The organism is Streptomyces sp. NPDC052016 (assembly GCF_044548445.1).
GTDB lineage: Bacteria > Actinomycetota > Actinomycetes > Streptomycetales > Streptomycetaceae > Streptomyces.
Genome location: NZ_JBIUBX010000015.1, coordinates 113284 through 227912 on the forward strand (window position 1 = coordinate 113284; position 114629 = coordinate 227912).

Below are 114629 nucleotides of genomic sequence, written 5' to 3' on the forward strand. Positions count from 1 at the left end.
CCGTGCCCACCAGGGGTGGGGCGCGATCAAGTCCCCTGGGACGGTGGCCAGTTGACACCTGTCATGTGACCCCGGCCCTTGACGACGGGCGCCCCCGGGGTTTTGCTGTGGGTGATCGGCCGATCGCGGGCCGACGTGAGGCCCGTCACCGAGGAGGATGAGGAAGTCCCGCGGTGCCCCCATCCCCCCTCCCGGTCGACCGGGACCGAGACCACGAGCGAGACCGCGATCGCGCGGCCCGCCCGCCCGACGCGGACCCGGGCGCGGCCCTGGACGACACCGATCTCTCCGCCGCCCGCGCCGCGCTGGCGCAAGGCCGCTGGCAGAGCGCCCGCTCCCTGCTCGCCCACACCGGCGACGACTGGGACCGCCGCGGCCACCGCGTCGCCGTCCTCGCCCTCGAACCGTACGCCGCCGCCTGGGCCCACGAGTGGCTGCTCGCCGAACCGGGCTCCGCCGACGCGGCCGTCCTGCTCGCCCTGGCCCAGGTGCGGCGCGCCCTCCGCGGCAAGGAGGACCCGGACCGCGCCCGCGCGGCCTGCCGGGACGCCGCCGGGCGTACGCCCGCCGATCCCACACCCTGGCTCGGCCTGCTGATGCTGGAGCGCGACGGCTCCTCCGACGCCGTCCGGATCTTCGAGGAGATCCGGGCCCGCCACCGCGACCACCACCACGCCCACCACCTGATGGTCGCCCTGCTCGCCGAGCGCCGCGCCGCCGCCGGCCCGGACCCGTTGCACGAGGTCTACGACTTCGCCGCCTGGGCCGCCGAACAGGCCCCCGCCGACTCCCCGCTCGCCATCCTCCCGATCGTCGCGCACGCCGAGCGCTACCGCGCCCTCGCCTCCCACGGCCTCGCGCCCGCCGACCCGGCGACGGCCGCGCACTGGCGCGACCACCGGGCCCGGGACGTGATGAAGGCCGCCTTCGACTGGTGGCTGGAGTGGGAGCACGACGGCCACCCGCGCCGCCTGGTCGACCTGAACTTCCTCGCCCACGCCAAGGTCTGCGAGGGACGGCCCGCCGAGGCGGCACCCCTGTTCCACCGCATCGGTGACCACGTCACCCCGGCGCCCTGGTCGTACCCGGACCGCGACCCGTACACCGCCTTCCGCGCGGCGCGGGAAGGAGCGCTCGGCGGCGCCCGGCCGCCGGAGCACGCTGGGAGATCCGCGCGGGAAGTGATGACGGAATTCTGACGGCGTCCCTCGATCCCTGGCCCCGCCTCGCCCGCGAGTGCTCGAATGGTCCCGTGAACCCCGAACAGCCCGAGGAACGCGGAGCCCCCGTCGGCCGCCGGGTCCTCCTCGGCACCCTCGGCCTGGGCGCCCTCGGCGTCGTCACGGCGCCCACCCTCCAGCGGGGCCTGGAAGGCTTCCTCGGCGGTGCCGCCGACAAGGACCCCACCGGACTCACCGGACTGCTCCCCAACGGCGGCGGCTTCCGCTACTACTCGGTGGCGTCCTCCGTCCCGCACAAGAACGCCGAGACCTACCGCCTCACCGTCGACGGCCTCGTCGACCGCCCCGCCATCCACACCCTGGCCGACCTCAGGGCCCTGCCGCAGACCCGCCTGGTCAGGGACGTCCAGTGCGTCACCGGCTGGCGGGTGCCCGAGACGTCCTTCGAAGGCGTACGCCTGTCCACGCTGCTGGACGCGGCCGGCGTCCGCGCACAGGCCGGCGCGGTCCGCTTCACCTGCTTCGACGGCGCCTACACCGAGAGCCTCACGCTCGCCCAGGCCCGCCGCGCCGACGTCCTGGTCGCCCTGCGCATGCGGGACGAGGACCTGAGCCACGCCCACGGCGGCCCCGTCCGCCTCTACGTCGCCCCCATGTACTTCTACAAGTCCGCCAAGTGGCTCTCCGGCATCACCGTCACAGAGAAGGTGCGGCCCGGCTACTGGGAGCAGCGCGGCTACGACGTCGACGCCTGGGTCGGCCGCTCGAACGGACGCGACGATGAGCCTACGAGCTGAGGTCGCCCCGGCCACCACGAGGATCCGCCGCTTCAGCCCGGCCGAACGCTGGGTGCACCGTACGACGGCCCTGCTGATGGGCGTCTGCGTGCTGACCGCGGCCTTCCTCTACGTCCCCGAACTCGCACAGCTCGTCGGCCGCCGCGAGCTGGTGGTCCGCGTCCACGAATGGGCCGGCCTCGCCCTGCCCGTGCCCGTCCTGGCGGGCCTCGCCTCCCGCGCCCTCCGCGCCGACCTCGGTCACCTCAACCGCTTCGGCCCGCACGACCGCCGCTGGCTGGGCGCCGCCCTCCGCCGCGACCGGCGCCGGGAGTCACGGCCGGCCGGCAAGTTCAACGCGGGGCAGAAGATCTACGCCGCCTGGATCGCCGGAGCCACCCTGGTGATGCTCGGCACGGGGCTGATCATGTGGTTCACCCACCTCACCCCGATCATGTGGCGCACCAGCGCCACCTTCGTCCACGACTGGCTGGCCCTGACGATCGGCATCGTCCTCGCCGGGCACATCGGCATGGCCCTGGGCGATCCGGAGGCCCGGCGGGGCATGCGGACGGGGGCGGTGAGCCGGGAGTGGGCGCAGCGGGAGCATCCGCTCTGGCGCGGGTGAGCAGACACCCGCCCGCTCAGGAGGCGCCGAAGTGATGTCGAGCGGGCCGACCCGCTGTTCGACGTCCGCGATCCCGGCCCGCACCGACGCCCCGTCGGTGACGTCGAACACGGCCGTGTGCACCGCGTCGCCGGGAAGCTCCGCGGCGGCATGCTCGAGGCGCTCGCGGTCCCGGCCGTTGAGGACCACCGTGCAGCCGGCCTCCGCCGGACCGCGGGCGAGCGCGAGGTTTCGATGCCCCGGCTGGAACCGGTGACCAGGGCCCTACGGCCGCGGACGTCGAACAGGGGGTGACGCATCGCCGTACTTCTAGATGATCAGCGAGAGGAGCAGGACCACACCGCCGGCGACGACCGAGATGATCGTCTCCATCACGGACCAGGTCTTGATGGTCTGGCCGACGCTCAGCCCGAAGTACTCCTTCACCAGCCAGAACCCGGCGTCGTTGACGTGGCTGAAGAAGAGCGAGCCGGCGCCGATGGCCAGGACCAGCAGGGCCGCGTGGGTCGTGGACATGTCGGCCGCGAGGGGAGCGACCAGGCCGGCCGCCGAGACCGTCGCCACCGTCGCCGAACCGGTCGCCAGCCGGATCGCCACCGCGATCAGCCAGGCCAGCAGCAGCGCCGGGATCGACCAGTCCCCGGAGATCTCCAGCACCATCTGCCCGACACCGGAGTCGATCAGCGTCTGCTTGAAACCACCGCCCGCACCGACGATCAGCAGGATGCCCGCGATCGGCGCGAGACCCTTCTCGACGAGCTGCGAGATCCGCTCCTTGGAGAATCCGGCGGGCCGGCCCAGCGTGAAGATGCCGACGAGCACGGCGGCGAGCAGGGCGATCAGCGGGGAGCCGACGACGTCGAAGACGCGCTGCACGGTGTTCTCGGGGTCGTCCACGACGATGTCGACCAGCGCCTTGGCCAGCATCAGCACCACCGGCAGCAGGATGGTCGCCAGCGTGGCGCCGAACCCGGGACGCCTCTCCAGCTCCTCCGAGGGGCGCTGCGGGATCATCCGCTCCGGGGCGGGGACGTCCACCCAGCGGGCGGCGAACCGTGAGAAGAGGGGACCGGCGATGACCACCGTCGGTATGGCCACCAGGACGCCCAGCGCCAGCGTGACGCCGAGGTTGGCCTGCACCGCGTCGATGGCGACGAGCGGGCCCGGGTGCGGCGGAACGAGTCCGTGCATCACGGACAGACCGGCGAGGGCGGGGATGCCGATCCGCATGAGCGAGTAGTTGCCGCGCTTGGCGACCATCAGCACGACCGGGATCAGCAGCACGACGCCGACCTCGAAGAACAGCGGCAGGCCGATCACCGAGGCGATCAGCACCATCGCCCACGGCATCGAACGGCCGCCCGCCTTCGCGAGGATCGTGTCGACGATCTGGTCGGCGCCGCCGGAGTCGGCGAGCATCTTGCCGAGGATCGCGCCGAGCGCGATCAGCACGCCCACTCCGGCCACCGTGGAGCCGAGGCCGGTGGTGAAGCTGGTGATGGCCTTGTCGAGCGGTGCCCCGGCGAACGCGCCGAGCGCGAGCGAGCCGATGGTCAGCGCCAGGAAGGCGTGCAACTTGAACTTGGTGATCAGCAGGACGATGACGGCGATGCCCGCCAGCACGGCGATGCCCAGCTGGGCGTGGCCGGCCGAGGTGATCGGCTCGACGGTGTCCGCTGCCAGCATCTCGACGCTGAGTCTGGTCACGGGTGTCCCTTACAGGTACGGGGGATGGGGGAGGGGGTGTGGGGGTCAGGCGGTCGGCTCGGAAAGCGCCGTCAGGGCCGACGCGGCCCGTCGGGTGATCTCCTCGGGGCTGCCCGACACGTCCACCACGACCCCGGCCTCGTCCTCCTGGAGCGGCTGGAGGGTGGCGAACTGGGAGTCGAGCAGCGCGGTCGGCATGAAATGCCCCTGCCGGTGCGACATCCGGTCCTCGATCAGCGCGCGGTCGCCCGCCAGATGCACGAACACCAGGTCCGGCGCGGCGGCCCGCAGCCGGTCCCGGTAGGACCGCTTCAGTGCCGAGCAGCTCACCACCCCGCCGAGCCCCGCCCTCTCCTGCGCCCAGGTGCCGATGGCGTCCAGCCAGGGCCACCGGTCCTCGTCGGTGAGCGGAGTGCCGGCCGACATCTTGGCGATGTTGGCCTGCGGGTGGAAGTCGTCGCCCTCGGCGTACGGGACGCCGAGCCGGGCCGCGAGCAGGGGACCGATGGTGGTCTTCCCGGTGCCCGCGACGCCCATGACCACGACGACATGGGGGGTACTCATCGCTGCCTCACTGTCCTGCTGTCTCCGTACTGTCCTGCTGTCTCCGTCGACACGTGATGTCGACGCAACTGAAACCCATTAGGTACGACGAATACAAGAGTCTGTGACATATAAGTCTGACTTTTTGGCGTCGTGACGTACCCCGTACGCTGAGTGCATGACCACACCGGGCCGGGGTCTGCACGGCCATGTACTGGACACCCTCGGCCCCGCGATCACCGCCGGCGAGTATCCTCCGGGCAGCGTCCTGCGCACGGACGAACTGGCCCAGCGATTCGACGTCTCCCGCTCGGTGATGCGCGAGGCGGTCCGCGTCCTCGAGTCCATGCACCTCGTCGAGTCCCGCCGCCGGGTGGGCGTGACCGTACGCCCGAAGGCCGAGTGGAACGTCTACGACCCGCAGGTCATCCGCTGGCGCCTGGAGGGCGCCGACCGCCCCCACCAGCTGCGCTCGCTCACCGTCCTGCGGTCCGCCGTCGAACCGGCCGCGGCGCGCCTGGCGGCGCAGAACGCCACGGCGGAGCAGTGCGCCGAGCTGACCGAGTGCGCGCTCGGCATGGTCGCCAACTCACGCGGCCACCGGCTGGAGGAGTACCTCGTCCACGACGTCGCCTTCCACCGGGTGATCCTCACGGCCTCCGGCAACGAGATGTTCGCGCGCCTCGGTGACGTCGTCGCGGAGGTCCTGGCCGGCCGGACCCACCACGAGGTCATGTTCGAGGACCCCGCCCCGGCCGCCGTCACCCTCCACGTCCGGGTCGCCGAGGCCGTCCGCGAGGGCGACGCGGACCGCGCGGAGGAGCTGACCCGGGAGATCACCCTGGGGGCGCTCCAGGAACTGGACATCCTCGCGCCGTGACCCGGGGCCCGGGGACCCGCTACTGCGGCGGGAACTCCCCGTCGACGTACACCCAGACCCCGTCGAACCGCTCGAACCGGCTCCGCTCACGCAGCGCGCCGCCCCGGTAGGAGGCCCGGAACTCCACGATCCCCGTGGAGTGGAACGCGGTGCCGTCCACCGTGTCGAGGATCTCCAGCCCGGTCCACCGCAGCCCCGGATCGAGCTCGAGCCGCCCGGGCCGCGTCCGCGGATGCCAGGTCCGCAGCAGGTACCCCGCCTCCCCCGTCACGAAGGCGCTGTACCGCGACCGCATCAGGGCCTCGGCGGTCGGCGCGGCGGCGCCGGAGTGGTAGCGGCCGCAGCAGGCGTCGTAGGGCCGGGGGAGACCGCAGGGGCAGGCACGGGTGTTCATGGCGGCCATTGTGCTGGACCGGCGCCCGGCTCCGGCCACGGGGAGCGGGGGCAGCGACCTCCGCGGTGGGGAAGACGCCCGCACCACGAGCGAGGGCCGCGACCTGGTGGTCGCGGCCCTCGCTCTTCTCGCGTGTCCGAGGGGGGACTTGAACCCCCACGCCCGATAAAGGGCACTAGCACCTCAAGCTAGCGCGTCTGCCATTCCGCCACCCGGACAAGGTGTCTGTCGTGCGGGGTTTCCCTCGCGGCGACGTCGTAAACATTACCAGGCTTTCGGGGGTGCCCGATCACGGGTGGCCGGCCGTGCCGCCGCATCCGGCGTGAACGACGTGTGACGGGCCGGGAGCAGTCTTGGGCGAGGACGGCGGGCGGGGGAGGATGAGGGCAACCACCAGCAGTGACAGCGGGAGGAACCAGCGTGAGTGCGACGGACGACACGGCCAGGGGCGTCACCGGCGAGGACGAGGTCGTGGACCTCTGCCGCGAGCTGATCCGGTTCGACACCAGCAACTACGGCGACCACTCGGGCCCGGGCGAGCGCAAGGCGGCCGAGTGGGTCGCCGAGAAGCTCGCCGAGGTGGGGCTGGAGCCGAAGATCTTCGAGTCGCACCCGGGTCGCGCCTCCACGGTGGCCCGCATCGAGGGCGAGGACCCGTCCCGGCCCGCGCTGCTCATCCACGGCCACCTCGACGTCGTGCCGGCCAACGCGGCCGACTGGACCCACGACCCCTTCTCCGGCGAGGTCGCCGACGGGTGCGTGTGGGGGCGGGGCGCCGTCGACATGAAGGACATGGACGCGATGACCCTCGCGGTCGTGCGTGACCGGCTGCGCAGCGGGCGCAGGCCCCCGCGCGACATCGTCCTCGCGTTCCTCGCCGACGAGGAGGCGGGCGGCACGTACGGCGCCCGGTACCTGGTGGACCGCCACCCCGACCTGTTCGAAGGGGTCACCGAGGCGATCAGCGAGGTGGGCGGGTTCTCCTTCACGGTGAACGAGCAGCGGCGGCTCTACCTGATCCAGACCGCCGAGAAGGGCATGCACTGGATGAAGCTGACCGTCGCCGGCACCGCAGGCCACGGTTCGATGATCCACCGGGACAACGCGATCACCGAGCTGTCGGAGGCGGTCGCCCGGCTCGGGCGGCACGAGTTCCCGGTGCGGGTGACCAAGACGACCCGCGCCTTCCTCGACGAGCTCGGCGACGCCCTCGGCACCGAGCTGGACCCGGAGGACATGGAGTCGACCCTCGCCCGGCTCGGCGGTATCGCCAAGCTGATCGGCGCGACCCTGCGGAACACGGCCAACCCGACCCAGCTCGGCGCCGGCTACAAGGTCAACGTCATCCCGGGCGAGGCCACCGCCCACGTCGACGGGCGCTTCCTGCCGGGGCACGAGGAGGAGTTCCTCGCCGACCTCGACCGGATCCTCGGCCCGAAGGTGCGTCGGGAGGACGTGCACTCCGACAAGGCCGTGGAAACGTCCTTCGACGGGTCGCTGGTGGAGGCGATGCAGTCGGCGCTGCTCGCCGAGGACCCCACCGCCAAGGCCATCCCCTACATGCTCTCCGGGGGCACGGACGCCAAGTCCTTCGACGACCTCGGCATCCGCGGCTTCGGCTTCGCGCCGCTGAAGCTGCCGCCGGAGCTGGACTTCGCCGGCATGTTCCACGGCGTCGACGAGCGGGTGCCGGTGGACGGGCTGCAGTTCGGGGTGCGGGTGCTCGACCGCTTCATCGACGCGTCCTGAACCCTCTTCGGGGCGTGGAATTGTCCCGAATTGGCCCACTGAATCGACACTGCAGTATTCGCCAGCGTGTGCGGGCGTGACTGGGAAGAGTGAATGCGACGATAAGCGCGTAGCCTCATTAATTCCTCGTCGTTATTGGTGATGCGATCCGCTACTTGGGATCGCTTTTGCCAACAAGGAGGAATAATGATCAAGAAGGTCGTCGCTGCTGCGGCTGCCACCGGTGGTCTGGTTCTCGCGGGTGCGGGCATGGCCGTCGCCGACTCGGGTGCCCAGGGTGCCGCCGTGCACTCCCCGGGTGTCGTTTCCGGCAACGTGGTCCAGGTTCCCGTGCACGTCCCCGTGAACGTCTGCGGCAACACGATCTCGGTGATCGGGCTGCTGAACCCCGCCTTCGGCAACGTCTGCATCAACAAGTGACGCCGACCCGCTGAGGGGTCGTCCACACCGTCGGCCCCGGAGCGCGCGCCATGCGCTCCGGGGCCGACCGGCCTTTTTCCGCGTCACTTCCTGTGGAAGTCGAAGGAAAAGCCGAAGAAATCGAAGAACCCGAAGCAATCGCGGAGCTGGAATGATGCGAGCAATTCGGGACGAAATCGAAAGCAGGGATTCAGTAATGCGACAGGTCACCCGCAAGAGCCTCATGACCGTGGCGGCGGCGACCGGTGTGATCGCCGCCGCCGGCGGCTACGCCCACGCCGACTCGGCGGCGAACGGGTCCGCCTCCCACTCGCCCGGCGTCCTGTCGGGCAACACGGTGCAGGCGCCGATCGACGTGCCGGTCAACGTCTGCGGCAACACCGTCGACGTCGTCGGCATCCTCAACCCGGCCATGGGCAACGCCTGCACCAACCAGAGCACCGACGGCAAGGACGACGACGGCTACGGCGGCGGAGGCGGCAACGGCGGCTCCGGCGGCGCGCACGCGGACGGACACACCAACGACTCGCCCGGCGTCGCCTCGGGCAACCACGTCGAGGCACCGGTCCACGTGCCGGTGAACGTCTGCGGCAACGGCGTCAACGTCGTCGGCGCCCTCAACCCGACGCTCGGCAACAAGTGCGTCAACGACAGCGGTCCCGGTCCCGACTACGGCACCCCTCCCGGCGACGACCAGGAGACGCCCGCCAAGCCCGGACCCGGCAAGCCGGCCGACTTCGGCGACAGCCCGACCGGCCCCCAGGGCGCGCCCTCCACCCCCGAGCGCATGACCCCGGCCGGCAACTCGACCGCTCACCGGCCCGCGCAGACCTCCTCCGCACAGCTCGCCGAGACCGGCAGCGAGCTGCCGCTGGGCCTCGCCCTGCCGGCCGGCGCGGGCATGCTGCTCGCGGGCGCGGTGCTCTACCGCAAGGCGCGCGCCTCGATGTGACCGCCCGCCGCACCCCGGCGCCGCACACGACGGAGCGGGCCCCGCCGCCGCGGGGCCCGCTCCGTTTCCGTCATGTTCAACTCACCACGTGGCCCGTACCTGGCGGATGATCCGCCGGCGCAACCGCACCTTCCGGCTGCCGTCGCGCAGCAGGCTCAGGCGGTGCAACTCCCAGTGTCCGTACTCGGCATGGTCCGTCAGCAGACGTGTCGCCTCCTTGCGGGAGACCCCGCGCGGTACGTACACGTCGACAAATTCGTATTCCGGCATCGCATCTATTGTGCGGGCTGGGGCTCGGTACGGATAGCGTCTGCACTATGTCTGATGCTGCGCAGCCCACCGCTGCCGAGGTACGCGCCGCCGTCGAGGCGGTCAAGACCGCGCTCGACCGCCACCTGGCCGCGGTCGAGAGCAGGACGGGAGAGGACGACCCGGCCGTCTACGAGGCGTTCAACCAGCTGGCCGCGGCCGCGGAGGCGTACGACGAACTGCTCTACGACCGCTACGACGAGGTCACCCCCTTCGAGATCCCCGGCGCCGACGACTCGCTGCCGCCGTACTCGGGACCCGAGGAACCGAACGCGCTGAGCGTCCTGATCCGCCGCGACTACGCCGTCGTGGAGCCGCAGCGGCTGCTGGCGCAGGCCGAGCGGGTCGAGGCGGTGGAGGACGACGGCGTGGCCGGCGCGGACAACACCGCCTCGGGCACGATCCACGGGGCGCTGGGGCTGCTGTTCGGCGAGTTCGAGCCGGACGAGGTCGCCTCCCGGCACAAGGAGTTCGGCCTGGAGGAGGGCGACTCCACGCTGTGGGTGCTGGCCGCCGACGAACCGGCCGAGCCGGGTGAATGGCTGGAGACGCCCTTCGAGCAGCTCGACCCGCAGCGGGTGGTCTGCCGCTTCGACGTGAGCTCGGTGTTCGACGACGACCTCGACGACGACATCGAGGACACGCGGGGCGTCGAGGACATCGAGGACACCGAGGACGTGGAGGACGACGTCGAGGAGGATCTCGACGGCGAGGACGATGTCGACGGCGACCTGGACGAGGACGAGGACCTGGAGCCGCTCGACGTGGACCGCGTCGACCGGTAGCCCGGGGCCGACCCGCCGGACGGCGGCGGTGACGGAGGGGGAACCTCCGGCACCGCCGCCGTCCGCGTTCTGCCGTCCGTCAGCCCGCCGCCGGCACCTGCGTCCGCAACAGGACGGGCAGCCGGGTGGTGCGCGGCTTGGGCGGGACCTCGGCGACGGCTCGCGGCAGGGCCTGCTCCACCCCGTGGACCACGGAGAGGTGACGCTCCGCCCGGCCGAAGGCCGTGTAGACCCAGGGGCGGGACAGGGCCTGCGCGGCGTCGCCCGGCAGCACCACGACCGCCGCCGGCCATCGGGCGCCCACCGCCTGATGCGCGGTCAGCGCCCACCCGTGCCGCACGGACTGGTCGACCCGCTCGCGCGGTACGACCACGGGGGCGCCCGCGCAGGACAGGTGCAGCCCGTCCGCGTCGGCCGTCACGACCCGGCCCGGCACCGTCCGGCCCGGCGCGGGGGAGTAGGCGACCAGGTCACCGGGGTCGAAACCGCCGAAGCGGCCGGGTCCGGGGTTGAGGCGCTCCTTCAGCGCGGCGTTCAGCGCGCGGGTGCCGGCCGCGCCGCCGTGGCCCGGGGTGATCACCACCGTCTGCTCCGGGGCGATGCCGAAGGCCCGCGGCACCGAGTCCGCGACGAGCTGCACGGTCCGGTGCACGGCCTCGCCCGCGTCCCGCACCGGCACGATCACGATCTCCTTGCCGGGCGCGTCCACCTGGTTCAGCTCGCCGACGCCGATGCCGGAGACCAGCTCGCCCAGCGGGCCGGGATCAGGGGTGCGCGAGGCCACCTGCGGGCACACGCGCGCGGCCAGCAGGTCGGCGAAGACCCGCCCGGGCCCGGCCGACCAGAGCAGTGCCGGGTCCCCGCTGAGCACCAGCCGGGCTCCGTCGGGCAGCGCCTCCACCACCATCGCGGCGCTCTCCACGTCCACCTGCGGCGCGTCCAGCAGGACCAGCAGGTCGAGAGCGAGGGCGCCGTCGGCGTCGCGGCCGGGTCCCTCGGCTCCGGAGAGCAGACCGGGGAGGGTGACGACGGCACCGTCGCGGTCGTCCAGCAGGGCGGCGAACCCGCGCCGTCCGTCCGGTGTGTGACAGGCGGCGACGGCACGCAGGCCGAGGGCGCGGGCGGCGGTGAGCAGGGCCGCCGTTTCGGCACGGGCCGCCTCACCGCCGGTGTGCAGCACCAGGCCGTGCCCGGCGACCGCGCGGATCAGCTCGGCCGTGCTGCCGCGGGCCGTCGCCGCGGCCGACTCCCATTCCTCGGCAGCTTCCTTGGACAGGGAGTTGACCAGGCGGGCCAGGCCGTCGGCGAGGCTCTCCTCCGCGAGCGCGTACCGCTCCAGAGCGACCAGGACCCGGACCGGGCGGGCGGCCTCCTCGTCGTCGTCCTCCGACTCCCGCGGCTCCGCGGTGTCACTCGCCCTGGCCGGCGCGGTCCCGGGCTCCTCCAGGGCGTCCTGGAAGACGAGGGCCTCGCCCTCCGCGACCGTGCTCTGCACGGCCGCGTCCGCGTCCGGCACGCCCCGCTGGGTGAGCGCGGCCGTCAGGGTGGGCAGCTCCAGGGCGGTGTGCCCGGCCAGCGCCGCCTGTTCCAGCAGCCACACCGTCACCGCGCGGCCCCGCCGCTCGTCGTCCGGGGAGCACTCCGCGCCCAGCCGCGCCCGCGCGAAGCCGTCGGCCTGTTCGGGCCGGACCCCGGGGACGCGGAGCAACTGCCAGGGGTCCTCGGCCAGCACGACCTCGGCGCCCTCGCCGAGGACGGCGGCGACCTGCGGCGCCAGCGCCTCGGGCGCGCCACCCCCGGTCAGGACGCGCCGTACGGCCTCGACGGTCTCCCGGGCGGGCACCGAGGCGACGGCGGCGGGCTCGGCGGCCACCGGCTGCGGTCGCCGAACGGGCTCCGGGGCCGCCGGGCGAGGGGTGGGCTCGGGCTCGGGCGCGCTGAACACGGTGGCGGCGGGCTTCGCGCCGCCCTCCACGGCCCGTACGGCCGCGAGCAGGTCGGCCGCCTTGCCGCTGAGCTTGGCGCCGCTGTCGATGGGCGTCCTCTTCTCGGCCTTGCGCCGCTCGATCCGCTCCCGCTCCAGCTTCTGCGCGGCGAGCTCCGCCTCGGCCTCGGAGAGCTGCGGGGCGCCTTCCCCGCCGCCGGCTCCGCCGGCCTCGGACTCCTGGCCGCCACCGCCCTCCGCGGCCTCGGAGCCGTCGGCCGTCGTCTCCGCCGTGTCCGTTGAGCCGTCGGACGCGGTGTCAGCCCCGGCCGCGGAGCCCGGCGCACGGCTGCCGGCGCCGGTCCCGGAGCCGTCGGCCGCGGTCCCCGCCGTGTGCTCGGAGCCGTGGGCCCCGGTCTCCGCCGCGTGCTCGGAGGCCGCGTCCTGGCGCTCCTCCGCAGGCTGCGGGGATCCGGTGCCCTCGGTCGGTGAGGCGTCGTCCGGTGTCCCCGGCCCGGTGTTCTCCGTGGTCTCCGGCTCCGTGCTCACAGCGTGCTCCAGTCGTGATCGGGATAGCGGTGCACGGGCGCCGACACGTCGTCGAGCGCCCGGCAGATCTCGTCAGGAAGACTAAGGGCCTCCACTGACAACACCGCCGTGAGCTGCTGCGCGGTGCGTGTCCCGACGATCGGGGCGGTCACGCCGGGCCGGTCGCGGACCCAGGCGAGGGCGACCTGGAGCGGGGTCACCGCCAGCCCGTCCGCCGCGGTGGTCACGGCGTCCACGATGCGGCTCGCGGTGTCGTCGAGGTACGGCTCGACGAAGGGCGCGAAGTGGTCGGAGGCGCCGCGCGAGTCCGGGGGCATGGCGTCGCCCCGGTACTTGCCGGTGAGGACGCCCCGGCCCAGCGGCGACGAGGGCAGCAGACCGATGCCCAGGTCCAGCGCGGCCGGCAGCACCTCGCGCTCCACGCCGCGCTGGAGCAGCGAGTACTCCATCTGCGTACTGGCCAGCCGGGTCCGGGTGCCCGGCGCGGCGAGCTGCCAGGTGGCGGCCTTGGCGAGCTGCCAGCCGCAGAAGTTGGAGACGCCGGCGTAGCGGGCGCGGCCGCTGGACACCGCGATGTCGAGGGCCTGGAGGGTCTCCTCCAGCGGGGTGTCCGGGTCGAAGGCGTGTACGTGCCACACGTCGACGTGGTCCGTGCCGAGCCGGGTGAGCGAGGCGTCGAGGGCGGCGAGGAGGTGCCCGCGCGAGCCGTCGAAACGGCGGTCCGGGTCGGGCACGCTGCCGGCCTTCGTCGAGATGATGAGGTCCCGGCGCGGAACCAGGCCTTCTATCAGCCGTCCCAGCAGGTACTCGGCCTCCCCGTCCCCGTACACGTCCGCCGTGTCGACGAGGGTCCCGCCCGCTTCCCAGAACGTCTTCAAGAGGTCCGCGGCGTCGTGCTCGTCGGTGTCGCGGCCCCAGGTCAGGGTGCCGAGCCCGATGCGGGACACACGCAGGCCGGTGCGGCCGAGATGCCTCTGCTCCATGAACGCCGAGATTACTGGCCATGACTGGGCCGTGGGTTGCCTGTGGACAACCGAATTCCGGGAGGCGGCAGGCCGGTTCCGGGCAGGCAGGGGAGCGTTTGGCCGGGGCGACCCTCGCCACACCGGCCTCCCCCGGCGGGCGCCCCCGCGCTACTGTCTCCGGAACAGCGTCGTTACTGATCAGTAAGGGGAATCGGCCATGCAGCTCGGGATCAACCTCGGCTACTGGGGTGCCGGAATGGACGCGGACAACCTCGCCGTCGCCCAGGAGGCCGACCGGCTCGGGTACGCCGTGTGCTGGGCCGCCGAGGCCTACGGCTCGGACGCGGCCACCGTGCTCTCCTGGGTCGCCGCCCAGACCGAGCGGATCGACGTCGGCTCCGCCATCTTCCAGATCCCGGCCCGCCAGCCCGCGATGACCGCCATGACCGCCGCCACCCTCGACTCCCTGTCCGGCGGCCGCTTCCGTCTCGGCCTCGGCGTCTCCGGCCCGCAGGTCTCCGAGGGCTGGTACGGCGTCAAGTTCGACAAGCCGCTGTCCCGCACCCGCGAGTACGTCGAGATCGTCCGCAAGGCGATGACGCGGGAACGGCTGTCGTACGACGGCGAACACTGGACGCTGCCGCTGCCGGGCGGCCCGGGCAAGCCGATCAAGCTGACCGTGCACCCCCAGCGCGAGCACATCCCGCTGTACATCGCCGCGATCGGGCCGAAGAACCTGGAGCAGACCGGCGAGATCGCCGACGGCGCCCTGCTGATCTTCCCGTCCGCCGACCACCTCGAGGACACCGCGATCAAGCACCTGCGGGCCGGGCGGGAGAAGGCCGGCAAGACCCTGGACGGCTTCGACGTCTGCCCGACCCTGCCGCTGGCCGTCGGCGACGACAAGGACGTCGAGCGGCTCGCCGACACCTTCCGCCCCTACACCGCCCTGTACGTCGGCGGCATGGGCAGCCCCAAGCAGAACTTCTACAACCAGCTCGCCCGGCGCATGGGCTACGAGGCGGCGGCCGCCGAGATCCAGGAGAAGTACCTCTCCGGCGACAAGCAGGGCGCCGCGGCCGCCGTACCGCACGACCTGATCGACCGGACCACGCTGCTCGGCTCCGAGGAGCGCATCGCCGACCGGATGAAGGCCTACGCCGCGGCAGGCGTCACCACCCTCAGCCTCGCCCCCGCGGGCTTCACCCTCGACGAGCGCCTCGCCTCGCTGCGGGCCGGCGCCCGGGCGCTGGAGCTCGCCGGTCTGGCGTAAGGAGCGGCCCGAGAGCGTGAGGAGGGGTCTCCGGAGGCGGCCGGAGGCGGTCCGCGGAAGGGTTCTTCAGCGGCCGTGGTGGGGGCTCGGGGGTCTTCCCCGCCACGGCCGTCACGGGGAACAACGCGCCGCGGTCGCACGCGGTTACGCCGCGCGCACGACTTCCGCGGTCCTTCTTTCGGCGGAGTTGTCCGACAGAACTGTTGCAGCACACATCACGGCGCATTTGACTCGTTCTTCGCGGAATCCTGCGGAACCTGCGACATCCCCCGGGATGCAGAGAGGTGCCCCACGATGCTTTCGGCCAAGAGTCTGTTCCAGGAGATCCTCGACAACGACGAGTCCTTCCGGCTGTTCTGCTCCATCGCCGCCAGCGGGGAGTCGCAGGGCGGCTGGGAGAACGCCCGCATCGCGGCCCTCGTCCCGCAGAGCGAGCGCGCCCTCGCGCCCAAGATCACCCGGCACGGTGCCGACGAGGACAAACACGGGCGGATCTTCAACGCCCTGCTGAAGAAGCGAGGCCTCGAACCGGTCCCCGTCCCGCCCGAGACCGACTACACGATGCTGCTGGAACGCGGCGGCATCGGCCTCGCCCACGACAAGCTCAAGGCCGACCGGCCGCTGACCGTGCAGGACATCGTCACCTACCTCGCCCACAGCAGGGTCACCGAGCAGCGCGCCTCCGAACAGATGGAGCTGCTGCGCAAGCACTTCGCCGACCACCCCGACCTCGGCCGCGCGGTGAGGATGATCTCCCACGACGAGGACAACCACCTGGCCTACTGCCACGAGGAACTCCTGCGCTTCGCGCGCGCGGGGCACGGCCGGGCCATCCAGCGGACCCTGTGCGAGAGCGCGCTCGCCGAGATCCGCGTCTACCGCGACGTCAGCCTCGCCGTCATGGCCCACATGGGCCGCATCCTCGGCTGGTCCCGGCCCAAGGCGGCCCTGCTCGCGGCCGGCATCCACGCCGTCTACGGGTGGGAGCGGCTCGCGGGCTGGCGGCGCATGGTGTCCCTGAAGACGCCCGAGCGGCGCGACGCCCTCGGCGGACCGGCCGGCGGACCGGCGGGCTCGGCCCCCGAGTTCGCCTGAGCGACGAGCCCCGCCGCGCGCGTGACCGCGCCTACATCCATCCCCGGCGCTTGAACAGCCGGTACAGCAGCACCTCCAGGGCGACCATGGCCCCGATCACCGCCGGATACGACCACAACCAGCGCAGCTCCGGCATGTGGTCGAAGTTCATGCCGTAGATGCCCGCGATCATCGTGGGGACCGCGGCCATGGCCGCCCACGCCGAGATCTTCCGCATGTCGTCGTTCTGCCGGACGCTCATCTGCGCCAGGTGCGCCGACAGGATGTCCGACACCAGCCGGTCCAGACCCTCCACCGACTCGTTCACGCGCGCGAGGTGGTCGCTCACGTCCCGGAAGAAGGGCCGTGCCTTCTCGTTGACGAAGGGCAGCACCGAGCCGAACGCGCCGGTGCCCGCGAGCCGGCTCAGCGGCGGTGTCAGCGGTCCGGTCGACCGGCGGAACTCCAGGATCTGCCGCTTGAAGGTGTAGATCCGGGACGCGGTGTCCCGCGAGCCGCCGCCGTCCGGCGAGAACACCACCGCCTCCAACTCCTCCAGGTCCGTCTGCAACTCGGTCGCCACGTCCAGGTAGTGGTCCACGGTCGCGTCGGCGATCGCGTAGACGACGGAGGTCGGCCCCTTGGCGAGCAGCTCCGGCTCCTGCTCCAGCCGCCTGCGTACGGCCGCCAGCGGCGAACCCTCGCCGTGCCGGACGGTCACCACGAAGGAGTCGCCGAGGAAGACCATGACCTCGCCGGAGGAGACGGCGTCGCTCTCCGGCTCGTACACCACCGGCTTCAGCACCAGGAACAACGAGTCGTCGTAGACCTCCAGCTTGGGACGCTGATGCGCCTTGAGGGCGTCCTCCACGGCCAGCGGGTGCAGCGCGAACTCCTGAGTGACGTGGTCGAACTCCTTCTCGGAGGGCTCGTGCAGCCCGATCCAGACGAAACCGCCCGCGGCACGCGCTTCGTCGAGCGCGTCGGAGAAGTCCTGCGGGCCCTCCGAACGGTGCCCGTCACGGTAGATGGCGCAGTCGACGATCACGAAGTGCGTTCTCCTTTCGGCCGTTCACCTGTGCCCCCGGGCGTACGCCTACCCTGGGCGGCATGCCCACGCTGATCCTCGTCCGGCACGGACGTTCCACCGCCAACACCTCCGGAGTGCTCGCCGGCCGGACGCCCGGCGTCGCCCTCGACGAGCGCGGAGCCGAACAGGCCGCCGCGCTGCCCGGGCGGCTCGAGGGCCTGCCGATCGCCGAGGTCGTCGCGAGCCCCCTGCAACGCTGCCAGGAGACCGTCCGGCCGCTCCTCGACGCCCGCCCCGGCCTGCCCGTGCACACCGACGAGCGGATCGGGGAGTGCGACTACGGCGACTGGTCGGGGCGCAAACTCGCCGAACTGAAGGACGAGCCGCTGATGGAGGTCGTCCAGGCGCATCCCTCCGCGGCCGCCTTCCCCGGCGGGGAGTCCATGCGGGCCATGCAGACCCGAGCCGCCGAGGCGGTACGCGAGTGGAACGCGCGCGTGGAGCGCGACCACGGCGCCGACGCCGTCTACCTGATGTGCTCGCACGGCGACATCATCAAGTCGCTCGTGGCGGACGCACTCGGACTCCATCTCGACCTCTTCCAGCGGATCTCCGTCGAACCGTGTTCCATCACCGCGATCCGTTACACCCGGCTGCGGCCCTTTCTGGTGCGCCTCGGCGACACCGGTGACTTCGCCTCCCTCGTGCCGCGCGAGGAGCCGCCGAGCGACGAGGCCACGGTCGGGGGTGGTGCGGGCGCACCGTGATCGTCGCCCGCAGTAGGGTGAAGCGGTCCGCATACGCGCGTTCACGCATGGACGTTCACGTACCCACGATTCCCAGGGAGACAGGACGTGTCCCGTCAGGTGTTCCTCTACGACCCCCCGGACCGCTTCGTGGCCGGTACGGTCGGACTGCCCGGGCGCCGTACCTTCTTCCTCCAGGCCACCGCCGGCTCCCGAGTGACCAGTGTGGCCCTGGAGAAGACCCAGGTCGCCGCGCTCGCCGAGCGCATGGACGAGCTGCTGGACGAGGTCGTACGCCGGAGCGGCGGAAATGCCGCCGTGCCCGCCATGGCGCCCGCCGAGATCGCCGACACCGCGCCCCTCGAGACCCCGATCGAGGAGGAGTTCCGGGTCGGCACCATGGCCCTCGCCTGGGACGGCGAGGAGCAGCGCATGATCGTCGAGGCGCAGGCCCTCGTGGAGCTCGACGCCGAGACCGAGGAGGACCTCGCCGAGGCCGAGGAGCGGTTGCTCCAGGACGAGGAGAACGGGCCCCCGATGCTGCGGGTCCGGCTCACCGGCGCCCAGGCGCGAGCCTTCGCCAAGAGAGCCCTCGACGTCGTCAACGCCGGCCGGCCGCCGTGTCCGCTGTGCAGTCTGCCGCTCGACCCGGAAGGACACGTATGTCCGCGCCAGAACGGATACCGCCGCGGGGCGTGACGACCACCGACCAGGCCTTCGCGGAGCTGCTCGCGAACGGCGAGCTGACCGTGCGCGGACGCATCCGCGACGCCTCCAACGCGGCCCTGTACTGCACCGTCGCCCATGAGGGCCGGGAGGCCGCCTGCATCTACAAGCCGGTCGCCGGGGAGAGACCCCTGTGGGACTTCCCCGACGGCACCCTCGCCCAGCGGGAGGTCGCCGCCTACGCCGTCTCCGAGGCGACCGGCTGGGGACTCGTCCCGCCCACCGTTCTGCGGGACGGGCCGTACGGCGAGGGCATGTGCCAGCTGTGGATCGAGGCCACCGCGGAGGACGGACTCCTCGCCCTCGTCGACGGGGAGGAGCCGGGGCCCGGATGGAAGGCGATCGGGTTCGCCGAGGTCGGGGAGGGCAGGACCGCACTCCTGGTGCACGCCGACGACGAGCGGCTGCGGCGGCTCGCCGTCCTGGACGCGGTCGTCAACAACGCCGACCGCAAGGGCGGTCACCTGCTGACCACGGCCGACGGGCAGCTCTACGGCATCGACCACGGCGTCACCTTCAATGTCGACAACAAGCTGCGCACCCTCCTGTGGGGCTGGGCGGGGGAGCCCCTCACCGGGGAGGCCGTCGAGGTGCTCAAGGGCCTCAAGGGCTCCCTCGAACCGGGCGGGGACCTCACGGGCACGCTGACCGCACTCGTCACACCGGCGGAGATCGACGCGACCCGCGCGCGCGTCGACGCGCTCCTGGCGTCCGGCACGCACCCGGAGCCGACCGGCGAATGGCCGGCCATCCCCTGGCCCCCGGTCTGACCGACCGCCGACCCCCGACTCCCGGTTTGCGATCGCCCCGGCCTGCGAACGCCCCGGCGTACGACCGCCGCCCAGGCCCCACGCTTGCCCGGCAGGGACACGGCCGCCCGTGACCTACCGCCGCCTCCGGTCACGTGGCGGGCCCTGCGCGCTCGGCGGCCTCCGTGCACCAGGCAGCACGGCCGCGGAGGCCCCGGGCTCACGGCCGCTCCGCCCGCACGCCGTGTGGCCACCGGCCTGACCTGAGCCCGGACGCCCGACCGCCTCGGCATACGCCCGCCCCAGGCGCACGGCCGCCCAACAGCTACACGGCCGACTGTGACGCACCGCCGCCTCCGCCTACGCGGCGATTCTTGGGCGCGCCTCTCAGGCTTCGGGCGCCAGACCCTCAGTATCCCTCCGGCCGCCCGGCCGCCCGGCCGCCCGGCCGTCTCCGGGCGCACGGCCGCCCGGCCGCCCGGCCGCCCGGCCGCCCGGCCGCCCGGCCGCCCGGCCGCCCGGCCGCCCGGCCGCCCGGCCGCCCGGCCGCCCGGCCGCCTCCGGGCGCACGGCCGCGCTGGCTGTACGGCCGTCGACGGGCCCGGCCGCCGCCGGCCGTGCGACTGCCCCTGGGTGCGTGGCCGCTCCGGCAGGCGGAGCCGCCGAGCCCTGGCCGCCCTTGGGTCCACCTCCGATCACGCGGCAGCCCCTGTGTGCCCGGTTGCCTCTGCGAGTGCGGTCACCTCGCGGGCCCGCTGTCCGAGGGCACGGTCGCCGACGGAAATTTCCAGGCCCTTCGCACGGCAGCGTCTTCCAACTGTCGGACGGATGGACGTCAGCGGACCACTCACCGGCCGCTCTGGCCGCCCGGCCGCCGTCGGCGGCCCGCCGCCTCGGCCGTACGGCCGCCCCTGGATGCATGGCCGCGCGGAGCAGCCGGGCCCGGCTGCCCCCCGGAGCCACCGCCGCCTCCGGTCACGTGGCGGGCCTCGGGCGAGGCCACCTCCGGGCACACGGCCGCGTTGGCCGTACGGCCGTCGTCGGGCCCCGCCGCCTCCGGCCGCGCAGCCGATCCCGGGCGCATGGCCGACCCGGCCGGCCAGCCGCCCGGGCGCACGGTCCGCCCCGGGTGGACCGGCGGAACCCGGCCGTACGGCCGCCCGGAAGCCTCCGCGGGCGGCCACCCCCCGGCACACAGCCGGCCCCCGCGCAAGAGTGTCTTCCCGGTCAACCGGCCCGCTCCGGTTCGTAGTGGCAACTTTCCTCCGGTTAGGCTCATGACATGCATGCCTGGCCCGCTTCCGAGGTCCCCGCCCTGCCTGGTCAGGGCCGCGACCTGAGGATCCACGACACCGCGACCGGCGGCCTGGTCACCCTCGACCCCGGTCCCGTCGCCCGTATCTACGTCTGCGGCATCACGCCGTACGACGCGACCCACATGGGTCACGCGGCGACCTACAACGCGTTCGACCTCGTTCAGCGTGTGTGGCTCGACACCAAGCGGCAGGTTCACTACGTCCAGAACGTCACCGACGTCGACGATCCGCTTCTCGAGCGGGCCGAGCGGGACGGCGTCGACTGGGTCGCCCTCGCCGAGAAGGAGACGGCCCTCTTCCGCGAGGACATGACCGCCCTGCGGATGCTCCCCCCGCGCCACTACATAGGCGCCGTCGAGGCCATACCCGGCATCGTGCCGCTCGTGGAGCGTCTGCGGGAGGCGGGCGCCGCCTACGATCTCGACGGCGACGTCTACTTCTCCGTCGAGTCCGACCCGAGCTTCGGCAAGGTCTCGAACCTCGACGCCGCCGCCATGCGGCTGCTCTCCGCCGAGCGGGGCGGCGACCCCGACCGGCCCGGCAAGAAGAACCCGCTCGACCCGATGCTGTGGATGGCGGCCCGCGAGGGCGAGCCCAGCTGGGACGGCGGCTCGCTCGGTCCCGGCCGGCCCGGCTGGCACATCGAGTGCGTCGCCATCGCCCTGGACCACCTCGGCATGGGCTTCGACGTCCAGGGCGGCGGCTCCGACCTCGCCTTCCCGCACCACGAGATGGGCGCCTCCCACGCCCAGGTCCTCACCGGCGAGTTCCCCATGGCCAAGGCGTACGTGCACGCCGGCATGGTCGCCCTGAACGGCGAGAAGATGTCCAAGTCCAAGGGCAACCTCGTCTTCGTCTCCCGGCTCCGGCGCGACGGCGTCGACCCCGCCGCCATCCGGCTCACCCTGCTCGCCCACCACTACCGGGCCGACTGGGAGTGGACCGACCAGGTGCTCCAGGACGCCGTGGACCGGCTCGGGCGCTGGCGCGCGGCGGTGTCCCGGCCCGACGGCCCGCCCGCCGACTCCCTCGTCGAGGAGATCCGCGAGGCCCTCGCGAACGACCTGGACGCCCCGGCCGCGCTGGCCGCCGTCGACCGCTGGGCCGCGCTCCAGAAGGAGCAGGGCGGCACCGACATCGGGGCGCCCGGCGTGGTGTCGCGGGCGGTGGACGCGCTGCTCGGCGTGGCGCTGTAGTCCCGCGGGACCACCGAAGGGGTCCGGACCACCGAAAGGGTCCGGATCACCCCCGGATCATCGAAGGGGCCCTTCCTCCCACCGGGGAGGAAGGGCCCCTCCCACTTGCCGGACGATCGGCCGTCGGGGCAGCGCAGGCATCTGTCGTGTGATGGGGTGGGAGCGTTTTCGCTGACCGCTCCGCCGGCCACGCCGGCCCCTTCGCGGAAGGACGCACAGTGGCATCCACAGAACGGTCCTCAGCCCGCAGGAGACTCCTCGCCGCCACCGCCGCCCTGTCCTGCGCGGCCCTCGTCGGCGGTACCGGCACGGCCGCCCACGCCGCCGGGACGCGCGGGACGCGCGGAACGGCGTGGCCGGCCGGCTTCCCGCTGCCCGCCGGCTTCCAGCCCGAGGGCATCGCCATCGGCGCCCGCCCCTTCGCCTACTTCGGCTCGCTCGCGGGCGGCGACGTGTACCGGGCGAGCCTCGCCACCGGCCGCGGCTCCGTCGTCGTTCAGGGCCTCGGTGCCGGGCACCCCACCGTGGGCCTGAAGATCGATCCGCGGGGCAGGCTCTTCCTCGCGGGCGGCGACAGCGGCGAGATCCGCACCGCGGACGCCCGCACGGGCGAGACCGAGCAGGTGTACGCCACGGGCGGCACCTTCGTGAACGACGTGATCCTCACCCCGGGCGCCGCCTGGTTCACCGACTCCTTCGCGCCGCAGCTCTACAAGCTGCTCCTCACGCGCGACGGCGCCCCGAAGTCCGTGGAGACCGTCCCGCTCGGCGGCGACTGGGCCCAGGGCGACGACTTCACCGCCAACGGCATCGAGCGCACGCCCGACGGCAGCGCACTGCTCGTGGTCAACGCCTTCGCCGACGGCGGCCGCCTCATGCGCGTCGACCCGCGCACCGGAACCGCCCGCGCGGTCGACCTGGGCGAGGCCCGCCTGCCCAACGGCGACGGCCTGCTGCTGCTCGGCAGGACCCTGTACGCCGTCCAGCAGTGGCAGAACGCGATCGACGTCTTCCGGCTGAACGCGTCCGGCACCCACGGCACCGCCGTGGCACGGATCACCGATCCGCGGTTCCGCATACCGACGACGGTCGCGGCGTGGGGCGACCGTCTCTACCTGCCGAACGCGCGCTTCGACGTGGAGCCCACACCGGACACCGAGTACGACGTGGTGGCCGTGGACCGGGTCTGACAGCGAGAGGGCGGTGCGCGTCGGCGCACCGCCCTCCTCGGACCTTCCCGGACTGTGCGGCTCCCTGAGCCTCTCCAGTCCGGTTCAGTCGCTTTTCAATCCTTTTCCGGCCTTTTTCAGTCCTCCGACGAATCGTCGTCGCCGTCGGTGCTGTCCCCGCTCGCCTTCGGCGGCTTCGGCGGACGCGTCCGCTCCCCGGGCCCGGGCGGGCCACCGCCGTCCCGGCGCCGCAGGTACCGCTCGAACTCGCGCGCGATCGCCTCGCCCGACGCCTCCGGCAGCTCCGCGGTGTCCCGGGCCTCCTCCAGCGTCTGGACGTACTCGGCGACCTCGCTGTCCTCCGCGGCCAGTTGGTCCACGCCGACCTGCCACGCGCGCGCGTCCTCGGGCAGCTCGCCCAGCGGGATGCGCACGTCGATCAGATCCTCCAGGCGGTTGAGGAGCGCCAGCGTCGCCTTCGGGTTGGGCGGCTGCGACACGTAGTGCGGTACGGCCGCCCAGAGGCTCACCGCGGGCACGCCCGCGTGCGTGCACGCCTCCTGCAGGACGCCGACGATGCCCGTGGGCCCCTCGTACTTGGTCTCCTCCAGGTCCATCCGGCGGGCCAGGTCCGCGTCGGAGGTGGTCCCGCTGATCGGGACCGGACGCGTGTGCGGGGTGTCGCCGAGCAGGGCGCCCAGGATGACCACCAGCTCCACGCCCAGTTCGTGCGCGAAGCCGAGCAGCTCGTTGCAGAACGAGCGCCAGCGCATGGACGGTTCGATGCCGCGCACCAGCACCAGGTCGCGCGGCTTCTCGCCGCCGACCCGCACCACCGACAACCTTGTCGTCGGCCATGTGATCTTGCGGACGCCGGCGTCCATGAACACCGTGGGGCGGTTCACCTGGAAGTCGTAGTAGTCCTCGGCGTCCAGCGCCGCGAACACCTCGCCCTTCCACTCCCTCTCCAGATGCGCGACCGCGGTCGAGGCGGCGTCGCCGGCATCGTTCCAGCCCTCGAACGCGGCCACCATGACCGGGTCGATCAGCTCGGGAACCCCCTCGAGCTCGATCACCCAGTGCCTCCTTCCGACGTGCCCTCGCTTGACCACCCAACCTTACGGCGTCCCGCGGGGGCGACCGCAGCCCCCTTGCACGGGGGAGTGAACGGATCACTGCCCCGTTCACCACCCTCGAACACCCCCCTCGCGGGGCCGCTCACAGGGTGGACCGGAGCCACTGTTCCACGCTCGCGATGTGCACGGTCGCCCACGACCGCGCCGCCTCCGCGTCCCGGTCGCGCAGCGCCGCGAGGATCGCCCGGTGCTCCCGCAGGGTGCCGGCGACCGCGTCCTCCTGGGTCAGGCCGCGCCAGATCCGGGCCCGGGTGGTGGGCCCCGACAGGCCGTCGAGGAGGGAGCACAGCACCGAGTTGCCGGCGCTCTGGACGATGCCCCGGTGGAACTCGAGGTCGGAGGCGACGAGCTCCTCCACCGACGGTTCGGTGCCGAGCTTGTCCAACTGGGACTCCAGGGCGTCCAGTTGCTGTTCACTGATGCGCAGCGCGGCCATGCCCGTCGCGGCCGGCTCCAGGATGCGGCGCACGGCCAGGAACTCCAGGACCGTGTCGTCGCGGTGGAAGTCGACGACGAAGCTCAGCGCCTCCAGCAGCAGTTGCGGATCGAGGCTGGTGACATAGGTGCCGTCGCCCTGCCGCACGTCCAGGATCCGGATCAGCGACAGCGCGCGCACCGCCTCTCGCAGGGAGTTGCGGGACAGGCCCAGTTCGGCGGCGAGCTCGCTCTCCTTGGGGAGCCGGTCCCCGGGGCGCAGCGCACCGGTGACGATCATGCCCTTGATCTTCTCGATCGCCTCGTCGGTGACTGCCATGACCGGCCTCCCTGTCGTCCTCGCCCAGACATCCGATGTCTAGGCGCCATTATGGCGGCTGACCACCGAGGTGCTGCACGCCCCGCGATCAGACGCTCCGCGATCACCGGTCGCCGGAGACCGGGTCCGGTCCTCACCCGGCGTCCCACCACGCCTTGCCGGCCGCCCGGTGCGCGACCCGTCCGGCGAAGCCGGACCCGGCGGTGGTGGTGCCGGACTCGGCGCATGGAAGCACCCGCCACCGACCACGACGGCGAGAGGGGCGGCTCCGTCGGCGGGGAGCCGCCCCTCTCGTGGTGCCGGCCCCGGTGCGGAGGGGCCGTCCCTCGGTGCCGGCCCCGGTCAGGGGAGTGGGCCGGCGAAGGGTCTACCGGGTGACCTGCTGCGGGCTACTTCTTGTCGAGCAGGTCCTGGACCTTGGCGCGGACGTCGTCCGTGGCCAGGCCGCGGATCGTCAGCGTCGTCCGGCGGCGAAGCACGTCGTCCGCGGTCTCGGCCCACTCGTGGTCCCGGGCGTAGACGACCTGCGCCCAGATCTCGGGGGCGTCCGGGTGGACGCGCTCGCCCAGCTCCGGGTTGTCGTTCGCCAGGCGGGCGATGTCGAAGGCCAGCGAACCGTAGTGCGTGGCCAGGTGCTTGGCCGTGTCGGCGGCCATGCGCGGGCCGGGCGCCGGGTGGTCCACCAGGAGTCGGTGGGCGACCGCGCGCGGGTTGGCGACACCCGGCAGCGGCAGCTTCTTCGGCAGGGAGGAGATCGGCTCGAAGTCGTCACCGAGCGGGTGGCCCGGCAGCGCCTCCAGCTTCTGCATCACCGTACGGCCGATGTGGCGGAAGGTCGTCCACTTGCCGCCCGCGACGGACAGCATCCCGGCCCTGCCCTCGGTGACCACGGTCTCGCGCTTGGCCTTGGCGGTGTCGCCGGGGCCGCCCGGCAGCACGCGCAGACCCGCGAAGGCGTAGGTGATGAGGTCACGGTCGAGCTGCTGGTCCCGGATGGAGAACGCGGCCTCGTCCAGGATCTGGGCTATGTCCTTGTCGTTGACGGAGACGTCCGCCGGGTCGCCCTCGTACTCCTCGTCGGTGGTGCCGAGCAGGAGCATGTCCTCCCAGGGGAGGGCGAAGGTGATGCGGTACTTGTCGATCGGGGTGGCGAGCGCGGCCTTCCAGGGGGAGGTGCGCTTCAGGACCAGATGCGCGCCCTTCGACAGACGGATCGACGGCGCGGCATTCGGGTCCTCCATCCTGCGCAGGTGGTCCACCCACGGACCGGTCGCGTTCAGCACCAGACGGGCGTTGACGCCGAACTCGTCACCGGAGAGCCGGTCGCGCAGCTCGGCACCGGTGACCCGGCCCTTGGTGAAGCGCAGGCCCGTCACCTCGGCGTGGTTCAGGACGACGGCGCCCGCCTCGACGGCCGCGCGGACCGTCATCAGCGCCATGCGCGCGTCGTTCATCTGGTCGTCGCCGTACACGGCGACGGCCTTGAGGTTCTCGGTGCGCAGCTCGGGGACGTCCTGCGCGGCCTTCGACGGCGACAGCAGGTGTCCCACGCCGTCGCCGAAGGCCGACAGCGCGGAGTAGGCGAAGACGCCCGCCCCGAGCTTCGCCGCGCCGTGCGGCCCGCCCTTGTACACGGGGAGGTAGAACGTGAGCGGGTTCGCCAGGTGGGGGGCCACCTGGCGGGAGACCGCACGGCGCTCGAAGTGGTTCTCCGCCACCAGCTTCACCGCGCCGGTCTGCAGGTAGCGCAGACCGCCGTGGAGCAGCTTGGAGGAGGCGGAGGAGGTGGCGCCGGCGAAGTCGCCGGCGTCGACCAGTGCCACCCTGAGGCCGGACTGCGCGGCGTGCCAGGCGGTGGAGATGCCCAGGATGCCGCCGCCGATCACGAGGAGGTCGTACGACGCCTTGGCGAGCTGCTCCCTGGTCTCGGCTCGGCTCGGGTTCGAGCCGGAGGCCGGGTGCGTCCCCAGGGCAGGCACGGACTGCAGGGTGGACTGACTGGTCATATCGGGTTCTTACTCCTCATCAGAGCTCTCGTAGGAGTCGGCTGCGGGGCCGGGAGCCGGCTCCGGTCAGCTCTCGTCCTCGAGCCAGCCCATGGTCCGCTCGACGGCCTTGAGCCAGTTCTTGTACTCACGGTCGCGGGTCTCCGCGTCCATGCGGGGGGTCCATTCGGCGGCCCGCCGCCAGTTGGCGCGCAGGTCGTCGGTGCTGGTCCAGAAGCCGACGGCGAGGCCGGCGGCGTAGGCGGCGCCGAGGCAGGTGGTCTCGGCGACCATCGGGCGCACCACGGGCGCGTCCAGGAAGTCCGAGAGCGTCTGCATCAGCAGGTTGTTGGAGGTCATGCCGCCGTCGACCTTGAGGGCCGCGAGCTCGACGCCGGAGTCCTTCGTCATGGCGTCGGTGATCTCACGGGTCTGCCAGGCCGTGGCCTCCAGGACGGCGCGCGCGAGGTGCGCCTTGGTGACGTACCGGGTCAGGCCGGCGATCACACCGCGGGCGTCGGAGCGCCAGTACGGGGCGAACAGACCGGAGAAGGCCGGCACGAAGTAGGCGCCGCCGTTGTCCTCGACCGACAGGGCGAGGGTCTCGATCTCGGCGGCGGTGGAGATCAGGCCCATCTGGTCGCGCATCCACTGCACCAGCGAACCGGTGACGGCGATCGAGCCCTCGAGGGCGTAGACCGGCGCCTCGTCGCCGATGCGGTAGCCGACGGTGGTCAGCAGGCCGGAGTAGGAGTTGATGATCTTCTCACCGGTGTTCATCAGCATGAACGTTCCGGTGCCGTAGGTGGACTTGGCCTCGCCCTCGGAGAAGCAGGTCTGGCCGAACAGGGCCGCCTGCTGGTCGCCGAGCGCGGAGGCGACCGGGATGCCGCCGAGCAGGTCGCCCAGCTTGCCGCCGGTGACCTCGCCGTAGACCTCGGCGGAGGAGCGGATCTCGGGCAGCATCGCCATCGGGACGCCGATGGACTCGGCGATCTTCTCGTCCCACTCCAGGGTGTGGAGGTTCATCAGCATGGTGCGGGAGGCGTTGGTGACGTCGGTGTAGTGCTTGCCGCCGTCGACACCGCCCGTCAGGTTCCAGATGACCCAGGTGTCCATGGTGCCGAAGAGGATGTCGCCGGCTTCGGCGCGCTCGCGCAGGCCCTCGACGTTGTCCAGCAGCCAGCGGGCCTTCGGGCCGGCGAAGTAGGAGGCCAGCGGGAGGCCGGTCTCGCGGCGGAAGCGGTCCTGGCCGACGTTGCGGCCGAGCTCCTTGCACAGGGCGTCGGTGCGGGTGTCCTGCCAGACGATGGCGTTGTGGACGGGCTCACCGGTGTTCTTGTCCCACAGCAGCGTGGTCTCGCGCTGGTTGGTGATGCCGATGGCCTTGATGTCGTCGCGGGTGATGCCGGCCTTGGCGATGGCCCCGGCGACGACCTCCTGGACGTTGGTCCAGATCTCGTTGGCGTCGTGCTCGACCCAGCCCGGCTTCGGGAAGATCTGCTCGTGCTCCTTCTGGTCGACGGAGACGATCCGGCCGTCCCGGTCGAACACGATGCAGCGGGAGGAGGTCGTGCCCTGGTCGATCGCGGCGATGAAGGGGCCGGCGGTGTGGGCGTCGGTCACTGTGTGCTCCTGAAAGGTCCGTGGTGAAGGGGCAGTACGTACGGCGCTTGCCTGTGGTGCGGCTGAAGCCGAGTCTTCCTAAGCGAAGGCGACGTTGTAGATGCCTGCGGCGATCGCACCGCCGATCAGCGGGCCGACCACCGGGATCCAGGCGTAGCCCCAGTCGGAGCCGCCCTTGTTGGGCAGGGGCAGCAGGGCGTGCACGATGCGCGGACCGAGGTCACGGGCCGGGTTGATGGCGTAGCCGGTCGGGCCGCCGAGCGACAGACCGATCGAGACCACCACGAGCGCGGTGACCAGGGCGCCGAGGGTGCCGAGCCCGTTGCCCTTGTCGTTCAGGCCCTGCGTGAGGACGGCGAGCACCAGCACCACGGTGCCGACGATCTCCGTGGCGAGGTTCTGCACCGCGTTGCGGATCTCCGGGCCGGTGGAGAAGACGCCGAGGACCGGGCCGGCTCCCTTCTCCTGGGCCTCCACGGCCTTGGCCGCCGTGGCCTGTGCACCCGGACCGCCGACGATCTCCCTGTCGGTGAGGTGCGCGTGGAACTGGCCGTAGTAGGCGACCCAGACGAGGGTCGCGCCGATCATGGCGCCGAGCAGCTGTCCGGCGAAGTACGTCGGAACGTTGCTCCAGTCGCCGTCCTTGATGGCGAGCGCGACCGTCACGGCCGGGTTCAGGTGGGCGCCGGACAGCGGCGCCGAGGTGTAGACGGCCGTCAGGACGGCGAAACCCCACCCGAAGGTGATGGCGAGCCAGCCGGCGTTGCGGGCCTTGGAGGCCTTCAGCGTGACGGCGGCGCAGACGCCACCGCCGAGCAGGATGAGTATGGCGGTACCGATGGTCTCGCCGATGAAGATGTCGGAGCTGGACACCCGCGACTCCTTTGTCCTTCGTCCAGGGAAGCCGAACCCCGGGTCCCTCCGGGGTGTGGCGCCCTCGGGGGTGAGAGCGATGCCGGCCCTTGGCGTTGTCACACTCTAACGCGTATTGCCGTTTGGTGTTCGACAATGCCGACCGATGGACGGGAGTCTTGCTCTGGCGTCACGTGTGCGTCAAGGGTTCTGTTATCGAAAGCGCGATCGTTATTGATCGTCACGGGTTATCGATGTCCGCCGTGGTCGCGCGGCCCGCGGTGGCGGTCCGGAGGCAGGCGTCCTCACCCCGTGGTGGCGATCCGGCGGGGGCACCCCGTGGTGGCGGTCCGGAGGCAGGCGTGCCGCTTCAGGGCACGGCGACGGCCGGAACGCCGTCAGGCGTCCCGGTGTGCTCTCGCGCGCTTGTCAGAACCGTGCGGCGCCCAGGTCCCGCGACACCGCGCGGGCGCAGTCCCGTACCGCCGCGACGAGCTCGGGTCGCAGCTCGCCCTCCCGGCACAGCCGCTCCACCGCGCCGGTGATGCCGACCGCACCCACGGGCATCCGCCGCCGGTCGTGGATGGGAGCGGCGATGGAGGCCACGCCCTCCCAGGTCTCCTCGACGTCGGCCGCGTAGCCACGCGCGCGCGTGATGTCGAGGAGCTGCTCGAAGTCCTCCAGCTCGCACACCGTGCGGTCCGTGAAGGGCTTGCGGTCGGCCTCCAGCGCCTCGCTGTGCGCGACCGGGTCGTAGGCCGACAGCACCTTGCCCAGGGCCGTGGAGTGCAGCGGCTGCATGGCGCCGATCTCCAGCACCTGCCGGCTGTCGTCGGGCCTGAAGACGTGGTGCACGATCAGCACGCCCTGCTGGTGCAGCACGCCCAGATGGACGCTCTCGCCGCTGGAGCGGGCCAGGTCGTCCGTCCACACCAGGGCGCGCGCCCTGAGCTCGTGCACGTCGAGGTAGGTGGTGCCCAGGCGCAGCAGCTCCGCGCCCAGCTGGTAGCGCCCGGAGGCGTCGTCCTGCTCCACGAAGCCCTCCTGCTGGAGGGTGCGCAGGATGCCGTGGGCGGTCCCCTTGGCCAGGCCCAGGGCCGAGGCGATGTCCGACAGGCCGAGCCGTCGCTCGCCCCCCGCGAGCAGCCGCAGCATCGCGGCCGCCCGTTCGAGCGACTGGATGTTCCGTGCCATCGCCGTCCTGCCTCCGTCCCCTTCGACCGTCCACGCGCGGCAAGTTCTGCCGCCGTTCGGCAATGTCGAACACTACCGGTCCATGACGACCTCTCGCTAATGGTCGGTCGCTATCTGTTCCGGTCACTCCTTTCACAGGAGTGACCGGAAGGTCATCATCGTCCGTCCCGTGGACGCCTCGACCACAAGTTCACGGTCCCGGCTACCCTGGCGGCGTGCGCTCTCCTCGGGAAGCCTTTCGCGCGCATCCTGAGGTGACGCAAAGCCGACAGCCGTCGCATTCAAGGGAGCCCCTCCATGGCCTCAGTGCCGCCGACCCCTTCCGCCGACAGCCGGGCCCGTGTGTCCGCGCTCCGTGAGGCCCTCGCCACCCGTGTGGTGGTCGCCGACGGAGCCATGGGCACCATGCTCCAGGCGCAGGAGCCCACCCTCGAGGACTTCGAGAACCTCGAGGGCTGCAACGAGATCCTCAACGTCACCCGTCCGGACATCGTCCGCTCCGTCCACGAGGCGTACTTCGACGCCGGCGTGGACTGCGTCGAGACCAACACCTTCGGCGCCAACTTCGCCGCGATGGCCGAGTACGACATCCCCGAGCGGGTCCACGAGCTGTCCGAGGCGGGCGCCCGCATCGCCCGCGAGACGGCCGACGCCTTCGCCGCCCGCGACGGCCGCACCCGATGGGTGCTCGGCTCCATCGGCCCCGGCACCAAGCTGCCCACCCTCGGCCACGTCGCCTACACCACCCTGCGCGACGCCTACCAGCAGAACGCCGAGGGCCTCATCGCCGGCGGCGCCGACGCGCTCATCGTCGAGACCACGCAGGACCTGCTCCAGACCAAGGCCGCCGTCCTCGGCGCCGAGCGCGCCCGCCGGATCGCCGGCCTGGACGTGCCCCTCATCGTCTCCGTGACCGTCGAGACCACCGGCACCATGCTGCTCGGCTCCGAGATCGGCGCCGCCCTGACGGCCCTGGAGCCGCTCGGCATCGACATGATCGGCATGAACTGCGCCACCGGCCCCGCCGAGATGAGCGAACACCTGCGGTACCTGGCCCGCAACGCCCGCATCCCGCTGGCCTGCATGCCCAACGCGGGCCTGCCGGTGCTCGGCAGGGACGGCGCCACCTACCCGCTGACGCCGCCGGAGCTGGCCGACGCCCAGGAGAACTTCGTCCGCGACTACGGCCTGTCCCTGGTCGGAGGCTGCTGCGGCACCACCCCCGAGCACCTGCGCCAGGTCGTCGAGCGCGTCCGCGACCTCACCCCCGTGGAGCGCGACCCCCGCCCCGAGCCCGGCGCCGCCTCCCTCTACCAGACCGTGCCCTTCCGCCAGGACACCTCCTACCTGGCCATCGGCGAGCGCACCAACGCCAACGGCTCCAAGAAGTTCCGCGAGGCCATGCTGGAGGGCCGCTGGGACGACTGCGTGGAGATGGCCCGCGAGCAGATCCGCGAGGGCGCGCACATGCTCGACCTGTGCGTGGACTACGTCGGCCGCGACGGCGTCGCCGACATGGAGGAACTGGCCGGCCGCTTCGCCACCGCCTCCACCCTGCCGATCGTCCTGGACTCCACCGAGGTCGACGTGATCCGGGCGGGCTTGGAGAAGCTCGGCGGCCGCGCGGTCATCAACTCCGTGAACTACGAGGACGGCGACGGCCCCGAGTCCCGCTTCGCCAAGGTCACCCAGCTCGCGCGGGAACACGGCGCCGCGCTGATCGCCCTCACCATCGACGAGGAGGGCCAGGCGCGCACGCCCGAGAAGAAGGTCGAGATCGCCGAACGGCTCATCGACGACCTCACCGGGAACTGGGGCATCCGCGAGGAGGACATCCTCATCGACACCCTGACCTTCACCATCTGCACCGGTCAGGAGGAGTCCCGCAAGGACGGCATCGCCACCATCGAGGCCATCCGCGAGCTCAAGCGCCGCCACCCCGCCGTCCAGACCACCCTGGGCCTGTCGAACATCTCCTTCGGCCTCAACCCGGCCGCCCGCATCCTGCTCAACTCGGTCTTCCTCGACGAATGCGTCAAGGCCGGCCTCGACTCCGCCATCGTCCACGCCTCGAAGATCCTCCCCATCGCCCGCTTCGACGAGGAGCAGGTCGGCACCGCCCTCGACCTGATCTACGACCGCCGCAGCGAGGGCTACGACCCCCTCCAGAAGCTGATGCAGCTCTTCGAGGGCGCCACCGCCAAGTCCCTGAAGGCCGGCAAGGCCGAGGAACTGGCCGCCCTGCCGCTGGAGGAGCGCCTCAAGCGCCGCATCATCGACGGCGAGCGCAACGGACTGGAGGCCGACCTCGACGAGGCCCTCCAGAGCCGCCCCGCGCTCGACATCGTCAACGAGACCCTCCTGGACGGCATGAAGGTCGTCGGCGACCTGTTCGGCTCCGGCCAGATGCAGCTGCCGTTCGTCCTGCAGTCCGCCGAGGTCATGAAGACCGCGGTCGCCTACCTCGAGCCGCACATGGAGAAGTCCGACGCGGAGGGCAAGGGCACCATCGTCCTCGCGACCGTGCGCGGCGACGTCCACGACATCGGCAAGAACCTCGTCGACATCATCCTGTCGAACAACGGCTACAACGTCGTCAACCTCGGCATCAAGCAGCCGGTCTCCGCGATCCTCGACGCCGCCGAGGAGCACCGCGCCGACGTCATCGGCATGTCCGGGCTCCTGGTCAAGTCCACGGTGATCATGAAGGAGAACCTGGAGGAGCTCAACCAGCGAGGTCTGGCGGCGAACTACCCGGTCATTCTCGGCGGCGCCGCCCTGACCCGGGCCTACGTCGAGCAGGACCTGCACGAGATCTACGAGGGCGAGGTCCGCTACGCCCGCGACGCCTTCGAGGGCCTGCGTCTGATGGACGCGCTGATCGGCGTCAAGCGGGGCGTGCCCGGCGCGAAGCTGCCCGAACTGAAGCAGCGCCGGGTCCGCGCGGCCGCAACCGTCGAGGTCGAGGAGCGCCCGGAGGAGGGCCACGTCCGCTCCGACGTCGCCACCGACAACCCGGTGCCCGCGCCGCCGTTCTGGGGCACCCGCGTCATCAAGGGCATCCAGCTCAAGGAGTACGCCTCCTGGCTGGACGAGGGCGCCCTGTTCAAGGGCCAGTGGGGCCTGAAGCAGGCCCGCACCGGCGACGGACCGACGTACGAGGAACTCGTCGAGACCGAGGGCCGGCCGCGGCTGCGCGGACTGCTGGACAGGCTGCAGACCGAGAACCTCCTCGAAGCCGCCGTCGTCTACGGCTACTTCCCCTGCGTCTCCAAGGACGACGACCTCATCCTCCTGGACGAGCACGGCAACGAACGCACCCGCTTCACCTTCCCGCGCCAGCGCCGCGGCCGTCGCCTGTGCCTGGCGGACTTCTTCCGCCCGCAGGAGTCCGGCGAGACCGACGTCGTCGGCCTCCAGGTGGTCACCGTCGGCTCCCGCATCGGCGAGGAGACCGCGAAGCTGTTCGAGTCGAACTCCTACCGCGACTACCTGGAACTGCACGGGCTGTCCGTGCAGTTGGCGGAGGCCCTCGCCGAGTACTGGCACGCGCGCGTGCGTTCGGAGCTGGGCTTCGCCGGCGAGGACCCGGCCGACATCGAGGACATGTTCGCGCTGAAGTACCGCGGCGCCCGCTTCTCCCTGGGCTACGGCGCCTGCCCCAACCTGGAGGACCGCGCCAAGATCGCCGAGCTGCTGCGGCCCGAGCGGATCGGCGTCCACCTGTCGGAGGAGTTCCAGCTCCACCCCGAGCAGTCCACCGATGCCATCGTGATCCACCACCCCGAGGCGAAGTACTTCAACGCACGGTGACAGCGGCGACACCGTACGCACGGTGACAGCGGTGACGCCTGGCGCACGGTGACGCCGACGCCGTACGGACGGTCACGCCGTACGCACGGCGACACCGTACGCACGGTGACGTCGTACGCACGGTGACGCCATACGCACGGTCACCCCTTGCGTAGGGTGACGCCTCGCTCACGGTGAAGCGCGCCTCACACGGCACACTGATCCGACAAGTCGTACACTGGTCGGTCCACTGCAGGCCGGTTCCCCCGCGGGAACCGGCCTGCTCGTCCCTCAAGGAGGTACCTGGATGACCAGCACGGTTCCCGCACTAGGAACCCGTACGGCCGAGGGCTCCGCCCTCCAGGCCGTGCTCCTCGACATGGACGGCACCCTGGTGGACACCGAGGGCTTCTGGTGGGACGTCGAGGTCGAGGTCTTCGCCGGACTCGGTCACACCCTCGACGACTCCTGGCGCCATGTCGTGGTCGGCGGTCCCATGGCCCGCAGCGCCGGGTTCCTGATCGAGGCGACCGGCGCCGACATCACCCTCGCGGAACTCACCGTCCTGCTCAACGAAGGCTTCGAGGACCGCATCGGGCGCGCCCTGCCCCTGATGCCGGGTGCCGCCCGGCTGCTGGCGGAACTGGCCGAGCAGGAAGTCCCCACGGCCCTCGTCTCCGCCTCGCACCGGCGCATCATCGACCGCGTCCTCACCTCGCTGGGCCCCGAGCACTTCGCTCTGACCGTGGCCGGCGACGAGGTCGCGCGCACCAAGCCGCACCCCGACCCCTACCTGTTCGCCGCCGCCGGACTCGGTGTGGATCCGGCCAGATGTGCCGTCGTCGAGGACACCGCCACCGGCGTCGCCGCCGCCGAGGCGGCGGGCTGCCATGTGGTCGCGGTGCCCTCCGTGGCGCCCATCGCCCCGGCCGCCCGGCGCACCGTCGTGGCCTCGCTGGAAGAGGTCGACCTGCCATTCCTGCGGGGTCTGATGCCGCTCCACTGATCTCCGCGGTGATCATTCGTGATCACTCGATGACGAAAAGCGATAGACGTTCACCCAGCGTGCACCGCCGATAACAAGGGAATTCGGCGCGTGTGCGCGCGGTGAATTCAGGTCGTCGCCGACGGCTGAATTCCGCTCCGTGCGCACCCCGTTGAGCGTGTGACGTTCCCCACGCGACATGGGGTCGACAGGAGCGCTCCCATGTGCTGTTCGCCCCCCTTCGGGGGGTGTCGCCGTGTCCTTGTGTCCTGATTCATGGATCACTGCACGAATCATTCCGCCGACGGGCTTCCGTTGCGTCCGCACCCGGTTCCGCTGCGTGATGGGCTTTCAACTCCGGTGGTCGCCAGCCCTCCTGCGGGCGCGGACTAATCTCGTCGCGAGAACATCGCACTTACCCCCGTGATCCGCCGCGACACCCCTGCATGCCGGGTACACGGACTTGACAGCTCTGGAGAAACTCGAGCATGAACCGCAAGACTTTGGTGCTGCCGGCCGCGATCGGCCTGCTCGCGCCCGTGCTCGCCGCCTGCGGCGGGACCGACAGCGGGAGCGGCAGCGGTGACGCCATCGTCGTGGGCACCACCGACCGGTTCACCGCCACCAAGGACGCCCCGGCGCCTCTCGACCCGGCGTACTCCTACGACGTCGGCACCTGGAACATCCTGCGCCAGACCGTGCAGACCCTGATGATCCAGCCCAAGGGCGAAGGCGACCCGATCCCGGAGGCAGCCGAGAGCTGCGCCTTCACCGACAGCGGCAACGAGCGCTACGCCTGCAAGCTGCGCGACGGCCTGAAGTTCTCCAACGGCGACGCCATCACCGCCGAGGACGTGAAGTACTCCATCGACCGCGCCCGCGCCATCAAGGCCGACTCCGGCGTGTTCGCGCTGCTGTCCACCATCGACACCGTCGAGACCCAGGGCGACAACGAGGTCATCTTCCACCTCAAGACGGCCGACGCCACCTTCCCGTTCAAGCTGTCCACCCCGGTCGCCGGCATCGTCAACCCCGACGACTACGCCAAGGACAAGCTGCGCGACGGATTCGCGGTCGACGGCTCCGGCCCCTACACCCTCAAGGCCGAGACCGACGGCGACGAGATGACCAAGGCCGTCTTCACCAAGAACCCCAACTACAAGGGGTCCTTGGACGTCCAGAACGACAAGGTCGAGATCGTCTCCTACGCGGACGCCGACAAGATGGGCACCGCCCTCGACAAGGGCGACATCGACCTGATGACCCGCACCATGTCGCCGGAGCAGATCAACAAGCTCTCCGACGCCTCGCAGGACAACAGCGAGGACATCGTCGAACTGGCGGGCCTGGAGATCCGCTACCTGGCCTTCAACACCACGGCCCCCGTGGTGAAGACCAAGGCCGTCCGCCAGGCGATGGCCCAGCTCATCGATCGCAGCGAACTCGTCTCCGAGGTCTACGGCACCCAGGCCGAGCCGCTGTACTCGCTGGTCCCGGCCTCCCTCACCGGCCACTCCAACTCTTTCTTCAACACCTACGGCGAGCCCAGCGTCCCCAAGGCCAAGGCGCTCCTGGAGAAGGCCGACGTCAGCCTGCCGGTGAAGCTGACGCTGAACTACACCACCGACCACTACGGTGCGGCCACCAAGAAGGAGTTCGAGCAGCTCCAGAAGCAGCTCAACGACAGCGGCCTGTTCGACGTCTCCATCAAGGGCACGCCGTGGGAGACGTTCGTCCCCGCCGAGCGCAAGGGTGAGTACGCGGTCTACGGCATGGGCTGGTTCCCCGACTTCCCCGACGCCGACAACTACGTCGCGCCGTTCCTCGACAAGGACAACTTCCTCAAGTCGCCGTACGCCAACGGCAAGATCATCGACACCCTCATCCCCGAGTCCCGCCGTGAGGCCGACCGCCTCGCCGCGGCCAAGAGCCTGACGGAGATTCAGGACATCGTGGCCGAGGACGTACCCGTCCTTCCGCTGTGGCAGGGCAAGCAGTACGTCGCCTCCAGCGACGACGTCACGGGCACGGCGTACGTGCTCAACTCCTCCGCGACCCTTCAGCTGTGGGAACTCGCCCGCGGTGTGAGCGGCTGACGCACCCCCTCTTCGCCCGGGGCCCGGGACGGCGGCCCCGGAGTACGAGAACGACGACAAGGCACACGTACGTGAACATGCGCAACCAGTGGCCGGTCCTGCCCATCGTGGCGGGGCTGGCCTCCGGCCTGTTGACCGGCTGCGGTACGGAGAGCGGGGCCTCGGGAAGCGACGGCTCCTCCGTGGTCATGGGGATGTCCGACGACGTCCTCGCCACGGACCCCGCGTCCGGCTACGACCCCGGCTCCTGGCTGTTGTTCAACAACGTCTTCCAGTCACTGCTGAGCTTCCCCAAGGGCGGCACCGAACCCGAGCCCGACGCGGCGAAGGAGTGCTCGTTCACCGACACGCAGACCAAGGTCTACACGTGCACCCTGAAGGACGGCCTGCAGTTCAGCAACGGTGAGGCGCTCACCTCCGAGGACGTCAAGTTCTCCTTCGACCGCATGCTGAAGATCAACGACGACTCCGGCCCGGCGATCATGTTCCCCATGCTCGACAAGGTGGAGACGCCGGACGAGAAGACCGTCGTCTTCAAGCTGAAGGTCCCCGACGCCACCTTCCCCAGCAAGATCGCCTCGGGCGCCGGCTCCATCGTCGACCACCGCGAGTACGACGCCGACAGCCTGCGCGAGGACGGCGGGGCCGTCGGCTCGGGCCCCTACAAGCTGGAGTCCTTCAGCGAGGACGAGGCCGTCTTCTCCGTCAACGAGCACTACAAGGGCACCGCCGAGGTGCAGAACACCGGCGTCACCCTCAGGTTCTTCCACGGCGAGCAGGGCGACCTGAAGAAGGCCCTCCTCGACGACGAGATCGACATCGCCTACCGGGGCCTCACCGCCGCCGACATCGCCGACATCGAGGCCGGCAAGGACGCTTCCGGGGTCGAGGTCGTCGAGGGCAGCAGCGCCGAGGTGCAGCACCTCGTCTTCAACATGGACGACCCCGTCGCCGGAAAGCTCGGCGTCCGCCGGGCCATCGCCTACCTGCTCGACCGCGAGGCCCTCATCGAGGACGTCTACCAGGGCACCGCCGACCCGCTCTACTCGATCATCCCGGCCGGCATCGGCGGCCACAACACGGCCTTCTTCGACCGCTACGGCGCCCGCCCCTCGCAGGCCGAGGCCGCCGCCGCGCTCGAGGAGGAGGGCATCACCGGCAAGGTCAAGCTCACCCTCTGGTCCACTCCCTCCCGCTACGGCCCCGCCACCGACGCCGAACTGAAGGCCATAGCCGCCCAGCTGAACGACAGCGGCCTGTTCGACGCCGACGTCAAGTCCGTCGCCTTCGACCAGTACGAGAAGGACATCGCCGCCGGCAAGTACGGCGTGTACGTCAAGGGCTGGGTCCCCGACTACCCGGACGCCGACAACTTCACCGCGCCGTTCTTCGGCGAGGGCAACGTGCTGGCCAACAACTACGCCAACACCGCGATCACCGGCACGCTCATCCCGCGCACCGCCGCCCAGAGCAACCGAACCGCCACCGACGAGGACTACGCCCGGCTCCAGGACATCGTCGCCGAACAGGTGCCCGTCCTGCCGGTCTGGCAGGCCAAGCAGTACGCCGTCGTCCACGAGGACGTCTACGGCCTGGAGAACTGCCTGGACGCCTCCACGGTGTTCCGCTTCTGGGAGCTCGACAAGGGCTGACAGCACGTCCCCACGAACACGGAGGGCGCCCCTTGTCAGGAAGGGGCGCCCTCCGCGCCGTACAAGCCGCTCCCACGCGGCGGAAAAGCCCTACTGCGCGCCGGGGCGCACCAGCCCGCTCTCGTACGCGTACACCGCGGCCTGCACCCGGTCACGCAGCCCCAGCTTGGTCAGCACGTGCCCGACGTGCGTCTTGACCGTGGTCTCGCTGACGAACAGATCGGCGGCGATCTCGGCGTTCGACAACCCCCGCGCCACCAGCTTCAGCACCTCGACCTCCCGGTCGGTGAGCGTGTGCAGCGTGTCCGGCACCGGCTCCTCACCCGACGGCAGATGCGTGGCGTACTTGTCCAGCAGCCGGCGCGTGATGCTCGGCGCGAGCATCGCCTCACCGGCCGCCACCACCCGGATCGCCTGCACCAGTTCGTTGGCCGGGGCGTCCTTGAGCAGGAAACCGCTGGCGCCGGCGCGCAGCGCCTCCACCACGTACTCGTCCAGATCGAAGGTGGTCAGCACCAGCACCTTCGCCGGACCGTCCCGCCCGGGCCCGGTGATCTGCCGCGTCGCCTCGACCCCGTCCATGCGGGGCATACGGATGTCCATCAGGACCACGTCGGGCTGCAGGGCCCGCACCTGGTCGAGGGCCTGGAGGCCGTCACCGGCCTCTCCGACCACCGCGATGTCCTGCTCCGCCTCCAGGATCATCCGGAAGCCGGTACGCAGCAGCGGCTGGTCGTCGACCAGTAGGACGCGGATGGCCACGTGAGTCTCCTTCGCTAGTCCGGCCCCATTCTGCCCTGCGGGTCGCCGCCCGACTCCGCCGCCCTCACCGCCAGCGGGTAGGGCGGGGGAGTGCCGCCGAACTCCGGGCAGTGGGCCTGGTGGTCGCACCAGCCGCACAGCTTCGTCGGCCGTGGCCGCCAGTCGCCCGTCTCCGTCGCCAGCCGGATCGCCTCCCACAGGGCGAGCAGCTTGCGCTCCACCCGCTCCAGGTCGGCGAGGACCGGGTCGTACGTCAGGACGTCCCCGCTGCCCAGGTACACCAGCTGCAGCCGCCGCGGGATCACGTTCTTCAGACGCCAGACCACGAGGGCGTAGAACTTCATCTGGAACAGCGCGCCCTCGGCGTACTCAGGCCGGGGCGCCTTGCCCGTCTTGTAGTCGACGATCCGCACCTCGCCGGTCGGCGCCACGTCCACCCGGTCGATGATCCCCCGCAGCCTCAGCCCCGACTCCAGCTCCGCCTCGACGAACAGCTCCCGCTCGGCCGGCTCCAGCCGCGTCGGGTCCTCCAGGGTGAACCACCGCTCGACCAGCCGCTCGGCCTCCGCCAGCCAGCCCGCCAGCCGCTCGCCCTCCGGATCGTCGGCGAACAGCTCCACGAGCTCCGGCCGGGACTCGCGCAGCCGGTCCCACTGGCCGGGGATGAGCGACTTGGCCCGCGGCGCGGTCCGCTCGACCGCCGGGGCGTCGAACAATCGCTCGAGGACCGCGTGCACCAGCGTCCCCTTCGTGGCCGCCGCGCTCGGCTTCTCCGGCAGCCGGTCGATGACCCGGAACCGGTACAGCAGCGGGCACTGCATGAAGTCACCGGCGCGCGACGGCGACAGCGAGGCGGGCGCTATGGCGACGAACGTCTTCCCGCCGTCACCCGCCACCGCCTGCGCCGACCCCACCTGCGGTGGAATCTCCGCGACACCCCCGTCGCCCGGCCCGGCGACTCCCTCGCTGCTGCTCTCCATGCCCACAGACCATACGGCCCGCCACCGACAGTCACCCAGTCGCGGACCGCACACCCGGCGAGGGCGGGGAAATCCGGGGGGTGCCGGGGCGGAACGCGTCCCCACGGCCGCATACCATCGGTCCCGAGACCCTTCCGCCCGGCACGGCGGATGACGCTTCGAACGAGGGGACACCGTGGTGGAAAGCGGCGGGAGCGGGCGGCCGCGGCCGGACAACCAAGAGTCGGCCGAGCGCCCCGTGACACCTGCGCCCCCGACCACCGGGCCGACCACCCCGCCCGAGGCCACCCCCGCGCAGCGCACGAGCGGGGAAGAGGCCGCGACGGGGGACACGGGCGGCTCCGCCCCCTCCACCGGGAACCGGGACTCCGAGGCGAGGGAGCGGGACACCGAGGCGATGGAGCAGGACTCGCAGGCGAGGGAGAGGGAAGCAGCCGAGAAGAGGGCACCCGCGAGCGAACCCGTCGCGCGCGAAGCCGCCCCGAGGGAGACGGCCGAACCCGGCACCCCCGGCGAACGCGAGACCCCTGCGGACCGCCCCACGGCCGGCGCCCCCGCCGACCTCCACCCCGACCGCCCCCGAGCCCACACCGCCCCACCCGCACCCGCCCTCGGCGAACTCCCCGCCAAGGGCCGCCCGCCCCACCGCGCCCCCGAGCCCCGCGGCGGCCTGCTGATGGGACGCCCCTTCGGCGTCCCCGTCTACGTGGCCCCCAGCTGGTTCCTCGTCGCCGCACTGATCACCTGGGTCTTCGGCGGCCAGCTCGACCGCGTGCTGCCCGAACTCGGCGCCGCCCGCTACCTCGTCTCCCTCTTCTTCGCCGTCGCCTTCTACGCCTCCGTCCTCGTCCACGAGCTCGCCCACACGGTCGCCGCCCTCCGCTTCAAGCTCCCGGTCCGCCGTATCCAGCTGCAGTTCTTCGGCGGCGTCTCCGAGATCGAGAAGGAAGCCGAGACCCCCGGCCGGGAATTCTGGCTGGCCTTCGTCGGCCCGCTCCTCTCCCTCGTCCTCGCCGGCCTCTTCTACCTCGCCCTGCAGCCCGTGGAGCCCGGCACCGTCCCCGGCGTCCTGCTCGCCGGCCTGATGATCTCCAACCTGATCGTCGCGGTCTTCAACCTGCTCCCCGGCCTGCCCCTCGACGGCGGCCGCATGCTCCGCGCCGTCGTCTGGAAGATCACCGGCAAGCCCATGAGCGGCACCGTCGCCGCGGCCTGGGTCGGCCGCGCCCTCGCCGTCTCCGTCCTCATCGGACTGCCCCTGCTCACCCAGTCCGGGGCGCTCGGGGACGCCGCCGAGGACAGCGTCGGCATGGACACCGTCCTGGACGCCCTGCTCGCCGCCATCCTCGCCGCCATCATCTGGACCGGCGCCGGCAACAGCCTGCGCATGGCCCGCCTGCGCGAGCACCTCCCCGAGCTGCGCGCCCGCAACCTCACCCGCCGCGCCGTCCCCGTCGAGTCCGACACCCCGCTCTCCGAAGCCCTGCGCCGCGCCAACGACGCCGGCGCCCGCGCCCTGGTCGTCGTCGACGCCCACGGCGAACCCCTCTCCCTCGTCCGCGAGGCCGCCATCGTCGGCGTACCGGAACACCGCCGCCCCTGGGTCGCCGTCAGCGGCCTCGCCCAGGAGCTCACCGACGGCATGCGCGTCTCCGCCGAACTCGCGGGCGAAGACCTCCTCGACGCCCTGCGCGCCACCCCCGCCACCGAGTACCTTGTGGTCGAGGAGACCGGCGAGATCTACGGCGTCCTGTCCGCGGCCGACGTCGAGCGCGCCTTCGTCAAGGCCATGGCCAGGCCGAGCTGAGCCGCGCGGTCCCGGAGCGGGCGATGGTCGGCGGCCCCCCGAATCGCCGGTAGGCTGTTCACATGTCCGAACCGACCGGTGCCGCCCGCAGGCGCGGGCCCTTCAAGGTCGGGGACCAGGTTCAGCTGACCGACCCCAAGGGCCGCCACTACACGTTCACACTCGAGGCCGGGAAGAACTTCCACACCCACAAGGGTTCCTTCCCGCACGACGAACTGATCGGCGCTCCCGAGGGCAGCGTTGTCCGCACCACCGGGAACGTCGCCTACCTCGCGCTGCGCCCCCTGCTCCCCGACTACGTCCTGTCCATGCCCCGCGGGGCAGCCGTCGTCTACCCCAAGGACGCGGGGCAGATCCTCGCCTTCGCCGACATCTTCCCCGGCGCGCGCGTCGTCGAGGCCGGCGTAGGCTCCGGCTCGCTCAGCAGCTTCCTGCTGCGCGCCATCGGCGACCAGGGCATGCTGCACTCCTACGAGCGCCGCGAGGACTTCGCCGACATCGCCCGGCAGAACGTGGAGCGCTACTTCGGCGGCCCGCACCCGGCCTGGCAGCTCACCGTCGGCGACCTCCAGGACAACCTGTCCGACACCGACGTCGACCGCGTCATCCTCGACATGCTCGCCCCCTGGGAATGCCTCGAAGCGGTCTCCAAGGCGCTCGTCCCCGGCGGCATCGTCTGCTGCTACGTCGCGACCACCACCCAGCTCGCCCGGACCGTCGAGTCCATCCGCGAGATCGGCTGCTTCAACGAGCCGACCGCCTGGGAGACGATGATCCGCAACTGGCACATCGAGGGCCTGGCCGTCCGCCCCGACCACCGCATGATCGGCCACACCGGCTTCCTGCTCACCGCCCGCCGTCTCGCCGACGGCGTCGAGCCGCCCATGCGCCGCCGCCGCCCCGCCAAGGGCGCCTACGGCGAGGACTACGCCGGCCCCAACGCCGACGGCGGCATGGGCCGCTGAGGCAGCCCACCGCCACAGCCAACGAACCGGCGCCGTGGCCGAGTTCCCGCAGCACTCCGGGAACTCGGCCACGGCGCCGGACCTTTGCGGCCGCCCCACCGCAACGCACGGCCCCACCACCCCACATCCCGGCGCCCGTCGTCCGGCGTCCCGGACCCCGCCGTTCCCCCGCAGTGTGACGTGTGGCACGATGCTGGCCACCCCCACCGGCACAGCCTCACAGGAGACACTCCTAGTGCAACCCGCCGTCCCGGAACTGGCACACACCCACACCCGGCCGATCCACTGGGTCGCGACCGCCACCGCCGTGGCGGGCGTCGTCGCCGTCTCCTCGGTCCTCCAGCCCGACCCGGCGACGGCGGTCCAGCCGGCCGGCACCGGCACCCGCTCCGCCCCGGTCACCGCCGCCGCGCCCGCCACCACCGGCGTCGACTTCCCGATCGAGTGCGGACCCGTCAAGGCCCTCGTGCAGAAACAGGCTTCCGGAGACCTGGACGGCGACGGCAGGCCCGAAACGGTCGCCGTCGTCCACTGCGACGCCCCCATGGGCACACCGCCCGACGGCGTCTACGTCCTCACGCGAGGCGCCGGCTCCGCCCCCGCGCGCGTCGTGGCCACCCTCGTCGAGCCCGAGGAGCGCCTCACCGTCACCGGCCTCTCCGTCGACGACGGCGCCGTCCTCGCCTCGCTGCTCGGCTACTCCTCGGCCGACGTGCCCAGTTGCTGCCCCGACGTCAAGGACAGCGCCAAGTGGCGGTGGAAGGACAACGCGTTCATCCGCTCCACACCGGCGGGTGCCCACAGCGTCTGACCCCAGGCCACCAACAACTGTGAGAAATCAGACAGTCGTAACGGCCCGTAGGCGTGTGATCACTCGGCGTCCGGGCCGTAGACCTCTACCCTGTCCGAAACCCTTCGCACATGGATGCACTCGCCCGGGCACTCCCGCGCCGAGTCCACCACGTCCGTCAACAAGGGCAGCGGAACAGGCGTCGTGGCGCCCTTCTCCTGCAGGAGCTCCTCGTTGGGGCTCTTGACGTACGCCAGGCCGTCGATGTCCAGCTCGAACACCTCCGGCGCGTACTGCGCGCAGATGCCGTCGCCGGTACAGAGATCCTGATCGATCCAGACCTCCAGCGCCTCGCCGCCGACACCGGCCTCCTGCTGCACGCTCATATCTCCTGCCGTTTACTGTCGAGCCGCACGGGAACGATGCAGGCTCTGACGGGTGTTGAACACTTCGACCCTACCTCTGGCCGCTTTCCAATCATGTTCGGTGGGTATTCCCCTGGCGTGAGGGAGAGCGCAAGGGTGAAGATCGGACACACCCCGACAGTCTTTGTGATCTAGGGGTTTCAATCGACACCCACCCAGGTAGGGTCTGGAAGCGTCCAGCTCCCCTTGGAGGAGGTGAGGACCGTGGCAGCCCACGACGACGACATGAACCGCGGCATCCGCCCGGGACGAGGGTCCGACGACCCGGCCGGGCAGATCGCCTACCTTGAGCAGGAGATCGCCGTCCTGCGACGCAAGCTCGCCGACTCTCCGCGACACACGAGGATTCTCGAAGAGCGGATCGTCGAGCTGCAGACCAACCTGGCCGGCGTGTCCGCACAGAACGAGCGGCTCGCCAACACGCTCCGTGAGGCCCGCGACCAGATCGTGGCCCTCAAGGAGGAGGTCGACCGGCTCGCGCAGCCACCGGCCGGCTTCGGTGTCTTCCTCACGGCGAACGAGGACGGCACGGCCGACATCTTCACCGGGGGCCGCAAGCTCCGGGTGAACGTCAGCCCCAGCGTCGAGCTCGAGGAGCTCCGGCGCGGCCAGGAAGTGATGCTCAACGAAGCGCTCAACGTGGTCGAGGCCATGGAGTTCGAGCGCGTCGGGGACATCGTCACCCTCAAGGAGATCCTCGAGGACGGCGAGCGCGCCCTGGTGCTCGGGCACACCGACGAGGAACGGGTGGTACGGCTCGCCGAGCCGCTGCTGGACGTCACCATCCGCCCCGGCGACGCCCTCCTGCTCGAACCCCGCTCCGGCTATGTCTACGAGATCGTTCCGAAGAGCGAGGTCGAGGAGCTCGTCCTCGAAGAGGTTCCGGACATCGGTTACGAACAGATCGGTGGCCTGGGCGGACAGATCGAAGCCATCCGCGACGCTGTCGAGCTCCCGTACCTCTACCCCGACCTGTTCAAGGAGCACGAACTGCGGCCGCCCAAGGGTGTGCTGCTGTACGGGCCTCCCGGATGCGGCAAGACGCTGATCGCCAAGGCCGTCGCCAACTCGCTGGCCAAGAAGGTCGCCGAGGTCACCGGCCAGGCCGCCGGCAAGAGCTTCTTCCTCAACATCAAGGGTCCCGAGCTGCTCAACAAGTACGTCGGCGAGACCGAGCGGCAGATCCGCCTGGTCTTCCAGCGGGCTCGTGAGAAGGCCAGCGAGGGCACCCCCGTGATCGTCTTCTTCGACGAGATGGAGTCCCTCTTCCGCACCCGCGGCTCCGGTGTCAGCTCGGACGTGGAGAACACCATTGTCCCGCAGCTGCTCGCCGAGATCGACGGTGTCGAAGGCCTGCAGAACGTGGTCGTGATCGGCGCCTCCAACCGCGAGGACATGATCGACCCCGCCATCCTGCGCCCCGGCCGACTCGACGTGAAGATCAAGATCGAGCGTCCCGACGCCGAAGCGGCCAAGGACATCTTCGGCAAGTACCTCACCGAGCGCCTCCCGCTCCACGCGGACGACCTCGGAGAGCACGGCGGCGACAAGACCACCACCGTCCAGAGCATGATCCAGACGGCAGTGGAACACATGTACGCCGAATCCGAGGAAAACCGCTTCCTGGAAGTCACCTACGCCAACGGCGACAAGGAAGTCCTCTACTTCAAGGACTTCAACTCCGGCGCCATGATCGAGAACATCGTGGGCCGCGCCAAGAAAATGGCGATCAAGGACTTCCTCGAGAAGAACCAGAAGGGCCTCCGCGTCTCCCACCTCCTCCAGGCCTGCGTGGACGAGTTCAAGGAGAACGAGGACCTGCCCAACACCACCAACCCGGACGACTGGGCCCGCATCTCCGGAAAGAAGGGCGAGCGGATCGTCTACATCCGCACCCTCATCACCGGAAAGCAGGGCTCCGACACCGGACGCTCCATCGACACGGTGGCGAACACCGGACAGTACCTGTAAAAGGCCGGGCGGCTGCGGGTGCCCAATCCGGGTACCCGCAGCCGACTGCTTTTTCGGGCCACGGCTGGAGCAGGCAATGACGCAAATGATCTCCCCACCAGCGCAGAGGCGTTCTAGGCTCTTCCGTACCGCCGGGCGCAGTGCGGGGACGGGCACCGCACACGCACCGGAGCACCAGCGGTATCTGCGCGGCACCCACGACCGAGGGCGCCGCCGGGCAAGGAGGGCCGCATGACCGTACGGCGAGTAATGGGCATCGAGACGGAGTACGGGATCTCCGTCCCCGGCCACCCGAACGCCAATGCCATGCTCACCTCGTCCCAGATCGTCAACGCCTACGCGGCGGCGATGCACCGGGCCCGCCGGGCCCGCTGGGACTTCGAGGAGGAGAATCCGCTGCGGGACGCGCGAGGCTTCGACCTCGCCCGCGAGGCCGCCGACGCCAGCCAGCTCACCGACGAGGACATCGGGCTCGCCAACGTGATCCTCACCAACGGAGCCCGTCTCTACGTCGACCACGCACACCCCGAGTACAGCGCCCCCGAGGTCACCAACCCCCGCGACGCCGTCCTCTGGGACAAAGCCGGCGAGCGCATCATGGCCGAGGCCGCCGAACGGGCCGCCGCGCTCCCCGGCGCCCAGCCCATCCATCTCTACAAGAACAACACCGACAACAAGGGCGCCTCCTACGGCACGCACGAGAACTACCTGATGAAGCGGGAGACCGCCTTCTCGGACATCGTGCGCCACCTCACGCCCTTCTTCGTCTCCCGCCAGGTGTTCGCCGGGGCCGGCCGCGTCGGCATCGGCCAGGACGGCCACGAGCACGGTTTCCAGCTCAGCCAGCGCGCGGACTACTTCGAAGTCGAGGTCGGCCTCGAGACCACCCTCAAGCGCCCGATCATCAACACCCGCGACGAGCCGCACGCCGACGCCGAGAAGTACCGCCGCCTCCACGTGATCATCGGCGACGCCAACCTCTCCGAGATCTCCACCTACCTCAAGCTGGGCACGACCGCCCTGGTCCTGTCCATGATCGAGGACGGCTTCATCGCCGTGGACCTCGCCGTCGACCAGCCCGTCCGTACCCTCCACCAGGTCTCCCACGACCCGAGCCTCAAGCGCCTGGTCACCCTGCGCAGCGGCCGGACGCTCACCGCCGTGCAGTTGCAGATGGAGTACTTCGAGCTATCGCGCAAGTACGTGGAGGAGCGCTTCGGAGCCGACGCCGACGACCAGACCAAGGACGTCCTGGCGCGCTGGGAGGACACCCTCACCCGCCTGGAGAACGACCCGATGAGCCTCGCCGGCGAGCTGGACTGGGTCGCCAAGCGGGAGCTGATGGAGGGCTACCGGCGCCGTGACAGCCTCGACTGGGACGCGGCCCGCCTGCACCTCGTCGACCTCCAGTACGCCGACGTACGGCCCGAGAAGGGCCTCTACAACCGTCTCGTGGCCCGGGGCCGCATGAAGCGGCTGCTGGACGAGGCGGAAGTCGAGCGGGCGATGTCGAAGCCTCCGGAGGACACCCGCGCGTACTTCCGCGGCCGCTGCCTGGAGCAGTACGCCGACGACGTCGCCGCGGCCTCCTGGGACTCGGTCATCTTCGACCTCCCCGGCCGCGACAGCCTCCAGCGCGTCCCAACCCTGGAACCGCTTCGCGGAACGCGAAATCACGTCAAGGAGCTGCTGGACCGCTGCCGCACGGCAGAAGACCTGGTCAGGGTCTTGTCGGGCGGCTGAACGGGTACTCGGCCGGACCCGGGCGAGCGGGGTGGAAACCCCGCCGTCCGGGAATCATCGAGGTGGCCCCCGTACGTTCTGGTAACTACGGGGCCGATGTCGGACCGGGCTTGTAGGGTCTGATCATCACCGATCGGCAGGAAAGCCGACCTGTCGACCATGTCGGGCGAACTGAGCGGGGTGAGGGTAATGGCGACCAAGGACACCGGCGGCGGACAGCAGAAGGCCACGCGCTCCACGGAAGAGGTCGAGGAGCAGGCGGCCGAGGCGCAGGCTTCGGAGGACCTCAAGGAGCGGCACGAGAAGCTGAGCGACGACGTCGACTCCGTGCTGGACGAGATCGACGACGTCCTCGAGGAGAATGCCGAGGACTTCGTGCGCTCCTTTGTGCAAAAGGGCGGACAGTAGCCCCGTTCAGCCTTCGAATCGAAGGTTCGAGGGTGTGGGGGTGCGAGTGACCGGTGGACCCGCGATCCGTCGTGGGTTCACCGGTCCTCGCACTGAGGACCAGGTGCCGGGTGATCCGCTCGAAGGCTTCCGCCGCACATGTGGATCACCGCCGAGAGCCGGGTAAGGTCCCTGCCATACCGATGCTTCAACCGTGAATCGGCTTTATCCGGAAGGAAACTCGTGGAAGCCAACTCTCGTGGCGTCGGGCGTCTACCAGCAGCCTTCCTGACGCCTGGGTCCTCTTCGTTCATGGACTTCCTGTCGGAACACCAGCCGGAGCTGCTGCCCGGCAACCGGCAACTGCCGCCCACCCAGGGTGTGATCGAGGCGCCGCACGGCACCACGATCGTGGCCGTGACCTTCCCCGGCGGTGTGGTCCTCGCCGGTGACCGGCGGGCCACGATGGGCAACGTCATCGCGCAGCGGGACATCGAGAAGGTGTTCCCGGCGGACGAGTACTCGGCCGTCGGCATCGCCGGCACCGCCGGTCTGGCCGTGGAGATGGTCAAGCTCTTCCAGCTGGAGCTGGAGCACTTCGAGAAGGTCGAGGGCGCCCAGCTGTCGCTGGAGGGCAAGGCGAACCGGCTGTCGACCATGATCCGTTCCAACCTGGGCATGGCCATGCAGGGCCTGGCCGTGGTGCCGCTCTTCGCCGGGTTCGACGTGGACCGGGGCAAGGGGCGGATCTTCTCCTACGACGTCACCGGTGGCCGTTCCGAGGAGCAGAACTACGCGGCGACGGGTTCCGGCTCGATCTTCGCGCGCGGAGCGATGAAGAAGCTCTTCCGTGAGGACCTGACCGAGGACCAGGCGACGACACTGGTGGTGCAGGCCCTGTACGACGCGGCAGACGACGACTCGGCGACCGGTGGTCCCGATGTCGCCCGCCGGATCTACCCGATCGTCACCGTGATCACCGAGGACGGCTTCCGTCGGCTCACCGAGGACGAGTCGTCCGAGATCGCCCGTTCGGTGCTGGCGCGCCGTCTGGAGCAGCCGGACGGCCCGCGGGCCGCGCTGCTGTAGCGGGCCGCTCCTTCGGGCATGGTGATCGAGTGACTTCCACAGAAAGGGACGGATAACCGGTGTCGACGCCGTTCTATGTCTCACCCCAGCAGGCGATGGCCGACCGCGCGGAGTACGCGCGCAAGGGCATCGCCCGTGGCCGCAGTCTGGTCGTGCTGCAGTACGCCGACGGCATCGTCTTCGTCGGCGAGAACCCGTCCCGCGCGCTGCACAAGTTCAGCGAGATCTACGACCGGATCGGCTTCGCGGCCGCCGGCAAGTACAACGAGTACGAGAACCTGCGGATCGGTGGTGTGCGCTACGCGGACCTGCGCGGTTACACCTACGACCGGGACGACGTGACCGCTCGCGGTCTGGCCAACGTCTACGCCCAGACGCTGGGCACGATCTTCTCCTCGGCCGGCGAGAAGCCGTACGAGGTGGAGCTGGTGGTGGCCGAGGTCGGGGAGACGCCGGACGGCGACCAGATCTACCGGCTGCCGCACGACGGGTCGATCGTGGACGAGCACGGCTCGGTCGCGGTCGGTGGGAACGCCGAGCAGATCAGCAGCTACCTCGACCAGCGTCACCAGGACGGCATGAGCCTCGCCGAGGCGCTCAAGCTGGCCGTGCAGGCGCTGTCCCGTGACACCAACGGCACGCAGCGGGAGATCCCCGCCGAGAGGCTTGAGGTGGCGGTGCTGGACCGTACGCGGCCGCAGTCGCGGAAGTTCAAGCGGATCGTGGGCCGGCAGCTTGCGCGGCTGCTGGAGGCGGGCGGTGCGGCCACGGAGGCCGAGAGCTCCGACGAGGAGTAGCCCTCGCGCGTGCGTGTGCCCCCGGCCGGTGACGGCGGCCGGGGGCACACGGCGTTCATCGGGCAGTCCGGCGTTCACCGGCCGCCCGCGTTTCACCGGGCCCGGCGTTCACCGGCCGCCCGCCGTTTCACCGGGCCCGGCGTTCACCGGCCGCCCGCCGTTTCACCGGGCCCGGCGTTCACCGGCCGCCCGCGTTTCACCGGGCCCGGCGTTCACCGGCCGCCCGCGTTTCACCGGGCCCGGCGTTCACCGGCCGCGCGCCGTTCCACCGGGCGCGGCCTTCACCGCGGGCGCACGCCGCTCATGAACCGCCAGGAGCCGCTGTGGAGCCCCGGACGAGGAGCTCGACCGGGATGTCCCCGTCGTCGGGTGCGCGTCCCTCCAGGACGGCCAGGAGGGCCTGCATGCCGCGTTCTCCGAAGAGCTCGGCGTCGAGTCGCACGGTGGTCAGCTCGGGGTCGAGGGCTGCGGCGAGGGCGATGTCGTCGACGCCGGTCACGGAGAGGTCGTCCGGGACGCGCAGCCCGAGGCGCCGTGCGGCCTTGTAGACGCCGGCGGCGAGCTTGTCGTCGTCGCAGACGACCGCGGTGGGACGCGGCGGTGCGGCGAGGGCGCTCTCGGCGGCGGCGAGGGCTCCCTCGATCGACATGGGGGTGTGTGCCGTCCTGAGGGAGGTCCCCGGTACCGCGCGGATCCGTGCGGCCAGTTCGTGTGCGCGCACCTCGAACGTCCAGGACGGCACGTCGGCCGCCAGGTGCAGGTAGTGCCGGTGGCCGAGGCCGAGGAGGTGGTCGGCGATCTGGCGGGCGCCGTCGGCGATGTCGAGGTTGACGGTGGCCGCGCCGAGGCTTCCGCGGGGGTCGCTGTCGAGCATGACGAGGGGCAGCTGGTCGCCGCGGATGGCGGTGAGGGCGTCGGCGGCCATGGAGGAGGCGATGACGCCGTCCAGGGCGGCCTGGGCGGAGGCGAAGGGGTCGCGGGCGGGGCCGACGCCCTCGGGGGAGGGGTAGAGCACGACGCCGAAGCCGTGGTCGGCGGCGACGCGGGCCGCGCCGGTGTAGACGCCGGCGAAGAACTCGGTGGTCAGGGCGGGGACGACGAGGAGGACGGTGCGGGTGCGGCCGAGGCGCAGGTGGCGGGCGGCGAGGTTGGGCCGGTAGCCCAGGTCGCGTGCGGCCTCCCGTACGCGTTCGGCGGTGGTCTCGGAGACGCGGCCGCGCCACTTGTCGCCGAGGACGAGGGAGACCGCGGCCTGGGAGACTCCCGCGGCCTGGGCGACGTCACGGCTGGTCGGGCGCGTGCTTCCTCGTGGCACCGGGGGCCTGCTCTTTCGTCTGACGTCTGCGCTGGACTCATGGACAGCGCACATGGTACGTATGACCGGAGACGTTATACGTAAAACCTGAGGGTGGTGCGCCACCCCGGGTGAGCCGACGGAGGCGGGACATTGGCCGCGGGATACCTGGAGATCCTCAGGGCGAAGCACGCGGCCCGGCTGCTGGCGGGCACGCTCGTGGGCCGGTTGCCCAACGCCACGGCAGCCATCGCGATCGTGCTGTTCGTGCGCGCCGAGGGCGGCACCTACAGCCTCGCGGGCGCGCTGGCGGCCGTGTACGGCGTCGCCAACGCCGCCGGCCAGCCCGTCCTGGGCCGGCTCGTGGATCTGCACGGGCAGCCGAGGGTCCAGTTGCAGGCGGCGCTCGCCTCGGCCGCCGCGATGGCGGTCTTCGCCCTCTCGGGCACGGACCCGCTGCCGGTGGCGTACGCCGCAGTGGCGGCCGCCGGGCTGTTCACGCCGCCCCTGGAGGGCGGCCTGCGCGCGCTGTGGCCCTCGGTGCTGCGCCGTGAGGACCAGGTGCACACGGCGTACGCGATGGACGCCGTGGCGCAGGAGGTGATGTTCACCGTCGGTCCGCTGCTGGTGACCCTGTGCGTGTCGCTGTGGTCGGCGCAGGCCGCGCTGCTGGTGCTGAACGCCGTCGGGGTGGTCGGGGCGCTGACGGTGGTCGTCTCGCCGCCCTCGCGCGCGTGGCGGTCCGCCCCGCGCGAGGCGCACTGGCTCGGCGCCCTGCGCTCGCCCGGTCTGCTGGCGCTGCTCGCCGCGTTCCTGTTCGTCGGCATCGCTCTCGGTTCCATCACGGTCGCCTCCGTGCCCTACGCGGACGACCACGGCGGTGACGTGGTGTACGGCTGGCTGATGGCGGCGCTGGGCCTGGGCGCGCTCCTCGGCGGTGTGGTCTACGGGGCGCGGCCGTGGCCGGGTGTTCCGGAGCGGCGACTGCGTGTCCTGGTGGCCGCGCTGGCGGTGTGTTACCTGCCGCTGATGCTGATGCCGGGCGCCGTCGCCATGGTGGCGCTCACGGTGCTCGCCGGCGTGTTCCTGGCGCCGGCCATCGCCTGCGCCTTCGTCATCGTCGACCGGCACGCGCCGCGCGGCACGGTCACGGAGGCGTTCTCCTGGCTGGTGACGACGTTCACGGTCGGTCACTCGCTCGGAACGGGCGTGGCGGGTCCGGTCGTCGAGGCGGGTGGCGCGGTGTGGGGCTTCGCCGTGCCGGGTGCCGCGGGCGCCGTGTCACTGCTGGTTCTGCTGGTTACCGGACGGGTACTCGCAGCTCCCGCCGGGAGTGCGGTTGTTGCGGCTTCATCGGAAAATGATCCAAACCGTGCCGCCGAACCCCGTTTCAGTTCGGGGGATCGGGCGTAATGTTCACTCATGGACCGCCGCATTTTCGGGCTGGAGAACGAGTACGGCGTCACGTGCACGTTCAGGGGACAGCGCCGCCTGTCGCCTGACGAGGTGGCGCGGTACCTCTTCCGCCGTGTCGTGTCATGGGGCCGAAGCAGCAATGTCTTTCTGCGGAACGGCGCCCGCCTCTATCTCGACGTGGGATCGCATCCGGAATACGCGACACCCGAATGTGACAACGTGATCGAACTGGTCACCCACGACAAGGCCGGCGAGCGCATTCTCGAAGGACTCCTGGTGGACGCGGAACGACGCCTGCACGAGGAGGGAATCGCGGGCGACGTCTACCTCTTCAAGAACAACACCGACTCGGCGGGCAACTCCTACGGTTGCCACGAGAACTACCTGGTGGCCCGGCACGGGGAGTTCTCCCGGCTCGCGGACATCCTCATCCCGTTCCTGGTGACCCGGCAGCTCCTGTGCGGCGCGGGCAAGGTGCTGCAGACGCCCCGTGGCGCCGTGTACTGCGTGAGCCAGCGGGCGGAGCACATCTGGGAGGGCGTCTCCTCGGCCACGACCCGCTCGCGGCCCATCATCAACACCCGCGACGAACCGCACGCGGACGCCGAGCGTTACCGCCGGCTGCACGTCATCGTGGGCGACTCGAACATGTCCGAGACGACGATGCTGCTCAAGGTGGGCGCCACCGACCTGGTGCTGCGCATGATCGAGGCGGGCACCGTGATGCGCGACCTCACCCTGGAGAACCCGATCCGGGCGATCCGCGAGGTCAGCCACGACATCACCGGCCGGCGCAAGGTGCGCCTGGCCAGCGGCCGTGAGGCCTCCGCGCTGGAGGTGCAGCGCGAGTACTACGAGAAGGCCGTCGACTTCTGCGAGCGCCGCGGTATCCGCACCGGTACGGTGGAGCAGGTGCTGGAGCTGTGGGGCCGCACCCTGGACGCGATCGAGTCCGAGGACCTGGACCGCATCGGCACCGAGATCGACTGGGTGATGAAGTACAAGCTCATCGAGCGGTACCGGGCCAAGCACAACATGACGATGTCGCACCCGCGCGTGGCGCAGATAGACCTCGCCTACCACGACATCCACCGTCGTCGTGGCCTGTACTACCTGCTGGAGAAGAAGGGTCAAGCAGCGCGCATCTGCAACGACTTGAAGATCTTCGAAGGCAAGTCGGTCCCGCCGCAGACCACTCGGGCCCGTCTGCGCGGCGACTTCATCCGCCGGGCCCAGGAGCAGCGCCGGGACTTCACCGTCGACTGGGTGCACCTCAAGCTGAACGACCAGGCGCAGCGCACCGTGCTGTGCAAGGACCCGTTCCGTTCGGTGGACGACCGGGTGGAGAAGCTGATCGCCGGAATGTGACGCGAGGATCGAGGAAACGGTCCACGGGCCCCGTACGTTCTCGTACGGGGCCCGTCGCACGCCCTAGAGTGGCGGGCGACCACAGTGCCGTCTGAGATCTGAGGAACACGTGCGCCGAATTGCCGGCCTTTTTGTGCCGCTGCTGCTGCTCTCCGCGGCGGCCTGCGGCAGCGACGACGACAAGGGCTCCGACTCCGGCTCCACCGGGAACGGAGTGCCCGCGATCACCAAGGGGGCCGAGTTCGGGCAGAAGCCGACGCTGGCCAAGGGGGAGGGCGACCCGCCGAAGGAGCTGAAGGTCGAGGTCATCAAGGAGGGGGACGGCGCGAAGCTCAAGAAGGGCGACGCCGCCGAGGTCAACTACCTTGGCCAGGAGTACGACGAATCGGAGCCGTTCGACAACAGTTTCGACCGCGGCCAGCCGTTCGCGCTCACCCTGGGCGCGGGCAGCGTCATCAAGGGCTGGGACGAGGGGCTGCAGGGGCAGAAGGTCGGCAGCCGGGTCGAACTGGTCATCCCGCCGGACAAGGGGTACGGCCCGCAGGGCCAGGGCGACATCAAGGGGAACGCGACGCTGGTGTTCGTCGTGGACATCGTGAAGGGCACGTCCATCCCGGCCTCGGCGAAGGGCACGGAGGTCGCCCAGGACAACGTCGATCTGCCGAAGGTCGGTACGAACACGGACGGCAAGGCGCCCACGGTGACGGTGCCGAAGGACACCGACCCGCCGAAGAAGCTGGTCTCCGACTACATCCTGGAGAGCGACGGCGCCGTCGTGAAGGCCACCGACAATGCGGTCGTGAACTATGTCGCGCTGCTCTGGGACGGTGGCAAGAAGTTCGACAGCACGTACGACACGGGCAAGACGGCGACGTTTCCGCTGGACCAGTTGACGATCAAGGGTCTGAAGGACGGTCTCGTGGGCAAGAAGGTCGGCAGCCGCGTGCTGCTCGTGCTGCCGCCCGACCAGGCCCTCGGTGACCAGGAGCAGCAGGGCATCCCGAAGAACTCCACGCTGGTCTTCGCCGTCGACATCCTGGCCGTGATGTAAGACTGGTCAGGTTGCCCATCAGTCATCGCGCATGACGTACGCACCATCTAGGAGTCACTGCAGTGAGCATGGAGAAGCCCGAGATCGACTTCCCCGGCGGCGAGCCCCCGGCGGACCTCGAGATCAAGGACATCTGGGAGGGCGACGGCGAGGTGGCGCAGGCGGGTCAGACCGTCACCGTGCACTACGTGGGCGTCGCCTTCAGCACCGGTGAGGAGTTCGACGCGAGCTGGAACCGTGGCACCCCGTTCCGCTTCCCGCTCGGTGCCGGCCGCGTCATCAAGGGCTGGGACCAGGGCGTCCAGGGCATGAAGGTCGGCGGCCGCCGCCAGCTGACCATCCCCGCCCACCTCGCCTACGGCAACCAGAGCCCCACCCCGGCGATCAAGCCCGGCGAGACGCTGATCTTCGTCGTGGACCTGCTCGGGGTCTGACCGCCGTACCCACCGTCGCGGTCGGTCGGCCGTCGTAGGCTCGTCCTGGCTGATCGGCCGGCGACCGGTCTCGACCACCTGGGGTCCATGCCTGTCCGGGCATGGGCCCTCGGCTTTTGCCCGGACGCCGCGGAGCGGTACGGTCAACCGTCGGAAGCACCATGAGGAAGGCGAAGGGCGTCGATGGCCATTGCCAAGGCAGAGCGGCTGATGAACCTGGCGCTGTGTCTGCTCGGGACGCGGCGGCCGCTCAGCAAGCGCGAGCTGCGCGACTCCATCGAGGCCTACGTCGAGGCCTTCGGGCCGGGCAGGAGCGCGCCCGGGTCAGACGACTCCTTCAACCGCATGTTCGAGCGGGACAAGGACGACCTGCGCGAGCTCGGCCTGGTCATCGAGACCGTGGAGAGCCTCGACGGCGAGGTCGGCTATCTCGCCCGCCGCGACAGCAACCGTCTCCCGCCCATCACCCTCGACGCCGAGGAGGCCGCCGCGCTGGGGCTGGCCGCCAAGGTGTGGCAGCAGGCCCGGCTGGCCGGAGCGGCCAGCGGCGCCCTGCAGAAGCTGCGCGCGGCCGGGCTGCCGGAGGACGTCGATCCGTACGAGGCGCACGGTGCCCTCGAGCCGCGCATTCCGGTGCACGAGGCCGCCTTCGAGCCGCTGATGCTGGCCTGCCGCGACCGCCGCCCCGTCGTCTTCGACTACCGCAAGGCCACCGCCGCCCGTCCCGAGCCGCGGCACGTCGAGCCGTGGGCGCTGGAGTGCTGGCGCGGCCACTGGTACCTCGCGGGCTGGGACCGCGACCGGGGCGCCGAGCGCGTCTTCCGGCTGTCCAGGATCACCGGCAAGGTCCGCTCGCGCGGCGGCCGCTTCACCGCTCCGGTCCCCGACGTCGTCACCGTCCGTGAGACCGTGGCCGGCTGGGCGGGGGAGACCGCCGACCGCAGCGCGCTGATCCGGCTGCGCACGGGCGCCGGGTACCCCCTGCGGGCGAAGGCGACCGCGGTGCGGGAACTCGGTGACGGCTGGGACGAGTTGGAGATTCCGTACGGGCACGGGCTGGACGCCTGGCTGGTGGAGTTCGGGCCGGACGTGGTGGTTCTGGAGCCCGCCGAGCTGCGGGCCGACGTCGTGGACCGGCTGCGCGCCGTGGCCAAGGGCTGAGGGGGAGCGGAAGAGAACTGTGGCAGGCAAACCGGTCAGGCCCGCGAACGCCATCGACCAGACCCGTCGGATGCTCTCCCTGGTGACCTATCTGCGGGAGCGGCCCGGGGCGCGGATCGAGGACGTGGCGCGCGCCTTCGGCATCACCGAGGACGAGCTCGTCTCCGACCTCGACGTGCTGCCCATGTGCGGCACCAGCTTCCGCGGCGGCGATCTGCTGGACATCGACACCGACGGCGAGCGCATCTGGTGGCACAACCCGGCCGCCCTCGGCGCAGACGCCGCGGAGCCGCTGCGGCTGGCCGCCGACGAGGCGACCGCACTGCTGGTCGCCGCGCGGGCCGTGGCGACGCTGCCCGGCCTGCGCGAGGGCGACCGCCAGGCGCTCCTGCGCGCCACCGCCAAGGTGGAGGCAGCGGCCGGTGAGGCAGCGGGCGCCAGCTCCCGTCTCTCGGTCACCTTCGAGTCCGAGGGCGGTGTCTTCGCCGACGTCGACCGGGCGATCTCCGAGCGGCGCCGGCTGTGGATCCGGTACTACTCGCCCGCCCGGGACGAGGTCACCGAGCGTGAGATCGACCCCATCCGCCTGGTCAGCGTCGGGCACACGTACGTGGAGGCCTGGTGCCGCCGCTCCGAGGCGCGCCGCACCTTCCGCCTGGACCGGGTCGCCGAGATCAGGATCCTCGACGAACCCTCCGCACCGCCCGAGATCGAACTGCGGGACCTGTCGGAAGGGCTGGTCCAGCCCGCCGCGGAGGACCCCGAGGTCGTCGTCGAGGTCGGTCCGGGCGGCCGCTGGGTCGCCGAGTACTACCCCCACGACAGCGCCGAGGAACTCCCCGACGGCGGCCTGCGCATCACCCTGCGCACGCCCGACCCGGCCTCGCTGCGCCGCCTGGCCCTGCGCCTCGGCCGCGACGGCCGTATCGTCTCGCCCCCCGACCTCGCCGAGAGCGCCCGCAAGGCGGCCCGCGACGCACTCGCGGCCTACGACGGGGTCGAGGCGGAGGAGGCTCGGGAAGACGCGGAATCCCTGCCCGCGGGCCGGGGCGTCTCCGACGGCCCGGCCGGGGGAGGGGCCCAGCTTCCCGGAGAGGCGGCCGGCGGGCCGGTTCGCGGGCACGGCGAGGGGGTTCCCGGCGGCCCGGCCGACGGTCCCGCCCCGGCGTCCGGCGAGCCGACGCGCGGGCAGGCCGGAGGACCGGTCGCCGGAGTGGCTCGCGGACAGGCCCCCGGTGCTCCCGGCGGGCTCGCCCCGGCGCACGGGGAGCCGGCCGGCGTCCCCGTGGGCGGGCTGGACCTCGGCCCGGCCGACGGGCGGCTCGGCGGACCGGGGCACGAACGCGTCGGCGAGGGCGTCGGTGCGCACGGGCCGGGGCCGGCGGGTGGACCGGACGGCGGACGGTTCGACGGGCGGGAGCAGGGGCTGTGAGCGAGTCGGCGGCGTCCGGTGTGCGGGGCATCTCGGTGGCCACCGCGTTCGCGGGGATGCGGAGCGTGGCACCCGTGGTGTTCAGGGCCGGCTGCCCGGACTGCCGGGGCCGTTTCGAGCTCGCCGCGAGCGCGTTGCTCCTGGCCGTCGGCGCGTCCAGCCGTACCACCTTCTACTCCTTCACCTGCCCCGACTGCGGCGCGGCCGTGCGCAAGCCGGCCGGTGAGCGGATCGTCGAGCTGCTGACCGGCGGCGGGGTCAGGACCCTGCGGCTGCACTCGACGCTCTAGCGGCGGCCGGGAGGGTCTAGGCTCGGCGTCATGTTCTGGCCGATGTTCGCGGTAGCCGTGGGTTTCCTGGGTCTCGCCGTCCTCGCTGTGTTCGCCGTCCGGGTCTTCCTGGAGGCGCAGCGCCTGGGCCGGCAGGTCGCCGACGCCACACACCGCATCAATAGGGCGGCCGAGGACCTGGAGCGGGCCACGCTGAGCGCGGCCCGCGCTGTGGACAGCCTGTGAGTACTGCTGTGGCACGCCTGTGAGTCCTGCGCCGAATGCGGTTTGGGCCACTTCGCCCTCCCGCCACGGTGGTTCGGAAAGGTACGCTGCTGGTCGCGGCCCGGAGAACGAGGCCCGGACCGCGGACCGGGAGTACGCACGGGGATTGCCTCTCGTTTACCCCTGAGCGTTACGATCGCTGCCAACACGATCGTTCGGACACATGTCCGACCGGTCGGACAGCACCCACCCAGCCGCCTCGGTGAGAAGGTAAAGACTTATGTTCGGAAGGCTCGGCGCCCCCGAGATCATTCTCATCCTCGTCGTCATCATCCTGCTGTTCGGCGCGAAGAAGCTTCCGGACATGGCCCGCTCGCTCGGCAAGTCCGCGCGCATCCTCAAGAGCGAGGCCAAGGCGATGAAGGACGAGGGCAGCAACTCGGCCACCCCGGCCGGCCCGCCGAACAACGGCGAGCAGCCCCCGGCTCAGCGCACCATCCAGGCCGCCCCCGGCGACGTGACCAGCTCCCGCCCGGTCAGCGAGCCGACGGACACGACCAAGCGCTGACGCAGGGCCGGTGACCTCCGGCCCGCCGCACGAGATGGGAACGTGGGTTGCTCAAGCCTGCCCGCAAGAAGGAGAAGGACCCCGAGGGGCGGATGCCCCTCGCGGAACACCTCCGTGAGCTTCGCAACCGGCTCGCGAAGGCGTTGCTCGCCATCGTCCTCGTGACGGTCGTCGCCGCCTTCTTCTACAACGACATCATCAACTTCCTCACCAAGCCGATCCTCGATTCGGTCGGCTGCGGGAAGACCTTCGAGCAGATCCAGAACGAGCTGAGGACGTCCGGCGAGACCAGCAAGCAGTGCGCGCGGATCACCATCAACGGTCTGCTCGCCCCCTTCACCCTGGCCCTGCAGGTCTCCCTCATGGCCGGTGTCGTCTTCGCCTCGCCGGTCTGGCTCTACCAGCTCTGGGCCTTCGTCGCCCCGGGCCTGCACAAGCACGAGCGCAAGTACGCCTACGCCTTCGTCGGCACCGGCGTCCCGCTGTTCCTCGGCGGCGGCTACTTCGCCTACCGGGTGCTGCCGACCACCGCGAAGGTGCTGATCGAGTTCACCCCGACCGGCGTCGACAACTTCCTGCCGCTGGACGACCTGCTGCAGCTGGTCACGCGCATGGTCGTGGTCTTCGGTCTCTCCTTCGAGCTGCCGCTGCTGCTGATCATGCTCAACCTCACCGGGTCCATCACCGGCAAGCGCATGCTCGGCTGGTGGCGCGCCATGATCATCGGCATCACGGTGTTCGCCGCCATCGCCACACCCAGCACCGACCCCATCTCGATGCTGGCGCTCGCCGGACCGATCTGGGTCCTGTACTTCGGCGCCGTCGCCTTCTCGCTGCTCAACGACCGCCGCAGGCGCCGCCGCGACGCCCTCGGGCCCGCCGACGACGAGGCCTCCGAGCTGGACCTCACCCCTGAGGACATCGGCGAGGTCGAGACCGTGACCGCGAGCCGAGCGCTGCCGGAGCAGGCGACCACGGAGCGGGTCAACGGTTATGACGACGTGACCTGAGGACCGAGGCGGAACTCGTAGGGTCACCCCTGTGACCGGCGAGATCACCCTCTTCGTCAACCCCACCGCGGGCCGCGGCCGGGGCGCCCGCGCGGCGCTGCCGGCCGCTTCCGCGTTGCGGGCGGCCGCTACTCGGTGCGCACGGTTTTCGGGAAGAACGCCGGGGACGCCCTGGCACGCGCGCGTGCGGCCGTCGCGGACGGCACCGGTGCCCTGGTCGCCGTCGGCGGTGACGGACTGGTCCACCTCGCGCTCCAGGCCGTGGCCGGCACCCGTACCCCGCTCGGGCTGGTCCCCGTCGGCACCGGCAACGACTTCGCCCGCGCGCTCGGCCTGCCCGTGCGTGACCCGGCCGCCGCGGGCCGCCTCGTCGCCGACTCCCTCCGGGGCGGCCGGATCCGCGACGTCGACCTCGGACGGGTCGGCGACCGCTGGTTCGGCACCGTCCTTGCCTCCGGCTTCGACTCCCGCGTCAACGACCGGGGCAACCGCATGCGATGGCCCGCCGGACGCGCCAGGTACGACCTGGCGATGCTCGCCGAGCTGGCCGCCTTCCGGCCGTTCCCGTACCGGATCACGCTCGGGGGCGGGGCTGTCCGGGAGGTCGAGGCGACCCTCGTCGCCGTCGGCAACGGGTCCTCCTACGGCGGCGGCATGCGGATCTGCCCGGGGGCCGACCTCACCGACGGGCTGTTCGACGTCACGGTGGTCGGTGGGTGCGGGCGGGCGACGCTGCTGCGGGTGTTCCCGCGGGTCTACCGGGGGACGCACGTCGAGCACCCCGAGGTCACCGTGTACCGGGCGGCCAGGGTCGAGATGGCGGCGCCGGGCGTCACCGGCTACGCGGACGGAGAACCGCTGGGCCCGCTCCCGCTGAGCGCGCGCTGTGTGCCCGGGGCGGTACGGATCGTAGGCCCCTGACGCCCTGAACTGGGCCGTCACAGGTTTGCGGGCGGCGGATCAGGATATTGATCGTCCTGTTGTCAGTGGTGCCCGGTACGCTCGAAAGTACGATGACAGAGGATCTCTCACCGGCCGAGCGTTACGCGGCTGCGCGCAGGCGCGCTGCCGAGCAGGCCACCGCGCTCGCGTCCTTCCGCGAGATGTACGACTTCGGTCTCGACCCCTTCCAGATCGAGGCCTGTCAGGCACTCGAGGCGGGCAAGGGCGTCCTGGTGGCCGCCCCCACCGGCTCGGGCAAGACGATCGTGGGCGAGTTCGCCGTCCACCTCGCCCTCCAGCAGGGCAAGAAGTGCTTCTACACGACACCCATCAAGGCGCTGTCGAACCAGAAGTACTCCGACCTGTGCCGTCGCTACGGCACCGCGAAGGTCGGCCTGCTGACCGGCGACAACAGCGTGAACTCCGACGCCCCGGTGGTCGTGATGACCACCGAGGTCCTGCGCAACATGCTGTACGCCGGTTCGCAGACCCTCCTCGGCCTCGGTTACGTGGTGATGGACGAGGTCCACTACCTCTCCGACCGCTTCCGCGGTGCCGTGTGGGAGGAAGTGATCATCCACCTTCCCGAGTCGGTCACGCTGGTCTCGCTCTCCGCGACCGTGTCCAACGCCGAGGAGTTCGGCGACTGGCTGGACACCGTCCGCGGGGACACCGAGGTGATCGTCTCCGAGCACCGGCCCGTGCCGCTGTTCCAGCACGTGCTCGCCGGGCGGCGGATGTACGACCTGTTCGAGGAGGGCGAGGGCCACCGCAGGGCCGTCAACCCCGACCTCGCGCGCCTCGCCCGCATGGAGGCGAGCAGACCGTCGTACCAGGACCGCCGGCGCGGGCGGATGCGGGAGGCCGACCGTGAGCGCGAGCGCCGCCAGCGCTCGCGGGTGTGGACGCCGGGCCGGCCCGAGGTGATCGAACGCCTGGACGCCGAGGGCCTGTTGCCCGCCATCACCTTCATCTTCAGCCGCGCCGCCTGCGAGGCCGCCGTCCAGCAGTGCCTGTACGCGGGGCTGCGGCTCAACGACGAGGAGGCGCGCGAACAGGTGCGCGCCCTGGTCGAGGAGCGCACCGCCTCCATCCCCCACGAGGACCTGCACGTCCTCGGCTACTACGAGTGGCTGGAAGGCCTCGAGCGCGGTATCGCCGCCCACCACGCGGGCATGCTGCCGACCTTCAAGGAGGTCGTCGAGGAGCTGTTCGTGCGCGGTCTGGTCAAGGCCGTCTTCGCGACCGAGACCCTCGCGCTGGGCATCAACATGCCCGCCCGCTCGGTCGTGCTGGAGAAGCTCGTCAAGTGGAACGGCGAACAGCACGCCGACGTCACCCCCGGCGAGTACACCCAGCTCACCGGACGCGCGGGCCGGCGCGGCATCGACGTGGAGGGCCACGCCGTCGTGCTCTGGCAGCGCGGCATGAACCCCGACCAGGTCGCCGGTCTCGCCGGCACCCGCACGTATCCGCTGCGCTCCAGCTTCAAGCCGTCGTACAACATGGCGGTCAACCTGGTGGAGCAGTTCGGGCGGCACCGCTCGCGGGAGCTGCTGGAGACGTCGTTCGCTCAGTTCCAGGCGGACCGCTCGGTGGTCGGCATCTCCCGGCAGGTGCAGCGCAACGAGGAGGGGCTCCAGGGCTACAAGGCCTCGATGACCTGCCACCTCGGCGACTTCGAGGAGTACGCGCGGCTGCGTCGGGAGCTCAAGGACCGCGAGACCGAGCTGGCCAAGCAGGGCGCCGCCCAGCGGCGTGCCGAGGCCGCCGTGGCGCTGGAGAAGCTGAAGCCGGGCGACGTCATCCACGTGCCGACCGGCAAGTACGCCGGGCTGGCGCTGGTGCTCGACCCCGGCCTGCCCGCCGGGCGGGCCAACGGTCACCGCGGCTTCGACCACCACGACGGGCCGCGCCCGCTCGTGCTGACCGCCGAGCGCCAGGTCAAGCGGCTGGCCTCCATCGACTTCCCGGTGCCGGTGGAGGCGCTGGAGCGGATGCGGATCCCGAAGACGTTCAACCCGCGCTCGCCGCAGTCCCGCCGGGACCTCGCCTCCGCGCTGCGCAGCAAGGCCGGGCACATCGCGCCCGAGCGGGCCCGCAAGAGGCGCTCCCAGGCCGCCGACGACCGGGAGATCGCCCGTCTGCGCACCGCGCTGCGCGCGCATCCCTGCCACGGCTGCTCGGAGCGCGAGGACCACGCCCGCTGGGCCGAGCGCTACCACCGGCTGCTGCGCGACACCTCGCAGCTGGAGCGGCGTATCGAGGGCCGGACCAACACCATCGCCCGCACCTTCGACCGCATCGTGGCGCTGCTGACCGAACTGGACTACCTGCGCGCCGACGAGGTCACCGAACACGGCAGGCGGCTGGCCCGGTTGTACGGCGAGCTGGACCTCCTGGCGAGCGAATGCCTGCGGGCCAAGGTCTGGGAGGGCCTCGCCCCGGCCGAACTCGCGGCCTGCGCCTCGGCGTTGGTGTACGAGGCGCGGGCCGGCGACGACGCGATCGCGCCGAAGCTGCCCTCCGGCAAGGCGAAGGCCGCGCTCTCGGAGATGGAGCGGATCTGGGGCCGGCTCGACGCACTGGAGGAGGAGTTCCGGATCAACCAGACCGAGGGGGTCGGGCAGCGGGAGCCCGACCTGGGGTTCGCCTGGGCCGCGTACATGTGGGCTTCCGGGAAGGGCCTCGACGAGGTGCTGCGGGAGGCGGAGATGCCGGCCGGGGACTTCGTGCGCTGGTGCAAGCAGGTCATCGACGTGCTGGGGCAGATCTCGGCGGCGGCTCCCTCCGGCGAGGGGTCGACGGTGGCGAAGGCCGCCCGGAAGGCGGTCGACCAACTGCTGCGGGGAGTCGTCGCCTACTCGTCCGTGGGGTGACGGTCGGTCCGGCGGGCGCGGGGTCGCGTGTGGTCGTGCACGCGGTGCTCCGCGCCCCCGCCGCACGTCCCGTCGGCGTCGATGTGACGCCGCGCGCCTGAGGCGCCTCACCCTCCCTGGTTACGCCCGTACCCCCTTGGCTCACCCTCCCGGGTGAGCCTTTTTCGTATACCCGTTCGCCGTCACGCCGTGTGTTCGAACGGAATCACAGCGTGCAAAAGAGCAGAGGCTACTGCAGGTACCCGCCCGGTTTCAGGCGGTTGCTGAATATGACACGGCGATGATCCGGTCGGACTAAGCTCGCCCGCGGCGCACCGAGTTGAGGCGAATTCGTGCGCTTGTTCCCCAATATTCCGAAGATGCCGACACGTCCCTACAGAGGGTGCCCACATGGTGAGTGTTCAGTCCCCACCCGGACGCCGTGAACTGGCCTACGCGCGCTTGCTGGTGCTGCCGGCGATACTGATGGCCGCGGCGACCGGAGCCGCCGCCGCCCTCGTGGCGCCGTCGGCCCGGCTCGCCGTCGGCGTCTGCGGAGCCGTCGCCACCCTCCTGGTGGCCGCGGCCGGGGTCGTGTCGGTGCGCCGCGGCCGACAACTGGGAGAGCTGCGCGCGGAGAAGGACCGGCGCATCGCCTGGCTGGAACGGCGGGAGGCCGCCCACGAGGAGCAGAACCTCCGGGTCGCCCAGTACTTCGTGCCCCAGGCGGTGGAGTGGCTGCGCACCGGCAACTCCCCCAGAGAGGTGATGCTCCACTTCGCCGAGGTCGACCCCGAGTTCAACGAGCTCGGGGACGGCCACCACCGGGTGATCAAGAAGATCCTGGACATCGTCGACCACGAGGAAGCCCTGCGCGACTCCGCCCAGCGCTCCTTCGTCAGCGTCGCCCGGCGCGTGCAGTCCATCGTGCACCAACAGGCCAGGGAACTGAGGGAGATGGAGGAGGACCACGGGCGCAACCCCGAGGTCTTCGACGACCTGCTGCGCATCGACCACGGCAACGCGCTGATCGGCCGCCTCGCCGACACCATCGGCGTCCTCGGCGGTGGCCGCCCCGGCCGCAACTGGCCCGCGCCGATCCCGCTGTACAGCGTGCTGCGCGGCGCCATGTCACGCATCCTGGAGTACCGCCGCATCCAGCTCGACTCCATCGCCAAGGTCAACATCCGCGGCCTCTCCGCCGAGCCGCTCATCCACGCGGCCGCGGAACTCCTCGACAACGCCACCCGCTACTCGCCCCCGCAGAGCAAGGTGCACGTCAACGCCGTCGAGGTGCAGACCGGCATCGCGATCGAGATCGAGGACGCCGGCGTCAGCCTCAGCGAGGAGGCCCGCGCCAAGGTCGAGGGCATGCTCGAGGCGGCCAAGGCGGGCGTCGACATCCAGGACCTCGGCGGAAACCCGCGCCTGGGCCTCGCGGTCGTCGGCCGCCTGTGCACCTCGTACAACATGCAGGTCTCGCTGCGCACCTCGGCGTACGGCGGTGTCCGCGCGGTGCTCGTCGTGCCGAGCGAGATGCTCACCACCGAACCGGCCCCCGGCTTCGCGCACGGCATCGGCGCCACCGCCGTACCCCAGATCGACCTGGCGACCATTGGGGAGGGCCCCAAGCGCCCGCCCAAGAAGCGCCGCCCGACCAACCCGCCCATCCCGGCCGGTGTCTCCCTGGACGACGACGAGGTGCCGGAGATCACCGAGTGGACCGACAAGGGTCTGCCCCAGCGCCGCAGCAAGGCGACGGTTCCGATCAGCCAGATCTACCGCGAGGCGTACGCCGCGCAGGCCGCCGCCGAGGCCGCGGAACGGGAGGGCCGGCCGGACCCGTTCGCCCAGGCCCGGCCGGAGCCCGCGCCGAAGAGGAAGGGCGCCGAGCCCGGAGTGCACTTCGAGGCCTTCTGGGAGGGCCTCAAGAAGGACATGCCCCCGGACGTCCACCCCACCGACTTCCTCCGCAATCCCACCGCATACCTGCACCTGATCGAAGACAAGGCCAAGAACGAGGCCGACGACGAGGGGGACCTCACGTGATCCAGCAGCGCGCCAACTTCGACTGGCTGCTCAAGGAGCTCTACGACGGAGTTCCGGGCATCGAGATGATCGTGGTGCTGTCGTCCGACGGCCTGCGCATCGCCCGCTACGCCGGCGACCCCGACGCCGCGGACCGCGTCGCCGCCGCCTGCGCCGGCCTGCAGAGCCTGGCCAACGCCGTCGCGCAGGAGTTCCACTCCAGCGACGGCGAGATGAAGCTGGTCGTCATCGAACTGAACGACGGCTACTTCTACATGATGTCCGCGGGCGCCAACGCCTACCTCGCCGTGCTCGCCGACGTCCGCTGCGAGGCCGGACGGATGAGCGGCATGATGCGCGACCTCGTCGTGCGCATCGGCGCCCATCTGACCAGCCCGCCCCGGCGCAACGGGCAGAGCGTATGACGCCTCCGCAACGCCAGCGGCGAGACCCCCTGCCGGACGCGCCTTCGCACCTCCCGAAGGAGGAGAAGGGCAAGGATCTCGAGCGGCTGTACGTCATCTCGGGCGCGGACGGCGATCGCGCGCCCCTCGACCTGGTCACCTTGGTCGTGGCACGCGCCGAACCGCCCACCTCCGCGACTCCGGAGCAGACGGCGGTGCTGCGGATGTGCCAGGCCCCGCTGTCGGTGGCCGAGATCTCGGCCTACCTCGGCCTGCCGTTCAGCGTGGTGACGGTGCTGCTCACCGAGATGCTGGCGGCCGACCTCGTACAGGCGCGTGCCCCGATCGTCCGGCAAAAGGTCCCCGACCGTTCCCTCCTCGAAGCGGTGATGCATGGACTTCAAAGGCTCTGAAACGATTCCCGGCCCACGGGCCGAGGATCACCTGCCGCACACCACCACGGCGGCAGCCAAGATCGTCATCGTGGGCGGCTTCGGCGTCGGCAAGACGACCATGGTCGGCTCGGTCAGCGAGATCAGACCGCTGACCACCGAGGAGACCATGACGCAGGCCGGCATCGGCGTCGACGACAACTACGGCTCCGAATCCAAGACCGCCACCACCGTGGCCATGGACTTCGGCCGCATCCGCATCACGGACCAGATGGTGCTCTACCTGTTCGGCACGCCGGGCCAGGAGCGCTTCTGGTTCCTGTGGAACGGCCTGTTCGAAGGGGCGCTGGGCGCCGTCGTCCTGGTCGACACGCGCCGCCTCGAGGTCAGCTTCGAGGTCATGGGGCGGCTGGAGGAGCGCGGCGTGCCCTTCGTGGTCGCCGTCAACACCTTCCCCGACGGCCCCCGTTACCCCCTCGACGACCTGCGCTCCGCGCTCGACCTGCCACCCGAGGTCCCGATCGTCGAATGCGACGTGCGCCGCCGCGCCTCCAGCCGGGACGTGCTCATGACCCTGATGCGCTTCCTGCACGCCCTGGCACTCAGCCGCACCCTCACCTGACGCCGCACACCCTGACACCGATTCCCCACCGTTTCGGAGCGACTCCCTGTGACGCCTGAACACCCCACGACGACCGGATCGCGCGACCTCGCCCTCGATCCGCCCCCCGGCTGCCCCGCGCACGGCCGCGGCCCCGGCGGACTGCACCGGCTCTACGGTCCCGGCGCGGAGGACCTGGACGAGATTTACGAGCAACTCCGCGAACAGCACGGCCCCGTGGCGCCCGTGCTCCTCCACGACGACGTGCCGATCTGGGTGGTTCTCGGTCACGCCGAGAACCTGCACATGGTGCGCACCCCCTCTCACTTCACCCGGGACAGCCGCATCTGGACCCCGCTGCTGGAGGGCATGGTCAAGCCCGACCACCCGCTGATGCCGCACATCGCCTGGCAGCCGATCTGCTCCCACGCCGAGGGCGACGAACACAAGCGGCTGCGCGACGCCGTCACCTCGGCCATGGCGACCATCGACGACCGCAGCCTGCGCCGGTACATCTACCGATCCAGCCAGCGCGTGGTCAACCGCTTCTGCGAGACGGGCCGGGTCGACCTGGTCGGCCAGTTCGCCGAGCACCTCCCGATGGCCGTCATGTGCCACATCCTCGGCATGCCCGAGGCGTACGACGACCGGATGGTCCACGCCGCCCGCGACGCGCTCAAGGGCACCGAGACCGCCATCGCCAGCCACTCCTACGTCATGGAGGCCCTCAGCCGGCTCACGGCCCGCCGTCGCGCCCAGCCCGACGAGGACTTCGCCAGCCACCTCGTCACCCACCCGGCGGGACTGACCGACGACGAGGTCCGCGAACACCTGCGGCTCCTCCTCTTCGCCGCCTACGAGGCCACGGTCAACCTCCTGTCCAACGTGCTGCGCATGGTCCTCACCGATCCGAACTTCGTCGCCCGGCTCAACGGCGGGCAGATGACGGTGCCCCAGGCGGTCGAGCAGTCCCTGTGGGACGAGCCCCCGTTCAGTGCCGTCCTCGGCTACTTCGCCAAGCAGGACACGGAGTTGGGCGGCCAGCGCATCCGCAAGGGCGACGGTCTCCTCTTCGCTCCCGCGCCGGCCAACGTCGATCCGCGCGTGCGCCCCGACCTGTCCGCCAACATGATGGGCAACCGCTCCCACCTCGCCTTCGGCGGCGGCCCGCACGAGTGCCCGGGCCAGGACATCGGCCGCGCCATCGCCGACGTCGGCGTCGACGCGCTGCTGATGCGGCTGCCGGACGTCCAGCTCGACTGCGACGAGGAGGACCTGCGCTGGACGACGTCGATCGCCTCACGGCACCTGGTGGCGCTGCCGGCCCGGTTCCAGCCCAGGCCCCAGCAGGACATCGTCGCCAAGCCGAGCCACGGCCGCGTACCGCCGCGGCGCCCGGCCATGGCGATCACCGTGGAGCCCCGGCCCGCCCCGACCGTTCCCGCACCGTCCGCCGCGTCACCGTACGCTCCCGGCTCCACCGCGGCCGCGCCACTCACCTCCGAGCCCCGGCGGGCCACCACGCCCCGGCCCGAGGCCGCCCCGGCACCGCAGGAGGCCCGCAGGCCGAACGCCTGGCGCCGCCTCGTGGCCTGGTTGCGCGGCTACTGACCGCCGCTCCAGTCGTCGTACGACGACCAGGCGCCCAGCGTCCGCCCGCTCCGCAGCCGATGGGCCGTCCCCGTGACCGGATCGGTGAACTCCAGCTCCCGCGCCAGCAGTTGCAGCGGGCGCCGGAAGTCCCCGGCCGGGCCGGGGGCGGCCACCTCGGGGTAGAGGGGGTCGCCGAGGATCGGGATGCCCAGCGCGGTCAGGTGCACCCGCAGTTGATGGGTCTGGCCGGTCTCCGGGGTCAGCCGGTAGCGGGCGAGCCCGTCCGGCCGGTGCGCGATCAGCTCGACGCGACTGACCGCGTTCGGCTCACCCGGCACCTCACGGGCGGTCAGGATGCCGCGGTCCTTCACGATCCGGCTGCGCACGGTCGCCGGCAGGGTCAGCGCCGGATCGTACGGGGCGACGGCCTCGTACACCTTGCGCACCCGGCGGTCGCGGAACAGGGTCTGGTAGGCGCCGCGCTCCTCGGGGCGCACGGTGAACAGCACCAGTCCGGCGGTGAGGCGGTCGAGGCGGTGGGCGGCGCCGAGCGCGGGCAGGTCCAGCTCGCGCCGCAGCCGGGCCAGCGCGGTCTCGGTGACGTGGCTGCCGCGTGGGGTGGTGGCGAGGAAGTGCGGCTTGTCGGCGACCACGATGTGGTCGTCCCGGTACACGATCTCCAGCGGGAACGGCACCGGCACCTCGGCGGCCGCCTCCCGGTGGAACCAGACGAACATCCCCGGCGCGTACGCCGCGTCCGCCGCCACCGGCCGCCCGTCGGCCGCCACGATCCGGCCCGCCTCGAACATCTCCTCGACGAGCCCGGCCCGCGCCGCGCCGAACCGCTCCAGCAGATGCTCCCGGACGGTCGCCCAGTGCCCCTCGCCCGGCAACCGCACCCGCACCGGATCGACCCCGTCACGCTGCGGGAGGGGCGAGGGCGGGGGAGGGGTACGGCGTCTCATCGGGGTCCAGGGTACGGCGGCGGTGCTTGGGGGTACGGCGGCGGTTCTGGCCGGCTGCGGTGGCGGTGGTCGCACGTGCGGCGGCGGTTGTGGGCGCGGCGGTCGTCGGGGGTACGGCGGAAGCGGTGCGGCGGCGCGGCGGAAGCGGTCCGAAGGGGCGGCGGAAGCGGTCCGGGGGTGCGCCGCGAACGCTCCGCAGGTGTGGCGGTGGCGGCCGAGGTGCGGTGACGCGAAAACCCGTTGGACGCCCCCGGCACGGTTGGCAGGATGCGGATCATGCCCTTCCTCACGCGCCCCGTCCTGCCCGCCGGAACCCTCTCCCGCACCGAGCAGCCCGTGCTCCCCACCGGCGACGGCCTGGTCCTGCGCCCGTGGCGGGCCGCGGACGCGCCCGCGGTCCACGCGGCCTTCCAGGACCCGCTGATGCACCAGTGGCACATCCGGGCCGCCGACTCCGAGGAGGAGGTCACCGGCTGGATCGAGGAGTGGCGGGCCGTCTGGGATACGGAGCGCGGGGCCCAGTGGGCCGTCGTGGACGCGCAGAGCGGCGTGCTGCTGGGGCGGGTGGCGCTCCGCGACATCGTGCTCGGCGACGGAGTCGCCGAGGTCGCCTACTGGACGACGGCGGCGGCCCGCGGCCGGGGGGTCGCCGCCCGTGCCACGACCGCCCTCGCCCACTGGGCCCTCGACGGGATCGGCTTCCACCGCCTGGAGCTGATGCACGCCGTCGCCAACGAGGCGTCCTGTCGCGTCGCCACCAAGACCGGCTTCACCCTGGAGGGCACCAGGCGCAGCGCCCTGCTCCACCCGGACGGCTGGCACGACATGCACCTGCACGCGCGCGTGCACGGCGACTGACAGCGCCCTGGATGACGGCTCGGAACCCCGCCGACCTCGAGGCGATCCCGCGGATCCGGCCGGATTCGCGATCTTGTCGCCCGAAGCCCGGGTCGGGTCCGCGTCTCGATCGCGGCGGTGTGGGCACCCGGTGCACAGGGCGGCCCGCGTCACGAGGGCGGGCCGCTCGCTCCCGCGGGGTCACGCGGCCGGCGCCGCGCCCTCCTGCTCCGCCTCGACGCGCGCGTTCCACTCCCGCTTGGAGGCCTGCCAGCCGTCCTCGTTGTGGCCGAGCCGCCAGTAGCCGGAGATCGACAGGTCCTCGCGCGGGATCCGGTGCTCGACGCGCAGCAGCGCGCGCAGCTCCTTGACGGCCGCCGCCTCGCCGTGCACGAACGCGTGCAGCCGGCCCTCGGGGAACTCCAGGGCCCGGACCGCCTCGACGAGCATCTGGCCGACGGGCCGGTCACCGCGGTGCAGCCAGACCACCTCGACGTCGGAGTCGATCTTCTGCTCCTCCTCGGGTCCGGCGACCTCGATGAAGGCGTGGGCCACCGCCCCGGCGGGCAGCGACTCCAGCGCGGCCGCGATCGCGGGCAGGGCGCTCTCGTCACCGGCCAGCAGGTGCCAGTCGGCGCCGGGGTCGGGCGCGTAGGCGCCGCCGGGCCCCATGAAGCGGACGGTCTCGCCCGGCTGGACGCGCGCCGCCCACGGCCCGGCCAGACCCTCGTCGCCGTGCAGGACGAAGTCCAGTGTCAGCTCGCGGTGCTCGGCGTCCCAGTGGCGCACGGTGTACGTCCGGGTCACCGGCCACTGGTCGCGGGGGAACTCGGCCCGGACACGCTCCAGGTCGAACGGCTCCGGGTAGGTCACGCCCTCGGGGCCGAACAGCAGCTTCACGTAGTGATCGGTGCAGGTGTCGGCGGCGAAGTCCGCCAGCCCCTCACCGCCGAGGACCACACGCTGCATGTGCGGGGTGAGCCGTTCGGTGCGGACGACCTGCGCGGAATGAGGCTTCCGCGGCTTGCGTGCCGGACGTTCTGCCATGTCGTCCTCCCAGGTTCCTTTGGTTAGGTTTACCTAAGTTAGCACCCCTCCCCTTCGGAAGTCCGCTCCCGGGGGCGGCGTTCAACTGACGAGTGTGTGGCGCAGCCGCTGCAGCGACCCGCCGAGCCCCCAGCGCGTCGCCAGCGCCTCCAGCAGCTCCGGGTCGCGCGGCGCCCGAGGCAGCGTGGTGTCCACCTCCGGCAGTGGTACGTCGTCGGCCACTCGGACCACCTTCGGCGCGACGGCGACGTAGGGCCGCGCCTCGGTGAGCCGCTTGCGCTGCGTCGGTGTGAGCTTCGCCCTCGGGTCGTCCACAGCCGCCATGATCCCGGCCAGGTCGCCGAACTCGGCCAGGAGCTTGGCCGCGGTCTTCTCCCCGATGCCGGCGACGCCCGGGAGGCCGTCGCTCGGGTCGCCGCGCAACAACGCCAGATCCGCGTACCCGCGGCCGTCGACCCCATACTTCTCGCGCAGCCAGGTCTCGTCCGTCAGCTGGAGCGTGCCGACGCCCTTCAGCGGGTACAGCACCCGCACCCCGCGCACGTCGTCCACCAGCTGGTACAGGTCGCGGTCGCCGGTGACGATGTCCACCGGGCCCTTCGCGCGCGCGGTGTACGTGCCGATGACGTCGTCCGCCTCGTACCCCGCCACGCCCACGCGCGCGATGCCGAGGGCGTCCAGGACGGCCTCGATGATCGGCACCTGCGGCGAGAGCGTGTCGGGGACCACCTCCTGGTCCGGGCCGGTCTCGTGCTCCTCGGCGACGCGGTGCGCCTTGTAGGAGGGGATCAGCTCGACCCGCCAGCCCGGCCGCCAGTCGGCGTCCATGCAGGCGACCAGCTCGGCGGGCCGGTGGTCCTTGACCAGGCGGTCGATGAAGTCGAGCAGTCCGCGCACGGCGTTCACCGGCGTGCCGTCCGGAGCCTTCACGGAGTCCGGGACGCCGAAGAAGGCGCGGAAGTAGAGCGAGGCGGTGTCGAGGAGCATCAGTCGTCCGGTCACCCCACGCATCATGCCGCACCGGCACCTCCGTCAGGCGCCGGTGTTCACTCCCCGTGGGATTCGTGGAGGGCCTGTGAACTGGCCCACTCGGGCGTTTGCCTCGTTCCCTCCCGGGCAGGTGCCGCCTCGGAGCGGTGCTGGTTGTACTTTCAATAGTTAGCGGTCCTCAGGGCCGTCGCGGTCCCGGCGCCTCTCCGCCCCTGTCCCCGAGCAGAGAAGGTATGTGTGTCCTCCAGGCTTGAGGCCGAACACCTCTACAAGGTGTTCGGCAGACGACCGGACGAGGCAGTGGAGCGGCTCCGCGGCGGAGCGGACCGGGAGGAGCTGCGCGCGGACGGCACCACCGCCGCCGTGATCGACGCCTCCTTCGCCGTCGACCCGGGCCAGATCTTCGTCGTCATGGGCCTGTCCGGCTCCGGCAAGTCCACCCTGCTGCGCATGCTCAACGGACTGCTGGAGCCCACGTCGGGACGCGTGCTGTTCGACGGCCAGGACCTGACCGCGCTCACCGACCGGGAGCTGCGCGAGGTCCGCGCGAAGAAGATCAGCATGGTCTTCCAGCACTTCGCGCTGTTCCCGCACCGCAGCGTGCTCGACAACGCCGCCTACGGCCTCGCCGTCCAGGGCGTCCCGCGCGCCGAGCGCGAGCGGCGCGCCGCCGAGGCGCTCGCCCTGTGCGGCCTGGCCGGCTGGGAGAAGTCCTGGCCGGACGAGCTGTCCGGCGGCATGCAGCAGCGCGTGGGCCTCGCCCGCGCCCTCGCCACCGACGCCGACCTGCTGCTGATGGACGAGTCCTTCAGCGCCCTGGACCCGCTGATCCGCCGGGACATGCAGGACCAGCTGCTCACGCTCCAGCAGACGCTGAAGAAGACGATCGTCTTCATCACCCACGACCTCAACGAGGCCATGCGCCTGGGCGACCGCATCGCCGTCATGCGTGACGGCCGCGTCGTCCAGACCGGGACCGCCGAGGACATCCTCGTGCGGCCCGCCGACGACTACGTGGCCTCCTTCATCCAGGACGTCGACCGCTCCCGCGTGCTGACCGCCTCCGCGGTCATGGACACCGACGTCCGCGGCGACGAGGCCGACTGCGGCTGCGCGACCGCGTCGCCGGACACGCCGTTCACCGAGCTGTGCGCGCTCAGCGCCCGCGTGTCCCACCCGGTCGCCGTGCTCGACGCGGACCGGTCGCTCGTCGGCGTCGTACCGCGCCGGAGCCTGGTCGGCTTCCTCGGCGACGAGCGGGCGGAGGAGACCGGCTGCGACAGTCCGCGCACCGACGGGAAGGAGGTGGCCCGTGCCTAGGATCCACCTCGGCGACCGGGTCGACTCCGGCGTCGACTGGCTCGTCACCCACATGTCCTGGCTCTTCGACGCGGTCAAGACGGTCGTCGAAGGCATGTACGACGGCATCGACGCGGTCCTCACCGCACCGCAGCCGCTGCTGCTCGCGGGCGTCCTCGCGGTGCTCGCCTGGTGGCTGCGCGGCCTGGCCGCGGGCGTCCTCGGCTTCGCCGGCTTCGCGCTGATCGACTCCCTCGACCTGTGGGAGGAGGCGATGTCCACCCTGTCCCTGGTGCTCGTCGCCACGGTGATCGCCCTGGTGATCTCCGTCCCGCTGGGCATCTGGGCCGCCCGCTCCCGGGCCGTCAGCGCGACCCTGCGCCCCGTGCTGGACCTGCTCCAGACGATGCCGTCGATGGTCCTGCTGATCCCGGCGATCCTGTTCTTCGGCATGGGCGTGCCCGCCGGTGTCGTGGCGACCCTGATCTTCGCCCTCGCGCCCGGCGTGCGCATGACCGAACTCGGCATCCGCCAGGTCGACGCCGAGCTCGTCGAGGCGGCCGAGGCGTTCGGTACGACACCCCGCGACACCCTCCTGCGGGTCCAGCTGCCGCTCGCCCTGCCGACGATCATGGCGGGCGTCAACCAGGTCATCATGCTCGGCCTGTCGATGGTCGTCATCGCCGGCATGGTCGGGACCGGCGGTCTCGGCGGCGCCGTCAACGAGGCCATCGGCCAGCTCGACATCGGCCTCGGCTTCGAGGCGGGGCTGGGCATCGTCGTCCTCGCCATCTACCTGGACCGGATGACCGGCGCCCTGGGCACCCGCATCTCCCCGCTCGGTCGGCGCGCCGCCGCCAAGGCCCGCACCACCGTGTGGACGTACCGCCCGCGCGCCGCCGTGGCCGGGGTCGGCGTGGCCGCCCTCGCCCTCGTCGCCGGCGGCATGGGCGTCGTCGGCTCGGACTCCGGCACCGCCGAGGCCTCCGCCACGGACGTCGGCAAGGGCGAGGAGATCACCATCGGCTACATCCCGTGGGACGAGGGCATCGCCTCCACCTACCTCTGGAAGGAGCTGCTGGAGGAACGCGGCTTCGAGGTGAAGACCACCCAGTACGCCGCCGGCCCCCTCTACACGGGCCTGGCCACCGGCCAGGTCGACTTCCAGACCGACTCCTGGCTGCCCACCACCCACGCCGAGTACTGGAAGAAGTACGGCAAGCAGCTCGAGGACCTCGGGCAGTGGTACGGCCCCACCTCCCTGGAGCTCACCGTCCCGTCGTACATGAACGACGTGAACTCCCTGGCGGACCTCAGGAACAGGTCGGCCGAGTTCGGCGGACGGATCACCGGCATCGAGCCCAGCGCCGGCATGATGGGCCTGCTCAAGGACAAGGTCCTGAAGCAGTACGGCCTCGACGGCACCTACAAGGTCGTCGACGGCTCCACCCCGGCCATGCTCGCCGAACTCGAGCGCGCCTACGCCAAGAAGGAGCCGATCGTCGTCACCCTCTGGTCGCCCCACTGGGCGTACAGCGAGTACGACCTGAAGAAGCTGAAGGATCCCGAGGGGGCCTGGGGCGAGGGCGACGGCGTGCACACGCTCTCCCGCAAGGGCTTCGCCGCCGACCACCCCGAGGTCGGCAAGTGGCTCGAGGACTTCTCCATGACCGAGGAGCAGCTCACCTCTCTGCAGGCGCGGATCCAGAAGGCCGGGAAGGGCAAGGAGCAGGACGCCGTCCGCACCTGGCTGAAGGACAACCCCGGTCTGCTCGACACGTGGGCGCCGGTCGCCGGCGCCGGGCAGAAGAGCAGGGCGGCCGGGTGACCTGACAGCACCGCGACCGCCCGGTGAGGGGCGGGCACCGACGTACGCCTTCGGGGCGTTCGCCGGGGCCCGCCCCTCTCGCCGTTCCGCACGGCGGAAATCAGGCCAACCACGCACAGCTACGCCCCCACCCGGACCGTGTCCATGGCGTCCGGGGAGGCCGGCCGCCCCACCAGCGCGAATCCACGTCGTGGACGAACGGGAACACCACGGCCCGCCCGCGCATTGAACGGAGGAACGCGGGTGAGCCGTCCCCGTGCGGTCATGCCCTGGGGATGATCGACTGGCGCGAAGTGTGAGGTCGCGCGTGAAGCCGTGTGTCCTCGATGTGACGGGCACATGAAACGGTTTGCCGAACATGCGTAGGGTGCAGAGAAGTCATCGGAGAACCTGCGCCCGCAGCGGGGCACTCGGACAGTCGGAGCGACGAGCGAAGGAGGGAGCCGGAGCGATGGGCGACCACAAAGAACAGCCCCTTCGGGTGGGCGCGGCCGTCCGGCGGCGGCGCCGGTCCCTGGAGCTCACCCTCGCCGTCGTGGCCGAGCGCAGCGGCCTGTCGGTCCCGTTCCTGAGCCAGATCGAGAACGACCGTGCCCGGCCCAGCACCAGCTCGCTGGAGAAGGTCGCCGACGCCCTGCGCACCACGGCCGTCGAACTCCTCGCCGCCGCCGATCCGGCGTGCAGCGTCGACGTCGTGCGCGCCGAGCTCACCGAGCCCGGCCCCGAGCCGCGCTCCCGCTCCCTCGTCCGCGGCCACCACCAGATGCACGCCTCGGAGTTCACCGGCGACCACGAGGCGGGCCGGGAGTTCCAGTACCGCAACGACCAGTTGATGTACGTCGCCGACGGCGCCGTGGAGATCGAGGCCGAGGGCCGCGCCTACCGCCTCGGCCGCGGCGACACCCTGTACCTCACTGGCGGGGTGCGGCACCGCTGGCGGGCGACCGTCGCGGACACCCGGGTGGTCGTCGTCGCGGTCGCCGAGCACATCGAGGCGGTCCGGGACCGCAAGCGGTAGTGCGGGTCGTCTCCCTGGTGCCGTCGCTCACCGAGGCGGTGGCCGTGTCCGTGCCCGGAGCGCTGGTCGGCGCCACCGACTGGTGCGCCCACCCGGCGGACCTCGACGTCGTCCGGGTGGGCGGCACCAAGAACCCGAAGGCCGACCGGATCGTCGCCCTCGCCCCCGACCTGGTGATCGCCAACGAGGAGGAGAACCGGGAACCCGACCTGGCGGCCCTGCGCGCGGCGGGCCTCGAGGTGCTGGTGACCGAGGTCCGGGACGTCCCGCAGGCCTTCCGCGAACTGGCGCGGGTGCTCGCGGCGTGCGGGGCGCGCTCCCGCCCCCGCTGGCTGGACGCGGCGGAGGAGGCGTGGGCGGCCGTGGAGCCACCCGAGCCCCGCAGGACGGCGGTCGTTCCCGTCTGGCGCCGCCCGTGGATGGTGCTGGGCCGGGACACGTTCGCGGGCGACGTCCTGGAGCGTCTGGGCGTGGACCACCTGTACGCCGCGCACGGGGACCGCTACCCGAAGATCCCCCTGGAGGAGCTGCGGGCGTCGGCCCCCGACCTGGTCGTCCTGCCCGACGAGCCCTACCGCTTCACCGCCGACGACGGCCCGGAGGCCTTCCCCGGCGTGCCCTGCGCGCTGGTCAGCGGACGGCATCTGACGTGGTACGGCCCGTCGCTCGCGGAGGCGCCGCGGGTGCTGGCCGCGGAGCTGCGAGCAGCTCGCCGCTGAGGAGCCCGCGCGCCGTGTGCGCGGCGACGACGCCCCACGCGGCGACGAGGACGACGTACAGCCCCACCGCGAGCCCGTGGTAGACGGCCAGCCCGGTGTGCCGGGCCAGTGCCTGCGCGCCGGTGACACAGGTGCCCACGGGGAAGGTGAACGCCCACCAGGTCATCGCGAATCCCATGCCGAGCCGGCGGGCGCGCAGCACGTGGGCGGTGGCCAGCACCAGCCAGAGCAGCGCGAAACCCATGACCGGTACGCCGTACAGCACGGCGAGGACGCCGAAACCCTCGCTGTACGGGGAGGGGACGGCCCCCGGCGCCACGTCGGCGAAGTTGCCGACGGCGGTGGTCGACTGTCCGAGCGGCCCCAGCACGAGGAACAGGGCCGGTGTCCGGGCAAGGGGCAGGGGACCGCCCGTGAGCAGCCGGGCGAAGACCAGCGGCAGCATCAGCAGGGTGGCGACAAGGCTGGCCCCGAACATCGCCACGCAGGCGAACAGCAGGGCCTTTCGCGGTCCGCCGGGCGGCAGGTGCGGCACGAGGAGCGGTCCCAGCGCGGCGGACACCATCGGCGCGACGACGGGCAGCAGCCACACGGGGGTGACGTCGTCCCACCGGATCCCCTCGCGCACGGACATCAGGTACGGGACGGCGACGGCGGTCGCGAGTCCCGTCACCGCCCCGGCGGTGAAGAGCACGGAGTCGAGGACGAGCGCGGCGCGAAGGCCGATCCAGTCCCGGCCGACGGTCACGGCGCCGCCCCCGACGGCCGTCAGGGCCATCGAGAGGCAGCCGTAGAAAGGTGCCGTCGCCGGGTCGAGGAGGTGGGCGCGGGCCTGGTCGCGGTGGTGGGCCCAGTGCAGGGCGCGGGCGGCGAGCACGGCCGTCAGCAGGGCGAGGGAGAGGGCCCAGACGGCGACGCGGACGGTCCCCAGACCGGGCAGGTCGTGGGGGAGGGCGGCTCCCGCCGTGGCGACGATGGCCGTGCCCATGACGGTGGCGTACCAATGGGGTCCGAGGTGACGGACCATCGGTGCGCGCGGAGGGCGTGCGGTGGCACGTGGAAGGGGGTCGGCTGCGATGACCATGGCACCACCGTCCCGCTCCTCGAGACCGGCGACCAGGGAGTATGCGCCTATGAGGGCATAAGCTGGAGTTATGAGCAGGGTGGAGGGGCAGGAGGACGGTTCGCGGCCCGCGGCCGGCGGTTCGCTCGCACACCGGGTGCCGGATCTGGGCGCGCTGGAGCTGCTGCTGGCGGTGGCGCGACAGGGCAGCCTGGGCGGGGCGGCGCGCGAGATGGGCATCACCCAGCCCGCGGCCAGCAGCCGGATCCGGTCCATGGAGCGCCAGTTGGGGGTGGCCCTCGTCGACCGGTCGCCCCGCGGATCCCGGCTCACCGACGCGGGAGCGCTGGTCACGGACTGGGCGCGGCGGATCGTGGAGGCGGCGGAGGCCTTCGACGCGGGCGCGCAGGCACTGCGCGACCGGCGGGACTCGCGACTGCGGGTGGCGGCGAGCATGACCATCGCCGAGTACCTGCTGCCCGGCTGGCTGCTCGCGCTGCGCGCGGAGCGGCCCGACACCGCGGTGTCGCTGCTCGCGGGCAACTCGGCGGCGGTGGCGGAGCGGTTGCTGTCCGGGGAGGCGGACCTCGGCTTCGTGGAGGGGCTGACGGTCCCGACGGGCCTGGACTCGGTGGTCATCGCCCACGATACCCTCATCGTGGTGACTGCACCGGCGCACCCCTGGTCCCGGCGCCGACGCGCCCTGGAAGCCTCCGAACTGGCGGCGACCCCGCTGATCCTGCGGGAGAAGGGGTCGGGCACCCGCCAGGTCCTCGACGCGGCCCTGGGCGGACTGGCCCGCCCCCTGATCGAGCTGTCCTCGACGACGGCGGTCAAGGCCGCCGCCGTGAGCGGGGCAGGCCCGGCGGTCCTCAGCGAGCTCGCCGTGGGCGAGGAACTGGCGATGCGCCGCCTGGTGAACGTGCCGCTGGCCGACGTGTCCCTGGCCCGTGACCTGCGGGCGGTGTGGCCGACGGGTCACCGCCCGGTGGGGCCGGCCCGCGAACTGCTGTCGCTCACGCGCGCGTAGCGGCCGCCCCGCACCAGGCGCGTGGCGACCGCCCGCACGAGGCCCTGAATCACGTGGGGCTGTCGTCGGCGTGCGTGTGGTGGTCGTTCGTTTCAGGCCTTGCGTCGCGTGGGGCTGTCGTCGGCGTGCGTGTGGTGGTCGTCTGTTTCAGGTCGCGTGTCGGGTGGGCTGGGGCTGGTGGGCGTGTGGTGGTCGTTCGTACCAGGCCTTGCGTCACGCGGGACTGTCGCCGACGCGCGCGCGGTGGTCAGTTTCAGGCCGCGTGTCGGGCGGCTGTCGTCGGCGTGCGTGTGGTGGTCGTCTGTTTCAGGTCGCGTGTCGGGCGGGCTGTCGCTCACGCTCGCGTGGCGGCCGTCTGTTCCAGGCGCCGCATCACGCGGGCTGTCGTTCACGCGCGTGTGGCGGCCGCCCGGACCAGGCCCCGCATCACGCGCGGATCCTCGCCCATCTCCGGGTGCCACTGCACTCCCAGCACCCAGCCGGCGGAGGGCAGCTCCACCGCCTCCACGGTCCCGTCCGCGGCGTACGCCGAGGCCGTCAGGCCCGTGCCGAGGCGGTCCACGGCCTGGTGGTGATAGGTCGGCACGGACGTCTCCTCCGGGACGAGACCGCCGTACAGCGTGCCGGGCACCGGCTTGACCGTGTGGCGGCCGAAGAGCCCGACCACCTCGGCGTGCCCGTCCAGGTGCTGGACGAGCGTGCCACCGCGTGCGACGTTCAGCAGCTGCATGCCCCGGCAGATGCCCAGCAGCGGGACCCGCGCGACCAGCGCGGCGTCGATCAGGGCCAGCTCCCACGCGTCCCGCTCCCGCGCGGGCGGGCCGGTGCGGGGGTCGGGCTCGGCGCCGTACCGCACCGGCTCCACGTCCGGGCCGCCCGCGATCACCAAGCCGTCCAGCCGGGCCACGGCATCGGCCGCGTACGCCGGGTCGTCCGGCGGGAGCATCGCGGCCAGGCCGCCCGCCGCCTGCACCAGCCGTGGATAGCCGGCCGGCAGCAGCGCCGCCTCCAGCTCCCACACGCCCCAGCGTGCCCCGGACTCCAGATACGTGCTGACTCCGATCAGCGGCCTGGCCACGGCGACTCCCTCACGGTCACGGTTCAGTCCCTCGCCAACTCTGCCTCGGCCGCCGCCAGCGCCGCGAACTCCTCCTCGGGCGCCTTCGCCACCAGGTGCTTGCGGCTGTACAGGCCGAAGTACGCGATCGCCACCACGTACACCAGCAGCGCGATGAACGCCGCCGTCACGTCCACCAGGAACGTGGCCACCAGCGCGGCGCAGGCCAGCACCAGGGCGACCGAGGAGGTCAGCACGCCGCCCGGCGTGCGGTACGGCCGCGGCAGCTCCGGCTCGCGGCGGCGCAGCACGATGTGGGAGAGGGACATCAGGGCGTAGGAGATGGTGGCGCCGAAGACCGCGATGTTCAGCATGCGCGCGCCGTCGCCCGTCACGGCCGCCAGCAGGAAACCGATCGTGCCCGGCACCAGCAGGCCCAGGTACGGGGCCTTGCGGCTGCTGGTCAGGGAGAGGAAGCGGGGCAGGTAGCCGGCGCGGGAGAGCGCGAACAGCTGGCGCGAGCCCGCGTAGATCAGGGAGAAGAAGGACGCCACCAGGCCGGCCAGGCCCGCGTAGTTCACGATCCGGCTCAGCGCCGTGGCCTCGCCGTCCGGCTGGAGCGCCTCCACCAGCGGGTTGCCCGCCTCCTGGATCGCGGCGGAACCCCGCGCGCCTGCCGCCGCGAAGAACGTGACCACCGCCAGCACCACCAGGATGCCCATCGACCAGCGGATCGCCTTCGGCAGGGTACGGGCCGGCTCCTTGGTCTCCTCGGCGGCCAGCGGCACGCCTTCGACGCCCAGGAAGAACCACATCCCGAACGGGAACGCCGCCCAGATGCCGAGCAGCCCGAACGGCAGCCAGGAGCTCGCGCCGGTGGCCGTCGTGTCCACCGGGATGTCGTCCAGCGCGCCGAAGCTGAAGTCGGGCAGCGCCGCCGCCGCGAAGACCACCAGGGCGGCCACGGCGACACCGGTGACGACGAAGCTGAACCGCAGCGCCTCGCCGACGCCCCACAGATGGATGCCGAGGAAGATCGCGAAGCAGACGAGGTACATCGGCCACCCGGACTCCAGGCCGAACAGGCCCAGCGACTCCACGTAGTCCCCGATGAAGATGACGATGGCGGCGGGCGCCAGGACGTACTCGATGAGGATCGCCGTACCCGTCAGGAAGCCGCCCCACGGGCCGAGCGCCCGGCGGGCGAAGCCGTAGCCGCCGCCCGCCGTCGGCAGGATCGAGGAGAGCTCGGCCAGGGCGAAGACCATGCAGGCGTACATCGCGCCCATCAGCACCATGGCGATCGCCAGGCCGCCGAACCCGCCCTCGGCCAGGCCGAAGTTCCAGCCGGAGAAGTCGCCGGAGACGACATAGGCGACGCCGAGGCCGGTCAGCAGGACCCAGCCGGCGCTGCCGCGGCGCAGCGCCCTCCGCTCCAGATAGTCGGCCGCCTCTCCGGCGGGACGGGGCGCACTTGTGGATTCCAGGGACATGGGCACGACTCCCGGCGGGGCGGCGGACATATGTCTGTTCCGGACGCGGTGGGGACCGGGCCCGGCTCAATGGACTGGAGGCATACCTTTGCGGTGCGGGTCGTGGGAAAGCAACCCCCGTGCGTTAAGCGGCCGTAAATCCGCCCTCACCCGAGGAACCCGCGCAGCAGCGCCGCCGTCCCCGCGCAGTGCTCGCGCATGATCTCCCGCGCCGCCTCGGCGTCCCCCTCGACGACGGCCTCCACCAGCGCGGTGTGCTGCCGCTGGGAGTGCTCGAGATTGCGCACGAGGAGCGGGATGCAGTCCAGCAGGTCGTTCACCCTCGCCCGTACGGCCGCGTACTGGGCGGTGAGCGTGGGGGAGCCGGACAGTTCGGCGAGGGTCAGGTGCAGCAGCGTGTCCAGGCGGCGGTAGTCGGTGAGCGGCGCGTCGTGCGTGCGCCCGAGCGCCTCCCGCAGCCGGGCGGCCCCCTCCTCGTCCAGGCCGTGCGCCGCGCACAGCCCGGCGGCGCCCACCTCCAGCACCTCGCGGAAGCGCAGCGTGTCCTCGACGTCCACGCCCTTCAGGCGGCGGCGCAGCTCCTCCTCGCCGGGCGTCCCGGTGCGCGGCAGGACGAACGTGCCGCCGTAGCGGCCGCGCCGGGACTCGACCAGCCCCTCGTCCTGCAGGACCTTGAGCACCTCGCGCAGCGTGACCCGGCTTATGCCCAGCCGGTCGGCCAGCTCCCGTTCCGCAGGGAGGCGCTCACCCGCCGCCACCAGCCCGAGCCGGACGACCTGGAGGATCTGCTCCAGGGCCTCCTCGAAACCGTTGCCGGCCCGCACGTGGCGCAGGAGCGAGGTCAGCCGGTCGTCGGCCCCGTGCGCCGCGTGCCCCGCGTCCGCCTGCGACATGTGACGGGACCCCCTTCCCAATCAATGGTCCACGGCAATACCTTATGGCTTCCGGCTGACCGGACAAGCCGAAGGAGGCCCTCCCGTGGCAGACCGCACACCACCGCTCGGCATCGAGGAGCTGCACGCCCTCGTCGCGGGCGGTGAGATCGACACCGTCGTCCTGGCCTTCCCCGACATGCAAGGGCGCCTGCAGGGCAAGCGGTTCGCCGCCCGCTTCTTCCTCGACGAGGTCCTCCACCACGGCACCGAGGGGTGCAACTACCTCCTCGCCGTCGACACCGACATGAACACCGTCGACGGGTACGCCATGTCGTCGTGGGACCGGGGCTACGGCGACTTCGCCATGCGTCCCGACCTCGCCACCCTGCGCCGCGTGCCCTGGCACCCCGGCACCGCCCTGCTCATCGCCGACCTCGCCTGGGAGGACGGCTCACCGGTCGTCGCCGCGCCCCGCCAGATCCTCCGCCGCCAGCTGGAACGCCTCGCCGAGCACGGCTGGACCGCCCAGGTCGGAACCGAGCTGGAGTTCATCGTCTTCAAGGACACCTACGAGCAGGCCTGGGACGCCGGCTACCGCGGGCTCACCCCGGCCAACCAGTACAACATCGACTACTCCATCCTCGGCACCGGCCGCGTCGAGCCCCTGCTGCGCCGCCTGCGCAACGAGATGGCGGGCGCCGGCCTCACCGTCGAGTCCGCGAAGGGCGAGTGCAATCCCGGCCAGCACGAGATCGCCTTCCGCTACGACGAGGCCCTGGTCACCTGCGACCAGCACGCCGTCTACAAGACCGGCGCCAAGGAGATCGCCGCCCAGGAGGGCGTCTCCCTGACCTTCATGGCCAAGTACAACGAGCGCGAGGGCAACTCCTGCCACATCCACCTCTCCCTCGCCGACGCCGACGGCACCAACGCCATGGCCTCCGCCGACGACCCGCACGCCATGTCCGACACCATGCGCCACTTCCTCGCCGGACAACTCGCCGCCCTGCGCGACTTCTCCCTCCTCTACGCGCCCAACATCAACTCCTACAAGCGCTTTCAGCGCGGCTCCTTCGCGCCCACCGCCGTCGCCTGGGGCCACGACAACCGCACCTGCGCCCTCCGCGTCGTCGGCCACGGCCGTTCCCTGCGCTTCGAGAACCGGCTGCCCGGCGGCGACGTCAACCCCCACCTCGCCGTCGCCGCACTGGTGGCCGCCGGCCTGCACGGCGTCGAGCAGAAACTGGAACTGCCCGAGCCCTGCCCCGGCAACGCCTACACCGCGGACCACGCGCACGTCCCGACCACCCTGCGCGAGGCCGCCGAACTCTGGGAGAACAGCCCGATCGCCAAGGCCGCCTTCGGCGACGAGGTCGTCGCGCACTACGCCAACATGGCGCGCGTCGAGCTGGAGGCCTTCGACGCGGCGGTCACCGACTGGGAGCTGCGCCGCTCCTTCGAACGCCTGTGACGCCGCGCCTGTGACGCCGCGCCTGTGACGCCGCGCCTGTGACGCCGCGCCTGTGACGCCGCGTCTGTGACGCCGCTCCTTCGCACGCCTGTGAAAGGTCACCCCTTGCCGCACCCCTCGTCCGACCCGCAAGAACTGAAGATCCTCAACCCGGCCACCGAGGAACTCGTCGCCACCGTCCCCGCCGCCGACGCGGCCGACGTCGACCGGGCCGTCGCCCGCGCGAGCGCCGCCCAGCGCTCCTGGGCGGCCGCCGCCCCCGCCGACCGGGCCCGCCTGCTGCGCCGCTTCGCCGACGTCGTCGACACCCACGTCGAGGAACTCGCCCGGCTGGAGGTCCGCGAGGCCGGCCACCTCCTCGGCAACGCCCGCTGGGAGGCCGGAAACGCCCGCGACCTGCTGCTGTACGCCGCCGGCGGCGCCGAACGCCTCCTCGGCAAACAGATCCCCGTCCCCGGCGGGTGGGACGTCACCTTCCAGGAACCCCTCGGCGTGGTCGGCGTGATCGCCCCCTGGAACTTCCCGATGCCCATCGCGGCCTGGGGCTCCTTCCCCGCGCTCGCCGCGGGCAACGCGGTCGTCCTCAAGCCCGCCGAGACCACCCCCCTCACCGCCCTGCGCCTGGCGGAACTGGCCCTGGAGGCCGGCCTGCCCGAAGGGCTGTTCCAGGTCCTCCCCGGACACGGGCACATCGCGGGCCGCGCCCTGGTCGACCACCCCGACGTGGCGAAGATCGTGTTCACCGGGTCCACCCGCACCGGCCGCGAGGTCATGGAGCGCTGCGCCCGCCAGGTCAAGCCGGTCACCCTCGAACTCGGCGGCAAGAGCCCCAACATCGTCTTCGCCGACGCCGACCTCGCCGCCGCCGTCGATCCCTTCTCCTTCCTGGACAACTCCGGCCAGGACTGCTGCGCCCGCACCCGGATCCTCGTCCAGGAGTCCGTCTACGACGAGGTCGCCGCTCTGCTCGCCGACGCCGTCTCCGCCGTCGTGGTGGGCGATCCGGCCGACGAGAAGAGCCAGATGGGCCCGCTGATCTCCCGTCAGCAACTGGACCGCGTACGGTCCTTCGTGCCCGAGGGCGCGGCGGCCCTGCGCGGCGGCGCGCCCGACGGGCCGGGCTTCTGGTTCCCGCCGACCGTGCTGACGGGGGAGCGGCCGGACTCGGACGCCGCCCGCGAGGAGATCTTCGGCCCGGTCGCCGTCCTGCTGCCCTTCACGGACGAGGAGGACGCCGTCCGCCTCGCCAACGACACCCCGTACGGCCTGGCCGGCTCTCTCTGGACCCGCGACCTGGGCCGCGCCCTGCGCGTCTCCCGGGCTGTCCGGGCGGGCAACCTGTCGGTCAACTCGCACTCCAGCGTGCGCTACTGGACGCCGTTCGGGGGCTTCAAGCAGTCCGGAGTGGGCCGCGAACTGGGCCCGGACGCCCTGACCGCCTTCACCGAAACCAAGAACGTCTTCATCAGTACGGAGGCCTGAGCCGCTCATGACCGAGGAAACCATCTGCCGCCGCCTGGCCGGCCGCACCGCCGTCATCACCGGAGCCGGCAGCGGCATCGGCCTCGCCACCGCGCGCCGCCTCGCCTCCGAGGGCGCGCACGTCGTCTGCGGCGACGTCGACGAGGCCCGCGGCAAGGCCGCCGCCGAGGAGGTCGACGGCATCTTCGTGAAGGTCGACGTCACCGACCCCGAGCAGGTCGAAGCCCTGTTCAGGACGGCGTACGACACCTACGGCAGCGTCGACGTCGCCTTCAACAACGCCGGCATCTCCCCGCCCGACGACGACTCCATCCTGGAGACCGGCCTGGAGGCCTGGAAGCGCGTCCAGGAGGTCAACCTCACCTCCGTCTACCTGTGCTGCAAGGCCGCCATCCCCTACATGCGGCGCCAGGGCAGGGGCTCCATCATCAACACGGCGTCCTTCGTGGCCCGGATGGGCGCGGCCACCTCCCAGATCTCGTACACGGCGTCCAAGGGCGGCGTCCTCGCCATGTCCCGTGAACTGGGCGTCCAGTTCGCGCGGGAGGGCATCCGCGTCAACGCCCTGTGCCCGGGCCCGGTCAACACCCCGCTGCTCCAGGAGCTGTTCGCCAAGGACCCCGAGCGGGCGGCCCGCCGCCTGGTGCACATCCCGCTCGGCCGGTTCGCCGAGGCCGAGGAGATCGCCGCCGCCGTCGCGTTCCTCGCCAGCGACGACTCCTCCTTCGTCAACGCCACCGACTTCCTGGTGGACGGCGGTATCTCGGGTGCCTACGTCACGCCCCTGTAGGCCCGAGCCCTACAGTGCCGGGATGAGCATGACGACCCCGCCCGGCTGGTACCGCGACCCGTCGGCCCTCCACCGGGAACGCTGGTGGGACGGCACGACCTGGACGGAACACCGGCGCGCCCCGCAGGCCGCGGCGCCACCGGCACCCGAGGGTTTCGGGCCGCCGTCGGGCGAGCATTTCGGGCCACCGGTGGCCGGCGGGTTCGGGCCGCCGTCGGGCGAGGGTTCCGGGTCGCCCGTGGCCGGGGGGTTCGGGCCGCCCGTGGCCTCCACCGGCGGGCGTCCCGGCCGGGCGCGGGCCGTGGCCGCGGTCGTGGCCGGCGCCGCCCTCGTCGCGGCGGTCGTGGCGGGCGCCGTCGTCCTCGGTGGGGACGAGGGGGACGGCACGGAACCGGCCGCGGTCGCGACCGCCTCCACCCCGCCGGCCCCGTCTCCCGAACCCACCGCCTCCGGGACCTCCACCCCGTCGGCCTCCCCCGGGAACCCGGCCGTCATCGTCGACGAACTCAACGGCATCACCTTCCCCGTGCCCGACGGCTGGGCCACGCCGGAGTACGTCTCCCAGCCCGACGTCGTCATGACCACCGACGGCACCTACGACTGCCCGGGCGACGGCGGCGTCTGCCGGCACGGCCTCGTCATCTCCCGCACGGTCACCGACACCGCCGAGACCTCGCCCAAGGCCCTCGCCGAGGCCGACATCGCCGACGCGGCCGACGACGCCTACGACCGTGACCTCGTCGGCCGACGTCCCTTCGGCGGCATCGAGTCCCACCAGGTGGTGGCCTCCGGGCAGGTCGCCGTCGCCGGCCGCGCCGGCTACTACGTCCGCTGGCGGGTGACCACCGCCGAGGGCCCCGGCGGCTATGTCCAGTCCCTCGTCTTCCCCTCCACCGTCGGCACCGAGGCCCCGGTGGCCGTCCGCTACGTCTTCGACGCCGGAGAGGACGGCCCGCCCCTGGCGGACATGGACCGCATCACCAAGGGCATCCGCCCGATCGGCGACGCGGACACCGGCGGCGGCGTCGGCAGCGGCATCGGTCCCACCCGCTGACCCACCGGAGCGGTCCCCACGGGCGGCGCTACAGGAACGTGTGCCCCTCGCCCCGGTAGGTCGGCACCGTCGCCGTCACCGCGTCCCCCTCGACCAGGTGCAGCACGTCGAACCGCTCGCACAGCTCACCGGCCTTCGCGTGCCGGAACCACACCTTGTCGCCGATCAGCAGGTCGTCCGCGGGCGAGCCCAGCAGCGGGGTCTGCACCTCGCCGGCGCCTTCCTGGAGGTCGTAGCGCAGTCCCTCCGGCAGGTACGGCACCGGCAGCCGGTCGGGTCCGGCCGCACCGGAGGCCGGGTACCCGCCGCCGAGGACGGTGACGACGCCCACCCCCGGGCGCCGTACGACGGGCTGGGCGAAGAGAGCGGCCGGACGGCCGGTGAACGACGTGTAGTTGTCGAACAGGCGCGGCACGTACAGTCCCGAACCCGCCGCGATCTCGGTCACCGCGTCCTCGGCCGCCGTGTGCTGCACACTGCCGGTGCCGCCGCCGTTGACGTACTCCAGGTCCGGCGCCACGGCCCGCACCGCGCGCACCACGGCGGCACGCCGCTCGGCGAGCTCACGGCGCGCGGCGGCCTGCATCAGCCGGACCGCGCGCGAGCGCAGCGGCCGTCCGGCGACCGCGTCACCGACGCCGGCGACGTGCCCCTCGTACGCCATCAACCCCACCAGCCGGAACCCCGGCCGCCGGGCCACCGCCCGTGCCACGTCGGCCACTTGGGCCGGGGAGTGCAGCGGCGAGCGCCGGGCGCCCACCCGCACCCGCCCGCCGAGCAGCTTCAGCGAGGTGTCCAACTCCAGGCAGACCCGCACCACTTCGCGCCCGCCCGCGCGTGCGGCGTCGATCAGGTCGAGCTGCGCGACGTCGTCGACCATGACGGTGACGGCCGAGGCGAGCTTGGGGTCACCGGCCAGCTCGGCGAAGCCGGCGCGGTCCGCCGACGGATAGGCGAGCAGGATGTCGTCGAACCCGGAGCGCGCCAGCCAGAGGGACTCGGCGAGGGTGAAGGACATGATGCCCGCGAAGCCGTCCTTCGCCAGGACGCGTTCCAGCAGGGCCCGGCAGCGGACGGACTTGCTGGCGACGCGGACCGGCTTGCCGCCCGCCCGCCGCACGAGATCGTCCGCGTTGGCGTCGAAGGCGTCCAGGTCCACGAGGGCGAGAGGGGCGTCGAGATGGGCCGTGGCCCGGTCGTAACGAGCCCGATCGGCGGCGCGCGCAGTCATGAACGCAGCCTGCCAGACGGGTTTACCGCAGGGTAGGGGGACGTTCCGGGCAGATGCCCCGGGGTCGCGGGACTGGTTCCCGTTCGCGCAGGAACAAGCCGTAGAGTGACGCGCACGCACGGACGAACGGCTCCGGCCGGGCAGCCGCCCCGGGATGCCGGTCCGCCCGTGCGGGTATGCGTGCCCAGAACGGACCTGTACGTCCGCAGCGGGCCGCAGGGGCACGACCGACCAGGGCCCGCGCAGCAGAACGACGGCCCGGCCACGAGGAAACGGGGGGTGCATGAGCACGGACGCACGCCGCGCCCCCGTTCCTCCGCGCCCCACCACACCGCCCGTCCCCGGCACACCTCCCGCCTCCGGCACGCCCCCGCGGCCGACGGCGCCACCGCGCCCGGCCCGGCCGCCGAGGGTGGGCGCACCCACGGAGGAGGAGGCCCCCGGGGCGGCGGCTCCTGAGAGCCCGCCGTGGAACGGGAACCGGGCGGAGCGGTCCGCCGAGTCCCGGAGCGCCGACCCCGCGCCGGACATGTCCGGCGGCGAGCCCGCGGCCCGGGCAGACCGCGCCGTGCCCGCTCCGCGCACAGGTCGCCCGCCGTCCGCGCCGCCCACCACCCGTCGCTTCCCGAACCTGCGGACCCCGGACCCGATGACCCCGCCCCCGCCGCCCGCGTCGGCCCGCTTCCCGGACACCCCACCGCCGACGGGCCGCCCGGAAGACTTCCACACCACCCGCCGTGGGGGCGGCGCGGAGAGCGCCCGCCCCGCCCGCTCGGACAGTGCCCCTGCCGCCGGTTCCGCAGCCTCTCCCGCCGCCGGTTCGGCGCCGTCACGTCCGGACGGCGCCCGCCCTGCCGCTTCGGGGGCTCCGCTCGCCTCGTCGGTTCCCCGTCCGGCCCGCCTGGACGGCGCTCGCCCCGCCGACCCGGGGGCTTCGCGTCCGGCCCGCTCGGACGGTCCCCGCCCGGCCGCCGGTGCGGAGCCTCGTCCGCCCCGTTCGGACAGTCACCGTCCCGCCGGTTCCAAGACCCCTCGTCCGCCCCGCCTGGACGACACCCACCCCGCCGCCACGGAGGCCTGGCCGCCCGCGGGCGCGGCCGGTGCGAGCACCGGTTGTTCCGTCGACGGGGACGGCGTGCGCTCTGCTGGTGCGGGGGTCTCTCGCCCTGCCGGCCCGGAGGCCCGGCCGCCCGCGGGCGCGGCCGGTGCGAGCACCGGCCGTCCCATCGACGCGGCCGGCGCGCGTCCCGCCGGTCCGGGAGCCGACCGTCCCGCAGGCCCGCCCGTCACCCGCCCCGCCGACCCCGGGGCCCCGCGCCCCGCCGGCGCGGCCGACGCTCCCCTCGCGCGCCCGGGCGGCGCCCGGTCCGCGGGGCCGGACGCCGCCGACACCCCCCGGCAGCCCGGTGGCGGCGCCGCCTGGTCCCCCTTGCCCCGTACCTGGGCCCCGAACCCCACGCAGCCTCCCCGGGACGCCCTGTCCACCGCGGTGCCCGGGCACCGTCCCGACGTGCCCTCCGACGAGGACGCCGGGCCGGCGTGGACGCCCGCGCCGCCCGTGCGTCGGGCTCCCTCCGAGGACGGCGCCCACCCGGCCTGGACCCCGACGGCGCCCGCACGCCACCCGGACTACGACGCCCCGCCCGCGACCGCGCGGGTTCCCCGGCCGGCCGCGGCCCCGGAGGCTCCGCCGCCGCCGCACTCCGGCCCCTTCGCCCCCGACCCGTCCCTCTCCTGGAGCGCTCCGCCGACGCCGGACGGCGTGCCCGGTGCCACCCGGCCCGTCGTCACGTTCGCGCAGCCCGAGGGGTACCGGGACACTCCCCGCATCCACCGCGGGCGGACCGTCGCGGCCGCCGCCTGCGTCGTCCTCGGGCTCGGTCTCATCGGCGGAGCCGTCACCGGCAGCTGGCTCGTCGGCGACTCCGCCGAGGCGGGGGAGCGGGGCGCCTACACCGCCGCCGGAAGCCTGTGGCACAACGTCCCGGTCGACCAGCTCTTCCCGCCCACCGTGGACGGGCAGGGCGCGGGGCCCGGCGGCGCCGACCGCACCTGGACCCGTATCGCCGTCGCGCCGGACAGCGGCTGCGCCGACGCCTTCGACCCGCTGCTGCAGAAGGCCCTCTCCCCGGTCGGCTGCACCCGCCTGCTGCGCGCCACCTACACCGACGCCACCCAGAGCTACGTCACCACCGTCGGCCTGCTGTTCACCAAGGCCGACGCGGCCGCCATGCGGGCGCTCGACACCCGGTTCGAGAAGGAGGGCCTCGCCCGCCGCAGCGACCTGATGCCCCGCCCGTACGCCGCGCGGGACACCGTCGCCGCCGGCTTCGGCGACCGGCAGCGCGCCTCGTGGGCGATCTCCGTCCTCACCGACGCGCCCGTCGTCGTCTACGCCGTCTCCGGCTGGGCCGACGGCCGTACCGTCGCCACCCCGCAGCCGGCCGCGGAGGCCACCGCGACCGGCGCCACCACGGCCCCCGCCCAGGCCGGCCTGGGCAACGAGGCCAAGGGCCTCGCCGACCGCATCGAACGCGCCCTGCGCAAGACCGCCGTCTCGCCCTCGGAGCAGCCCTCATGAGCAGCAGCCGTACGAGCCGAACGACGTCGACGCACCGTGCCGGCCTGCTGTGCTGCCTCCTCGCCGCCTCCCTCGCCCTCCTGCCCGCCGCCCCGGCGCACGCCGACGGCATACGCGGCCAGCAGTGGGCCCTGGAGGCCCTGCACACCGACGAGGCCTGGCAGACCACCAAGGGCGCTGGCATCACCGTCGCCGTCCTGGACACCGGCGTCGAGGCCGATCACCCCGACCTCGAAGGCAACGTCCTGACCGGCACCGACCTGGTCCGCTTCGGCGCGAAGCCCGGCGATCGCGCCTGGGCCCGGCACGGCACCGCGATGGCCAGCATCATCGCCGGCCACGGACACGGCTACGGCAACGGCGACGGAGTGATGGGCATCGCCCCGGAGGCGAAGATCCTCCCCGTCCGCGTGATCCTGGAGGACGGCGACCCGGCCCGCGCCAAGGCCCGCAGCACCCGCGGCAACGCCCTCGCGGAGGGCATCCGCTGGGCCGCCGACCACGGCGCCGACGTCATCAACCTCTCCCTCGGCGACGACTCCGCCTCCGCCCACCCCGAACCCGCCGAGGACGAGGCCGTCCAGTACGCCCTGAAGAAGGGCGCCGTGGTCGTCGCCTCGGCCGGCAACGGCGGTGAGAAGGGCGACCGCATCTCCTACCCGGCCGCCTACCCCGGTGTGATCGCCGCGACCGCCGTCGACCGCTACGGCACCCGGGCGTCCTTCTCCACCCGACGCTGGTACGCCACGGTCAGCGCCCCCGGCGTCGACGTGGTGATCGCCGACCCGGACCACAAGTACTACCAGGGCTGGGGCACCTCCGCCGCGGCCGCCTTCGTCTCCGGCGCGGTCGCCCTCGTCAAGGCCGCCCACCCGGGACTGACGCCGGCGCAGATCAAGAAACTCCTGGAGGACACCGCCCGCAACGCCCCCACCGGCGGGCGGGACGACTCCCGGGGCTTCGGCTTCATCGACCCGGCCGCCGCCATCAAGGCCGCCGCCGACCTCGAACCCGAGGGCCTGCGGTCCGCGTCCTACGGCGACAAGTACTTCGGGCCGGGTCCGGACGCCGAGAAGGCCGACGACGACGCGTCGAGCTGGGCCGGCCCGCTCGCCGGCGGCACCGGGGGAGTACTGCTCGTCGCCGCGGTGGTGCTGTGGCGCGGCCGCCGCGAGCGGTACGAGACCTTCTAGCCACCCCGAAGCCGAGGGGCCGAGGCCTACCCCGTAGCCGAAGCCGACCCCGACCCCGACCCTGACCCCGACCCCGAAGCGGAAGCCGTAGCCGGGACGGACGTCGCAGCCGAGGCCGAGGCCGACGCGCCCGCCGCCGACGCGCTCCCGTCCGCGAAAGCCGACACCGCCGCCCTGGCCGCCGCCTCCACCAGCGTGATGCCGGCCGCCTGCGTCGCATTGCCGTTCGTCAGCACGGCCACCAGGTAGTCGCGGCCGTCGGCGGTCACCCGCCCGATGCTGTTGACGTCCCACAGGCCGGTCGCCGTCCGCGGCAGCCAGCCGTTCTTCAGCGCCCACGACGCACCGTCCGCGACGGCCGAGACCCCCCACCGCTGCCCGACGGCGATCCGCCCCATGAGAGTCCGCAGATACGTCCGTGAGGCCTCGCTCAGCAGCGAGTCCTCACCGAAGACCTGCCGGAGCAGGGTGAGCTGGTCGGCGGCCGTGGTCCGGGTGAGCCCCCAGAGCATGTCGTCGCCGCCCTCGGTCTCCGTGAGTCCGAACCGCTCGTTCGCGGCGTCGAGACCCTCGGCCTTCCCGATGATCCGCCACAGGGCCGACGCCGAGTCGTTGTCGCTGTTCTCGATCATCGCGGTGGCGTAGGCCTTCTCCTGGGCGGTGAGAGAGCGCCCGTCGTCCTGGGCCCGCAGCAGCAGCGCCGCGAGGATGTCCACCTTCACGATGCTCGCCGTGTCGAAGGCGGTCGTCCCGTAGGCGGCGCTCACCCCCGAGCCCACGTCCAGGACGGCCACCGACACCGCCGCCCCGCCCGGCACGGTCACCGACCCCATCGCGGCGGCCAGCAGCGCGTCGCGGTCCACCTCGGCGTCCGCCACCGGTTCCACCGACTCCTCCTCGGTCGCCGAGACCGACGCCGTGGGGGACGGCGCCGCCGCCGACGATATGGCGTCGACGCCGGGGTGCGCCTGAGCCCTCACATAGACGGTCCCGCCCGCGGTGGCGCCCACGACGGCGACGGCGGCGAGTGCGGAACACAGGAGGGGACGGCGCCTCGAGGGACGAGCGCGGCGGCTGCGGCGTGCTCCGGAGGACTCCATGCCCGCGATCGTCGCGGCGCCGACTGTGCCCTTCGTTAGAAGGACGTTAGATGTGCGTCAGGGGTTTCTGAGAAACCCGTGAAAGCGGTCACCGCCGTGTTTCCGGCCCCGCACAGAGCCGGCACCATCCCCCCGATAGGGTCGGTGACCGTGGCGAACAAGAACATTCCCGACCCCGGCTTCTCCGACGACGACGGCTCCGCCGACCCACGGCTGAGCGCCGCGCTCGCCGCCTGGGCCGAGGACCGCACCGCCGTGGGCCCGGTGCTGGAGGCCCTCAAGGGCGCCCGGCTGCTCGTCCCCGTCGTGGCCGTGCTCGGCGAGGTCGAGGAGGACGAGAACGGGCTGCGCCGCGAGAAGACCAGCGACATGGCCGTCCCGACCCTCAGGGCGGGGCACCGCACGGCCCTGCCCGCCTTCACCTCCACCGACTCCCTCGCCCGGTGGGACCCCGAGGCCCGCCCGGTCGCCGTACCCCTGCACCAGGCGCTGCAGGCGGCCGCCCACGAGAAGGCGGACACGCTCCTGCTGGACATGGCCGGACCGGTCCCGTTCGAACTGACGGGACCGGCGCTGCTCGCGCTGGCCGAGGGCCGCACCACGACCGACCCGCTCACCGACCCGGCGGTGGTGGCCGCGGTCCGGGCCGCCGTGGCCGCCGAACCCGCCGTGCTGCGTGCCCACCTCGGGCCCGGGCAGGCCGACGGCACCCTCGCCCTCGTCCTGGACCCGGCCGCGGCTCCCGCGGAGGCCGCCCAGGCCGTGGCCCGGCGCCTCGCCGCCGACGAAACGCTCAGGGCCCGCCTGGTGCGCGGCCTCGACCTGGCACTGCTGCCGGCCGGGACGACGCCTCCGGGCGAGCCCCTGTACGTACGCGGCTGAGCCGCCGACGGCCTAGCCGTAGACCGGGCCGGTGTACTTCTCGCCCGGTCCCTGGCCCGGCTCGTCCGGGACGATCGACGCCTCGCGGAAGGCGAGCTGGAGCGACTTCAGGCCGTCGCGCAGCGGCGCCGCGTGGAACGAGCTGATCTCCGTCGCGCTCGCGTCCAGCAGACCCGCGAGGGCGGTGACCAGCTTGCGGGCCTCGTCCAGGTCCTTGTACTTGTCGCCCTCCTCGGTCAGACCGAGCTTCACGGCGGCGGCGCTCATCAGGTTGACGGCGACCGTCACGATCACCTCGACCGCGGGGACCTCGGCGATGTCGCGGGTCATCTCGTCGAAGCCGGCGGCGCCGGGGGTCTCGGGCTCGTTCGAGGGGGAGGTCTCACTCATGCCCCACACGATAGGGCCCTCCACGTGCCCTCTTGACAGCAGGAGGCGGGAGACACCGGATTAGCGCACGCGCCCGTGAGCTGCTAGCCTCATGTAACGACCGGTCGGACACGCGTGCCCCTCAGCAGGCGGGCCCGGCCCACAAGTGGAGGCTCCGAACTCCCACCCGACCACCCTCCGGGGCGGCGGGTCACCCCGGTCAGGCGGCCACCATCGTTCCGTACGGACGATGGAGTCGCCCGGTAGTGCGCCCCGCGATCCTCGCGACGGTGCTCCGGTAGTGTTTTGGAGCCCCGCCTGTGATCGTTCGGGGCATTTTTTGTGCTTCGGCGTGGTTATAGGTCTAACGACACAGACGTTACGCGGCCGTCCGCCAGACCGCCGCGTGGTGCTACCGAGGAGGATCCATCAGCGCCGAGCCCCGCATCAACGACCGGATTCGCGTTCCCGAGGTGCGACTTGTCGGTCCCAGTGGCGAGCAGGTCGGCATCGTGCCGCTCGCGAAGGCACTGGAGCTTGCCCAGGAGTACGACCTGGACCTGGTCGAGGTCGCGGCGAACGCCCGCCCGCCCGTGTGCAAGCTCATGGACTACGGGAAGTTCAAGTACGAGTCGGCCATGAAGGCCCGTGAGGCGCGCAAGAACCAGGCGCACACGGTCATCAAGGAGATGAAGCTCCGGCCGAAGATCGACCCGCACGACTACGACACCAAGAAGGGTCACGTCGTCCGGTTCCTCAAGCAGGGCGACAAGGTCAAGATCACGATCATGTTCCGCGGTCGTGAGCAGTCCCGGCCCGAGCTGGGCTACCGACTGCTGCAGCGTCTCGCGGAGGACGTCCAGGACCTCGGGTTCGTCGAGTCGAACCCGAAGCAGGACGGCCGCAACATGATCATGGTTCTCGGTCCGCACAAGAAGAAGACCGAGGCGATGGCCGAGGCCCGTCAGGCGCAGGAGGCCCGCAAGGCCGAAGCGAAGGCCAACCCCGGCCGCTCGCAGAACCCTGCGACCGCCCAGACGCCGGCCGAGGAGCCTGCCGAGGCGTGATCCCTGGGACGACAGTCCCCTGGATGTAACCGATACAAGAGCGACGCTCCACGTGTGCCCGGTTCTCGCGACCGGGCACCGGAGCGCCACCGACGAGGAGAGAACGGCGCTATGCCGAAGAACAAGTCGCACAGCGGTGCCAGCAAGCGCTTCAAGGTCACCGGCTCCGGCAAGGTGCTCCGTGAGCGCGCCGGCAAGCGCCACCTGCTCGAGCACAAGTCGTCCCGTCTGACGCGTCGCCTCACCGGCAACGCCGAGATGGCCCCGGGCGACGCCAAGAAGATCAAGAAGCTTCTCGGCAAGTGACGCCGGGCGCGTCCGCCGCGCCTGACCTCTGACCGGGACCCAATCGTTTCCGGGCCGTGTGAGTCCAACCACGGCCCCGCTACAAGGAGTTAACAAGTGGCACGCGTCAAGCGGGCAGTCAACGCCCACAAGAAGCGCCGGGCGATCCTCGAGCAGGCCTCCGGCTACCGCGGTCAGCGTTCGCGCCTGTACCGCAAGGCCAAGGAGCAGGTCACCCACTCGCTGGTCTACAACTACAACGACCGGAAGAAGCGCAAGGGCGACTTCCGTCAGCTGTGGATCCAGCGCATCAACGCCGCTGCCCGCGCCAACGGCATGACCTACAACCGCTTCATCCAGGGTCTGAAGGCCGCGAACATCGAGGTCGACCGCAAGATCCTGGCCGAGCTCGCCGTGAACGACGCCAACGCGTTCGCCGCGCTCGTCGAGGCCGCGCAGAAGGCGCTGCCGTCGGACGTGAACGCGCCGAAGGCCGCGTGACGCGTCGCCGGCGCTGAGCCGGACGTGATGTGACTGGGACCCGCAGGCGGACACGCCGCCTGCGGGTCCGAGTGCGTCCGGGACCGCCGGCCGTGTCCCGCCCGTCCCCGGAGGCCCCGCCCCCTAACCCCCGGCCCGCGCCGCCCACCCTCCGTCCCGGTGGGGAGCAGGGTGAGCCGACCCAGCCCTTTCGGCGTTCCAGGACGAGGCCCGTCCGGGGCCGAAGCGGGGAACCGGGAGCGGTAGCCCGCAGGGCGGGACGGGAAGGCGCGGCGGGGGCGAGAGAGACCCGGAGCCCGCCCGTATGCCCACGTTCCACCTCCCTGCACCGAAGGTGACCCACATGCCCCCCGCCACCCCCGACCTCATCTCCCCCCGTTCCCCGCGCGTCTCCGCCGCCCGGCGGCTCGCGAAGCGGAACTACCGGGGGAAGGAGCGGCTGTTCCTCGCCGAGGGGCCGCAGGCCGTGCGGGAGGCGGCCGCGCATCGGGGCGAGGGCGGGGCGACACTCGTCGAGCTGTTCGCGACGCTCGAGGCCGCTGAGCGCTACGCCGACATCGTCGGGGAGGCACGCGACGCCGGCGCCCGGATCCACCTCGCCGCCGAGCAGGTGATCGAGGACATCTCCACCACCGTCACGCCGCAGGGCCTCGTCGGGGTCTGCCGGTTCCTCGACACCCCCTTCCAGGAGATCCTCACCGCCCGCCCCCGGCTCGTCGCCGTCCTCGCGCACGTCCGCGACCCCGGCAACGCCGGCACCGTGCTGCGCTGCGCCGACGCCGCCGGCGCCGAGGCCGTCGTCCTGACCGACGCCTCCGTCGACCTGTACAACCCCAAGGCCGTACGGGCCTCGGTCGGCTCCCTCTTCCACCTGCCCGTCGCCGTGGGCGTCCCCGTCGAGCAGGCCGTGGCGGGGCTCAAGGAGGCCGGGGTGCGCATCCTCGCCGCCGACGGAGCGGGGCGGCACGACCTCGACGAGGAGCTCGACAAGGGCACCATGGGCGGGCCCACGGCGTGGGTGTTCGGGAACGAGGCCTGGGGGCTCCCGGAGGAGACCCGCGCCCTCGCCGACGCCGTCGTCCGCGTCCCCATCCACGGGAAGGCCGAGAGCCTGAACCTCGCCACCGCCGCGGCCGTATGTCTCTATGCGTCGGCCCGTGCACAGCGCGCCTCCGGAGGGTGCCGCTCCGTCACCGAGAGCTAGTAGGGTGACGAGCTCGGGGGTCCTCGTCTGGGAGGTGGGGTACGGGGATGAGTGTCGGTACGAGCAGCGCACCGGGAGCCGGTACATCGAGGCGCCCGCCCGCGGCCCGGCCGGCCGGTGACCTCGCCGCGTACGGCGTCGACCCCGACGACCTGCCCGACGGGCTCGTCGTCGCCGACGAGCACGGCCACGTCGTCTGCTTCAACGCCGCCGCCGAGCGCATCACCGCCCTCCCCGCCGCCGAGGCCCTGGGCCGGCGGCTGGAGACGGCCCTGCCCCTGGAGGACCTGGAGGGCCGGCGCTGGTGGCAGCTGACCGACCCGTACGGCGGGCTCGCCATCCGGGTCCGGCAGCCCGAACGCAACCTGCTGCTGCCGGGCGGCCGCGAGGTCCTCGTCTCCGCCCGATACGTCCGCAGTGAACCCACCGGCCCCGTGCGCCGTGTCGTCGTCTCTCTCCGGGACACCGAGGCCCGTCGCCGCACCGAGCGCAGCCACGCCGAGCTGATCGCGACGGTGGCCCACGAGCTGCGCTCGCCGCTCACCTCCGTGAAGGGCTTCACCGCCACCCTCCTCGCCAAGTGGTCGCGCTTCACCGACGACCAGAAACGGCTGATGCTGGAGACGGTGGACGCCGACGCCGACCGCGTCACCCGGCTCATCGCCGAGCTGCTGGACATCTCGCGGATCGACAGCGGACGGCTCGAGGTGCGCCGCCAGCCCGTCGACATGGGGGCCGCCGTGGGCCGGCACATCCAGGCCTACGTGGCCGCCGGGCAGCCCGCCGACCGCTTCCTGGTGCGCGTCGAACAGCCGCTGCCCGCCCTGTGGGCCGACCCCGACAAGGTCGACCAGGTGCTCAGCAACCTCATCGAAAATGCGGTGCGGCACGGCGAGGGAACCGTCACCATTGACGTCACGCCCGCCCCGTCCCCGCGCGAAGGAGAGGACGTCGGCACGTCGGTCATCGTGAGCGACGAGGGCACCGGCATCCCGGAGGAGTCCATGAACCGCGTCTTCACCCGCTTCTGGCGGGGCAGCAAGCGCGGCGGGACGGGCCTCGGGCTGTACATCGTCAAGGGCATCGTCGAGGCCCACGGCGGCACCATCACGGTCGGACGCGCCCCCGGCGGCGGCGCCGAGTTCCGATTTACGTTGCCCGTGGGCGCCCCGGCCTATCTCAGCTGAGCCGGCCGAGCAGCCCGCGGGCGCATTCGCCCACCTCCACCCCGTTAGACTCGGCCTTTGGCACCTTTGTGTCCCAAAAACCGTGACGGTCTGTCCACGAGTCGGTGACGGGGACGTCAGCCAGCCAATCGGAAGCACGGGAAGAGATGTCGGCACCCAATAAGTCGTACGACCCTGTCGAGGTCGAGGCGTTGAAACCGGAAGAGATCGAGCGCATGCGGGACGAGGCGCTCGCCGCCTTCGCCGCCGCGGACTCCCTCGACGCGCTCCAGGAGGCCAAGGTCGCCCACACCGGCGCCACCTCCCCGCTGGCCCTCGCCAACCGCGAGATCGGCGCACTGCCCCCGCACGCCAAGGCCGCCGCGGGCAAGCTCGTCGGCCAGGCCCGCGGCGCCGTGAACAAGGCGCTCGCCGGCCGCCAGGCCGAGCTGGAGGCCGAGCGCGACGCACGCGTGCTGGTCGAGGAGGCCGTGGACGTCACGCTGCCCCACGACCGCGTGCCCGCCGGCGCCCGCCACCCGCTCACCACGCTCTCGGAGCGCATCGAGGACGTCTTCGTCGCCATGGGCTACGAGGTCGCCGAGGGCCCGCAGGTCGAGGCCGAGTGGTTCAACTTCGACGCCCTCAACATCGGCCCGGACCACCCGGCCCGCGGCGAGGCCGACACCTTCTTCGTCCAGGGCCCGGACGGCGGCAGCGAGTCCGGCGTCGTGCTGCGCACGCACACCTCGCCCGTGCAGATCCGCTCCCTGCTCGACCGCGAGCTGCCGGTGTACGTCATCTGCCCCGGCCGCGTGTACCGCACCGACGAGCTGGACGCCACGCACACCCCGGTCTTCCACCAGGTCGAGCTGCTCGCCGTCGACGAGGGCCTGACCATGGCCGACCTCAAGGGCACCCTCGACCACATGGTCCAGGCGCTGTTCGGCGAGGGCATGAAGACCCGGCTGCGGCCGAACTTCTTCCCCTTCACCGAGCCGTCCGCCGAGATGGACATGGTGTGCTACGTCTGCCGCGGCGAGTCCGTCGGCAACCCCGACCGGCCCTGCCGCACCTGCTCCAGCGAGGGCTGGATCGAGCTCGGCGGCTGCGGCATGGTCAACCCCAAGGTGCTGACCGCCTGCGGCGTCGACCCGGAGAAGTACAGCGGCTTCGCCTTCGGGTTCGGCATCGAGCGGATGCTGATGTTCCGCCACAACGTCGAAGACATGCGAGACATGGTCGAGGGTGACGTCCGGTTCACCCGGCCGTTCGGGATGGAGATCTGATGCGGGTCCCGCTTTCTTGGCTGCGGGAGTACGTCGACCTGCCGGCCACCGAGACCGGCCGTGACGTCCAGGCCAAGCTCATTTCGGCCGGTCTGGAGGTCGAAACCGTCGAGCACCTCGGCGCCGACCTCAAGGGCCCGCTGGTCGTCGGCCAGGTGCTGACCATCGAGGAGCTCGAGGGCTTCAAGAAGCCGATCCGCTTCTGCACCGTCGACGTCGGCCAGGCCAACGGCACCGGCGAGCCGCAGGAGATCGTCTGCGGCGCCCGCAACTTCTCCGTCGGCGACAAGGTCGTCGTGGTCCTCCCGGGCGCCACGCTGCCCGGCGGCTTCTCGATCTCCGCGCGCAAGACGTACGGCAAGACCTCCCACGGCATGATCTGCTCCAGCGACGAGCTGGGCATGGGCGACGACGGCAGCAAGGGCATCATCGTGCTGCCGCCGGAGACCGAGGTCGGCAAGGACGCCATCGAACTGCTCGAGCTGGTCGACGAGGTCCTGGACATCGCCGTCACCGCCAACCGCGGCGACTGCCTGTCCATCCGCGGCGTGGCCCGGGAGACCGCCATCGCCTACGGGCTGCCGCTGCGCGACCCGGCCCTCATCGACGTGCCGGGCCCGAACGCCTTCGGCTACCCGGTCCAGGTCTCCGAACCGGTCGGCTGCGACCGCTTCACCGCCCGCACCGTCACCGGTCTGAGCCCCGAGGCACGCTCCCCGATCTGGCTGAAGCGCAGGCTGCAGAAGGTCGGCATGCGCCCGATCTCGCTCGCCGTCGACGTCACCAACTACGTGATGATGGAGCTGGGCCAGCCCCTGCACGCCTACGACCGCAAGCTGGTCCAGGGCACCATCGGCGTCCGCCGCGCGGCCGAGGGCGAGAAGCTCGTCACCCTGGACGGCGTGGAGCGCAAGCTGCACGCCGAGGACCTCGTCATCACCGACGAGCGCGGCCCCATCGGCCTCGCCGGTGTCATGGGCGGCGCCAACACCGAGATCGCCGACCACGACGACCTGGAGAACGCCACCGGCGACGTGGTGATCGAGGCGGCGCACTTCGACGCCGTCTCCATCGCCCGCACGGCCCGCCGTCACAAGCTCTCCTCCGAGGCGTCCCGCCGCTTCGAGCGGGGTGTCGACCCGCAGGCCGCGGCCGCCGCCGCGCAGCGCACGGTCGACCTGCTGGTGCTGCTGGCCGGCGGCACCGCCGAGGCCGGCGTCACCGAGGTCATCGCGCCCTCCGCGCCGCACACCATCACGGTCCCGGCCGACCACCCGGACAAGGTCGCGGGCGTGGTCTACGGCCGCGAGACCGTCGTACGGCGTCTGCAGGAGATCGGCTGCGACGTCTACGGGCAGGACGAGCTGATCGTCACCGTGCCGTCCTGGCGGCCCGACCTCGCCGAGGCCAACGACCTCGCCGAGGAGGTCATCCGCCTGGAGGGCTACGAGAACCTGCCCTCCACGCTGCCCAAGCCCCCCTCGGGCCGCGGCCTCACCCACCGGCAGCGGCTGCACCGCAGGATCGGCCGGGCGCTCGCCGGCGCCGGCTACGTCGAGGCGCCGAACTACCCCTTCGTCAGCGAGCAGGTCTTCGACCAGCTCCTGCTGGAGGCCGACGACCCGGCCCGCCGCGTCGTGAAGCTGGCGAATCCGCTCAACGACGAGGAACCGGCCCTGCGCACCTCGCTGCTGCCGGGCCTGCTCGGCGCGCTGCGGCGCAACGACGGGCGGGGCAGCCACGACCTCGCCCTGTTCGAGACCGGGCTGGTCTTCCTCCCGCGGGAGGGGCAGCGCGCCGCCGGTCACCTGCCGGTCGACCGTCGCCCGACCGACGAGATGATCGCCTCGCTGAACGCGGCGCTGCCCGATCAGCCGCGCCACGTCGCCGTCGTCCTCGCGGGCGCGCGCGAGCAGGCCGGCTGGTGGGGCAAGGGCCGCCCGGCCGACTGGGCCGACGCCGTGGAGGCGGCACGCACGGTCGCCCGTGAGGCGGGCGCCGAGCTGATCGTGCGCCGCGGCCAGTACGGGCCGTGGCACCCGGGCCGCTGCGCCGAGCTGGTGGTCGTCGTCGACGGCGCCGAGCGGGTCGCCGGTCACGCGGGCGAGCTGCACCCGCGCGTGGTGAAGGCCCTGGGTCTGCCCGCGCGTACGTCGGCCATGGAGCTGGACCTGGACGCGCTGGAGCGGGTCGGTGACGGCACGCCCCAGGCGCCGAGCATCTCCACGTTCCCCGTCGCCACGCAGGACGTCGCCCTCGTCGTCGACAAGCTCGTGCCGCACGCCGAGGTCGAGGCAGCGCTTCGCGAGGGCGCGGGTGAACTGCTGGAGGGGATCCGGCTGTTCGACGTGTACGAGAACGAGGACCAGCTCGGGGACGGCAAGAAGTCGCTGGCGTACGCGCTGCGCTTCCGTGCGGGGGACCGGACGCTGACGGTCGACGAGGCGTCGGCGGCCCGCGACGCCGCGGTCGCCCTCGCGGGCGAGCGGACCGGGGCGGTTCTGCGCGGCTAGCCGCCGTCGGGGACCGTGTCGTCGGCCGGCCGTGGCTCGTCCGCGGCCGGCCGCGCGGTTTCCCGCGCCCCTGGGCAGCGCCCCCGCACCCCCACGGGTCACCTCACTCATTCGAGTGAGAACTCCCGGTGATCCGGCCGTCCCGGCCAGGACGTCGACAGAATCGGACCGGCCTTTCGGGGCCGGTCTGTCTGCGCTGTCAGGGCCTGGATGGGGGGCCATCGACATGTTGGGCATCAGGCGGCCGCTGCGCCGGGCCCTCTCGCTGGGACTGCCCACGGCCTGGGGCGCCACGGCGATCACCTACAAGCTGGCCTGTCCGCTGGCCCAGCAGGACGGGCTGGGCGCCAGGATCGTCACCGGCGCCGTCTTCTTCGCCGTCGGCACCGGGCTGATCCACCATGTGCGGCAGCGGCTGTTGCGGGAGCTGAGACAGGCCCGCCGGGTCGCCGGGGCCGCGCAGAACGTGCTGCTGCGGCCGCTGCCGCCGCGCGTCGACGGGCTCGACGTGGCCGCCGCCCGGCTGTCCGCGGACCGCGGGGCCACCGTCGGTGGAGACCTGTACGAGGTCATCGCCACCGAGCACGGCGTACGGGTCGTGATGGGGGACGTGCGCGGGCACGGACTGCCCGCGCTGGGGACCGTCGCCGCGCTCCTCGGCAGTTTCCGTGAGGCCGCCCACGACGAGCCGGACCTCGGACGCGTCCTGCGCCGGCTGGAGCGTGCCCTAGCCCGGCATCTGCGCGAGCGGCACCGTGAGGAACACCCGGCGAACGGCCGGGCCCCGGACCACCCGGTCGCCGAGGAGTTCGTCACCGTCCTGCTGCTGGAGCTCGACGGTGACGGCGAGGTGCGTGCCCTGAACTGCGGCCACCCCTGGCCTTACCTGCTCAGCGGCACGGACGTCGAGCCGCTGGCCCGTGCGGATCCGCTGCCGCCGCTCGGCCCGTTCCCGCTGCCCGCGGACCTGGCCACCATCCCTTGTGGCCGGCTCCGCAGGGGCGAGTCGCTGCTGCTGTACACGGACGGCGCGGAGGACGCACGGGACCACCGCGGCCGCTCCTTCTCCCTCCCGGCCGCCCTGGCGAAGGCGGCACACGACCATCCGGTCTCACCCCAGCAGGTCCTGCGCGCGGTCGTGCGGGCACTCCTGCGGCACACGGCGGGCAGACCGGCCGACGACGTCGCGCTCCTGGTCCTGCGCAACGACAGAGCACGAGCGCACCTGTCACGGGTGCCGGGCGGCGACCTGAGCGGCTCCGCCGAGGGGGCGGGACCGGCCGCCACGCACCCGCGGCGGACCACGCGTCCCTGAGCACAGCCTGCCGTGAACTCCTGCCGCGTGGAGCCGAACGCCGGGCCGTCGCTTTACGAGGGGGAGCCGACGGCCCGGCGGCCTCTTGCGAGGTATTCCAGTCAACCGGCGGAGAACGCTCCGCGACAGCGCGCGCACGGTGCGGATGCGCGTACTCCGTTCACACCCCGTGTGAAGGGGGAGCCACTACTCTGAGTGGCGCCGTCGGCACCGAGCCACCGGGGGGCAGGCCATGCAGCCCAACACACTGCTCGACGCGATCCTGGACGAGGCGGGGATCTCTCACGCGGGCCTCGCCGCCCACGTCAACCAGGCGGGACGGGCCCGCGGACTCGCGCTGCGGTACGAGCACACGGCCGTCGCCCGCTGGCTGAAGGGCCAGCGGCCGCGCGGCCAGGTGCCCGACCTGATCTGCGAGGTGCTCGCCGGCCGGCTGCAACGGCCCGTCACCCTCGACGACATCGGCCTCGGCGTCCCCGGCGAGCCCTCCGCCCCGCACGGCACCTCGCTGTCCGGCTTCGTCGAGCGGGCCACCGCTCTGTGGCGCTCCGACGAGCAGCAGCGCCCGCACATCCTGGGCGCCCCCGCCGTCACGGGCACGCCCGCCGTGATGCCGGTGTGGGAGTGGGAGAACCCGCCCGAGGACGTGGACGTCTCCCGCGGCGGGCGGCAACGGGTCACCCCCGCCGACATCGAGATGCTGCGCGCGGCCCGCACTCATTACGAGCAGATGTACCGCAAGGCCGGCGGAGTGGCGACCCGCAGCCGTATCGTCGGCTTCCTCAACGCCGAGGCCGCCCCCCTGCTGCGCGGTGGCTACACCGACGCGACCGGACGCCAACTGCACCGCGCCACCGGCGGGTTGGTGGCGATCGCCGGCATCTGTGCGTACGACTCCGACGCGCACGGGCTCGCCCAGCGCTACTTCCACCAGGCCCTGCGGCTGGCGAAGGCCAGTGGGGACCGGGGCCTCGGGGCCTATGTGATCGCGCTGCTCGTCAACCAGTCGCTGTTCATGCGGGAGTACCGGCAGGCGGTCGCCTTCGCGGAGGCCGCGCTGCGCACCGCGGGCAAGCACATCACCCCCGCCCTCGCCTCCGACCTGTACGCGATGCAGGCGAAGGCGTACGCCCACCTCGGCGACGGCACCGGCGCGCTGTCGTGCATCCGGCGCGCCGAGTCGGCCGCCGAGCACATCCGGCGGGGACACGAACCCGACGAGACCGGCTATGTCCAGCCGGGGCTGGTCAACGTGCAGGTGGCGGAGGCGCTGCTGAGTCTCGGCGATCTCACCGCTGCCGCCGAGCACGCCACGGCCGCCGTCGACACCCCCGCCCACGACCGGGGCCGGGTGCACCGGCTCGCCATGCTCAGCACCATCGAACTGCGCCAGGGCAACGCGGACAGAGCGGTGGTCACGGCCGTGCGGATGGCCGAACAGGCCCGCGGAATGGAGTCCCAGCGCCTGCGCGACAGACTCCGGGCGGTGCGCGAACACCTCGTGCGCAGCGGCTGCGCGGGCACCGCCGAGGCGGCCGAACTCATCGACGGGGCCCTGCGCGTGCCGCTGTAGAGACCGGTGCACGTACTGCCGTAGACCTGGACCCGAGCACCGGTTCGCCATAGGTCCTACTGCGATATTGCCACTTACTCGATGGAAGGTGGCAGAACCGTGCAGTGGACGAAACAGAACGAACAAACTGTGTATGAAAACCGCTGGTTCAGCGTCAACCTCGCGGATGTCGAGCTGCCGGACGGCCGGCACCTCGATCACTTCCTCATACGGCTCAGGCCCGTCGCCGTGGCCACGGTGGTGAACGAGGCCAACGAGGTCCTCCTGTTGTGGCGTCACCGCTTCATCACCGACAGCTGGGGGTGGGAACTCGCCGCGGGCGTCGTCGAGGACGGCGAGGACGTCGTCCGGGCGGCGGCCCGGGAACTGGAGGAGGAGACCGGCTGGCGGCCGGGACCCCTGCGCCACCTCATGAGCGTGGAACCGTCCAACGGCCTCACCGACGCCGTCCACCACGTCTACTGGGCGGACGAGGGCGAGTACGTCGGGCACCCCGTGGACGACTTCGAGTCGGACCGCCGGGAATGGGTCCCGCTCAAGCTGGTCCCCGACCTGGTCGCCCGTGGGGAGGTCCCGGCCGCCAACATGGCGGCCGCGTTACTGCTCCTGCACCACCTCCGGCTCGGTCAGGACACCCCCTAGCGTCCGAAGGCCTGCCAGACCGTCACGACGAGGGCGCCGACGGCCGTGACCGCCGCGAGCGACGGCAGCGGCCAGCGGGCGTGCTCCAACGTGACGATCCGGGTGCTCAGTTCGTCGATCTCCCTGGCGGTCTGCTCGGTGCGGTGCGTCAGCAACGCCAGACCGCCCTCGACGCGGGCGTACGCCACGTCGAGCCGGCGACGTAACTCCGCGAGTTCTCCATGGACGACGGGATGCTCGGGATCGGCGGTCACGTGTCCGCTCCTTTCGGTGGTCGTCACACGTCCCTTGACTGCGTCCCACGAGTCAACCCACCTGGTGGGCCGGAGGGGAGAGTGTGCGCGCGGCATATGCGGGCCTGTCGCGCACACGCCGTGTGAACGCCGCGGGCCCGGCGCTCCGCGGAGCGCCGGGCCCGTACCGCCCACCGGAGGCGACCAGCCGTCGGGGGACGTGATCAGCCGTAGGTGTAGAAGCCCGAGCCGGTCTTGCGGCCCAGCCGGCCCGCGTCCACCATCCGCTGGAGCAGCGGGGGAGCGGCGTACAGCGGCTCCTTGTACTCCTCGTACATGCTCTGCGCCACGGAGGCGACGGTGTCCAGACCGATCAGGTCGGACAGCTTCAGCGGGCCCATCGGGTGGGCGCAGCCCAGCTCCATGCCGTTGTCGATGTCCTCGCGGCTGGCGATGCCCGTCTCGAACATCCGGATCGCCGAGAGCAGGTACGGGATCAGCAACGCGTTGACCACGAAGCCGGAGCGGTCCTGGGCGCGGATGGCGTGCTTGCCCAGCAGCTTCTCGGCGAACAGCTGCGCCCTGCCGAGCGTGCCCTCGGAGGTGGTCAGCGCCGGGATCAGCTCGACGAGCTTCTGCACGGGGGCCGGGTTGAAGAAGTGGATGCCGACGACCTGGTCGGGCCGCGAGGTGGCGACCGCCAGCTTCACCAGCGGGATGGAGGAGGTGTTGGAGGCCAGGATGGCGTCCGGCCGGGTCACCACCTGGTCCAGGACCTGGAAGATCTCGGTCTTGACCTGCTCGTTCTCCACGACGGCCTCGATGACCAGGTCGCGGTCGGCGAACTCGCCGAGGTCCGTGGTGAAGCTCAGGCGCGCCTGCGTCGCGTCCCGCTCCTCCTCGGTGATCTTGCCGCGCTCGGCGGCCTTGGCAAGGGAGTTGAACAGCCGGGTACGGCCGATCTCCAGTGCTTCGCCGGTGGTCTCGGCGACCTTGACGTCGAGGCCGGCGCGGGCGCAGACCTCGGCGATGCCGGCTCCCATCTGGCCGCAGCCCACCACTCCGACGCGTTCGATGTCGGTCACATCGTCCCCTTCACTGCGCTGACGCTCACGCTGTTGGCTGTGACAGGTCTGCCGGGTCCCGGTCGGCCTGCTCCGATCGTGCACGTTACTAGCAAGTATCGATGATCGATCGCCAGGGTGGGGGGCATCCTTGGCGCGGAGACGATCCGTGACCGCGCGGATCCACTGGGTACACGGGGGGTTGCGATGGGGCGACTGACCCGGCGGGCGTTCGCGCTGGCCGCGCTGTCGGCGTTCACGACGACGGGAGCGGCCGCCGGCCGGGGGCGTGCTGCCGCACCCGCCGCCGGCCGGGCCGCCACCGAGATGCGGGGCATGTGGCTGGCGACGGTGGGCAACCGCGACTGGCCGTCGCGCCCGGGCCTGACCGCCGCCCAGCAGCGCTCCGAGCTCCTGGCCCGGCTGGATCTCGCCGTCCGCAACCGGCTCAACACGGTCATGTTCCAGGTGCGGCCCACGGCCGACGCGCTGTGGCCCTCGTCGCACGAGCCGTGGTCGCAGGTGCTCACCGGGACCCAGGGCGAGGCACCCGGCTGGGACCCGCTGGGGACGGCCGTACAGGAGGCCCGCGCCCGCGGTCTGGAACTGCACGCCTGGTTCAACCCCTACCGGGTGGCCCTCCACGCCGACCCGGCGCGGCTGGTCGCCTCCCACCCGGCGCGCAGGCAACCGGACTGGGTGGTGACCTACGCGGGGAAGCTCTACTACAACCCGGGCCTGCCGGCGGTCCGGGCGTTCGTGCAGGACGCGATCCTCGACGCGGTGGAGAAGTACCCGCTGGACGCGGTCCACTTCGACGACTACTTCTACCCGTACCCGGTGGCCGGCCACAGCTTCGACGACGACGCGGCCTACGACCGCCACGGCGGGAGCTTCCCCAACCGGGCGGCCTGGCGGCGCGACAACATCGACCGGCTGGTCCGGGAGACCGCGGCCCGGATCAAGGCCACCCGGTCCACCACCCGGTTCGGCATCAGCCCCTTCGGCGTGTGGCGCAACGCCTCCACCGACGCCCGCGGCTCGGACACCGAGGCCCTGCAGTCCTACGACGCCGTCCACGCCGACACCCGGAAGTGGGTGCGCGAGGGCTGGATCGACTACGTGGTGCCCCAGCTGTACTGGCACATCGGCCTCTCCGCCGCCGACTACGCCAAGCTCGTGCCCTGGTGGGCGGAGGTCGCCCGGGGCAGCCGGACACAGCTGTACATCGGGGAGGCGCTGTACCGCGCGGGCGATCCGGCCCAGCCCGCTGCCTGGCAGAACCCGGCCGAGCTGTCGCGACACCTCACCCTGGCCCGCAGGTACCCGGAGGTGCGCGGTCACGTCCACTTCGCCGCCGCGGACGTGGCGGCGGACCGGATCGGCGCGATGGCGCGGGTCGTCGCCGACCACTACCAGCAGCCGGCGAAGCCCCCGCGCTGATCTACCGGCCGATCGGCCGGCCGGTTTCCCTGTGGCGGATCTCGGTGTCGGGACCGGGGGAGCACAGACCTTCGTGCCCGTCCTCGAAGCGGACGCGGTACGGGGGGTTGCCCTCCTGGCCCAGTACTTCGACGATCTCGCCGACCTTGTCGTGTTGACCGACCACCCTGCCGTGCTGGACAAGCTGGTCGCCCACGGTTGCACGCATCTGTGGGGCCTCCTCACCAAAGGGGGGAGCAAGCGGTCCGTGGCCTTGAGTCCACGGCTCCGAGCGGTGGCGGGAACGGGCCGTGCGGCCCGCTCAGCCACGCGCCCGCTGGGTGACGGCGATGCAGACGAGCACCGCCGCGGCCGTCAGCGGGGCGGCCACTGTCAGGTGCTCGCCCAGCAGCAGCACCGACCACACCAGTGTGAGCAGGGGCTGGGCCAACTGCAACTGGCTGGCCTTCGGAATGCCGATGGCCGCCATGCCCCGGTACCAGACGACCAGACCCAGGAACTGCGAACCCGCCGCGACCCACAGCAGCCCGGCCACGCTGTGCGCGGTGAGGTGCGCGGGCTCGTGGGCGAGGGCGAGCACGGCGGCCGGCACCGACAGCGGCAGACACAGCACCAGCGCCCACCCGATGACCTGCCAGCCCGGCATCACCCGGGCCAGCCGGCCGCCCTCGGTGTAGCCGGCCGCGCACACCAGCAGCGCCCCGAACAGGTACAGGTCGGCGCCGGTCAGGGCCCCGCCGCTCTGCTGCACGGTGAACGCGACCACCGCGCCGGCGCCCGCCAGCGCCGCCGCCCAGAAGGTGCGGGAGGGGCGGGAGCCGACGCGCAGGGCGGAGAAGAGCGCGGTGGTCAGAGGCAGCAGGCCGACGACGACGGCGGCGTGCGCGGTGGTGGACGTCTGCAGGGCGAGCGTGGTGAGCAGCGGGAACCCGACGACGACCCCCGCGGCCACGACGGCCAGTCCCGCCCAGTACCGCCGTGCGGGAACGGCGACGCGCAGCGCGAGCAGACAGCCGCCCGCGATCAGCGCGGCCAGGATGCTGCGCACGGCGACCAGCGTCCAGGGACCGAAGCCCTCCAGGCCCCAGGCGGTGGCGGGGAAGGTGAGGGAGAAGGCGACCACACCGAGGGCGGCTTGGAGGGTGCCGCCCAGCCCTGGGCGGCCCCGTCCGGCCGTACGGGACGAGGTGGCCGCCGCACTGGTGACTGCTATCGAGGACGGTGCAGTAGCGCTACTCTGTGTCTTCATGCAAGAGCGTAGCAGTGTGGGTGAACTGGCGGAACGGCTGCGGAGGGAGCTGGACCGCTACTCTCCCGGTGGAAAGCTCCCATCGAGCAGAGCCCTCGTGGAGCGGTTCCGGGTCAGCCCGGTGACCGTCTCGCGCGCCCTGGCGCAGCTCGCCGCCGAGGGGCTGGTGGTCACCCGGCCCGGTGCCGGGGCCTTCCGCGCCCGGCCCCGCACGTCGCCCGGGCCGGCCGGCGACACCTCCTGGCAGGAGGTCGCGCTGAGCGCGGGCGGAGCCGCCGACCTCGTACCGCGCTCGGTGGACGCCTCCGGCGTCACGGTCTCGCTGGCCGCCCCGCCGCCCGGCGTGATCGAGTTCAACGGCGGCTATCTGCACCCCTCCCTGCAACCGGAGCGGGCCATGTCCGCGGCCCTGGCCCGGGCCGGACGGCGCCCCGGCGCCTGGGGGAGGCCGCCGATCGAGGGCCTGCCGGAGCTGCGCGAGTGGTTCGCGCGCTCCATCGGCGGTGCCGTCACCGCGGCCGAGGTGCTGGTCGGCGCGGGCGGCCAGACGGCGCTCACCACCGCCCTGCGCGCCCTGGCCCCGCCCGGCGCCCCGGTGCTCGTCGAGTCCCCGACCTACCCCGGCATGCTGGCCATCGCCCGGACGGCCGGGCTGCGCCCGGTGCCCGTGCCGGTCGACCGCGACGGCGTGAAGCCGGAGCTGCTCGCGGACGCGTTCCGGGCGACCGGCGCCCGGGTCTTCGTCTGCCAGCCGCTGTTCCAGAACCCGACCGGCGCGGTCCTCGCCCCCGCCCGGCGCGGGGAGGTGCTGCGGATCGCGCGCGAGGCGGGCGCCTTCGTCGTCGAGGACGACTTCGTACGGCGGCTCGCGCACGAGGACGCGGGACCCCTGCCGCGCCCGCTCGCCGCCGACGATCCCGACGGCGTCGTCGTACACGTCGGCTCCCTCACCAAGGCGACCTCGCCCAGCTTCCGGGTCAGCGCCCTCGCCGCCCGCGGGCCCGTTCTGGAACGGCTGCGCGCCATCCAGGTCGTCGACACCTTCTTCGTGCCCCGCCCGCTCCAGGAGGCCGCCCTCGAACTCGTCGGCTCGCCCGCCTGGCCGCGCCATCTGCGGGCGATCGCCACCGAGCTGAAGGCCAGGCGGGACGCGATGACCTCGGCCCTGGCCCTGCGTCTTCCCGAGCTCGCCCTCCCGCACGTCCCGTCCGGTGGCTATCACCTCTGGCTGCGCCTGCCCGACGGCACGGACGAGGCGGCGTTCACGGCGGCGGCCCTGCGGGCGGGGGTCGCCCTGACCCCGGGCCGCCCGTACTTCAGCGCCGAACCCCCGGCAGCCCACGTCCGGCTGAGCTTCGCGGCGGTCGCCGGGACGGAGGAGATCGAGGAGGGGGTGCGGCGACTGCGCCGGGCGGCGGACGAGGTGCTCGCCGAATCCGTTCGACACGGTGCGCGCGATCTGTGAGGGTCCCCGCATGACCGACACGCCGCCCCTCGCCGAGGGGTACGAGATCTCCGCCGACCCGGACCGGATCGACGCCGAGCGGGTCCATCGCTGGCTGTCCACGGACGCGTACTGGGCCATCGGACGGGCGCGGGAGAAGCAGGACCGGGCGATCGCCGGATCGCTCAACTTCGGGGTGTACGAGACGGTCTCCGGGGAGCAGGTCGCCTACGCGCGGGTCGTGACGGATCTGGCGACCTTCGCCTGGCTGTGCGACGTGTACGTGGACCCGGCGGCGCGGGGCAAGGGCCTCGGGACCTCCCTGGTCGTGGCCGTCCGCGACCACCTCCGGCCGCACGGGCTGCGCCGCCTCCTGCTCGCCACGCACGACGCGCACGGAGTGTACGAGAAGGTCGGTTTCGAGGCGCTGGAGAAGCCCGACCAGTGGATGGCGCTGCTTTTCGAGAAGTTCGAAAAATTGTCGGACGACATCTCTTGACCTGCCTGATTGTGCGCCCCACCATCACCGCATGGCACTCCGGGTCACGTTCGTCGCCGCCGCGCGCAGCTCCCCGCTGCTCGCGGAACGCTTCGATGACGACCGGCCGATGGACCAGGCCGGCTGGGACGAGGTCCTGCGCGTGGCCGGCGAGCTGCTGCCCCTCGCCGCGGCCGATCTGCGCTACTGCTCGCCGACCCCGCGCAGCCGCGCCACCGGGGACGCGCTCGGCTACGCCCCGCTCGTCCAGCTCGCCCTGCGCGACTGCGACATGGGCCGCTGGCGCGGACTCACCCTGGGCGAGGCCATGGCCCGGGAGCCCGAGGCCGTGGACGCCTGGCTGGCCGACCCGCGGGCCACTCCGCACGGCGGTGAGTCGCTGCTGGCCTTCATCTCCCGGGTCGGCGGCTGGCTCGAGACCCGGCCGCCGGAGGACGGCTGCCGCATCGTCGCCGTGGCCGAGCCGAGCGTGATCCGCGCCGCCCTGGTGTACGCGCTCAAGGCGCCGCCCTCGACGTACTGGAACATCGATGTCAGGCCCCTGTCGACGACCACCGTCACCGGCCGGTCGGGCCGGTGGAACCTGCGCCTGGACGGAACGCCGGCTCAGCCTTCGCGCGCCTAGGGGATGTCCGCAACGTCTCGCCTGGCCCGCGACGCCTGGCACGCACTCTCGCCGCACCGGGCGAACACCCGAGTACGACCGGTACGCGGGCGCCCGCCCGGCACGCCGACAGCACGCACCAGACGCCGCAGGCCCCGCCCTCCGGGCGGACGACGCGACTTCGCGGACACCCCCTAGATGATCTATTCCAAGGGGTCAGTGATCGTAGGCGGTCAGTGAGCGGGGGGTCGGTTGTCCGGTCTGGTCGTTGTGCCAGATGGCGGCGGTC

General features: G+C 72.1%; 100 protein-coding genes, 1 tRNA gene and 3 pseudogenes. 71 read left to right on the forward strand and 33 right to left on the reverse strand.

Going from position 1 to position 114629, the window contains the following annotated elements; genetic code table 11:
• Positions 1 to 173: 173 nt before the first annotated feature.
• The 3 genes from ACIHAR_RS20075 to ACIHAR_RS20085 are packed head-to-tail and all read left to right on the forward strand — an operon-like array spanning position 174 to position 2585.
• Positions 174 to 1199: a hypothetical protein gene (locus ACIHAR_RS20075; protein WP_400020765.1), complete on the forward strand. Its 1026-nt coding sequence runs from the start codon at positions 174 to 176 to the stop codon at positions 1197 to 1199.
• Positions 1200 to 1252: 53 nt separating this feature from the next.
• The gene (locus ACIHAR_RS20080) at positions 1253 to 1978 is read left to right on the forward strand and encodes a molybdopterin-dependent oxidoreductase (protein WP_400020767.1); all 726 of its coding nucleotides are present in this window, start codon (positions 1253 to 1255) and stop codon (positions 1976 to 1978) included.
• Positions 1962 to 2585: a cytochrome b/b6 domain-containing protein gene (locus ACIHAR_RS20085; RefSeq protein WP_365455932.1), complete on the forward strand. Its 624-nt coding sequence runs from the start codon at positions 1962 to 1964 to the stop codon at positions 2583 to 2585. The genes ACIHAR_RS20080 and ACIHAR_RS20085 overlap by 17 nt, the downstream gene beginning before the upstream one ends.
• Before the next feature lie 33 nt (positions 2586 to 2618).
• Here ACIHAR_RS20085 and ACIHAR_RS20090 read toward each other — a convergent pair.
• The 3 genes and pseudogenes from ACIHAR_RS20090 to ACIHAR_RS20100 all read right to left on the reverse strand — a co-directional run.
• Positions 2619 to 2884, reverse strand: a pseudogene (locus ACIHAR_RS20090) (SDR family NAD(P)-dependent oxidoreductase); the annotation flags it as partial.
• 10 nt (positions 2885 to 2894) lie between these two features.
• The gene (locus ACIHAR_RS20095; protein WP_400020769.1) at positions 2895 to 4292 is read right to left on the reverse strand and encodes a GntP family permease; all 1398 of its coding nucleotides are present in this window, start codon (positions 4290 to 4292) and stop codon (positions 2895 to 2897) included.
• Positions 4293 to 4337: 45 nt separating this feature from the next.
• On the reverse strand, positions 4338 to 4856 hold the full coding sequence (locus tag ACIHAR_RS20100; protein WP_365455926.1) for a gluconokinase: 519 nt from the start codon (positions 4854 to 4856) through the stop codon (positions 4338 to 4340).
• Between the two features lie 157 nt (positions 4857 to 5013).
• Between ACIHAR_RS20100 and ACIHAR_RS20105 the strand changes: the two genes are divergently transcribed.
• Positions 5014 to 5715: an FCD domain-containing protein gene (locus tag ACIHAR_RS20105; RefSeq protein WP_365455923.1), complete on the forward strand. Its 702-nt coding sequence runs from the start codon at positions 5014 to 5016 to the stop codon at positions 5713 to 5715.
• A gap of 19 nt (positions 5716 to 5734) precedes the next feature.
• Here ACIHAR_RS20105 and ACIHAR_RS20110 read toward each other — a convergent pair whose 3' ends face one another.
• Together ACIHAR_RS20110 and ACIHAR_RS20115 are read right to left on the reverse strand one after the other, a co-directional pair.
• Positions 5735 to 6109, reverse strand: coding sequence for a YchJ family protein (locus ACIHAR_RS20110; RefSeq protein ID WP_400020772.1), 375 nt, complete (start codon positions 6107 to 6109; stop codon positions 5735 to 5737).
• A gap of 133 nt (positions 6110 to 6242) precedes the next feature.
• Positions 6243 to 6327, reverse strand: a tRNA-Leu gene (locus ACIHAR_RS20115).
• A 202-nt stretch (positions 6328 to 6529) separates the two neighbouring features.
• Here ACIHAR_RS20115 and ACIHAR_RS20120 point away from each other — a divergent pair.
• The 3 genes from ACIHAR_RS20120 (at position 6530) to ACIHAR_RS20130 (ending at position 9230) form a co-directional block, all read left to right on the forward strand.
• The gene (locus tag ACIHAR_RS20120) at positions 6530 to 7858 is read left to right on the forward strand and encodes a M20/M25/M40 family metallo-hydrolase (protein WP_384654469.1); all 1329 of its coding nucleotides are present in this window, start codon (positions 6530 to 6532) and stop codon (positions 7856 to 7858) included.
• Positions 7859 to 8044: 186 nt separating this feature from the next.
• Positions 8045 to 8278, forward strand: a complete 234-nt coding sequence (gene chpH, locus ACIHAR_RS20125; RefSeq protein WP_388754384.1) for a chaplin ChpH — start codon at positions 8045 to 8047, stop codon at positions 8276 to 8278.
• A gap of 196 nt (positions 8279 to 8474) precedes the next feature.
• Positions 8475 to 9230 (forward strand): chaplin family protein, encoded by a 756-nt coding sequence (locus ACIHAR_RS20130; RefSeq protein WP_400020775.1) that lies wholly within the window; start codon positions 8475 to 8477, stop codon positions 9228 to 9230.
• Between the two features lie 81 nt (positions 9231 to 9311).
• Here ACIHAR_RS20130 and ACIHAR_RS20135 read toward each other — a convergent pair whose 3' ends face one another.
• On the reverse strand, positions 9312 to 9500 hold the full coding sequence (locus tag ACIHAR_RS20135; protein ID WP_365455908.1) for a DUF5703 family protein: 189 nt from the start codon (positions 9498 to 9500) through the stop codon (positions 9312 to 9314).
• 47 nt (positions 9501 to 9547) lie between these two features.
• Here ACIHAR_RS20135 and ACIHAR_RS20140 point away from each other — a divergent pair, with 47 nt between their 5' ends.
• Entirely contained in the window at positions 9548 to 10324 is a 777-nt protein-coding gene (locus ACIHAR_RS20140; protein WP_400020777.1) for a hypothetical protein, read from the forward strand.
• Between the two features lie 79 nt (positions 10325 to 10403).
• Here the strand turns inward: ACIHAR_RS20140 and ACIHAR_RS20145 are convergent, their stop codons facing one another.
• On the reverse strand, positions 10404 to 12797 hold the full coding sequence (locus ACIHAR_RS20145; protein WP_400020779.1) for a helix-hairpin-helix domain-containing protein: 2394 nt from the start codon (positions 12795 to 12797) through the stop codon (positions 10404 to 10406).
• Positions 12794 to 13780: an aldo/keto reductase gene (locus tag ACIHAR_RS20150; RefSeq protein ID WP_400020781.1), complete on the reverse strand. Its 987-nt coding sequence runs from the start codon at positions 13778 to 13780 to the stop codon at positions 12794 to 12796. The genes ACIHAR_RS20145 and ACIHAR_RS20150 overlap by 4 nt, the downstream gene beginning before the upstream one ends.
• Before the next feature lie 199 nt (positions 13781 to 13979).
• Here ACIHAR_RS20150 and ACIHAR_RS20155 point away from each other — a divergent pair, with 199 nt between their 5' ends.
• Both ACIHAR_RS20155 and ACIHAR_RS20160 read left to right on the forward strand, forming a co-directional pair.
• Positions 13980 to 15035, forward strand: coding sequence for an LLM class F420-dependent oxidoreductase (locus ACIHAR_RS20155; protein WP_365455896.1), 1056 nt, complete (start codon positions 13980 to 13982; stop codon positions 15033 to 15035).
• 294 nt (positions 15036 to 15329) lie between these two features.
• Positions 15330 to 16130: a ferritin-like domain-containing protein gene (locus ACIHAR_RS20160; RefSeq protein WP_400020784.1), complete on the forward strand. Its 801-nt coding sequence runs from the start codon at positions 15330 to 15332 to the stop codon at positions 16128 to 16130.
• Positions 16131 to 16161: 31 nt separating this feature from the next.
• Here the strand turns inward: ACIHAR_RS20160 and corA are convergent, their stop codons facing one another.
• Complete coding sequence (corA, locus tag ACIHAR_RS20165; RefSeq protein ID WP_365455890.1) at positions 16162 to 17157, reverse strand: magnesium/cobalt transporter CorA; 996 nt, start codon at positions 17155 to 17157, stop codon at positions 16162 to 16164.
• A 62-nt stretch (positions 17158 to 17219) separates the two neighbouring features.
• Between corA and ACIHAR_RS20170 the strand changes: the two genes are divergently transcribed.
• The 5 genes from ACIHAR_RS20170 to ACIHAR_RS20190 all read left to right on the forward strand — a co-directional run bounded on the left by ACIHAR_RS20170 (position 17220) and on the right by ACIHAR_RS20190 (position 23062).
• Positions 17220 to 17906 carry a histidine phosphatase family protein gene (locus ACIHAR_RS20170; protein WP_384662357.1) on the forward strand — a complete coding sequence of 229 codons (687 nt, stop codon included), beginning with the start codon at positions 17220 to 17222 and terminating at the stop codon, positions 17904 to 17906.
• 87 nt (positions 17907 to 17993) lie between these two features.
• Entirely contained in the window at positions 17994 to 18584 is a 591-nt protein-coding gene (locus ACIHAR_RS20175) for a DUF3090 domain-containing protein (RefSeq protein ID WP_365455884.1), read from the forward strand.
• Positions 18548 to 19381 carry an SCO1664 family protein gene (locus ACIHAR_RS20180; protein ID WP_365455881.1) on the forward strand — a complete coding sequence of 278 codons (834 nt, stop codon included), beginning with the start codon at positions 18548 to 18550 and terminating at the stop codon, positions 19379 to 19381. Before ACIHAR_RS20175 ends, ACIHAR_RS20180 begins: the two co-directional genes overlap by 37 nt.
• 1261 nt (positions 19382 to 20642) lie before the next feature.
• Positions 20643 to 21872: a cysteine--1-D-myo-inosityl 2-amino-2-deoxy-alpha-D-glucopyranoside ligase gene (gene mshC, locus ACIHAR_RS20185; protein ID WP_365455878.1), complete on the forward strand. Its 1230-nt coding sequence runs from the start codon at positions 20643 to 20645 to the stop codon at positions 21870 to 21872.
• Positions 21873 to 22090: 218 nt separating this feature from the next.
• Positions 22091 to 23062 carry an SMP-30/gluconolactonase/LRE family protein gene (locus ACIHAR_RS20190; RefSeq protein ID WP_400020788.1) on the forward strand — a complete coding sequence of 324 codons (972 nt, stop codon included), beginning with the start codon at positions 22091 to 22093 and terminating at the stop codon, positions 23060 to 23062.
• A gap of 116 nt (positions 23063 to 23178) precedes the next feature.
• On the opposite strand, the gene ACIHAR_RS20195 is transcribed toward ACIHAR_RS20190, so the two are convergent.
• The 6 genes from ACIHAR_RS20195 to ACIHAR_RS20220 all read right to left on the reverse strand — a co-directional run bounded on the left by ACIHAR_RS20195 (position 23179) and on the right by ACIHAR_RS20220 (position 30588).
• A complete protein-coding gene (locus ACIHAR_RS20195) occupies positions 23179 to 24117 on the reverse strand; it encodes a PAC2 family protein (RefSeq protein ID WP_365455872.1) in 939 nt (312 codons plus the stop codon).
• 142 nt (positions 24118 to 24259) lie between these two features.
• Positions 24260 to 24931: a FadR/GntR family transcriptional regulator gene (locus ACIHAR_RS20200; RefSeq protein ID WP_365455869.1), complete on the reverse strand. Its 672-nt coding sequence runs from the start codon at positions 24929 to 24931 to the stop codon at positions 24260 to 24262.
• Between the two features lie 389 nt (positions 24932 to 25320).
• Positions 25321 to 26937, reverse strand: a complete 1617-nt coding sequence (locus ACIHAR_RS20205; protein WP_365455866.1) for a glycerol-3-phosphate dehydrogenase/oxidase — start codon at positions 26935 to 26937, stop codon at positions 25321 to 25323.
• 66 nt (positions 26938 to 27003) lie between these two features.
• A complete protein-coding gene (glpK, locus tag ACIHAR_RS20210; protein WP_365455863.1) occupies positions 27004 to 28542 on the reverse strand; it encodes a glycerol kinase GlpK in 1539 nt (512 codons plus the stop codon).
• Between the two features lie 78 nt (positions 28543 to 28620).
• A complete protein-coding gene (locus ACIHAR_RS20215; RefSeq protein ID WP_388754417.1) occupies positions 28621 to 29415 on the reverse strand; it encodes an MIP/aquaporin family protein in 795 nt (264 codons plus the stop codon).
• A 408-nt stretch (positions 29416 to 29823) separates the two neighbouring features.
• Positions 29824 to 30588, reverse strand: coding sequence for an IclR family transcriptional regulator (locus ACIHAR_RS20220; RefSeq protein WP_365455857.1), 765 nt, complete (start codon positions 30586 to 30588; stop codon positions 29824 to 29826).
• A gap of 297 nt (positions 30589 to 30885) precedes the next feature.
• Here ACIHAR_RS20220 and metH point away from each other — a divergent pair, with 297 nt between their 5' ends.
• From metH to ACIHAR_RS20240, 4 genes are all read left to right on the forward strand, one after another.
• Positions 30886 to 34401: a methionine synthase gene (metH, locus tag ACIHAR_RS20225; RefSeq protein ID WP_400020792.1), complete on the forward strand. Its 3516-nt coding sequence runs from the start codon at positions 30886 to 30888 to the stop codon at positions 34399 to 34401.
• Positions 34402 to 34687: 286 nt separating this feature from the next.
• The gene (locus ACIHAR_RS20230; protein WP_400020794.1) at positions 34688 to 35386 is read left to right on the forward strand and encodes an HAD family hydrolase; all 699 of its coding nucleotides are present in this window, start codon (positions 34688 to 34690) and stop codon (positions 35384 to 35386) included.
• Between the two features lie 467 nt (positions 35387 to 35853).
• On the forward strand, positions 35854 to 37461 hold the full coding sequence (locus ACIHAR_RS20235) for an ABC transporter substrate-binding protein (protein WP_400020796.1): 1608 nt from the start codon (positions 35854 to 35856) through the stop codon (positions 37459 to 37461).
• Positions 37462 to 37532: 71 nt separating this feature from the next.
• A complete protein-coding gene (locus ACIHAR_RS20240; RefSeq protein WP_400020798.1) occupies positions 37533 to 39113 on the forward strand; it encodes an ABC transporter substrate-binding protein in 1581 nt (526 codons plus the stop codon).
• Positions 39114 to 39203: 90 nt separating this feature from the next.
• Here ACIHAR_RS20240 and ACIHAR_RS20245 read toward each other — a convergent pair whose 3' ends face one another.
• The gene (locus ACIHAR_RS20245) at positions 39204 to 39875 is read right to left on the reverse strand and encodes a response regulator transcription factor (protein ID WP_014671700.1); all 672 of its coding nucleotides are present in this window, start codon (positions 39873 to 39875) and stop codon (positions 39204 to 39206) included.
• Between the two features lie 14 nt (positions 39876 to 39889).
• Positions 39890 to 40855 carry a RecB family exonuclease gene (locus ACIHAR_RS20250; RefSeq protein ID WP_400020801.1) on the reverse strand — a complete coding sequence of 322 codons (966 nt, stop codon included), beginning with the start codon at positions 40853 to 40855 and terminating at the stop codon, positions 39890 to 39892.
• 175 nt (positions 40856 to 41030) lie between these two features.
• Between ACIHAR_RS20250 and ACIHAR_RS20255 the strand changes: the two genes are divergently transcribed.
• The 3 genes from ACIHAR_RS20255 (at position 41031) to ACIHAR_RS20265 (ending at position 44438) form a co-directional block, all read left to right on the forward strand.
• Positions 41031 to 42662 (forward strand): site-2 protease family protein, encoded by a 1632-nt coding sequence (locus ACIHAR_RS20255; protein WP_365455839.1) that lies wholly within the window; start codon positions 41031 to 41033, stop codon positions 42660 to 42662.
• 62 nt (positions 42663 to 42724) lie between these two features.
• Positions 42725 to 43627, forward strand: coding sequence for a tRNA (adenine-N1)-methyltransferase (locus tag ACIHAR_RS20260; RefSeq protein ID WP_365455836.1), 903 nt, complete (start codon positions 42725 to 42727; stop codon positions 43625 to 43627).
• Positions 43628 to 43817: 190 nt separating this feature from the next.
• Positions 43818 to 44438 carry a hypothetical protein gene (locus ACIHAR_RS20265; RefSeq protein WP_365455833.1) on the forward strand — a complete coding sequence of 207 codons (621 nt, stop codon included), beginning with the start codon at positions 43818 to 43820 and terminating at the stop codon, positions 44436 to 44438.
• A 59-nt stretch (positions 44439 to 44497) separates the two neighbouring features.
• Here the strand turns inward: ACIHAR_RS20265 and ACIHAR_RS20270 are convergent, their stop codons facing one another.
• The gene (locus ACIHAR_RS20270; RefSeq protein ID WP_365455830.1) at positions 44498 to 44803 is read right to left on the reverse strand and encodes a ferredoxin; all 306 of its coding nucleotides are present in this window, start codon (positions 44801 to 44803) and stop codon (positions 44498 to 44500) included.
• Positions 44804 to 45046: 243 nt separating this feature from the next.
• On the opposite strand from ACIHAR_RS20270, the gene arc reads away from it, so the two are divergent.
• The 5 genes from arc to prcA all read left to right on the forward strand — a co-directional run bounded on the left by arc (position 45047) and on the right by prcA (position 50829).
• Complete coding sequence (gene arc / locus ACIHAR_RS20275; protein WP_365455827.1) at positions 45047 to 46813, forward strand: proteasome ATPase; 1767 nt, start codon at positions 45047 to 45049, stop codon at positions 46811 to 46813.
• A gap of 231 nt (positions 46814 to 47044) precedes the next feature.
• Positions 47045 to 48556, forward strand: a complete 1512-nt coding sequence (dop, locus tag ACIHAR_RS20280; RefSeq protein WP_365455824.1) for a depupylase/deamidase Dop — start codon at positions 47045 to 47047, stop codon at positions 48554 to 48556.
• Positions 48557 to 48745: 189 nt separating this feature from the next.
• Positions 48746 to 48964, forward strand: a complete 219-nt coding sequence (locus ACIHAR_RS20285) for a ubiquitin-like protein Pup (RefSeq protein ID WP_062154959.1) — start codon at positions 48746 to 48748, stop codon at positions 48962 to 48964.
• Positions 48965 to 49186: 222 nt separating this feature from the next.
• The gene (gene prcB / locus ACIHAR_RS20290) at positions 49187 to 50032 is read left to right on the forward strand and encodes a proteasome subunit beta (RefSeq protein ID WP_365455820.1); all 846 of its coding nucleotides are present in this window, start codon (positions 49187 to 49189) and stop codon (positions 50030 to 50032) included.
• Positions 50033 to 50091: 59 nt separating this feature from the next.
• Positions 50092 to 50829 carry a proteasome subunit alpha gene (prcA, locus tag ACIHAR_RS20295; RefSeq protein ID WP_365455817.1) on the forward strand — a complete coding sequence of 246 codons (738 nt, stop codon included), beginning with the start codon at positions 50092 to 50094 and terminating at the stop codon, positions 50827 to 50829.
• Positions 50830 to 51130: 301 nt separating this feature from the next.
• On the opposite strand, the gene ACIHAR_RS20300 is transcribed toward prcA, so the two are convergent.
• Positions 51131 to 52144 carry a LacI family DNA-binding transcriptional regulator gene (locus ACIHAR_RS20300; RefSeq protein WP_400020806.1) on the reverse strand — a complete coding sequence of 338 codons (1014 nt, stop codon included), beginning with the start codon at positions 52142 to 52144 and terminating at the stop codon, positions 51131 to 51133.
• Between the two features lie 132 nt (positions 52145 to 52276).
• Between ACIHAR_RS20300 and ACIHAR_RS20305 the strand changes: the two genes are divergently transcribed.
• From ACIHAR_RS20305 to ACIHAR_RS20385, 17 genes and pseudogenes are all read left to right on the forward strand, one after another.
• Positions 52277 to 53536 carry an MFS transporter gene (locus tag ACIHAR_RS20305; RefSeq protein ID WP_365455812.1) on the forward strand — a complete coding sequence of 420 codons (1260 nt, stop codon included), beginning with the start codon at positions 52277 to 52279 and terminating at the stop codon, positions 53534 to 53536.
• 9 nt (positions 53537 to 53545) lie between these two features.
• Complete coding sequence (gene pafA / locus ACIHAR_RS20310) at positions 53546 to 54907, forward strand: Pup--protein ligase (RefSeq protein ID WP_019754142.1); 1362 nt, start codon at positions 53546 to 53548, stop codon at positions 54905 to 54907.
• Between the two features lie 109 nt (positions 54908 to 55016).
• Complete coding sequence (locus ACIHAR_RS20315) at positions 55017 to 55958, forward strand: FKBP-type peptidyl-prolyl cis-trans isomerase (protein ID WP_400020809.1); 942 nt, start codon at positions 55017 to 55019, stop codon at positions 55956 to 55958.
• 62 nt (positions 55959 to 56020) lie between these two features.
• Positions 56021 to 56392: an FKBP-type peptidyl-prolyl cis-trans isomerase gene (locus ACIHAR_RS20320; RefSeq protein ID WP_365455805.1), complete on the forward strand. Its 372-nt coding sequence runs from the start codon at positions 56021 to 56023 to the stop codon at positions 56390 to 56392.
• A 183-nt stretch (positions 56393 to 56575) separates the two neighbouring features.
• On the forward strand, positions 56576 to 57553 hold the full coding sequence (locus ACIHAR_RS20325; protein ID WP_365455802.1) for a WYL domain-containing protein: 978 nt from the start codon (positions 56576 to 56578) through the stop codon (positions 57551 to 57553).
• A 19-nt stretch (positions 57554 to 57572) separates the two neighbouring features.
• Positions 57573 to 58625, forward strand: a pseudogene (locus tag ACIHAR_RS20330) (helix-turn-helix transcriptional regulator); the annotation flags it as partial.
• 356 nt (positions 58626 to 58981) lie between these two features.
• Positions 58982 to 59275 (forward strand): hypothetical protein, encoded by a 294-nt coding sequence (locus ACIHAR_RS20335; protein ID WP_365455799.1) that lies wholly within the window; start codon positions 58982 to 58984, stop codon positions 59273 to 59275.
• A gap of 30 nt (positions 59276 to 59305) precedes the next feature.
• A complete protein-coding gene (locus ACIHAR_RS20340) occupies positions 59306 to 59500 on the forward strand; it encodes a hypothetical protein (protein WP_365455796.1) in 195 nt (64 codons plus the stop codon).
• A 259-nt stretch (positions 59501 to 59759) separates the two neighbouring features.
• On the forward strand, positions 59760 to 60047 hold the full coding sequence (tatA, locus tag ACIHAR_RS20345) for a Sec-independent protein translocase subunit TatA (protein WP_365455793.1): 288 nt from the start codon (positions 59760 to 59762) through the stop codon (positions 60045 to 60047).
• 47 nt (positions 60048 to 60094) lie between these two features.
• Positions 60095 to 61057 carry a twin-arginine translocase subunit TatC gene (tatC, locus tag ACIHAR_RS20350; RefSeq protein WP_365455790.1) on the forward strand — a complete coding sequence of 321 codons (963 nt, stop codon included), beginning with the start codon at positions 60095 to 60097 and terminating at the stop codon, positions 61055 to 61057.
• 31 nt (positions 61058 to 61088) lie between these two features.
• Positions 61089 to 61978 (forward strand): annotated as a pseudogene (locus ACIHAR_RS20355) (diacylglycerol kinase).
• A 47-nt stretch (positions 61979 to 62025) separates the two neighbouring features.
• On the forward strand, positions 62026 to 64878 hold the full coding sequence (locus ACIHAR_RS20360) for a DEAD/DEAH box helicase (RefSeq protein WP_365455787.1): 2853 nt from the start codon (positions 62026 to 62028) through the stop codon (positions 64876 to 64878).
• 390 nt (positions 64879 to 65268) lie between these two features.
• Positions 65269 to 66906 (forward strand): sensor histidine kinase, encoded by a 1638-nt coding sequence (locus ACIHAR_RS20365; RefSeq protein WP_400020814.1) that lies wholly within the window; start codon positions 65269 to 65271, stop codon positions 66904 to 66906.
• Entirely contained in the window at positions 66903 to 67310 is a 408-nt protein-coding gene (locus ACIHAR_RS20370; protein ID WP_365455781.1) for a roadblock/LC7 domain-containing protein, read from the forward strand. The genes ACIHAR_RS20365 and ACIHAR_RS20370 overlap by 4 nt, the downstream gene beginning before the upstream one ends.
• Positions 67307 to 67702 (forward strand): DUF742 domain-containing protein, encoded by a 396-nt coding sequence (locus tag ACIHAR_RS20375; protein ID WP_365455778.1) that lies wholly within the window; start codon positions 67307 to 67309, stop codon positions 67700 to 67702. Before ACIHAR_RS20370 ends, ACIHAR_RS20375 begins: the two co-directional genes overlap by 4 nt.
• Positions 67683 to 68303, forward strand: coding sequence for an ATP/GTP-binding protein (locus ACIHAR_RS20380; protein WP_365455775.1), 621 nt, complete (start codon positions 67683 to 67685; stop codon positions 68301 to 68303). The genes ACIHAR_RS20375 and ACIHAR_RS20380 overlap by 20 nt, the downstream gene beginning before the upstream one ends.
• Positions 68304 to 68351: 48 nt before the next feature.
• Positions 68352 to 69893, forward strand: a complete 1542-nt coding sequence (locus ACIHAR_RS20385; protein ID WP_365455772.1) for a cytochrome P450 — start codon at positions 68352 to 68354, stop codon at positions 69891 to 69893.
• Here the strand turns inward: ACIHAR_RS20385 and ACIHAR_RS20390 are convergent.
• The gene (locus ACIHAR_RS20390; RefSeq protein ID WP_365455769.1) at positions 69887 to 70840 is read right to left on the reverse strand and encodes an RluA family pseudouridine synthase; all 954 of its coding nucleotides are present in this window, start codon (positions 70838 to 70840) and stop codon (positions 69887 to 69889) included. The two genes, ACIHAR_RS20385 and ACIHAR_RS20390, sit on opposite strands and share 7 nt — an antisense overlap.
• Before the next feature lie 276 nt (positions 70841 to 71116).
• On the opposite strand from ACIHAR_RS20390, the gene ACIHAR_RS20395 reads away from it, so the two are divergent.
• Positions 71117 to 71698: a GNAT family N-acetyltransferase gene (locus ACIHAR_RS20395; protein WP_365455766.1), complete on the forward strand. Its 582-nt coding sequence runs from the start codon at positions 71117 to 71119 to the stop codon at positions 71696 to 71698.
• A 180-nt stretch (positions 71699 to 71878) separates the two neighbouring features.
• Here ACIHAR_RS20395 and ACIHAR_RS20400 read toward each other — a convergent pair whose 3' ends face one another.
• A complete protein-coding gene (locus ACIHAR_RS20400; protein WP_365455763.1) occupies positions 71879 to 72724 on the reverse strand; it encodes a siderophore-interacting protein in 846 nt (281 codons plus the stop codon).
• A gap of 81 nt (positions 72725 to 72805) precedes the next feature.
• Positions 72806 to 73735, reverse strand: a complete 930-nt coding sequence (locus ACIHAR_RS20405) for a 5'-3' exonuclease (protein WP_365456143.1) — start codon at positions 73733 to 73735, stop codon at positions 72806 to 72808.
• 216 nt (positions 73736 to 73951) lie between these two features.
• On the opposite strand from ACIHAR_RS20405, the gene ACIHAR_RS20410 reads away from it, so the two are divergent.
• The 4 genes from ACIHAR_RS20410 (at position 73952) to ACIHAR_RS20425 (ending at position 78578) form a co-directional block, all read left to right on the forward strand.
• On the forward strand, positions 73952 to 75034 hold the full coding sequence (locus ACIHAR_RS20410) for a glycine betaine/L-proline ABC transporter ATP-binding protein (RefSeq protein WP_400020820.1): 1083 nt from the start codon (positions 73952 to 73954) through the stop codon (positions 75032 to 75034).
• Positions 75027 to 76841: an ABC transporter permease/substrate binding protein gene (locus tag ACIHAR_RS20415; protein ID WP_400020822.1), complete on the forward strand. Its 1815-nt coding sequence runs from the start codon at positions 75027 to 75029 to the stop codon at positions 76839 to 76841. Before ACIHAR_RS20410 ends, ACIHAR_RS20415 begins: the two co-directional genes overlap by 8 nt.
• A gap of 451 nt (positions 76842 to 77292) precedes the next feature.
• The gene (locus ACIHAR_RS20420) at positions 77293 to 77859 is read left to right on the forward strand and encodes an XRE family transcriptional regulator (RefSeq protein ID WP_365455754.1); all 567 of its coding nucleotides are present in this window, start codon (positions 77293 to 77295) and stop codon (positions 77857 to 77859) included.
• Positions 77859 to 78578, forward strand: coding sequence for a helical backbone metal receptor (locus tag ACIHAR_RS20425; RefSeq protein WP_365455751.1), 720 nt, complete (start codon positions 77859 to 77861; stop codon positions 78576 to 78578). Before ACIHAR_RS20420 ends, ACIHAR_RS20425 begins: the two co-directional genes overlap by 1 nt.
• Here ACIHAR_RS20425 and ACIHAR_RS20430 read toward each other — a convergent pair.
• Complete coding sequence (locus tag ACIHAR_RS20430) at positions 78490 to 79662, reverse strand: TDT family transporter (RefSeq protein WP_400020825.1); 1173 nt, start codon at positions 79660 to 79662, stop codon at positions 78490 to 78492. The two genes, ACIHAR_RS20425 and ACIHAR_RS20430, sit on opposite strands and share 89 nt — an antisense overlap.
• 70 nt (positions 79663 to 79732) lie before the next feature.
• On the opposite strand from ACIHAR_RS20430, the gene ACIHAR_RS20435 reads away from it, so the two are divergent.
• On the forward strand, positions 79733 to 80671 hold the full coding sequence (locus tag ACIHAR_RS20435) for a LysR family transcriptional regulator (protein ID WP_365455745.1): 939 nt from the start codon (positions 79733 to 79735) through the stop codon (positions 80669 to 80671).
• A 388-nt stretch (positions 80672 to 81059) separates the two neighbouring features.
• Here the strand turns inward: ACIHAR_RS20435 and ACIHAR_RS20440 are convergent, their stop codons facing one another.
• The 3 genes from ACIHAR_RS20440 to ACIHAR_RS20450 form a co-directional block, all read right to left on the reverse strand.
• Entirely contained in the window at positions 81060 to 81737 is a 678-nt protein-coding gene (locus ACIHAR_RS20440; protein ID WP_365456141.1) for a gamma-glutamyl-gamma-aminobutyrate hydrolase family protein, read from the reverse strand.
• Positions 81738 to 81772: 35 nt separating this feature from the next.
• Positions 81773 to 83221 (reverse strand): ethanolamine permease, encoded by a 1449-nt coding sequence (gene eat / locus ACIHAR_RS20445; protein WP_400020828.1) that lies wholly within the window; start codon positions 83219 to 83221, stop codon positions 81773 to 81775.
• Positions 83222 to 83367: 146 nt separating this feature from the next.
• Positions 83368 to 84114 (reverse strand): FadR/GntR family transcriptional regulator, encoded by a 747-nt coding sequence (locus tag ACIHAR_RS20450; RefSeq protein ID WP_400020830.1) that lies wholly within the window; start codon positions 84112 to 84114, stop codon positions 83368 to 83370.
• 85 nt (positions 84115 to 84199) lie between these two features.
• Between ACIHAR_RS20450 and ACIHAR_RS20455 the strand changes: the two genes are divergently transcribed.
• The 4 genes from ACIHAR_RS20455 to ACIHAR_RS20470 all read left to right on the forward strand — a co-directional run bounded on the left by ACIHAR_RS20455 (position 84200) and on the right by ACIHAR_RS20470 (position 88893).
• Positions 84200 to 85567: a glutamine synthetase family protein gene (locus tag ACIHAR_RS20455; protein WP_365455736.1), complete on the forward strand. Its 1368-nt coding sequence runs from the start codon at positions 84200 to 84202 to the stop codon at positions 85565 to 85567.
• 105 nt (positions 85568 to 85672) lie between these two features.
• On the forward strand, positions 85673 to 87049 hold the full coding sequence (locus ACIHAR_RS20460) for an aldehyde dehydrogenase family protein (protein WP_365455733.1): 1377 nt from the start codon (positions 85673 to 85675) through the stop codon (positions 87047 to 87049).
• Between the two features lie 7 nt (positions 87050 to 87056).
• Positions 87057 to 87839: a 3-oxoacyl-ACP reductase gene (locus ACIHAR_RS20465; RefSeq protein WP_365455730.1), complete on the forward strand. Its 783-nt coding sequence runs from the start codon at positions 87057 to 87059 to the stop codon at positions 87837 to 87839.
• A 28-nt stretch (positions 87840 to 87867) separates the two neighbouring features.
• On the forward strand, positions 87868 to 88893 hold the full coding sequence (locus ACIHAR_RS20470; protein WP_400020864.1) for a DUF2510 domain-containing protein: 1026 nt from the start codon (positions 87868 to 87870) through the stop codon (positions 88891 to 88893).
• A 28-nt stretch (positions 88894 to 88921) separates the two neighbouring features.
• Here ACIHAR_RS20470 and ACIHAR_RS20475 read toward each other — a convergent pair whose 3' ends face one another.
• On the reverse strand, positions 88922 to 90124 hold the full coding sequence (locus tag ACIHAR_RS20475; protein ID WP_400020833.1) for an amino acid deaminase/aldolase: 1203 nt from the start codon (positions 90122 to 90124) through the stop codon (positions 88922 to 88924).
• A gap of 1510 nt (positions 90125 to 91634) precedes the next feature.
• Here ACIHAR_RS20475 and ACIHAR_RS20480 point away from each other — a divergent pair.
• Together ACIHAR_RS20480 and mycP are read left to right on the forward strand one after the other, a co-directional pair.
• Positions 91635 to 92705 carry a hypothetical protein gene (locus ACIHAR_RS20480; protein WP_400020835.1) on the forward strand — a complete coding sequence of 357 codons (1071 nt, stop codon included), beginning with the start codon at positions 91635 to 91637 and terminating at the stop codon, positions 92703 to 92705.
• Positions 92702 to 93898, forward strand: a complete 1197-nt coding sequence (mycP, locus tag ACIHAR_RS20485) for a type VII secretion-associated serine protease mycosin (RefSeq protein WP_400020837.1) — start codon at positions 92702 to 92704, stop codon at positions 93896 to 93898. Before ACIHAR_RS20480 ends, mycP begins: the two co-directional genes overlap by 4 nt.
• A 26-nt stretch (positions 93899 to 93924) precedes the next feature.
• On the opposite strand, the gene ACIHAR_RS20490 is transcribed toward mycP, so the two are convergent.
• Complete coding sequence (locus ACIHAR_RS20490; protein ID WP_400020839.1) at positions 93925 to 94998, reverse strand: serine hydrolase; 1074 nt, start codon at positions 94996 to 94998, stop codon at positions 93925 to 93927.
• Between the two features lie 150 nt (positions 94999 to 95148).
• On the opposite strand from ACIHAR_RS20490, the gene ACIHAR_RS20495 reads away from it, so the two are divergent.
• Entirely contained in the window at positions 95149 to 95880 is a 732-nt protein-coding gene (locus ACIHAR_RS20495) for an SseB family protein (protein WP_365455715.1), read from the forward strand.
• A 12-nt stretch (positions 95881 to 95892) separates the two neighbouring features.
• On the opposite strand, the gene ACIHAR_RS20500 is transcribed toward ACIHAR_RS20495, so the two are convergent.
• Positions 95893 to 96270, reverse strand: a complete 378-nt coding sequence (locus ACIHAR_RS20500; protein ID WP_365455712.1) for a DUF1844 domain-containing protein — start codon at positions 96268 to 96270, stop codon at positions 95893 to 95895.
• Positions 96271 to 96677: 407 nt separating this feature from the next.
• On the opposite strand from ACIHAR_RS20500, the gene infC reads away from it, so the two are divergent.
• The 10 genes from infC (at position 96678) to ACIHAR_RS20550 (ending at position 107804) form a co-directional block, all read left to right on the forward strand.
• Positions 96678 to 97316, forward strand: coding sequence for a translation initiation factor IF-3 (gene infC / locus ACIHAR_RS20505; protein ID WP_365456135.1), 639 nt, complete (start codon positions 96678 to 96680; stop codon positions 97314 to 97316).
• A gap of 111 nt (positions 97317 to 97427) precedes the next feature.
• Entirely contained in the window at positions 97428 to 97622 is a 195-nt protein-coding gene (gene rpmI / locus ACIHAR_RS20510; RefSeq protein WP_007829094.1) for a 50S ribosomal protein L35, read from the forward strand.
• Positions 97623 to 97718: 96 nt separating this feature from the next.
• A complete protein-coding gene (gene rplT, locus ACIHAR_RS20515; RefSeq protein ID WP_384653976.1) occupies positions 97719 to 98102 on the forward strand; it encodes a 50S ribosomal protein L20 in 384 nt (127 codons plus the stop codon).
• A 343-nt stretch (positions 98103 to 98445) separates the two neighbouring features.
• Complete coding sequence (locus tag ACIHAR_RS20520; protein ID WP_365455706.1) at positions 98446 to 99306, forward strand: RNA methyltransferase; 861 nt, start codon at positions 98446 to 98448, stop codon at positions 99304 to 99306.
• 47 nt (positions 99307 to 99353) lie between these two features.
• Entirely contained in the window at positions 99354 to 100493 is a 1140-nt protein-coding gene (locus tag ACIHAR_RS20525; RefSeq protein WP_400020843.1) for an ATP-binding protein, read from the forward strand.
• 146 nt (positions 100494 to 100639) lie between these two features.
• Entirely contained in the window at positions 100640 to 101761 is a 1122-nt protein-coding gene (gene pheS / locus ACIHAR_RS20530) for a phenylalanine--tRNA ligase subunit alpha (protein WP_365455700.1), read from the forward strand.
• Complete coding sequence (gene pheT, locus ACIHAR_RS20535; RefSeq protein WP_400020846.1) at positions 101761 to 104274, forward strand: phenylalanine--tRNA ligase subunit beta; 2514 nt, start codon at positions 101761 to 101763, stop codon at positions 104272 to 104274. Before pheS ends, pheT begins: the two co-directional genes overlap by 1 nt.
• A gap of 226 nt (positions 104275 to 104500) precedes the next feature.
• Positions 104501 to 105589, forward strand: a complete 1089-nt coding sequence (locus ACIHAR_RS20540; protein ID WP_365455694.1) for a PP2C family protein-serine/threonine phosphatase — start codon at positions 104501 to 104503, stop codon at positions 105587 to 105589.
• Between the two features lie 232 nt (positions 105590 to 105821).
• Complete coding sequence (locus ACIHAR_RS20545) at positions 105822 to 107162, forward strand: transcriptional regulator (protein ID WP_400020848.1); 1341 nt, start codon at positions 105822 to 105824, stop codon at positions 107160 to 107162.
• Positions 107163 to 107261: 99 nt separating this feature from the next.
• On the forward strand, positions 107262 to 107804 hold the full coding sequence (locus ACIHAR_RS20550; protein WP_365455688.1) for an NUDIX hydrolase: 543 nt from the start codon (positions 107262 to 107264) through the stop codon (positions 107802 to 107804).
• On the opposite strand, the gene ACIHAR_RS20555 is transcribed toward ACIHAR_RS20550, so the two are convergent.
• Positions 107801 to 108058 carry a hypothetical protein gene (locus tag ACIHAR_RS20555; protein WP_384653992.1) on the reverse strand — a complete coding sequence of 86 codons (258 nt, stop codon included), beginning with the start codon at positions 108056 to 108058 and terminating at the stop codon, positions 107801 to 107803. The two genes, ACIHAR_RS20550 and ACIHAR_RS20555, sit on opposite strands and share 4 nt — an antisense overlap.
• A 203-nt stretch (positions 108059 to 108261) precedes the next feature.
• Positions 108262 to 109122: a 3-hydroxybutyryl-CoA dehydrogenase gene (locus ACIHAR_RS20560; RefSeq protein WP_365455682.1), complete on the reverse strand. Its 861-nt coding sequence runs from the start codon at positions 109120 to 109122 to the stop codon at positions 108262 to 108264.
• A 186-nt stretch (positions 109123 to 109308) separates the two neighbouring features.
• On the opposite strand from ACIHAR_RS20560, the gene ACIHAR_RS20565 reads away from it, so the two are divergent.
• On the forward strand, positions 109309 to 110544 hold the full coding sequence (locus ACIHAR_RS20565) for a glycoside hydrolase family 10 protein (protein ID WP_400020852.1): 1236 nt from the start codon (positions 109309 to 109311) through the stop codon (positions 110542 to 110544).
• 1 nt (position 110545) lies between these two features.
• On the opposite strand, the gene ACIHAR_RS20570 is transcribed toward ACIHAR_RS20565, so the two are convergent.
• Entirely contained in the window at positions 110546 to 110752 is a 207-nt protein-coding gene (locus ACIHAR_RS20570) for a DUF1918 domain-containing protein (RefSeq protein ID WP_365455676.1), read from the reverse strand.
• 93 nt (positions 110753 to 110845) lie between these two features.
• Positions 110846 to 111793, reverse strand: coding sequence for a DMT family transporter (locus ACIHAR_RS20575; RefSeq protein ID WP_400020854.1), 948 nt, complete (start codon positions 111791 to 111793; stop codon positions 110846 to 110848).
• Between ACIHAR_RS20575 and ACIHAR_RS20580 the strand changes: the two genes are divergently transcribed.
• Genes ACIHAR_RS20580 through ACIHAR_RS20590 form a run of 3 tightly spaced genes read left to right on the forward strand, consistent with a single transcriptional unit; the run spans position 111792 to position 114361 of the window.
• Entirely contained in the window at positions 111792 to 113258 is a 1467-nt protein-coding gene (locus tag ACIHAR_RS20580; protein ID WP_400020856.1) for a PLP-dependent aminotransferase family protein, read from the forward strand. The genes ACIHAR_RS20575 and ACIHAR_RS20580 overlap by 2 nt on opposite strands.
• A gap of 10 nt (positions 113259 to 113268) precedes the next feature.
• A complete protein-coding gene (locus tag ACIHAR_RS20585) occupies positions 113269 to 113736 on the forward strand; it encodes a GNAT family N-acetyltransferase (RefSeq protein WP_365455667.1) in 468 nt (155 codons plus the stop codon).
• A gap of 31 nt (positions 113737 to 113767) precedes the next feature.
• Positions 113768 to 114361, forward strand: coding sequence for a histidine phosphatase family protein (locus tag ACIHAR_RS20590; protein WP_365455664.1), 594 nt, complete (start codon positions 113768 to 113770; stop codon positions 114359 to 114361).
• Positions 114362 to 114629 lie beyond the last annotated feature (268 nt).

Excerpts from the sequence above, each read along its gene's own strand:
- ACIHAR_RS20085 (WP_365455932.1), top strand. The coding sequence starts at position 1,962 with ATGAGCCTACGAGCTGAGGTCGCCCCGGCCACCACGAGGATCCGCCGC.
- ACIHAR_RS20100 (WP_365455926.1), bottom strand. The coding sequence starts at position 4,856 with ATGAGTACCCCCCATGTCGTCGTGGTCATGGGCGTCGCGGGCACCGGG.
- ACIHAR_RS20105 (WP_365455923.1), top strand. The coding sequence starts at position 5,014 with ATGACCACACCGGGCCGGGGTCTGCACGGCCATGTACTGGACACCCTC.
- ACIHAR_RS20110 (WP_400020772.1), bottom strand. The coding sequence starts at position 6,109 with ATGAACACCCGTGCCTGCCCCTGCGGTCTCCCCCGGCCCTACGACGCC.
- chpH (WP_388754384.1), top strand. The coding sequence starts at position 8,045 with ATGATCAAGAAGGTCGTCGCTGCTGCGGCTGCCACCGGTGGTCTGGTT.
- ACIHAR_RS20130 (WP_400020775.1), top strand. The coding sequence starts at position 8,475 with ATGCGACAGGTCACCCGCAAGAGCCTCATGACCGTGGCGGCGGCGACC.
- ACIHAR_RS20135 (WP_365455908.1), bottom strand. The coding sequence starts at position 9,500 with ATGCCGGAATACGAATTTGTCGACGTGTACGTACCGCGCGGGGTCTCC.
- ACIHAR_RS20140 (WP_400020777.1), top strand. The coding sequence starts at position 9,548 with ATGTCTGATGCTGCGCAGCCCACCGCTGCCGAGGTACGCGCCGCCGTC.
- ACIHAR_RS20150 (WP_400020781.1), bottom strand. The coding sequence starts at position 13,780 with ATGGAGCAGAGGCATCTCGGCCGCACCGGCCTGCGTGTGTCCCGCATC.
- ACIHAR_RS20155 (WP_365455896.1), top strand. The coding sequence starts at position 13,980 with ATGCAGCTCGGGATCAACCTCGGCTACTGGGGTGCCGGAATGGACGCG.
- ACIHAR_RS20160 (WP_400020784.1), top strand. The coding sequence starts at position 15,330 with ATGCTTTCGGCCAAGAGTCTGTTCCAGGAGATCCTCGACAACGACGAG.
- ACIHAR_RS20170 (WP_384662357.1), top strand. The coding sequence starts at position 17,220 with ATGCCCACGCTGATCCTCGTCCGGCACGGACGTTCCACCGCCAACACC.
- ACIHAR_RS20180 (WP_365455881.1), top strand. The coding sequence starts at position 18,548 with ATGTCCGCGCCAGAACGGATACCGCCGCGGGGCGTGACGACCACCGAC.
- mshC (WP_365455878.1), top strand. The coding sequence starts at position 20,643 with ATGCATGCCTGGCCCGCTTCCGAGGTCCCCGCCCTGCCTGGTCAGGGC.
- ACIHAR_RS20200 (WP_365455869.1), bottom strand. The coding sequence starts at position 24,931 with ATGGCAGTCACCGACGAGGCGATCGAGAAGATCAAGGGCATGATCGTC.
- ACIHAR_RS20205 (WP_365455866.1), bottom strand. The coding sequence starts at position 26,937 with ATGACCAGTCAGTCCACCCTGCAGTCCGTGCCTGCCCTGGGGACGCAC.
- ACIHAR_RS20220 (WP_365455857.1), bottom strand. The coding sequence starts at position 30,588 with ATGGCACGGAACATCCAGTCGCTCGAACGGGCGGCCGCGATGCTGCGG.
- metH (WP_400020792.1), top strand. The coding sequence starts at position 30,886 with ATGGCCTCAGTGCCGCCGACCCCTTCCGCCGACAGCCGGGCCCGTGTG.
- ACIHAR_RS20230 (WP_400020794.1), top strand. The coding sequence starts at position 34,688 with ATGACCAGCACGGTTCCCGCACTAGGAACCCGTACGGCCGAGGGCTCC.
- ACIHAR_RS20235 (WP_400020796.1), top strand. The coding sequence starts at position 35,854 with ATGAACCGCAAGACTTTGGTGCTGCCGGCCGCGATCGGCCTGCTCGCG.
- ACIHAR_RS20250 (WP_400020801.1), bottom strand. The coding sequence starts at position 40,855 with ATGGAGAGCAGCAGCGAGGGAGTCGCCGGGCCGGGCGACGGGGGTGTC.
- ACIHAR_RS20260 (WP_365455836.1), top strand. The coding sequence starts at position 42,725 with ATGTCCGAACCGACCGGTGCCGCCCGCAGGCGCGGGCCCTTCAAGGTC.
- ACIHAR_RS20265 (WP_365455833.1), top strand. The coding sequence starts at position 43,818 with ATGCTGGCCACCCCCACCGGCACAGCCTCACAGGAGACACTCCTAGTG.
- ACIHAR_RS20270 (WP_365455830.1), bottom strand. The coding sequence starts at position 44,803 with ATGAGCGTGCAGCAGGAGGCCGGTGTCGGCGGCGAGGCGCTGGAGGTC.
- dop (WP_365455824.1), top strand. The coding sequence starts at position 47,045 with ATGACCGTACGGCGAGTAATGGGCATCGAGACGGAGTACGGGATCTCC.
- ACIHAR_RS20285 (WP_062154959.1), top strand. The coding sequence starts at position 48,746 with ATGGCGACCAAGGACACCGGCGGCGGACAGCAGAAGGCCACGCGCTCC.
- pafA (WP_019754142.1), top strand. The coding sequence starts at position 53,546 with ATGGACCGCCGCATTTTCGGGCTGGAGAACGAGTACGGCGTCACGTGC.
- ACIHAR_RS20325 (WP_365455802.1), top strand. The coding sequence starts at position 56,576 with ATGGCCATTGCCAAGGCAGAGCGGCTGATGAACCTGGCGCTGTGTCTG.
- ACIHAR_RS20340 (WP_365455796.1), top strand. The coding sequence starts at position 59,306 with ATGTTCTGGCCGATGTTCGCGGTAGCCGTGGGTTTCCTGGGTCTCGCC.
- tatA (WP_365455793.1), top strand. The coding sequence starts at position 59,760 with ATGTTCGGAAGGCTCGGCGCCCCCGAGATCATTCTCATCCTCGTCGTC.
- ACIHAR_RS20365 (WP_400020814.1), top strand. The coding sequence starts at position 65,269 with ATGGTGAGTGTTCAGTCCCCACCCGGACGCCGTGAACTGGCCTACGCG.
- ACIHAR_RS20375 (WP_365455778.1), top strand. The coding sequence starts at position 67,307 with ATGACGCCTCCGCAACGCCAGCGGCGAGACCCCCTGCCGGACGCGCCT.
- ACIHAR_RS20380 (WP_365455775.1), top strand. The coding sequence starts at position 67,683 with ATGGACTTCAAAGGCTCTGAAACGATTCCCGGCCCACGGGCCGAGGAT.
- ACIHAR_RS20390 (WP_365455769.1), bottom strand. The coding sequence starts at position 70,840 with ATGAGACGCCGTACCCCTCCCCCGCCCTCGCCCCTCCCGCAGCGTGAC.
- ACIHAR_RS20395 (WP_365455766.1), top strand. The coding sequence starts at position 71,117 with ATGCCCTTCCTCACGCGCCCCGTCCTGCCCGCCGGAACCCTCTCCCGC.
- ACIHAR_RS20400 (WP_365455763.1), bottom strand. The coding sequence starts at position 72,724 with ATGGCAGAACGTCCGGCACGCAAGCCGCGGAAGCCTCATTCCGCGCAG.
- ACIHAR_RS20405 (WP_365456143.1), bottom strand. The coding sequence starts at position 73,735 with ATGCGTGGGGTGACCGGACGACTGATGCTCCTCGACACCGCCTCGCTC.
- ACIHAR_RS20420 (WP_365455754.1), top strand. The coding sequence starts at position 77,293 with ATGGGCGACCACAAAGAACAGCCCCTTCGGGTGGGCGCGGCCGTCCGG.
- ACIHAR_RS20430 (WP_400020825.1), bottom strand. The coding sequence starts at position 79,662 with ATGGTCATCGCAGCCGACCCCCTTCCACGTGCCACCGCACGCCCTCCG.
- ACIHAR_RS20435 (WP_365455745.1), top strand. The coding sequence starts at position 79,733 with ATGAGCAGGGTGGAGGGGCAGGAGGACGGTTCGCGGCCCGCGGCCGGC.
- eat (WP_400020828.1), bottom strand. The coding sequence starts at position 83,221 with ATGTCCCTGGAATCCACAAGTGCGCCCCGTCCCGCCGGAGAGGCGGCC.
- ACIHAR_RS20450 (WP_400020830.1), bottom strand. The coding sequence starts at position 84,114 with ATGTCGCAGGCGGACGCGGGGCACGCGGCGCACGGGGCCGACGACCGG.
- ACIHAR_RS20465 (WP_365455730.1), top strand. The coding sequence starts at position 87,057 with ATGACCGAGGAAACCATCTGCCGCCGCCTGGCCGGCCGCACCGCCGTC.
- ACIHAR_RS20470 (WP_400020864.1), top strand. The coding sequence starts at position 87,868 with ATGACGACCCCGCCCGGCTGGTACCGCGACCCGTCGGCCCTCCACCGG.
- ACIHAR_RS20475 (WP_400020833.1), bottom strand. The coding sequence starts at position 90,124 with ATGACTGCGCGCGCCGCCGATCGGGCTCGTTACGACCGGGCCACGGCC.
- mycP (WP_400020837.1), top strand. The coding sequence starts at position 92,702 with ATGAGCAGCAGCCGTACGAGCCGAACGACGTCGACGCACCGTGCCGGC.
- ACIHAR_RS20490 (WP_400020839.1), bottom strand. The coding sequence starts at position 94,998 with ATGGAGTCCTCCGGAGCACGCCGCAGCCGCCGCGCTCGTCCCTCGAGG.
- ACIHAR_RS20500 (WP_365455712.1), bottom strand. The coding sequence starts at position 96,270 with ATGAGTGAGACCTCCCCCTCGAACGAGCCCGAGACCCCCGGCGCCGCC.
- rpmI (WP_007829094.1), top strand. The coding sequence starts at position 97,428 with ATGCCGAAGAACAAGTCGCACAGCGGTGCCAGCAAGCGCTTCAAGGTC.
- ACIHAR_RS20520 (WP_365455706.1), top strand. The coding sequence starts at position 98,446 with ATGCCCCCCGCCACCCCCGACCTCATCTCCCCCCGTTCCCCGCGCGTC.
- ACIHAR_RS20525 (WP_400020843.1), top strand. The coding sequence starts at position 99,354 with ATGAGTGTCGGTACGAGCAGCGCACCGGGAGCCGGTACATCGAGGCGC.
- pheS (WP_365455700.1), top strand. The coding sequence starts at position 100,640 with ATGTCGGCACCCAATAAGTCGTACGACCCTGTCGAGGTCGAGGCGTTG.
- pheT (WP_400020846.1), top strand. The coding sequence starts at position 101,761 with ATGCGGGTCCCGCTTTCTTGGCTGCGGGAGTACGTCGACCTGCCGGCC.
- ACIHAR_RS20540 (WP_365455694.1), top strand. The coding sequence starts at position 104,501 with ATGTTGGGCATCAGGCGGCCGCTGCGCCGGGCCCTCTCGCTGGGACTG.
- ACIHAR_RS20545 (WP_400020848.1), top strand. The coding sequence starts at position 105,822 with ATGCAGCCCAACACACTGCTCGACGCGATCCTGGACGAGGCGGGGATC.
- ACIHAR_RS20565 (WP_400020852.1), top strand. The coding sequence starts at position 109,309 with ATGGGGCGACTGACCCGGCGGGCGTTCGCGCTGGCCGCGCTGTCGGCG.
- ACIHAR_RS20570 (WP_365455676.1), bottom strand. The coding sequence starts at position 110,752 with ATGCGTGCAACCGTGGGCGACCAGCTTGTCCAGCACGGCAGGGTGGTC.
- ACIHAR_RS20580 (WP_400020856.1), top strand. The coding sequence starts at position 111,792 with ATGCAAGAGCGTAGCAGTGTGGGTGAACTGGCGGAACGGCTGCGGAGG.
- ACIHAR_RS20575 (WP_400020854.1), bottom strand. The coding sequence starts at position 111,793 with ATGAAGACACAGAGTAGCGCTACTGCACCGTCCTCGATAGCAGTCACC.
- ACIHAR_RS20585 (WP_365455667.1), top strand. The coding sequence starts at position 113,269 with ATGACCGACACGCCGCCCCTCGCCGAGGGGTACGAGATCTCCGCCGAC.
- ACIHAR_RS20590 (WP_365455664.1), top strand. The coding sequence starts at position 113,768 with ATGGCACTCCGGGTCACGTTCGTCGCCGCCGCGCGCAGCTCCCCGCTG.